Source organism: Bradyrhizobium canariense, from assembly GCF_900105125.1.
In the GTDB taxonomy this organism is placed as follows: Bacteria; Pseudomonadota; Alphaproteobacteria; order Rhizobiales; family Xanthobacteraceae; genus Bradyrhizobium; species Bradyrhizobium canariense_A.
Genome location: NZ_LT629750.1, coordinates 7,109,225 through 7,224,567, shown reverse-complemented (window position 1 = coordinate 7,224,567; position 115,343 = coordinate 7,109,225). Strand labels below are relative to the sequence as shown.

Here is a 115,343-nt window from a genome sequence, read left to right as displayed (position 1 = left end):
GTATCGTCTATGGCGGCCGCGGCACCACGCTGGTGCACAAGATGTATCCCGCCGGCAGCGGCGATGCCTCGCATGATTATGACGGCGCAGCCTTCCTGGACAAATTGGCGTCGCTGCCGCTGCTCTATCAGCCGGCCACCGTGTGGGACTATGGATTCGGTCTTGATATCACCGGCCTGATCATCGAAAAAATCAGCAAGCAGACGCTCGGGCAATATCTGCAGGCCAATCTGTTCGCGCCGCTCGGGATGACCGACACCGGATTTTCGATTTCGCCGGACAAGGCGGCGCGCTACGCCAAGCCGCTGCCGGCCGATCCCGACACCGGCAAGCCGCAGGCGCGCAGCCCGGAATTGACAGAGCCGTTGAAATTCGAATGCGGTGGCGGCTGCGCGGCCTCGACCGCAACGGATTATCTGCGCTTTGCGACGATGCTGATGAACCACGGACGCGCCGGTGAGGCGCAACTGCTCGGCCGCAAGACCGTCGACTACATGCTGTCCGACCAGCTCGGTCCCAACATCAAGAACCTGATCGGCAACGCCGATCCCACGCGCGCCGATTACGGCTTCGGTCTCGGGCTTGCGGTTCGCATGACGCCGGGTGTGGTCAGGATGATGGGATCGGTCGGACAGTTCTCCTGGCCGGGCGCCAGCGGCACCGATTGGTGGGTCGATCCGAAGGAAGAGCTCGCGGTGGTCTACCTCTCGGCGGCGCCCGGACCGCTGCGCTGGCACTATCGCCAGAAGATCAACGCGCTGGTGTATCAAGCGATCATCGAGTGAAGCGCACTATCGGGCATCGACTTGCTCTCATTGCCCGCATTAGTCGCAAGCTGAACAGCTGTTCAGAATTCTCCTCGGGTTCCGCGGGAACGTCGCATCAAATGTGACGTTACATCCCTGCTCAACCGAGGAGGATAATATGAGAAAGTTTACTTACGTCATTGCCGCACTGGGTGCGATTGCCATTGCGGCGCCGTCGATTGCCAGCGCTGAAACCGTCGTGGTTCGACACGGCGATCATCATCCGTTCGGCGCACGCGCCGAAATGCGCGATCATGGCTGGCATCGTGATCACGGCTGGCATCATCACGACAGGGTCGTGATCGTGAAGCACCGCCATCACGACTACTGAGAGCGACAAAATAAAAAGAGGCACGACACAAAAATGGCCCCGCGAGGGGCCATTTTCTTAAGGTTCAATTTCTTTGGGTTCAATCCCATGCCGGCGCGAAAGCCGGCTTCACGAAGCGCTGGTCTTTCGGCAGCGCCGCGATCGCCTTCCTGTCCTCGTCGTCGAGCTTCACCTTGAGCGCGCCGAGGTTGGCCTGCTGGCTTTCAGCGCGCGACGCCTTCGGAATGGCGGCGACGCCATCCTGATCAAGCAGCCACTTCAGCGCGACTTGTGCTGCGCTGGCATTATGCTTGCGGCCAATCGCGATCAACGCCTCGTTGGTGGCGGCGCGGCCTTGCGCCAGCGGGCAATAAGCCACCAGCGGGATCGATTTCGACGCCAGATATTTACGAACCGGCGTCTGATCGAGCATCACATGATATTCGATCTGGTTGCAGGCGATCGGAGCCTTGATTTCCTCGACCACGGTCTTGAGCAGCGCGATGTTGAAATTGGCGACGCCGATGGCGCGGGTGCGGCCCTCTTCCTTCAATTTCATCAGCGTCTCGAATACCGCCGGCAGATTCATGTTCTTCGACGGCCAATGCACCAGATAAAGATCGACATGATCGAGCTTCAGTTTCTGGAGGCTGGTGTCGAACGCCTTGCGGATCGCATCCGGCGCCAGATTTTCGTGCCACACTTTGGTGGTGACGTGCAGATCCTTGCGCGCGACACCCGAGGCGGCGATCGCCGGGCCGATGGCCTCCTCGTTGGCGTACATTTCGGCCGTGTCGATGTGCCGGTAGCCGAGACCCAGCGCGCTTTCGACCGCCGCGCGGCAGACATCGCCCTGCATGCGAAAGGTGCCGAGCCCGAGCCGTGGCAGGCTGAGGCCCTGGGTTTGCAGATAATCCATGATGACTCCTGAAAGCTGGGGAACGCCGGATGAAACCCGGCGACGCGCACGAACGGCGCTTTAGTGAGGGAATAGAAGACCGTGGGCTTGATAGCCTGACAGGCGGGCCAAGTCCAAATCAAGACCGCGTTGACGGCTCAGTTCGCGGTCGATTGCTTCATTGGCGCTGCCAGTCGCAGATGCCGCCGGTTTTGCATGGCCAGACCTGAATACGCGTGTCGAACGCCTCGGCGTCGAGCGGATTGCTGTGGCGCCGCACCAGCTTCGTTCGCGCCGATCCGCGCGGTTTCTCGGGGCGTAGATGCGCCGTTCTGGTTTTGGAAACGGTGACATGCGAAGCGACCTTCGGCCGTGCCGGCGCCTGCGCGATCGAGTTGCTGGAATTGGCCTCAACGCGGACCGGCGCGAATTGCGTTTCGGGCCCGAGCCGCTTTGGCGAAAGCACCGCTTTGGAGAGATCAAGCCCGAGGAATTCGCCGGGCCGATATTCATCGGCGATCGATTGACCGCTCCACGCCAGCAGCGCCGCGCCGATCAAGGCGCCCAAAACATTTTTCGCGACCATCTGCGGCTATCCTGAATACTCGAAACCCCGATACCCGTATTTAGGTAGTAAAACGCGCAATTCCAGCCGAAGTTGCCGCCAAGGTTACCCGCGTCTTCCCGGCAAGGCTCGGATGATCGGCAGCCCCTAGCCGCCGGTGGCAAAACCCGGATAGAGCGTCATTCCGCCGTCGACAAAGAGCGTTGTGCCGACGACATAGTCGGAATGATCCGATGCGAGCCAGACCGCGGCGCGTGCAATATCCTCGGGCTCGCCGATCCGCCCATAGGGAACCAGCGTCATGAGGGAATCATAGGCTTCCTTGGTCTGCCAGGCTGCGGTGTTGATCGGCGTTCTGATCGCGCCGGGGGCAATGGCATTGACGCGGATACGCTTCGGCGCCAGTTCCTGCGCCATGCTCTCCATCAATAGTTTGATGCCGCCCTTGGAAGAGGCGTAGTTCACATGGCCTCCCCACGGGATCTCCTGATGCACCGAGCTCATGCAGATGATCTTGCCGGCCGCGCTCGATACCGATGGCACGACGCCGCGGCGCAGGAATTCGCGCACCGCCGCGCGCGCGCACAGAAATTGTCCCGTCAGGTTGACGTTCAGAACCTTGTTCCACTGCGCCAGGGTCATCTCGTGAAACGCCGAGTCCCGCTGCAGGCCGGCGTTGCTGACGAGAATGTCGACCGTGCCGAATTCCTGCATCATTCGCGCAAACATCGCGGCGACCTGATCTTCCGACGACACGTCGGCCTTGTGCGCATAGGCCCTGGTGCCGGACTTCTTGATTTCCTCGACCACAGCGGTAGCCGCTGCGTCATCATCGACATAGTTGATGACGACATCGGCGCCGGCCTGTCCCAACGCGATCGCCACCGCCTTGCCGATCCCGGAATTGGCGCCGGTCACCAGCGCCCTCTGGCCGGTGAGCAGCTTGTGCATCGTGACCGGCGGCGCGGTCGTTTCAATTGCCGAAGTGGTCGTTGAATTCATTGGGGAGCCTCCGATTTCGAGAGGATTGCCGCCGGAAGCCGGCGCCGGCTTTGAGCGAAGGTGCAAGGAAAGCTGGTCGAGAATACAGGAAGGCCGGGCTTTAGGCCCGGCCTTCCAAGCTGCATCAATAAAAGTTCATTCCGATTTATCCCTCCTTGGTGAGAGGAACCGCGACGAATCTGGTCGCGTCGGATGTCTTCACGCGCATCAGGACGCTGTGCTTGCCGCCTTCCTTGGCTGCGTTCAGCGCCGCCCGCACGTCGGACACGCTGGAGACCGTCTTGCCGCCGACATTGAGGATGACGTCACCGGTCTGGAAGCCGTGCTCTGCCGCAGGACCGTTCGGATCGACAGCGGTTACCACGACGCCCTTGTCACCGGAGCCTTCAACCTCGCCCGCGGGCGCAAGCTGCAGGCCGAGACGCGGCGTGCCAGCCGTTTCCTTCGACTGCTCTCCGCCGGCGTTGGCCTGATGGTCGTTCGGCATTTCGCCGAGCGCCACCGTCACCGTCTTGGCGTCGCCCTTATGCAGGACATCGAGCTTCACGGAAGTGCCCGGCGCCATCATGCTGATGTTACGGGCGAGATCGCGTGCATCCTTGACGTCGGCGCCATTGACCGCGGTGATGACATCGCCGGCTTCGATTCCGGCCTTGGCCGCCGGACTGCCGTCCTGCGGATTATCGACCATCGCACCCTTTGCCTGCTTCATGCCGAGGCTGTCAGCGATGTCGGCGGTGACCGGCTGTACCTGCACGCCGAGCCAGCCGCGCGTGATGTAGCCCTTGTCCTTGAGCTGGGCGACGACGAGCTTCGCAGTAGCGGCGGGAATGTCGAAGCCGATGCCGACCGAGCCCCCGGATGGCGAGAAGATCGCCGTGTTCACACCGATGACATTGCCGTTCATGTCGAACGCCGGACCGCCGGAATTGCCCTTGTTGATGGGCGCGTCGATCTGGACATAGTCGTCATACGGGCCTGCGCCGATATCGCGGCCGCGCGCGGAAACGATTCCAGCCGTGACCGTGCCACCGAGACCAAAGGGATTGCCGACGGCGACCACCCAGTCACCAACGCGCGGCAGCGCGTCCGCGAACTTCACGTAGGTGAAGTCTTTCTTGCCGTCGACCTTGATCAGTGCGAGATCGGTCTTCTTGTCGGTGCCGATGACCTTGGCCGTGTAGACGGTGCCGTCATCCGTCGTGACCTGGACGGATTGGGCGTGATCGACCACGTGATTGTTGGTCACGGCGTAGCCATCCGGCGAGATGAAAAAGCCCGAGCCTTCACCTGTTATTACCTGATGCCGCTGCGGCATGCCGTTCGGAATGCGGAAACCAAATTGCTTCGAAAACTGGTCGAGCTGGGAATCGGACTCATCCGAATTCATCCCTTCCTTCTGGACACTCGCTCCATTTTCGGTGTCGCCGTCGATCTTGACGCGCACCGAGATGACAGCGGGTTTGACCTTTGCAACGAGATCGGCGAAGCCCGGCGTGTTCTGCGTGGTTTCGGCCGCGTGTGCGGATGAAGTCCATGCCGGAAGATTGAACGGCAGATAGCCGCCCGGACCAGCGGCAAGAACGGCCAGGCTGAGACCGGCAGCCGAGGCCAGCAGCGCCAGCCGCCGGGGCTTGAGAACTTTTCGTGGTGTGAGGTGCGGGGTGTTCGTTTGATCGTTCATGATGGCGTCTCCAATGTTGAGCAGGGCGAGTCCCTGGCCCCAACATGGCGAAGTCACATTACGTGGTCCTGTTCGGCTGATTAATCTTTCGCAAGAACTGTGCGACGAACCACCGCACGCTTTGGTATGAAAGCATATGAACGATCTTTAACGGAACATTTTTTCTTCCCGTACTTTTAGCGTAGGGGCGGCTCATCAAGAGAACCGCCATGAAGTTTCAACTCATCACCATCGCCACGGCTGCCGCGCTTGCATCTACAATCGGCACGGCGTCGGCCGCCGAGCATCATGCCATGTCGAAAAATTCGCAGGCCATGCAATCGATGCCGAAGGACAGCCTTTCCCTGACGCGCGTGCAGCAGCGGACAGCCTGGAGAGACATCAGCAAACAGGCCAACAGCCAGCCTGCGCCGTCGAACTTCTCGGCCGCGGTCGGCGCCACCGTCCCCAGTGACATCACGATCCAATCGGTGCCCACCAAAGTCGCTTCGCGGGTGTCAGCCTTGAAGCCTTACGATTACGCATTGCTTCCCGACCAGCTGCTGATCGTCAATCCCACCGACAAGAAGGTGGTCGACGTCATCAAGCATCGCGCCTGATGGCCCACGCTGGCCGCCCCGGCGGGATCGAAACATGTCCCGCCTGAGGTCAGAAAGGAAAAGCACGGCTTCCGCAGATCCGCAAAATGCCAAAACACAAACCCAGATCCGGGGGATACATCCATGAAACTGCGCGGTATTTCCGCGCTCGATTGCTACACGATGGCCTTCGGGCTTTTCCTTTTCATATCGCCCTGGCTGTTCGCCTATGTCAGCGAAAGGGCACGCGTGGATATCTGGACCTCGGGCGCTGCGATTGCGGCGATCTCAATCGCGGCGATCGTGGCATTCGCGAATTGGGAGGAATGGCTCAATCTCCTCCTCGGCGTGTGGTTGATCGCATCGCCCTGGGTGCTGGGATTTGCACACACAAGAGCGATGCATGTCAGCATTTTGATCGGTGCAATGGTCGCGTTCTTCGCTGCTCTGGAACTATGGCTGGTGCGTTATGAGCCCGACTATGGCCGGCAGCGGCCTGAAAGCGGCGAATTGCCAGGACAGGGCATCAATACCCCAATTCACCGTCATTGAACCCACGATTATTGAACCCGCAGCCCTACCTCGGAACCCGGCGTCATCTGCGGCAAATTTGTCGCAAAATTTTGCTTTGGGAACCGAACGATCTCGCCCTGCGGGAGTTGGGATGGGCCGCAAAAACGCGCTGAAGAGCCCCGACCCGCCATGATGAACTCGGCGATCGTAAGAATTGTTGATCTCTGCGCTCGCTACCGGTGGACGGTCATCATTGCCGGCACACTGCTGATGGTCGGTACTGCCGCCTTTGCCGTCACACGATTTTCCATCAATACCGACGTCGAGAGCCTGATTGCAAATCTGCCCTGGCACGAACGTCAGGTGCAACTGACCAAGGCATTTCCCCAAAAGGCCATTTCGGCCGTGGTCAAAGCTCCGACCGCCGAGAATGCCGAACTCGCGACCAACGCGCTGGCGCAGGCACTCGCGAAGAACACAAAGCTTTTTCCTCTTGTCGGACAGCCCGAAAGCGGAGACTTTTTTGAACGCAACGGGCTGTTGTTTGCCTCGCCATCCGAAGTCAAGCAAAGCATGGAGGGTTTGGTCAACGCCCGGCCGGTGCTCTCGCAGCTCGCCGGCGATCCAAGCCTGCGCGGCGTCATGAAAGCAATTTCGTTTGCCGCCCAAGGCGTGCAGGCGGGCAAGATCAAGCTCGACCAATTGGCTGGCCCTCTTTCGCTCGCGCAGCGAACACTGAGCGACGTGCTGTCGGGAAAGCCGGCCTCATTCTCTTGGAAGGAGCTTCTGCAGGGACATCCCTTGCCGGCCAATCAGTTGCGGCACTTCATTGAAGTTCAGCCCACACTCGATTTTACGGCGCTGCAGCCCGGTCGTGAGGCCACGGAAGCCATTCACCGGGCGGCCGCCGATCTGAACCTGCAAAACAAACTCGGTGCCAGCGTCGAGCTGACCGGCCAGGTCCCGATGAACGACGACCAGTTCTCGGTCATCCGGCACAGCGCGGTGCGTGACACGCTGACCGCGCTGCTTGGCGTGCTGATCATTCTGTGGCTCGCGCTGCGCTCCTGGAAAATCATTGCCGCGGTGTTCTTTAGCCTCATGGTCGGCCTCGCCGCGACGGCAGCGCTCGGGCTGGCCATGGTCGGCTCATTCAATCTGATCTCGATTGCGTTCTTTGTGCTGTTTGTCGGCCTCGGCGTCGATTTCGGCATTCAATTCAGTGTGCGCTACCGTTCCGAACGGCATGATCACCCTGACTTGCGCCAAGCGCTGCGCAGCGCGGCCCGCAAGGCGGGCAATCCTCTCGCGCTGGCTGCTGGGGCTACCGCCGTCGGATTCTTCGCGTTTCTGCCCACCAGCTATCGCGGCCTTTCCGAACTGGGACTGATCGCGGGCTGCGGCATGCTGATCGCCTTCGCCTGCAGCATCACGCTGGTGCCGGCGATGCTGACCGTGCTCAATCCGCCGGGCGAGACCGACGCGGTCGGTTTCAAGGGCCTCGCGCCGCTGGACGATCTTCTGCAGCGGCACCGCATCGCTGTGATCGCCGGCACCGTCCTCGTGGTTCTGGCCGGCGCGCCGCTGCTGATGCACCTGCCGTTCGACTTCAATCCGGTCAATTTGCAGAGCCCGACTTCGGCGTCTGTCGTGACGTATCGCCAGCTACAAAAAGATCCGGAAACCACTGGCAATGATGCCGAGGTATTGGCCCCTTCGATCGAACAGGCCGATGCCATCGCCAAACGCCTCGCCGAACTTCCCGAGGTCTCCCGCACATTGACGCTCAGCAGTTTTATCCCGAGCGATCAGGATCAGAAAATCGCAACGTTGAAGGCAGCGTCCCGAAGCCTCGGCACCGCCCTCAATCCAGCGAAGCAGCAGCCGGCCCCGAGCGACCAGGAGACTATCGCCGCGATCCAGGGCGCGGCCGATGCTCTTTCCAGGATTACCGGCAATCAAAAAGGCGCAGGCGCGGACGCCGCACGCGAGGTTTCCGGCTCACTCAAGCGTCTTGCCAGTGCGGATGCGGTGGTCCGCGGAAGAGCGGAGGCGGCGATCGTGCCACCGCTGACCTTCGATCTCGATCAGCTGCGCAAGAGCCTTGCGCCCGAAGCGATCACCCTCAAGACGCTGCCGCCCAATCTGGTCCGCGACTGGCTGTTGCCCGACGGCAGCGCCCGCGTTCAAGCCTTGCCGAAGGGCGATCCCAACGACACCAATGTGCTCAGAACATTTGCGACCGCGGTTCTTCGCGCTGAACCGACGGCGACGGGCGCCGCCATCAGCTATTATGAGTCCGGAAGAGCGGTTACGACGGCCTTTATCGAAGCCGGCATCCTGGCGCTGATCGCGATCGCGATATTGCTGTTCATCGCGCTGCGGCGTGTGACGGACGTGCTGCTGACGCTGATTCCGCTCCTTCTGGCCGGTGCGGTGACGCTCGAGATTTGCGTGCTCGACGGACTCGCGCTCAATTTCGCCAACATCATCGCGCTGCCGCTGCTGCTCGGCGTCGGCGTCGCTTTCAAGGTCTACTACATCATGGCGTGGCGGGCCGGAAAGACCGGCCTGTTGCAATCGACGCTAACGCGCGCGGTTGTGTTCAGCGCCATGACCAACGCGATTGCGTTCGGCAGCATGTGGTCGTCGAGCTATCCCGGTATGTCCAGCATGGGCGAAATGATGGCGCTGGCACTGTTGTGCACCATGGCCGCCGCCGTGTTGTTCCAGCCGGTCCTGATGGGACGTCCGCGGCAGGTCGTGACCACCCCGGAGCCCTACCCTCTGCGCGAGGCAGCGGAATAGGGATTTGGGGTTGGCGCGGTGCAAACCTCAGCGCTGTTTTGTGCTGGATGCTCTACCACTCTTACCGGATGAAATGATAGAAGGTCATCGGCTCCATGTGAACCGGGGATCGACAATTGGCCTCGAGACTTTTGATCCTTCTCGGCTTTTTCGGAATGCTTGCGCCTGCTTTTGCGCAAGTTGACCTTGCGGCAGCGCCGACGCGGCTCGCTTTGCAGGTCAAGAGCGACCCTCCCGGCCAACAATGCCGCCGCATCGAAGGGGAGTTTCCGCTCGTTGCGGTATCCCTGCATGAAACCTTCCACGATGATTTCAACGACCATCCATTGTTGAGTGGCAGGTGGACGCCCCATTATGCCGGCGGCGCCGCCTGGCCGGAAGCGCGCTACTGGGGAGGAGACGGCTCCGACTTCAAGCGTAAGACCAGCTACAACGGCGAACAGCAGATCTATGTGGATCCGCGCTATGCCGGACGGGGAACAACCCCGCTGGGGCTTGATCCATTCAGGGTTCGTGATGGCGTTCTCTCGATAATCGCCAGCCGCACGCCGCCTGAACTGAAGCCGGTGTTGTTCAACAACGACTATGTGTCCGGCATCCTCACCACCCAGGATTCATTTGCGCAAAAACATGGATATTTCGAGATTCGTGCGAAGATACCCGTGGGCGACGGGGTTTGGCCGGCCTTCTGGCTGCTTGCCAATGATGGCGGCTGGCCACCTGAACTCGACGTGGTGGAAGGACGTGGCGAGGAGCCCGGTTCGTTGGTGATGACGACACATTGGCGACACCCGGACACCCAGCGCATCGAGTCCTGTCCGCAGGATTTCATGTTGCCGGATGCTTCGCGCAATTTCCATAACTATGGCGCGCTGTGGGAGCGGGATCGCATCACCTATTTTATCGACCGCAAGCCGGTGGCCGATATCAAGGTCCCCGTCGGTTTTGACGATCCGATGTACATGATCGTGAACTTAGCCATGGGCGCGAAGTACTTCAAAGGCGTCGGATTCGTCGACGCCGAGACTCCAAATTCGGTCGCGTTCGAAATCGACAGAGTATCTGTCTATCAAATTGATGCCTATTAGGAGCCACCGTGTTCAGGCAATTCTCTCGGCGGCATTTTGCAAAGCTTGCCGGCCTTTCCGCGCTCGGGATGGCGGCTGGCCCTGCGAAGTCGGAAGACGGCAACGCCAAACCGGCGGCTGACCCGCACGCCCCTGCCAACTTCCCCAATGGCTTTCTGTGGGGGACGGCCACATCAGCCTATCAGATCGAAGGCGCCGTCAGTGAAGACGGTCGAGGTCCCTCGATCTGGGATACGTTCAGCCACACGCCGGGCAAGATCGCGGATCACAGCAACGCCGACCGCGCCAACGATCATTATCACCGCTACAAGGAAGACGTTCGGCTGATCAAGGACCTCGGCGTCAAAGCCTATCGGTTTTCGATCGCGTGGCCGCGGGTGTTTCCGAACGGGACGGGCGCGCCGAATCCTAAAGGCCTCGACTTCTATGACCGCCTGCTGGACGAACTTCTGGCAAATGGCATCGAGCCGTTCGCAACGCTCTATCACTGGGACCTGCCGCAGTCGCTTCAGGACCGTTTCGGCGGATGGCAGTCCAGCGACACCTCCAAGGCGTTCGCAGATTACGCAGGCTATGTGGCCGGGCGTTTAAGCGATCGCGTCAAGTCCTTCTTCACGGTCAACGAAGTCGGACGATTCGTGAACTTCGGTTATGGCTACGGCATTGATGCGCCGGGCCTCAAGCTGCCGGAGGCGGTCCTGAACCAGGTGCATCACAACGTTGCCCTGGGCCACGGCCTCGCGGTGCAGGCGATCCGCGCCAAGGGGCGCGCTGGCACCAAAGTCGGCCCCGCTGAAAACATCGCGGCCTGCTTGCCTGCGATCGATACGCCCGAGAACGTTCGCGCCGCCGAGATCGCGACGCGTGAATTAAACGCGAGCTTCCTGAACGTGATCCTGGAAGGCAAATACACCGACGAGTTTCTGGCCTATACTGGCAAGGACGCTCCAAAATATACCGCCGAAGAGTTGAAGATCATCGCCTCCCCGGTCGATTTCGTCGGCCTGAATATCTACGCGCCGCAATTTTACGTGGTCGCGAATGATCGCGCGCCGGGTTTCAAGGTTTTGCCTTTTCCCGACTCGTTTCCACATATGAAATCCGAGTGGCTGCGGATCGGGCCGGAGACCGCCTATTGGGTACCGCGGATTGCCGCCAAGATCTGGAACATCGATACGATCTACATCAGCGAGAACGGCACCTCCGGAACCGACAAGCCGGCCGCTGACGGCAAGGTCTACGACCTCGACCGCATCATGTATCTGCGCAATTACCTGACGCAGTTGCAGCGCGCGACGTCCGAAGGCGTGCCGGTTCGCGGATATTTCCTGTGGAGCCTGATGGATAATTTCGAGTGGATCTTCGGCTTCGAACAGCGCTTCGGCCTGTATCGCGTCGACTTCGACACGCTGGCACGTTCACCGAAGCTCAGCGTGTCATTCTACCGCGACGTCATCGCGAAGAACGCGATCAGCGCTTGAACAAGGACGGCGCGCGATTGATCGCGCATCGCTTGTCGATGGCGGCTTGTAGCCCTCAAAAAAACAGGACGTCGTCAGCAGCCGTTTCCGTGGCCGGCTTGTCCGGGATGGCGTCGGCCTTGATACCCGCATCATTGAGAAACCGGCGGTGAATTTCCCGCTCGGTCGCCATCGTGTACCGATTTGCCAAATCCTCCAGCAGAGGCTTGGCCTTTTCGCCCGCCGCGGCAGGCATCGTGTCAAATGTCTTGCTGTCCGCCCGCAATGAGGAGATATGATCCGGCAGAACCGCCAGAGCATCCGCGAGAGATTTCAGCGTGTCCTGCGCGCTCGCAATCACGTCCTCGAATTCGGCGCCTTCTTTGATGAGCCGCGTCATCGTGCCATTTACGCGTTCGTTACCCATTTCTATGTCCTGAATCGCCGCGAGGACGGAGTTCTCCAGTCCGGCGAGTTGTGACGATTCAGCATCGACGCGAAGCGACCTCAGATCATTGGCCGAAACCTCGATTTCGTCGAGCACGGGCCGCAACATCCCTGCGCCCCCGGAAATATGATCGGCGGTCGTCTTCAGCTCATTGGCGATCACCACAAAAGAACTGCCCTTGGCGCCGAGATGCCCGGCCCGCAGCCCCGCGTTCATGCCGATCAGAATGATATCCGTGACCGTATGCGACAGTTCGGAAGCCGCCCGCCGGAATTTTCCGAGGGTGTCTTCCACCACCGACAAGGCCCGGTCGACGGATATTCTGGCATTCTCGCAAGACCGTATCAGCTCGGAAGCATGATTGAGCGACTGCTTGATCTCGGACAGGAATGAGGAGGTGGTGTTGTTCTGATTTCCGTACAGAGACTTTCCCTGGCTGACGATACCGGCGACGTCAGAACCGAGCGAGGATAAAGTGTGCGCTATCTGGCGGATGTCCGTATCAAATTGGCGGACTGCATCATCAAGCTGCTCGGCCTCCAGCCCTGCGATGAAACGCGAGATCAGTGCCGCGTCTTCTGCATCGTCCGGCACGATGCCGGTCGCGTAGCCGCTCGCAACATGCAGGCCATGACAAACGTGCTCAAGGCGCTGGCGAATGCTGTCGCCCGCCTGCAGCGAGACGATGGAGATTCCGACCGCCTGCGCGATCCGTCCCGCACTTGCACCCGTCGTCTCCGTCAAACGCACGCCATTCGATTGTTGCTGCTGGATACGGCCGTGGGATGCGATCAGTTCCGAGCTGACGGAGATCAACTGCTCGCGGTAACGCGTCTGGAATTCGCGGTGTTTGTCCAGGGCGGTCTTGATGGCATCGGCAAGCTGAACCTGATCGCGTGTGCAGCTTTCGACGGAATCCTGCGCGGCTTTCGCCAGTTGAAACGCCTCCTGGGTAAAATCCAGAAAGCTGCCCCGGTTGCTGTCGAGGGATGCGGCCTCGATCCGGGCGCTGCGCGAGATGATCGAAATCATCTGGATGTGCTTGAGCAGGGCGCGCAGCAAAGCTGACGTCTCTGATGCCTTCCGCCCGATTCCGTCGAGCGACGCGCTCTCGCTCGGAAGCACTTCGGCCAGCTCAGTCAGTTTCCGGGCAATGTTTTGAAATGCGGCCGCCGTGCCTTCGATGTTCGTTCCCGACAACTCGCCGGACAGCCGGGTAAGCCCATCATTGAGTTCCTGAAAGATTTCGTGGCCGCGGCCGAGCCTGCCTCCTACTTCGGCAAACGTTCCCTCAATCTGCGAGTTAACGTGCTCTACGGAAGCAACAACTCCGCTCACGCCGACGTCCGGAAGCAATGATGACATGTTCCCTCAATCAACCGCGACCGGTTGGCTGGAATTATGCCAAAGCATGATTTCCTTCGGAATTTGCGCCAGCGAGACCACCTTCTGCGCGGCGCCACAGGCGATCGCCTCCTTCGGCATGCCGAAAACCACGCAGCTTTCCTCGTCCTGCGCCCGTGTCGTCGCGCCGAGCTTGCGCATCTCCAGCAGCCCTTTCGCGCCGTCATCACCCATGCCGGTCATGATGATTCCAAGCGCGTTTGAGCCGGCATATTGGGCCGCGGAACGGAACAGGACATCGGCCGAGGGACGATGCCGCGACACCGGCGGCCCATCCTTGATGGCGATGTGATAACGGCGGCCGGTTCTTTGCAGCAGCATGTGCCGGCTGCCGGGGGCAATATAGGCATAGCCGGGAAGCACGGGCTCGCCGTCCTCGGCTTCCTTGACGTTGATCTCGCAGATGCCGTTCAGCCGCCTTGCAAACGCAGCGGTAAATCCCTGCGGCATGTGTTGCACAATCAGGATTCCCGGGCAGTTGCGCGGCAATACCTCCAGAACGTCGCAAAGCGCCTCGGTACCGCCCGTCGATACGCCGATGCAGACAATGCGCTCTGTTGTGACCGTCGATCGCCCCTGGACCGGAGGCGGAATGATCGCGTCGGCGGTCAGCTTGGCCTCCACGACCGTCCGGCGTTCGCTCCGGGTGCGAACGCGCGCGCGGGCAGCCGACTTCACCGCATCGCGCAGCCGTGTCGAGGATTCCAACAGCGCTTGACGGGTGTCGACACGAGGCTTGGGAACGATGTCGACAGCACCGGCTTCAAAGGCCTCGAACATCAGGTCCGATCCCTGATCGGTCATCGACGAGCAAATGATCACCGGTATGGGGTGCTGAGCCATGATCTTGCGGAGGAAGGTCAACCCGTCCATCCGCGGCATTTCAATATCCAGGATGATGACGTCCGGGAGTTCGTCCTGCAATCGCTTCGCCGCTACGAACGGATCGGACGCGGAGGCCATGACGTCGATGCCTGGATCGTCACCGAGTATCGAGGCGAGGATCTGACGCACCGAGGCGGAGTCATCCACGATCAGGACACGGACGGTTTTCTTGAGCATCTGACCTGTTCCGATTCTAAACTCTGAAAACCGTGGGCTGTATCTGTTTCAAGCGCGACGAACCGGCATGGACCATCGATTCGGAATGGCCAACCATGAGATAGCCTCCGGGCCGAAGGTGTTCGCACAGCCGATCGACGACCTTGCGCTGATTGTGCTTCTCGAAATAGATCAGGACATTTCTGCAAAAGATGATGTCGACGTCCCGATCGACCGGATAGGCTTTATCCATCAAATTCATCCGCATGAAATGCGTCAGTCGTCGCAATTCCGGGACAACGCGCATCTCGCCGCGGGATTTGTCCTTTGAATGAAGAAAATAGCGCTTCGCCAGCGTCTCAGGCACAGGTGCGGTCACTTCCCGCGGATAAATGCCGGCCTTGGCGAGGCGCAATACGCCGGCGGAAATATCGGTTCCCAGAATCCGAAACTGGAATCGGCTACCGTTCTTGACCATGTCGTCAAGCACCATTGCGGCGCTGTAGGCTTCCATGCCGGTCGAGCACGCCGCGCTCCAGATCTTGAGACCGGCCGGGCCGCGCTGTCGCGCCGCGAGCAGTGTCGGCACCGCAGTATCTTTCATGAATGCGAAATGAGATGGTTCACGAAAGAAGTCGGTCTTGTTGGTCGTGACGCAATCGATCAGGTGAACGAGCTCGGAATCGAAGCTGCCGCCCTCGATCAGGGCTTCGACATATTCGTTCGGGCCAGGATAATTGAGAGCCCGGATGCGCTTTTGAAGCCGGCCTTCAAGCATCAATTGCTTTCCGGGCGGCAGCTTGATGCCCACCTCTCCCTCGATCAGTTCGGCGATCGAACGAAAGTGGCGATCCGACAAATGTGCGACGGCTTGCAGCATTCCAAAACCCGTTGAACTCAGGCCGCAGCCGACGTACCCGGGCTCGTTCCCTGATACTGCGACATCTCGGCAGCCGCCATCAGCTTCTCGAGATCGAAAATGATGACGAATTTGTCGCCCTTCCGGCCAATGCCAGCCAGGTAATCGGACTTCCATCGCCCCCCGACCGACGGCGGTGGCTCGATCTTGCTTTCATCGATGTCGGTTACCTCGAACACACAATCGGCAACGAAGCCGACACCCACCAGGCGGTCATTCATCGGAATGTCGAGAATGATGATCCTGGTTGCTTCCGTGGCAGCGACGCTGGGCAAATTGAGCTTGGTCCGCAGATCGACGATCGGATAGCCACTGCCCCGCACGTCAATCATGCCGAGAAGAAAGTCCGGCGCGTGCGGCAACCTTGAAATGGGCCGCATATCGAGGATTTCCCGAACATTTCGAATCGAAATGCCGAACGTTTCGTTGGCGAGGCCAAGCGTCAGGTATTGCGCCGTTTCGGCCATGGTACGGTCCACTTCACTCATCCGGTCGAGGTAATCGCCCGGCACCATCAGGTGCCGGGCGTTGTTTCAACGTTGAAACTCGACATCCTTTTCGTCCCCGCCATCATCCATGGCAAAGGCGAAGCCGCCGCCTCCCGCGGCCTTGACGGCTCGCGCGGGCTTGGCCGAGGCCTTGGAGCGTTCGGCGGCCGCCATCGAGGCCGCCTTGCCGCGCAACTGACTGACGGCCTGGTCGACCGGTGACGCCGCCCGCCGGGAAGTTTGCGAGCCCGTATCGATCTTGAAATAAGCGATCGTTGACTGAAGCTGCTCGGCCTGGGACGCGAGTTCCTCCGAGGTCGACGATACCTGCTCAGAGGCGCTGGCGTTCTGCTGACCGACCTTGTCCAGTTGCTGGATCGCCTGGTTGATCTGGGAAGATCCGACGTCCTGTTCACGACAGGCCGAGGTGATCTCTTCAACGAGTTCGGCGGTCTTCTTGATATCCGGCACCAGCTTGGCAAGCATCGCCCCCGCCTCCTGAGCGACCTTGACGGTATCGGTCGACAACGTTCCGATCTCGGCTGCGGCTGCCTGGCTACGCTCGGCCAGCTTGCGTACTTCGGAAGCGACCACGGCAAAGCCCTTGCCGTGCTCGCCGGCGCGAGCCGCTTCGACCGCCGCGTTGAGCGCTAGAAGGTCGGTTTGACGAGCGATCTCCTGCACGATCGTGATTTTCGCGGCGATGGTCTGCATCGCTTCGACCGCGCGGCCGACAGCGCTGCCGCTGGCTTCCGCGTCCTTGGCCGACTGCGCGGCGATCTTCTCGGTCTGATTGGCGTTTTCGGCGTTCTGTTTCACGTTGGCGGCCATCTCCTCCATCGAGGATGAGGCTTCCTCCGCCGAAGAGGCCTGCTCGGTGGCGCCCTGTGAAAGCTGCTCCGCGCTGGCGGACAGTTCCTGGCTGCCGGCAGAGACGTTCTGCGCGGCCATCAACGCTTCCGATACGATGGTGCGGAGTTTTTCCACCATGCGCTCGAGCGCCATGCCCAGCGTATCCTTGTCCGAGAGCCGCTTGGCGTCGATCAGGAGATTGCCGCTGGCGATCTCATCCGCCATCTTTGCGGTCGCGTTGAGATTCACGGTCATCGCGTTCAGCGATTTCACGAGATCGCCGACTTCGTCGTTGCTGGAGACATCGATCTTGTGGCTGAGGTCGCCGATCGCCACCGCATCGGCCAGCCCGACAGCCCGACTGAGGCCACGGCTGATATTCAGGGCGATCCACGTCGCCGAGGCGACCGCGATCAACAGCGAACTGATGATGATGCTGATCAGCAGGGTTTTCGCGAAAGACGCCTCCTTGGATCCCTCTTCCGCGACATCGGCCATCTGCTTTTCGTTCAGCTTGACGTACTGCTCGAGCGCATCAAGGCTTTCATTGAACGTCTTGCGACCATCGCCGCTTGAAATCGCGGCCGCTTTGATGTTGCCCGCCTCGAGCGCCAGATTAGCTGATTTCTCGGCAGCCTTGGTGATACGGTCGAGTTGTGCGCTGATGGTGCTGGACGACGATCCGAGCACCGCCTGCCCCGCGATCTGCGCAATTTCCGACTTGAGGTCTTTAAGCTGCTCCAGCGCTTCCTTGGTATCGGAGTCCACCTCCTGGGCATTCGAACTCGTATAAGCCGAGATGATCGCGCGCGACAGACGCGAGACGCCAAGTCTTGCCGACAGCAACGCCGTTACATTGCGCTGGCTTTCGGAAGCGTTCTTGTTCAATTCGGCGACTGCCGAATCGAGCACCGAGTCGAGCTCTTTTGCGGCAGGTTGTCCCTGGTCTTTCCAGGTATCGGCCGCCTTGTTGTTGGAATTGAGCAGGGCGAGCTTGCTGGCCTGGTCCTCAAGCTCGTTCATCTGCTTGATCGGCCCTGCCGCCTGGTCGAGCGCCCGCTTCCCGATATCACTGGCCACACCATAAAGGTCATCGCGCAGCTTGAGAACCTTGTTGCGGCGCGCAAGCATCGTGTTGTAGTTGTCCTCGGTGTCTTTATCGGATTTCGCCGAAATCATTCGGCTCTCGGCGCGTTCCTGACCCTGTATGCCGTCCATGATGTCAGTGGCCATCTTCATGCGGCCGGCCTGGGCAACGATACGCTGCTGCGCCTCATCGAGAGAGTTCAGCTTGGTGTAGGCGACTGCGCCCGTGATCATCGATAGAACGATGACGGCGCCGAAGGCGCTGGCCAGTTTTGCTTTGACAGTAAATCTCATTTTCAGCCCCTTGATCATTCCCGATCGACTTCAATTCAGAATGCGTTCCATGTTGGGAACGACGACAAACTCTTCACGCCACTTGGTGATAAAGCTGATGAACTCCGGCCTCCAATGCATGCCGACGCGCGGCGTCTGCTGAACATTGGACCGCGATATCTCCGTCACTTCATAGACTTTGTCGGCGATCACTCCGACCAGAACTGGATCGCCGCCAACCTTGATCTCGATCACGACGATACGCGTGTCCTCGGAATTGACCGCGATCTCCATGCCAAAGCGGATGCGCAAATCCGCCAGCGGAATAACGTTGCCGCGAACGTTGATGACACTCGGCAAGAATTCGCGCGCGCCGGCCACGCGCGTCGCCGGCACCGGATCGATAATTTCCCTTACCTGTCCGGCGTCCAGCGCGAACATCTCGTCACCAAGACCGACCATGACGACCTGCATCGCGTTTTCGTCATGCCCTGCCGTCGCGTCATTTCCGATCTGGGAAGTCATCACGCCGCCTTGCTTTGCTTTTCAGACTGGGATTGCGCAAGAACGACCAGTTGCGCGACGTCGAGAATGAGCGCGACGCTGCCGTCGCCGAGTATGGCCGCCCCGGAAAACATCGTGACTTCGGAGTGGAGCTTGGAGAGCGATTTGATCACCGTCTGATGATTGCCGATGATCTGGTCGGCGACCAGGCCGACCCGCGTGTCGCCTGTCGATATGATGATTGTCTTCTGGTGACGGCCAGGGGCGCCCGGAGCAGCGAGCAATTCGCGCAACCTCAGGAACGGCACCAGTTCGCCGCGGATATTGAGGAAATTGCGTCCGCGCGAGCGCTCGTCCGCGGCTGTCAATTCAACGCATTCCTCGACCGCCGACAGAGGAATGATATAGCAGCCGTCCTCGACGCGGATCAGCAGACCTTCGATGATTGCGAGCGTCAGGGGAAGTCGTAACGTGACGCTCGTTCCACGGCCCGGCGTCGTTGTGAGATCGATCGTGCCGCGCATGGTCTCGATCGTGCGCTTGACCACGTCCATTCCAACGCCACGGCCGGACAGAGCGGAGACGGTCTGCGCGGTCGAAAAGCCGGGATGAAAAAGGAATTGATGAATTTCCTGGTCCGACAGCGCAGCTCCCGGCGCGATCAAGCCCTGGTCTTCCGCTTTAGCGCGGATGCGCGCGGTGTTCAGGCCGCCGCCATTGTCGGTTACCCTGACGAGGACCTGCGCGCCCGAATGGATCGCCGTCAACTCGATTCGGCCCTGCTCGGTCTTGCCCGCGGCGGCGCGGCTCGCCGTATCCTCGATGCCGTGATCGATCGCATTGCGGATAAGATGCACCAGCGGATCTGCCAGGCACTCGATCATGGTCTTGTCGAGTTCGGTGTCCTCACCCGAGGTGATCAAGTCGACCGGCTTGTTCAATTCGCGCGACAGATCATGAACCAGCCGCCGGAAGCGCGCGAACAGTGACCCGATCGGCACCATTCTCGCGCCCATGGTGGTGTCACGCAGACTACCGGCCAGTCGCTCGATTTCTTCGGCAATCACCTTGATCGAGAGATCATTGCCCGCCGCCGCCAGTTGACTCAGCCGGGCTTGAGCGATGACGAGTTCACCGACGCGGTCCATCAGTTCGTCAAGACGCTCCGCGGGAACGCGGACGGTGGCGACATTGCGATCGTCGGCCCTCCGCCGCTCGTCGGGCTTTCTTTCGGCGGGACCGATCGGCTCCTCGATCTCTTTCACTGCTGCAGGACGAGCGGGTTCGGAGATGATCGGAGCGCTGATGGCGGCGACGACGGGAACTTCCGGTTCGCTGGAAGCGATCTCCGGCGATTGTGCCGCGCCGGCGTCGTGGTCGAAGGACTCGATCCTGAGCTCCATTTCGTCCTGGACAAACATGAAGACGTCCTCGATGACGCTCTTGTCGCAGGCGCTATGCAGCGTCACGTCCCATTTCAGAAAGCAATATTCGGGATCGAGATCTTCCAGCAACGGCACATCATCGACCAAGGCGACGACAAAGCAGCTGCCGAGCTTGCGCAGGTCGTCGAGGAAATCGAGCGGGTTCGATCCGTTGCGAAGGACATGGCTTGCAAACGCCAAATGGAGTTGCCAACCGCCGCGCGGCACGTCCGGCGTATATTCCGGCTCGGCAGCGGCCTCGACAATTTTGACCGGACTGTCGGATCCGACGAACTGCCGGAGATCATCCAGGATCGCATCGCCGATGATGCCATCGGTGGAATCGGGCGTTTCGATCAGCGCCCGAATATAATCCTTTGCCGACAGCGCCACCGAAATCAGATCTTCGGTCGGCTTGATTTCTCCCTTGCGGACGAGGTCGAATGCTGTTTCGAACTCGTGCGTAAAGGACGCAACCCTGTCAAAGCCGAACATCGCGCCCGAGCCCTTGATGGTGTGCAGGGCGCGAAACGCGGAATCGATCAGGTCCCGATCGTCAGGACGGCTGATGAGATCCAGCAACGCCACTTCAAGGGCTTCAAGCAGTTCGCCGGCTTCCTGCCGAAAAACTTCCGCCGGATCCAGCGTGGTCATGAACGCACCAGTTTACCGACAACCGCAAGAAGCTGCGCCGGTTGAAAAGGTTTGGTGATCCACCCGGTCGCACCGGCCGCCTTGGCCTGCTGCTTGACGGCGTCGTTTGATTCGGTCGTGAGGAAAACGATTGGAAGGCCGGTCAATGTCGGCACGGCTCGCAGGGCCTTGATGAGTTCGAGGCCATTCATCACCGGCATGTTCAGGTCGGTGATCACGAGGTCCATTTTGGTGGACTTCGCCTTTTCCAATCCCTGCGCGCCGTCACCGGCCTCAAACACGGTGTGTCCAGCGGGGCCCAGCACGACCTTGATCATCTGGCGTATGCTGGGGGAGTCGTCCACGGTGAGGATATTGGCCATTATTTGCGATCGTTCTTCTGGAGAAACTGCGCGTCGGTCGCAACGTCGCCAGAGAACCCGGCGCGCTGGAATGTATGGCTCAGTGCGCGCGAGACGGCGGTCAGGGCCACGGAGCGGCCCTCGAGCTTGGCGGTCTTCGCTGTGGAAAGAAGGAGCTGGATCGAGGTGACGTCGGCTTTGTTGACGTCTGAACAGTCGATCTCCAGTCCGCTTTGTCGACCGAAGGCCTCGCGGATGAGGTCATAGACGCTGCGCACGGCGGAAATACTGCAATCAGCCGGGAGGCGAAGCCGCCAGCGAGAATCGTCGGAATCTTGCATTTGCCGGAACTACCTTGGCGGAGAGAAGCTCGCGACTCATAGGCGAGCTTGTTGCCGGGATGGACGAGCCGGTAGTATTTTCCTCCGTGGTTACCGGATGCTTAATTTAGGCCCGACACCGTGTTCTTACGGGGGTCCGCTTCTCGACAGCCGCTTTCGCATCTCATCGACGGGTTGCAACCAATGCGGCCTTGCCGCTTAGACATAAATTAAGCCGCGATAGCTAGTGAATGGGACAACCATTCCCAAGGACTCTGCTGGCAAGGCCGTCAGATGATCGCGCAAGCTTTACTCGTCGACGACAGCCGCTCGGTGCTTGGCCTGCTCAAGCACCTCATCGAAGCCAACGGAACGGTTCAAGCCACCGCCTGCCTCGATCCGCTCGAAGCTTTGGCGATCGCGCGCGAGAAAGAATTCGATATTGTCCTCGTCGACTACGAGATGCCTAAACTAGACGGCATCTCCTTCATCCGCGAACTTCGGTCGTTTCCGGCCTATGCCGACGTCCCGGTCGTGATGGTGACTTCCATTGCCGACGAGGACGTCCGAATCCAGGCGCTGGAAGCCGGCGCAACGGATTTTCTGCCAAAGCGCCCGCAAGCGACGGAATTGTCGGTCCGGCTGCGGAATCTGATCAAGCTCGGCATATCGGTCAGAAAGCTGAACAACCAGACCGTAACTCTGGCGCATGAAGTCGCCATTGCGACCGAAACACTGCACCAGCGCGAGGAAGAGATCGTCCTGCGGCTTGCTCTTGCCGTTGAATATCGTGACAGCGATACGGGCGAGCATACGCTGCGTGTCGCGAGATACAGCCGGCTGATTGCCGAGGAGCTCGGGCTGAGTGCACGACTTTGTCGTGAGATATATCTTGCCTCTCCACTTCACGACGTCGGTAAAGTTGCGATCCCGGATGGCATTCTGTTAAAGCCCGGCCGGCTCACTGACGATGAAATGGCAACCATCCGGACTCACACCACCGTCGGCGAACGAATCCTGGCCGACAGCAGCTGCGAATTGATCAAGCTCGCGGCCACGATCGCAGCCGCTCACCACGAACGTTGGGACGGTAGCGGATACCCGAACGGCCTCAAGCAACTGCAAATTCCGATCGCGGCGCGCATTGTCGCGGTCGCCGATGTCTTTGATGCTCTCACGACCAAGCGACCGTACAAGGAAGCAATGTCCGTCGAAGTCGCACGCGAATATCTGGTGGCAAAAAGAGGCATCGAATTCGACCCGGCTTGTATCGATGCGTTCTTGTCGCGCTGGAACGAGGTCATCGAAATCTGCGTGCCGAAACTGCAAACGGCGCCTTCGCTGGCTCCCGTGACAGCTTCCATGGCGCAAGACCCACACCGGCCGATCGTGCAGTCCGGCGGCTCCAAGACTAGCTAGGGCACCGTTTCACATTAAGAGGCCGGGCGAAAGCGCTGCACTCACCCGCAAAATCTCTTGCCGGGTTGCGCCGCTAGCCAGCGTCATCGCCTCGTCCGTCGACGCGACATCCGCGCAGGAACAAGGATGCGCAGGTTCGAACCCGCTGTTCGATCTCGGAGTGAGTGGGCAGCGGCAGGCCGCCGAACATGGCAGCCCGCCGCGGCGCTGAGGCAACCATGCCAAGGAGGATGCCGGCAGCTTCGTCGGCATCGTCGAGCTTGACTAGCCCGCGCTTCATCTGAACCCGCAGCCAGTCCGCCAACGCCGCGCTGATGCGCGCAATGCCGTTCTTGTAGAACGTCGCGGCGAGATCGGAGAATTGACCGGTCTCTTGCAACACGATGCGCTGAAGCGCCACCACCTCCTTATCGAGCGTAAGGTCGGCGCAGGCCATCAGCGTCGCGTTCAGCGCGTCATCGATATCGGCGTGATCGGCGGCATGCAGATTGAAGTCGGAAAGAAAACGATCGAGCCGGTCGGACACCATACCCTCGAACAAAGCCGCCTTGTTCGGAATCAGGCGATACAACGTCTTGGTTGAAACGCCGGCGCGCCGAGCCACCATTTCGGTGCTGGTCGCGGCATAACCGCTGGCCGAGAATTCGTGCCGCGCGGCCTCATAGATGATTTGACGCGTCTCATCATCGGGGCGGAGTTGCGGGCGCCCCCGGCAGCGACGATCGGTGGAAGATTTTGCTTTAGCCATGTCTTTGCATGATGCCTGTCATTCCATTGACAGTTCCGATATTGGGTCTATTTTGGAAATTGTCAAGTTTCCTAATTACTCCACCGGCAAAGGGCCACAGGAGCCAGCGCCATGAGCATCCATTCCACTGCATTCCCGGTCGAGCGGCCGGTTCCGGCCAACGGCGTCCCCGAGGGCCTGGCGCCCGCGCGGCAACCCAGCCAGACCGACACGGCGCCTTTGTCCGTCGGGAAAAAACTCAATTTTCGTAAGCTGTTAATGACGGGAGCCGCGATCGCCGTGCTGGCCGGCGCCGCCTGGTATGGCTGGGACTACTGGACCGTCGGCCAGTATCTCGTCTCCACCGACGACGCCTATGTGAAGGCCGACAGCACCACCATCGCGCCGAAGGTCACCGGCTATCTCCATCAGGTGCTGGTGAAGGACAATGAGCGCGTGAAAGCCGGTCAGGTGTTGGCGCGGATCGACGACCGTGACTTCAAGGTCGCGCTCGACCAGGCCAAAGCCGATGTCACGGCAGCCAAGGCCACCATTGCCAGCAAGCAGGCCCAGCTCGAAGTCCAGCAAGCCGTCATCAACGCCGCCAAGGCGACCATCGAGGTCGATCAGGCCAACGTGACCTTCGCCGCGCAGGACAACAAGCGTTACACCGATCTTGCCGCGACGGGATCGGGCAGCGTGCAGAATGCGCAGCAGGCGCAAGCGCGTATCGCCAGCGCGCAAGCCACGCTGCAGCGCGACGCCGCCAATCTGACCTCGGCATTCAAGCAGGTCGATTTGCTCAAGGCCGAGATCGCCCAGGCCAACGCGGCCTCCGCCCATTCGGAAGCAGTGCAGGACCAGGCCGAACTAAATCTTGGCTACACCACGATCATCGCGCCGATCGACGGCGTTGTTGGCAACCGGAGCCTGCGCGTCGGACAGTTCGTGCAGGCGGGAACGCAACTGATGTCGGTCGTGCCGGCCGACGGCGCCTATGTCGTGGCGAATTACAAGGAGACCCAGCTCACCGACGTGCATGAAGGCCAGACGGTCGACATCGCCGTGGATATGTTCCCGGGCCAGGTCGTCCATGGCCACGTCGACAGCATCGCGCCCGCGAGCGGCCAGGAATTCGCACTGCTGCCGCCAGACAACGCAACCGGCAATTTCACCAAGGTGGTGCAGCGCATTCCCGTCAGAATCGCGCTCGACACCAGCGGTAATTCCCCCATCGCGCTGCGTCCCGGCATGTCGGTAATTCCGACCATCGAGACGCGTTCGCCCACCCCTGTCCGCGCCGCGGCCACACCTTCCAAATTACCGATGACGATTGCCGGAGCATCCTGCCATGTCAAATCCCAGCCTGTCAGCCTCGATATCCGCGCTGCCGACCTCGCGCGGGACATCTGATCGAACCGCAATCGATCCGAACCGCGCGAGCGTCATGACGTGGGTGGCGGTCCTCGCCGCCATGATCGGTTCGTTCATGGCGATCCTGAACATCCAGATCACCAACGCGTCCCTGCTCAACATCGAAGGCGGCATCGGAACTGGTGTCGATAATGGCTCCTGGATCTCGACATCGTATCTGATCGGCGAGATCGTTGTGATTCCCCTCACCGATTATCTGAGTCGGGTATTCTCGTTCCGCCGCTACATGCTCGCCAGTGCGGCGCTGTTCGCTACTTTCTCGGTGGCGTGTGCTTTCACCCATGATCTGCCGTCCATGATCGCGATGCGCGGGTTGCAGGGGTTTGCCGGCGGCGTCCTGATTCCGATGGCGTTCACGCTGGTGCTCACCAAACTGCCGAAGCCGCAACAGCCGGTCGGGCTTGCGATCTTCGCGCTGTCCGTCACTTTCGCGCCGGCGATCGGGCCGACCATCGGTGGTTATCTCACCGAAAATTACGGCTGGCGGACCATCTTTTTCGTCAACGTGATCCCGACCGTGGCGATGGTGACCGCGCTGTATTTTTCGCTGGAACGGCAACCGATGCAGCTCAAGCTGCTGAAGGAAGGCGATTGGGCCGGTATCGCCACCATGGCGATCGGGTTATCCGCGTTACAGACCGTGCTCGAGGAGGGCAACAAGGATGACTGGTTCTCGTCACCCTTCATCCTGCGGCTGGCGGCGATCGCACTGGTCAGCCTGTCGCTGTTCGCCTGGATCGAGTTGACGGTTGAAAAACCGTTGATCCGATTGCGGCTGCTGAAGGGACGTAACTTCGGCTTCGGCACCATCGCGATGACGATGCTGGGCTTCGCATTGTTCGGATCGGTGTACATCCTGCCGGCCTATCTCGGCCAGGCGCAGGGTTATAATGCCGAGCAGATCGGAGCCGTGATGGCCTGGACCGGGCTGCCGCAACTCATCCTGATTCCGCTGGTGCCGAAGCTGATGCAGCGCATCGACACGCGCTACATCGCGATCACCGGCTTGCTGATCTTCGCTTACAGCTGTTTCATGAATACGGCGATGTCACCGGATTATGCCGGCGATCAGCTCTGGATTCCGAACATCGTGCGCGCCATCGGCCAGGCCATGGTGTTGACGCCGCTGACCTCGGTGACGACAGGCGGTATCGCGCCGCAGGACGCCGCGGCCGCCTCCGGCATCAGCAACATGTTCCGTAATCTTGGCGGCGCGATCGGCACCGCGGTGCTTGCGACCGTGATCACCAAGCGCGAGCAATTCCATTCCAATATCATCGGCCAGTCGGTCACGCTCGGCCGCGAGGAAGTACGTAACCGGATTGCGGCGATGACGGACTACTTCGCGGCCCACGGCGTGCCCGATCCCGCGGCCGCGCACCAGCAAGCGATCATTGCCCTGGGTAATACCGTCAAGCATCAGGCGCTGGTGATGGGCTTCAGCGACACGTTCGCGGTGCTTGGCGCTGTGCTGGTTCTCGCTGCCATTGCCGTGATGCTCACGCGGAAAGTCAAGGGCGCCGCCGGCGGTGGCGCGCATTGATCCAGGTGAGACCCGGCTGGAAGCCGATGCTCTTACCTATTTGACCCGGGCGATCGGCCTCGACGCGGATCGCCTGGGTCCTCGTTCCCTGACCGGCTGACGCTTCCTCCCGACGTTCGCAAAGGCTATGCTCGCTTCCATCTCAAAAGGCTGGCATGGCTTTCTCTTGCCGAAGCCGGGTGATTGGAATCCGTGCCGGCCGACGATCCGGATTCCTGTACGCGTGAGGAGCACATGGCAGCGAAAGATCCCGTCAACTGGATGCTGTCCGAGGCGATCGAGTCGCTGGCACGCGCCGAGCGTCTTCGTCAGCAGTTCTTCAACTTGCAAACCAAGGTTGGCTCGCGGGAATCTTGCTGGGAACCGCCAATCGACGTGCTGGAGACCGACGGGGAGATCCTCATCCTTGTCGCGCTGCCCGGCGTCGATCCTGAGGAGGTCGAGGCTGTCATCGACAACGGAATGCTGGTGGTCAGCGGACGCCGGACGCTCCCCAAGGAATTGCGCGATGCACGAATTCACCGCCTCGAGCTGCCGCAGGGCCGGTTCGAGCGCCGCATCGCATTACCCGTCGGACGTTACGCCGTCAGCCGCTTCGCCGTGAACGGATGTATCGTGCTGCGCCTTGCAAAGTCCGCGTGAGAATGGCCATGCCCCCTGTCAACGAAGAGACCATTGCTTCCGCCACCAAGCCCGGCGCCGACGCCGTTCGCATTCCGGACGATGCGCTCATCATTGTCCCGGTCCGCAATACCGTGCTGTTTCCAGGCACCGTTGCGCCCATCACCGTAACCCAGCCAAAATCGATCGCGGCAGCCCAACAAGCCCTGCGCGAGCAGCGGCCGATCGGAATTGTATTGCAACGCAATGCGGACGTCGAGGATCCCGGTCCTGACGACCTCAATCGCATCTGCACCATCGCCAACATCGTGCGCTACATCACCGCGCCGGACGAGACCCATCACATCATTTGCCAGGGAGTTCAGCGCGCCCGCGTGCTCGACTTTCTCCCCGGCACGCCCTTTCTGGCGGCCCGGGTTCTCCATATTCCCGAGCCCACCACGACCTCACCGGAGATCGAGGCCCGATTTCTCAACCTGCAAAGACAGGCCGTCGAAGCCATTCAATTGCTTCCGCAAGCGCCGCCGGAGCTTGTCGCCGCGTTTCAGTCCACCACGTCGCCGGCCGCTCTTGCCGATCTCGCGGCCTCCTACATGGACATCAAGATACAGGAGAAACAGGAAATTCTGGAGACGATCGACCTGTCCCTGCGCATGGAGAAAGTTTCCCGGTATCTTGCAGAGCGGCTCGAAGTTCTTCGGCTGACCAATGAAATTGGCCAGAAGACCAGGGCTGCATTCGATGACCGGCAGCGCGAAGCCATCCTTCGCGAACAAATGGCGACGATCCAGCGCCAGTTGGGCGAGGGCGACGGCAAGGCACAGGAAGTCGCGGAGCTGAATGCGGCGATCGCCAAAGCCCAGATGCCGGCTGAAGCCGAGAGCCAGGTGCGCAAGGAACTGCGCCGATATGAACGAATGCCCGAATCGGCCGCGGAGTCCGGCATGGTTCGCAGCTATCTGGATTGGCTGGTCGAACTGCCCTGGAGTCTGCCAGACGAAAAGCCGATCGATATCGCACAAGCGCGTCGCATTCTTGATGAGGATCATTTTGGCCTGGAAAAGATCAAAACCCGGATCATCGAATATCTAGCGGTTCGAAAATTAGCTCCCCATGGCAAAGCGCCGATCCTTTGTTTCGTGGGTCCTCCGGGCGTCGGCAAGACGTCGCTGGGACAGTCGATCGCGCGCGCGATGGACCGCCCGTTTATCCGCGTCAGCCTCGGTGGCGTTCACGACGAGGCCGAGATCCGGGGGCACCGGCGAACCTACATTGGCGCCCTGCCCGGCAACATCATCCAGGCGATAAAAAAGGCCGGCTCGCGCAATTGCGTCATGATGCTCGATGAGATCGACAAGATGGGACGCGGCATTCAGGGCGATCCGTCTGCGGCGATGCTGGAAGTGCTAGACCCCGAGCAGAACGCAACGTTCCGCGACAATTATCTCGCGGTCCCATTCGATCTGTCACGCGTGGTCTTTATCGCAACCGCCAACATGCTGGACACCGTCCCGGGCCCGCTGCTGGATCGCATGGAAATCATCAGCCTGCCCGGCTACACGGCGGACGAAAAGCTGGAGATCGCCCAACGCTATCTGGTGCGACGGCAGCTCGAGGCAAATGGCCTCACGCCGGAACAGGCCGAAATCGACGTCGACGCGCTGAAGCTCATCATCAAGGGGTACACCCGCGAGGCCGGCGTTCGCTCGCTCGAGCGGGAGATCGGCAAGGCGCTGCGGTATGCGGCTGTACAAATCGCCGAAGGCAGTTCGAACAGGGTCATCATCGCTTCCAAGGATATCACCTCCATTCTCGGTCAGCCTCGTTTTGAAGGCGAGATCGCGCTGCGCACCAGTATCCCTGGTGTCGCGACCGGACTGGCCTGGACTCCCGTCGGCGGCGATATCCTCTTTATCGAGGCGAGCCGGATTCCCGGCAGGGGCGCACTGATTCTGACCGGCCAGCTCGGTGACGTCATGCGCGAAAGCGCGCAGGCGGCCCTGACGCTGGTAAAAAGCCGGGTTTCGCAGCTTGGGATCGAACCTTCGATTTTTGAAAAGAGTGATATCCACGTTCACGTGCCGGCGGGCGCCACGCCGAAAGATGGGCCGAGCGCAGGCGTTGCCATGTTCACGGCTCTCTCCTCCTTGCTCACCAACCGAACGGTTCGAAACGATACCGCGATGACCGGGGAAATATCGCTCCGGGGCCTGGTGCTGCCGGTCGGCGGCATCAAGGAGAAAGTCGTGGCGGCCGCAGCGGCCGGCCTGACCAGGGTCATGCTACCTGCTCGCAACCGTCGTGACTTCGACGAGATTCCGAAAGGCGCTCGGGATCAACTGGAGTTTATCTGGCTCGAACACGTCGATGATGCGATCGCGCAAGCTTTGGAAGCGCCACAGCAATCGAAGACCGCAGCCGTTACATGACGCCAGGAGATAAGGGACCGCCTTGAGCGGCGCTTCCGACGGCCATTGCAGAAGCGCCATCACCCTCGCCGGTCACCCCGGTACGACGGGAAACTTCTCCTTGTGCAGACCGGCCAACGCCTGCGCATCGAGCTTCAGATGCGCTTTCACCAGTTCCGGCGGCGTCAGCGCCAGCCACTGATTGAGCGATACATCGGCGTAATAGCTGCTCTTGAATATCTCGAGAAAGCGCAGTGTCGTAGTCCCGGTATTCTCGATGTAATGCCCCATCGCGAACGGCACATAGCCGACATCGCCGGCCTGAAAGTCGAACGTGCGGGCCTGACCTGACGCCGCGAATACACCCATCCGCGCCTGACCGTCGATGTAGTATTGCCACTCATCGGTGTTGGGATGCCAATGCATCTCGCGCATACCGCCTGGCTCGACTTCGACCAGCGCCGCGGCGATCGTCTTCGATGCCGGAAAGACGCTGGTATCGGTGATCCGCACCGTGCCGCTCTTGGTCTTGATCGGTTGCTGCGCCAGCATCCTGTGACTGAAGCTCTGCGCCACCGGCGTTGCTCCCGCGATCTTGTCGGCGTCCAGCGACCCCGGCACCGGCGCTGCGAAGATGTAGAGTTCGCCTGGATCCGGGATATGATCGAAGGTCGAACCCGGCATGCCGAAATTCTTCGACAGCACTTCGTTCGGCGTATGCTTGAACCAGTCGCTTAGCAGGAAGGTGTTGTCTTCATCGAAGTCACCATCGTCGAACACCAGCAGGAACTCACAGCCATCCGGATTGAGCCCCTGGATCGAATGCGGCACGCCGCTCGGGAAATACCAGAGATCGCCGACGCCAACGTCATCGACGAAATTTCGTCCCTGGGGATCGATGGCCGTGATGCGGGCACTGCCGTACAGCATATAGGCCCATTCGGCCGCCTTGTGCCAATGCAGCTCGCGAACGCCGCCGGCATTCAGGCGCATGTTCACGCCCGCGATGTTCTTGGAAATACCAAGTTCTCGCACGGTGATCTGCCGGGTCCAGCCACCAGACTCCTGTCGCACATGCGAATCCGAGAACGAGAAGCGCAAGTTGGGAAGTGTGCCGTGATCGGTTGCGGGTGGCACCAGCAGATCGGGATTCTGCCGGTCCCGGGCGAGATTGCGCGGACCGGGATCGGTGCCACCATGTCCCGGACGTTGAGGCTGCGGTATCGGTTCGCTGGTTTGTGCGCCGGCTGCTGTTGCCGCCGTAAGCAGCCCGCCTGCGGCCGTCGCCGCCAACAGCGTACGTCGCGTGACATCATCCATAACGCTCACTCCCCTACATATTTATTTTCTCGATTTCAGATCAGTGAGAATAATAAGCCGCCCGAATCGAAACTCGACGGCGTGCTGTGATTGTTCGACGCGGGCCTTAGCGACATCGTCCGCACACATCATGCTACCCTCCAGGCCCCGCAATTTCAATTGCTCGGCGACATGCGGTTCTCGGGCTTCGCTCTGGCAAGCGATCGCTGAGGCAACCTCGGATCTATGGTGCGCGAATTTTCGATCGCTTGGAAATGCCGGCGCATTTTTGGAATTGCTGCCGAGGAAAAATAGGTGACTCGGACACCGAATTTTTCGGCACCGAATTGCTGATCGCCACCTCGACTATTTCGAGAAGCCGACGAGTGCGCATTTGCGTCGTTTGGCACTCGTAAGGGTCGGTGCGCGTGGAGCGCCTCGCGCAAGACGGCTCAGTTCAGCCGCAGTTCGGTGATGTGCCGCGGATCGGGGCTCAGCTCATTGCGTTCCACGCGCTTGACGATATCAGTCAGGACGGCATTGGCACTGCAGGAGAGGCCGACCTTCTCGCCCTCGCGCACCACGAAACCGTTGAGAAATTCGATCTCTGTGCGCCGTCCTTTCTGCATGTCCTGGCCCATCGAGGGCCGCTGCTCCGAGGCGGTGCGCTTGCCGTCGTGGAAGCGCTGCTCGTCGCACGCGCGCATCGCCGCCTCGTCGCCCTCACCCGCTCGCGCTATGGTCTCAGGCGGCAGGTGCAAAATCTCTTCCAGTTGATAGCCGCACGCTTGCCCGACGCGGATCGCTTCGCTCCCGAGCCGGGTGGAGAAGCGACGGATCGGCTCGCTTTGCAACATCTCTCCGCCGGTCAAGCCCGTACAGGCCGAGAGCCCGTTGCCCATGACGTTGGCAACCAGTTTCGACCACCGTTCGCCCCACAAATTGCCGGTTACCTTGGCGCTGTCAGCGTAGCCGACAAGGCGACAAATCTCTTCCGCCCGTTGCGTGATACGGCCGTGCACTTCGCCGGCGCGAAATACGGTGTGCGCCGCCCCGCCCTTGCCGGCGCCGCGGTGGACGTGGCCGGGCTCGGGCAGGTTGACCGTGATACTGCTCGCAATGCACCCCAGCGTCCTGCCCCAGCCGACGATGCCGGCGATCGTCTCTTCATTCATGCAGTTCTGCAACGACACGACGTAGCCGTCCGGTGCCAGATATTGCTGGATCAGCATCGTGGCCCAGGCCGTGTCGTAGGACTTCATGCACACGAAGGCGATGTCGACCAGCCTTTCCTTGGCTAGCTGCTGCGCATCCGTGAGGTGCAGCGCGCGCACGGGAACCGAAAATTCCGCAACGTCCTTGGCATGAGTAACGCGCAGGCCGTGCTTCCTCATGTGCTCGACATGCTCGGGCCATGGATCGATGAACGTCACGTCCTCGCCCGCCTGCACCATATGGGCGCCGGCATACCCGCCGACGGCACCCGCTCCCACGATAGCTATCTTGCGACCCATGTCTGTCCCCTCCCCCAATTTTCTGAAGGCCAAGGCTAGCGCGTCGGCCAGCCTTATCGCAACGGTTGAAACGCGTCACGCCAGGCAAGGTGACGCCCCAGACCACCGCATGGGCGGGCACGCAGCCACCGATACCGACATTCGCTTCCGATAGCGGCCTGATGATTAAGAGTCATCTGCAAGCTACCCTAAACGTCGTTTGCTATCGTTCGTTTCATCAAGATTGGCGGAAATTAAACGGCCGTCCAGGTTCCATGAGATAGGGCGGCAGCGCGGGGAAAGGCGATTTCGCAGCAATTTCGAAGCGAATCATCCAGCGGGAGTGTGCCCCCTCCAAATGCCGGCGCAAATTAACGCAGGCTTTCCTCACGTTTTTATCGAGCAACTGGTCAACGATCATGAGGTGCTCGTGGAAGACCGTCTCCAGGATGTCGCGCGGAACGGTCAGGTTCGGATCCACCAAATACAAGCTTGGAACGAAAAGGACGTGGGTCCGTTTCAGGGCGTGAATAATCTCGCGGTTTGGACAGCGTGACAGCAAGTCGATGTGCATATCGGTCTCGGCTTGACCCACTGTGCTCATTTGCATCGGTCTTCCGGAGTCCGGGTACCGGAGACTATGGCTGATGCGTTCGAGTTCCTCACGACTGAAAAACGCTGCGGCCTGGCGCAGTGCTTCGGGTTCGAGGATTGTCCGTATTTCGAACAGATGGCGGATTCTGGCGGGTGAGACTTGCTCGGCGAACCAATGACCCAGCCCGTCTTTGCTGACCATGCCCACACTTTGCATTCGGCCCAGGACGTCGCGGGCGACGGTGCGACTAACACCAAAATATTCTGCGAGTGGCGCCTCAATCACCCTGACGGATCCAAACAGCACTCGAAGGCAGAGCTCCTGCTCTACTTTCGCGTAAACCCGCTCCCACTGCCGCGACGGGGAGATTTGCAGTTTCTCCAGAAGCGCAATCTGGCCGACATCTTCGGGCTTCGGACGGCCCGCAACTTGGTAGCCGCGCCCGCTGGTCTCCTGCACCATCTTGGCATCGCAGAGCGCCTGAAGCGCGTGCCGGGCCGGAGAGCGGCTGATGCCAAACGCCTTGGCTACCTGCACTTCGAGCAGCTTCTCGCCAGGACGAATGCGGCCCTGCTTGATCATCTCCTTGAGCAGAACAAACGCGTTCTGCTGCATCGACAGCTTTTCGGATGCTTCAAGGGCGGATGGAGTGGCTCGATTGGCTTTCATTTCTTTATGGAATCCAGAAGCAAATTTAGCTCGGGCGACACATTCTAGCAGAACTCCGGCCAGGGAACTGGCAAAGGAAATCAGCGAAGAAAATCACGTATGCGGCGGTTTAGCTCGTCCGCCGCCACCGGATCGGCCGCGCTTGCCATCGAATGACCTGCAATCGACGGCACTTCGACGAATTCGCAGCCGTGGATACGGTCCGCAGCCCAGCGGCCGGCCGGCGCCGGATTGTAGAGGTCGAGCGGCGGCACCAGGATCAGGCTGCGTGCTTTGATGGAACGCAGCGCAGCATTTGTGTCGCCTGCAAAGCCTGGCGAATTTCCGACATCGTGCGCGTCATACGCCCATGATTGATAGATCCAGTCGAGCGGATCAAACCCCTGCTCGATCCAAAGCCGGGTCCGCATTTTGAGCCACGCATGGACCTCACCTGGGCTTCTGAGTTCCTGATCGACCAACGCTGGAGTGCGCGAACACAACATTTGCATCGTGGCGCTCCAGCTTTCCCAGCGTTCGGCGATCCCGGCTGGATCGGTTTGGGGATCGGGCGAATGACTTTGAAGCGCAAGACGCGCGGTGTGATTGACGGCTGCCGACCACCCGGTCGTCTTCGCCATCGGGGTCATGGCCACGACGCTGCGCACACGATCCGGATATGAAACGGCCCATTGCAGCGCTTGCATACCGCCCATCGAGGCGCCGATCACCAAATCAACCACATCGATGCCGAGATGGTCGATCAGAAGCTTCTGGCTCATGACCATATCGCGAATGCCAAATTGCGGGAAACGCATCCGTGGCTGCTTACGCGACAGCGATGGTGAACTGCTCAGGCCGTTTCCGATCGCATCGATCGCAAGGATTCGAAAGCGACGAGGATCCAGAGCAAGGCCCTCGCCGATCAGAAAGTCCAGCCGATGATGACTGCTGCCGATCGCGCAAAGCGCCACGGCGACGGGCAGCGTCTTGTCGTTGAGGTCGCCGTGCACCGCGTAGGAAAGATGAAAATCCTCGATCGCTTCGCCGCTTTCCAGGATGACACGGCCAAGATCCAGCCGCCCGTGGGGCGCATCGATCCAGCCGGGCTGCATGGGAGGGTGCATCGTATGTCGCTCAAACTCGATGACCGGTCGGACTCCACCGGTCTGGCTCTGTTATCTTCCATCAACTATCCCCAGCGCGGGGGCAAGTGCTGACCCCGAGCTGGCGCAGCGTCGCAAGCCGGTTGCCGCACCAGGGGGAAACGACCTCGTGAGTCCGTTCCCCCCCCTCGAGACCGGCGGATTGCGTCGATCAGGCGGGAATCTTTGCTCCCTTGTAGAGGATCTTCACTGCCCGCTCATGCTGCTTGCGATGCAACTCGACGAATTCGGGATCCATATCGCGGGCGGGAATCGGCTCGTGTTCAAACGTACGGAAGGTATCGACACCGCGCACCAGTGACGCGCCGTCCTCGCCTTCGAGCTGCCGAACGGACGTCGGCATATAACGAATGGCAAGCCCGATCCGGCGCTGGGTCCTGGACGGATTCGGCGCCGAACCGTGGATCAGGCGGACATGATGCAGCGACATCTCGCCGGGCTCCAATTCCAGCATCACCGCAGAATTCGGATCGACCTCGACGGCCACTTCCTGTCCACGCGTCAGCATGTTGTTCTTGGAGAAGGTATCTCTATGCGGGATCTGATCCTTGAGATGCGTCCCCGGAACAACCTCAAGCGCGCCGTTGGCCTTGTTGCTCTCGGATAGCGCAACCCACGCCGTAACCACATCGGGGCTGGAGAGACCCCAATAGGTCGAGTCCTGGTGCCAGGATACAAAGGCCGAGTCGGCCGGCTCCTTGATGAAGAAGCTGCTGCTCCAGCACAGCAGATTCTCTCCGTACAAATCCTCGATCGCATCGATGATGCGCTCCTCGCGGATCAGGTCGTTGAGCCAGGTGAACAACAGATGTGGTTTTCCCCGCAGCGAACCGCTGAGCGGACCACCGGTGCTCCTTTCGTAAGCCTCCAGGCGCCCTCTTACCTCAGCGGCACGTTCGGTGGAGATCGCCCGAAGCGGGGCGATATAGCCGTCTTTGCGGAAACCTTCGATTTGAGCGTTCGACAACACCTTGGACATGGTACCTCCCGCGGATTTTTCGTATTGTACTTTGTATTCATTGTGCGATGATGGACGATAAATCGCCTTCTCGCCCGCGTCAACGGCCGAGCAACGGCCTGGTTCAAGAGCCGAGGCTCCAACAAATGTGCTGAAGCACAGCAAAACAGGGAGAACTGCCATGTTTCGTCTTCGAACGATGATTTGCCTGGCGATCGCCGGGCTATTTGCCGCAACCAGCGGCAGTGCATCGGCGCAAAAGAAGTACGACGTGGGCGCCACCGATACCGAAATAAAGATCGGCAACATCATTCCCTATAGCGGCCCGCTCTCCGCCTATGGCGTGATCGGCAAGGCCGAGGCCGCCTATTTCAACATGGTCAACGCGGAAGGCGGCATCAACGGCCGCAAGATCAATTTCATTTCCTATGACGACGCGTACAGCCCGCCGAAGACCGTCGAGCAGGCGCGCAAGCTGGTCGAAAGCGACGAAGTGCTGCTCATATTCAGCGCATTGGGAACGCCGACCAATGCCGCCATTCAAAAATACATGAATATCAAGAAGGTGCCGCATCTGTTCATTTCGTCGGGCGCCAGCAAGTGGGACGATCCTGAACACTACCCCTGGACCATGGGCTGGCAGCCCAACTATCAGAGCGAAGCCAGGATCTACGCCAAGTACATCCTGAAAGAAAAGCCCAACGCCAAGATTGCCGTTCTTTATCAAAACGACGATTCCGGAAATGACTATCTCAAGGGCTTCAAGGATGGGCTTGGTCCGCAAGCCGCCTCGATGATCATCGCACAGGAAAGTTTCGAAACTTCCGAGCCGACCATCGATTCACACATCGTCAAGCTCAAATCGCTCAACGCCGATGTGCTGGTCAATTTTGGAACGCCGAAATTTGCTGCTCAATCGATCAAGAAAATGGGCGAGATCGGGTGGAAGCCACTACACCTGCTCACCAATGTGTCGACTTCGATTGGAAGCGTCATCAAGCCGGCGGGCTTCGAAAACAGCCAAGACATCATCTCGGCTACTTTCTTGAAGGACGTAACGGATCCCCAATGGGCAAACGATCCGGGAATGAAGAGATTCTTCGACTTCCTCACAAAGTACTACCCGGACGCCAATCGGACCGACTGGTCCGTCCTGAACGGTTACTCGCTCGCGCAAACGCTCACTTACGTCCTCAAGAACTGCGGAGATGATCTCACCCGGGCAAACATCATGAAGCAGGCCGCAAGCATGAAAGACGTCGAGCTTGACGGGTTGCTGCCGGGCATCAAGATGAGCACCGACAAGTCCGACTTCGCGCCAATCCAGCAATTGCAGCTGATGAGGTTCAAGGGTGAAGCTTGGGAACGGTTCGGCGACGTACTCAGCGCGCGCCGCGAGACCAAGCCAACAAACTAGAAACCGGTCATTGGGCCTGTAAGGTCGAGAAAACCCGCGTTCTCGACCCCACGATCCGCTACGATTGGCAACACTCCCGCCACTTGAAGCGGCACGCTTTACCGCTGGCCTATCGACAAACAGGAGGGAATTGCGGCTGATGAAGTCTCGATCGGCTTCCGACGGCCCGCGGCGTCAGAAAAGCGGTGAGCCGATCGGCCTGGCGGTTACTCTGGACGGCAAAATTTAGGCGCTTTACTATGGCCGTTAGCGGTGAGTAGCCATGAGCGCCTGGGACAAATCGAGCTACGGACAGGACGAAACTCAATCCGCGCGCCTGCGCGCCCTGCCGTCGGTCACTGCGATATTGAGTACAGCCGCGGCTGCGGAGCTTACGCAACGGTTTGGCCGAATGATCTCCACCGAGGCTGTCCGCATCACCGTCGACGACGCTCGGACGGCGATCAAGGCCGGTGCGCCGGCGCCTGGAGCTGATGATCTCGCCCTTCAGGCGTTGGCGCGGCTTGAAGAGCGGGACCGCTCCGGCTTGCGTCCGCTGTTCAACCTGACGGGAACGATCCTGCACACAAACCTCGGCCGCGCGGTGTTGGCGGAGAGTGCCATCGAAGCCGCGACCGCGGCGATGCGTGATGCGGTAGCGCTCGAATTCGATCTATCGACCGGCAAGCGCGGTGAGCGTGACGATCATCTACGAGCGCTTTTGTGCGATTTGACCGGCGCAGAGGATGCGACCGTGGTCAACAACAACGCCGCCGCCGTCCTGCTTTGCCTCAATACCCTGGCGCAAGGCCAGGAGGCCATCATATCGCGTGGTGAGTTGATCGAGATCGGCGGCGCGTTCCGGATGCCGGATATTATGGCACGCGCCGGGACGAAGATGATCGAAGTTGGCACCACCAATCGAACCCATCCCAGGGATTATCGGGCAGCCCTCAGCGCGCAGACCGGCGTCATCCTCAAGGTTCATACGTCGAACTATCGTATTCAGGGCTTTACAGCCGAAGTCAGCGCCGCAGAACTCGCCTCGATCGCCGGCGAAAAGGGCGTACCGCTGCTGAACGACCTGGGATCCGGCACGCTGATCGACCTTGCGCAATTCGGCCTGCAAAAGGAACCGACGGTACGCGACGCTGTCGCTCAAGGCGCCGGACTGGTGACATTTTCCGGCGACAAGCTGCTGGGCGGACCACAGGCGGGTTTCATCGTCGGCAGCAAGGTGCTGATCGCGCAGGTCAATCGCAACCCCATGAAGCGCGCGCTCCGCGTCGACAAGATACGGCTCGCGGCGATCGAGGCCACGCTCAAACTGTATCGCGATCCCGACCGTCTTGCCGACCGTCTGCCGACCTTGCGATTGCTCGCGCGCTCCAGGGCAGAGATCGAAGTTCAGGCCAATCGGCTGCGTCCGCTTGTGGCGAAATCGCTTGGCGAGTCCTGCGCGGTCGACGTGTGTGCGTGTGAAAGTCAGATCGGGTCTGGCGCACTGCCGCTCGACACCATCGCCAGTGCAGGCTTGATGATCCGCACCAAGAATGGAAGCGGCGCGCTGGATCGGCTGGCCGCCGCCTTGCGCGGGCTGCGGCGGCCTGTAATCGGAAGAATTGCCGACGGCGGATTGACGCTCGATCTGCGCTGCCTGGCCGACGAGGATGAATTTGTCTTCGTTCTTTCCGAATTGAATGTCGATGCACTTACTGGGTGAGATTCGCGACGGAAGCGCCCGATGATTATCGGTACCGCCGGCCATATCGACCACGGCAAGACCGCGCTGGTCAAAGCCCTGACCGGCGTTGATGGGGATCGGCTGAAAGAAGAGAAAGCGCGCGGCATCACCATCGATCTCGGCTTCGCCTATTTGCCTTTCGCGGATAACAAGACGCTCGGTTTCATCGATGTTCCCGGTCACGAGCGCTTCGTCCACACCATGCTGGCCGGTGCGAGCGGAATCGATTTCGCGCTGCTCGTGGTCGCGGCCGATGACGGCGTCATGCCTCAGACGCTGGAGCATCTGGCGATCATCGATCTGCTCGGCATCAGGCGCGGCCTTGTCGCACTGACCAAGGCCGATATCGTCTCGCCGGAGCGCGTGGCCGATGTGGCCGCTCAAATCAGTCGGGCGAGCGTTGGAACGATGCTCGAGGGCGCGGAAATTCTACCGGTCTCGGCACTGACAGGTCAGGGCATCGATACGTTGCGCATGCGGCTGGAGGCGGCTGCGGATAAAATAATCGATCGCTCCGCCGAGGCCCGTTTTCGTCTGGCCATCGATCGTGTGTTCACGCTGCCGGGCGTTGGTGTCGTCGTGACCGGCACCGTTCTGTCCGGCTCGATTCATGTCGGAGACCGCGTGCTGATCAGCCCGTCGGGCCTGTCCGCGCGGGTTCGTTCACTGCACGCTCAAAACAAAGCAGCGGATACCGGACGGGTGGGAGATCGCTGCGCGCTCAATCTGGCCGGCGACGGCATCACGAAAGAGAGCATCCATCGCGGCGATGTGGTGCTCGATCCCGAATTGCATGCGCCAACCGACCGGATTGATGCCCAGTTGCGCTTGCTGCCGAGCGAGACCAAACCGGTGAGGCAATGGTTCCCGGCGCGCCTCCACCACGCCTCGGCCGAAGTGGGCGCCCATATCGTCCTGCTGGGTGACGAACCTCTTCAACCGGGTGCAGCAGCCGATGTCCAAATCGTGCTCGAGCGGCCGATTGCGGCTGCGGTGTCCGATCGCTACGTGATCCGTGACGTCTCTGCTCAACGCACAATCGGCGGAGGTCAGTTCATCGATCTGCGCCCGCCGGCCCGGAAACGGCGAACGCCGGAGCGTCGGGCGCAGCGCGCCGCTCACGCGCTCGCCGACCCGCTGTCCGCCTTTCAAGCCCTGCTGGCGACACCGCCCTTTGCATGGGATTTTGGAGTTTTCGCGCTCGATCGCGCTTTACCTGCGATTGAGGCCGCGCGGATATCCGAAACATTGGGACTTGTTCTGTTTGAGCCGGCGACATCGCGGATCGCCATCGCGCCGGATCGCTGGCAAGCCTTCACATCCATGCTTGACCAGCAACTCGCAGCATACCACGCCGAGAATCCCGATCTTCAGGGTATTGGCCGGGAAAAACTGCGGCTGCTGATACAGCCGAGATTGCCCGCGGCAGAGTTCGTCGCTGCAATCCAAAAGATCGCCGCAAGCGGCCAGATCGTTCTCGATGGCTCGTTCGTGCGGCTCGCGACGCACACCGTGCGGCTGACGCCCAAAGACGAGGCGGCCTGGAACATTATCGCGCCGCTGCTCGAAGGCGAAGCACGTTTCCGCCCGCCGCGCGTTCGCGACATCGCGACCACAACTTCATATCCGGAACGCGATGTCCGCCGGCTTCTCAAACTGGCCGGGCGGCTGGGATGGGCGGATGAAGTGGCGCATGATCACTTTTTCCTGCGCCCGACGGTCCACGAAATGGTGACCATCGCAGCCGATGTTGCGGCTCACGCTGAAGATGGAGTCTTCTCCGCCGCGCAGTTTCGCGATCGCGTCGAGAACGGCCGCAAGGTTGCCATCCAGATTCTCGATTTCTTCGACCGCCATGGCATCACCCTGAAACGGGATGACTTGCGCCGCGTCAACAGGCATCGTCTGGACTTGTTTGGACCCTTGGTTCGTGCGTCAAATGACGACAATGGGAGAGAATCGTCCCTGGTGGGGCGTTCGGACTTCAAATCCGAGTGAGGCAGCGAGCCTGTCTCTGGTGGGTTCGACTCCCGCTCTCTTCCGCCAACTGCACATCGCGCGAGTTTCGATGACACCGGCATGCACCACCGATTTCGATGACTGGCTTGTCGAGACTTTTGCTCGCGTCGGCTCGTTCACCATGCTGATCGTTCTGGTCGAGATCGGCGGGACGTCGGTTTCGCTGCTTGCCTCTTCCTATCTTCATGTGATCGGCAACGAGACGAGGTGGGCCGACATGACGGAGTTGTTGTCAGGCTCCAGCGTACCCTGGAACGGCGCAGCCTTCTTTCAGGGCGACAGAGGCGGCTTGATCGATGACACTACCGCAAGGCAACGCCTTCTATCGCTGACACGGCATCTGGAAAAGGACCGCTCGATCCTGACCCATAGCGAGTTTTTCAACGTGCAGGGTCTGCGCCTTAAGATCGAAGAGATCGGCACCCACTGAGCGTTTTAGACGATCTGCACCGCAGGCTCGCCGGCCGTGACGGCGCCTATGATGCTGGCGCGGGGATAACCGGCTGCCTCGATCATCGCGCGGATGGACTCGGCCCGTTCCGCCCTGCAGGCGACAAGCAATCCACCCGAAGTCTGCGGGTCGGTGAGGAGTGCACGCCGCCATGCCGGCAGTTCCGGCAGCAGAAGAACCTGCTCGCCATAGCTTTCCCAGTTTCGTCCGGATGCGCCGGTGATGTAGCCCGTTTCCGCCAGCGCCTCCGCGCGCGCAAGAAATGGAATGCGCGCCTGCTCGATGGTCAAACGCACGCCGCCACCCCGTGCCAGCTCGAGGCCATGACCGAGCAGACCGAAGCCGGTCACATCGGTGATGCCGTGCACGTCGTCATCCTGCGCCAGGACATGTCCGATGCGGTTCAACAGCGTCATCGAAGCGATCATCTCCCCATAGGCATCGTCGGGCAACGCGAGCTTCTTGAAGGCCGCCGAGTAAATCCCGATGCCGATGCCCTTTGTGAGAATGAGCGCATCGCCCGGACGCGCGCCGGAATTCCGGCGAACATTTTCGGGACTGCACAGCCCGATCACCGCAAGACCATAGATCGGCTCGACGGAATCGATCGAGTGCCCTCCGGCGACAGGAATGCCGGCCTCGGCGCAGATCGAAGCGCCGCCTTCCAGAATTTCACTAACGGTCTCTACCGGCAGCTTGCCCAGCGGCATTCCCAAAATAGCGAGCGCCATGATCGGCTTGCCGCCCATCGCGTAAACGTCCGATAACGCATTGGCGGCCGCGATCCGGCCAAAATCGCGCGGGTCGTCGACAACGGGCATGAAGAAGTCAGTGGTGGCGATCACGCACGTCTTGTCATCGATCTGCCAGACAGCCGCGTCGTCTCCGGTCTCGGTGCCGACGAGAAGCTGCGCGTAGGGCATCGCCGCGGGTTGATTGGCGAGAAGTCGCTGCAACACCGACGGCGCAAGCTTGCAGCCGCAGCCCCCTCCGTGGGCAAGATCGGTCAGGCGGACGGAAGACGTAGACATCGGCAACTTTCTTTCGGTGCACGTGGCCCTGCAGGACCAGTCTATCTCCGAGCATGGCGGACCGGGTCCGGCAATGACAGGAGCGTGATTGGTGGCCCTGTCGAGAGGCGGCAGCATATCATGTGATCTTTGGATCGGGAACGCCGTTGAGCGGGCGGCCGCCTCGACTGCGATACTCGTTACGGTGACGACGCGTAGCTTTGGCGGCGCCGAGGCAGCCTACCCGACCAGCAGCAGCGGATTCGGCGCATGGCGCGACCAGCCTGCTTCGGCAACCAGAACATCCAGCCCTAAAGACGCAAGGTCGTCCGCGAAGGGATCGGCTTTCATGTCCTGCGCCAGATAGATCATCTTCGCGTAAGTGTGGCAGTCGTTGCAGGTCTCGGCCTTGACGATGCCGGCATCGCCTTCGATCCCTTCAAGGGAAACGGTGCGTGACTCGCCGCAGGTGATGCATACCGTCCGGACATGGTTCCACGCCGTGGAGCACAGCGAGCAATAAAGGTAACGCGCGCCGGGCGTTTGTCCGGTCGCCGTCACAAGTCCGGCAATCGGCGTCGACCCGCAACCCGGGCACAGGCCGCGCTGCGGCAGCAATCGAAGCGCCGATGCAGGCAGGCTTGCGGCCATGCGGGTAAAATAAACCTGGAGCGCCGCCGCGACATACAATACGGGACCGGCGTCGGCAGCTTCGACATTGCCGTGAAGAAATTCATCGGCCAGGTTTTCGATCGCGACGGCACCGCGCGCACGCAACTGGGCGACGACCGCTTGCACCTGCGGCGGCATCGAGCCGTTGTCAAAATGATCGAGAAGCACCGCGAGTCCATCGCGCCAGGCGGGGTCTCTGCGATGTCCGTCCGCGGCGAGCGGAGGCATGCGTGCATCGACCGCCTGCTCGACAACGGACTGTTCGAGACCGGCGAGAGGCGAAAGTGTGGTAACCGCCGCGTGCTGGCCGTGAGCCAGCTTCGCCATGAAGCGCAGCCAGTCTTCCATCGGATGGCCAATGGCCAACGTTTCCAGCCGTGTCGCGGTGTCGGAAAATCGCTTGCCGGGATTGGGCAGGATCAGCGCGTCCGGCGCTTTCACGCCCCCCAGTGCGCTTCCTGTCCACTTTCCCTGTGGCGCGAACCCGCCCTGTTTCACGAATTCTTCCTCATCGGCGCAGCATCGGTGTTCGGCACCGGACCCCGCGATCCGATTTCGACCAACTGCCGAAACCATTTGCGATGGTGCCGGTAGGCCCAACCCGGCGTTGCATAGCCATGCATCATCGCCCGCATCGAGCCTCTGATCCAGATACCGGAGTAAACATGGATGATCCACACGATAATGGCTCCGATGGCCGCCAGACTATGAATCAGCAAGGCGATCCGCTGCTGTTCGATTGTCGTGTAGGATGAAAAATAGACTTCCCATATGACAAGACCGGTGAAGAAAAGCACCGGTACCAGGAGAGCCATGGCCCAGAACACAAACTTCTGGCCGGCGTTGAAACGCGCCACTTCCGGAACCCCCTCTTCCTCATTGACGAGAACGTGGGCGATGGCCTTGCTCCACGCGAGATCGTCACGCGTCCATAGTTCGTCGCGCCAGAACTGAATGATGAGACCGGTATAACTGACCAACAGTACCGTTCCGATCCAGGGATGAACGGCGCGCGTCCATTGGCCGCCACCGAACAATGCCGAAAGAAAGAACAGCATCGGGTGGAACATCGAAAGCCCGGACAACACCAGAAGCACAAAACAGCCGCCGGTGATCCAGTGGTTGATCCGGCTCGCGGCTGAATAACGGATGATGGTTCCCTTGGGATATGTCATGGCGGTCCATCCGCTGAATGCAACAGGCGCTGCGCTTCGGCTTCGTCCTCGGGCTGTACTTCGTTCGGTCCGGCTGTGATCCAGTGGAAGAAACCGGCGAGAGCCGTAAACGCGAGACCCGCCAGCGCCACCGGTTTGATGATGCCCTTCCAGAATTCGACGAAAGCACTGATGCGCGGCTTGTCGGGAAGACCCGCATAGATCGACGGCTTGTCCGCGTGGTGCAGGACATACATGACATGCGTGCCGCTCACGCCCGGCGGATCATAGAGCCCGGCATTCTCGAAACCGCGGGATTTGAGATCCTTGATCCGTTCTCCGGCCCAATCGGTCATATCGCTCTTGGTGCCGAACATGATCGCGCCGGTCGGACAAGCCTTGACGCAAGCCGGCTCGAGACCAACGCCGACCCGGTCCGAGCACAGGGTGCATTTGTAGGATTTGTGATCCACCGGATTGATGCGGGGAATATCGAACGGGCAACCCTTCACGCAGTAACCGCAGCCGATGCAATTGTCGCTGACGAAATCGACAATGCCGTTGGCGTATTGCACGATCGCGCCGGGAGCCGGACAGGCCTTCAGGCAACCAGGGTCCTCGCAGTGCATGCAGCCGTCTTTGCGGATCAGCCATTCGAGGTTGCCCTTTTCGTCCTCCCATTCGGTGAATCGCATCAGCGTCCACACGCTCGGGCTCAAGTCCATCGGGTTATCGTAGGAGCCTTCGAAGTACCCGATCTCCGGCCGCAGATTGTTCCACTCCATGCAGGCGGACTGGCACGCCTTGCAGCCGATGCAGCGGCTGACATCGATGAGCTTGGCGACTTCCTGTTCGTGATTGCGGACCGACGGCGGCGTCAGCGTCGACGCCGAGCGCCGTATGTAGTCCTGCGATTGGAGATCCGCCATTTGACTGCTCCTTCAAGCCACGGGGGCGCTCGTCGCTTCGACATTGACCAGGAACGCCTTGAACTCCGGCGTTTGCGTATTGGCGTCTCCCACGGACGGGGTCAGCGTGTTGGCGCCATATCCCTTCCGCGCCTGACCGGTAAAACCCCAATGCAGGGGCACGCCGATCACATGTGTGGAATTGCCATTCACTGCCATGGGACGGATGCGCTTGGTGACGTAGGCCTTGCACACCACAAAGCCGCGCTTCGACGAGACACGCACCCAGCCGCCTTGGGCAATCCCCTTCTCCTTTGCCAGGACTTCGCCGATCTCGACGAATTCCTCCGGCTGCAGGATCGCGTTGATCAGGGCATGCTTGGTCCAGAAGTGAAAATGTTCGGTCAGCCGGTAAGTGGTCGCCACGTAAGGATAATCGGCCGCTTTGCCGAATGCAGCCATGTCGTCGGCGAAGACGCGCGCGGCCGGATTAGAGCGAACCTTCGGATGCAGGACATTCTCCGATGGCGATTCGAACGGTTCGTAATGCTCGGGAAATGGCCCCTCCACCATCAGATCGCGAGCGAACAGCCGCCCGAGGCCCTCGGCGTTCATGATGAAAGGACCGACTGCATCGGACGGCTTCGTCGTTGGCGTATAGTCAGGCACGTCGAGGCCGGTCCACTCGGTGCCATTCCATTCGATGATCGGCTTCTTCGGATTCCAGGCCTTGCCCTCGAGATCGGCGCTGGCGCGATTGTAGAGAATTCGCCGGTTGGCCGGCCATGCCCAGGCCCAGTTCGGCGCGATGCCCTGCTCGCGCGGATCGGTCGCGTCACGCCGCGCCATCTGGTTACCCTTCTCGGTATAGCAGCCCGAGAAGATCCAGCAGCCGGATGTGGTCGTGCCGTCATCCCGCAACTGGGCAAAGCCATCGAGCAGCTTCCCGGCATGCACTGTCACCGCACCGGTTGCGTCCTTGAGATCGACCAGCGCCCGGCCGTTCATATCCTTGGCCAGTTCTTCCGGATTGGGATCGGTCGGGTCGGTGTAATCCCAGGTCAGATTCAGGATCGGATCGGGGAACGCACCACCTTCCTTGCGATACAGTTCGCGCATCCGGTGGAAGATTCCGCTCATGATCCAGATGTCGGACTGCGCCTCACCCGGCCCGTCAGCCGCCTTCCAGTGCCATTGCAGCCAGCGGGATGAATTGACCAGCGAGCCGTTCTCCTCGGCAAAGCACGTCGTCGGCAATTGGAAGACTTCGGTCTGAACGCGGGCCGGATCGGATGGATTTTGCGGACCGAAATCTTCCCAGAAGCGCGAAGTTTCCGTATCCAGCGGATCCATGGTGACCAGGAACTTCAGCTTCCCGAGCGCACGGCGGATCTTTCCTCGGTCGGGAAAGGCCTGCAACGGGTTGAAGCCCTGACAGATGTAGCCGTTCATCTCACCTTTATCCATCATCTCGAACGCCTTGATGATGTCGTAGAGCGGGATATCGAGCTTCGGCAGCAAGTCGTAGGCCCAGTCGTTGTCCGCCCGCGCGGCGTCGCCATAAATCGCCTTCTGGAAACTGACGAAGAACTTGCGGGTGTTCTGATAATAGCTGATCTGGCCCGGACGTAGCGGCTTGAACTGCCGCGTTTGCATGTACTCGTCGAATGTCTCCTCCTTGTCGGTCGGCAAGTTCATGTATCCGGGCATCTGGTTCGACAGCAGGCCGACGTCGGTCAGTCCCTGGATGTTCGAATGGCCGCGCAGGGCGTTCATCCCGCCGCCGGCCACGCCGATGTTGCCGAGCAGCAATTGGACCATCGCCATCGTACGGATGTTCTGAGAGCCGACCGAATGTTGCGTCCAGCCAAGTGCGAACAGGCTCGTCATCGCCTTGTCGGGCGCTGCCGTCGTGGCGATCATTTCGCAAACCTGCAGATATTTGTCCTGCGGCGTGCCGCAGATGCGCGACACCATTTCGGGCGTATACCGCTCGACATGCGTGCGCAGCAGGTTGATGACGCAACGCGGGTTCTGCCAGGTGTCGTCTACCTTGGCAAAACCCTGCTCATCGAGTTCGTAGTCCCAGCTCGATTTGTCGTAGCTGCGGCTTTCCTCGTTGTAGCCGCTGAACAGCCCGTCGACGAAGCCGAACTCCTCCTTCACGATCAGCCCGGCATTGGTGTAGGCCCGCACGTATTCGTGCTGGATCGCATCCTTTTCCAGCAGATAGCGGATCACTCCGCTAAGAAACGCGATATCCGTTCCGGGTCGTATCGGCGCGTACATGTCGGCGACCGAAGCGGTGCGCGTGAAACGCGGATCGATCACTACCAGCTTGGCGGCATTTTCGATCTTCGCCTCAATCACCCATTTGAAGCCACATGGATGCGCTTCGGCGGCATTGCCGCCCATGACGACGACCACATTGGCATTCTTGATGTCCTGCCAGGTGTTGGTCATTGCACCGCGACCGAATGATGGGGCCAAACTGGCCACCGTCGGTCCGTGTCAGACACGCGCCTGGTTGTCGAACACCACCATGCCGAGCGAGCGCACGACCTTCCAGGTCGCATAGGACGTTTCGGTGGAAGAGGCGGACGCCGCCAGCATGCCTGTGCTGATCCATCGATTGACCGTGGTACCGGCCTTGTCCTTGGCGATGAAATTCTTGTCGCGATCGTCCTTCATCAGCCGCGCGATGCGGTCGAGCGCGAAATCCCAGGAGACTTCCTTGAATTCGTTGCTTCCGGGCGCACGGTGCCGCGGAGCCGTGAGCCGGGTCGGCGCATGGACGACATCGAGCAACGCGGAGCCTTTGGGGCATAGCGTCCCGCGATTGACCGGATGGTCCGGATCGCCCTCAATGTGGATGATGTTGGACCGGGCGTTCTTCGCACGGTCGCCCATGCTGTAGATGAGAATGCCGCAGGCGACGGAGCAATAAGTGCAGGTGTTGCGGGTCTCGGTCGTCGCGGTCAGCTTGAATGGCCGAACCGCGGCGGCAAGCGCCTCACCGGCGTAGCCAAATCCGAGAGCACCAAGGCTGGACGCCGCCAGTCCTGCCCCCGTGAGTTTAATGAAGCCTCGACGAGTCAGGTTCATCATCATGCTCCCGTGAACTTTGGCGAGAGGGCGGGCAATTCACGCACCCGCCCACAATGATAATAAGTTAGGCGTTTGACGCCACAAGGAGAATTTCGACTAAACCGCCGCGACGCAATAACATATCCGTGCCCTTTCATGACGGCGCCGCTCCCCAGACCCCAGATAGATAGGGCACAGGAAGCGTGTCGAGCAGGTCCAGTGATACGAGAGGCTGAAAGTGCCCGCCAAACAACCTAAACGGCGTGGCTCCATCGCGTCTTGCGCCCGTCTGCCGCCAGAGCCGCCAACCAGGCGACCGTAGCGCATTTCAGAATGTCGTAATATCGACAATTGGCTTACAAGGTGAGCACCGCAATAAACCCGCATGGCCGAGGTAGCCCAAAATGGACTTGAATATAAAAGATAAGGTTGCCCTTGTGACGGGGGGCAGCAAGGGTATCGGGCTCGCTGTTGCGCGGGCCCTGGCAAAATCGGGGGCGACGGTTGCTATCCTTGCGAGAGGAGCAGAAACCTTGCAGACCGCTCGAGCGTCGCTGGTGGGCGAAGGTCTCAACGTACGCGATTACGTCTGCGATGTTTCAAAGGCCTCTGAAATCAAGACGGCTTTCGACAAAGTCATTTCTGACTTTGGAAAGGTCGATATTCTGGTCAACAACGCCGGGACATCTCGGGCAATGGCCTTCGAGACGGTCACCGACGAGATTTGGCAGGCGGACCTCGACCTCAAACTGTTCGCCGCGATACGAATGAGCAGGTTGGTTTGGCCTGGAATGAAAGAGCGAAAATGGGGTCGGATTATTAACGTGCTCAACACGGCCGCCAAGGCACCCCCGGCGGCCTCAGCGCCAACCTCAGTGTCGCGCGCTGCAGGAATGGCACTGACCAAGGTGCTGGCTGGCGAGGGTGGCGAGCACAATATTCTTGTCAATGCCCTGCTTGTTGGCCTCATTGTCAGCGATCAATGGGTGAAGAGGCATGCCGCGACGGCACCCAATATCGAATTCAGCGACTTCACGCGCAATCTCGCCAAGGGTGTTCCACTCGGTCGGATGGGAACGACCGAAGAATTTGCGAATCTGGCCTGCTTCCTTGCGTCCGATCTCGGTTCCTACATCACCGGCACCGCAATCAACGTCGATGGAGGCCGTTCGCCGGTCGTATGACGCGCCACTCTACAAATTCATTCGATTGCAACGGTCAAAGGAATTCCCTGGATGCCGCGGCAATATAGCAATGGCGGTCGAGACACCCGGCGCCCCTCAGGCTCAGCGCCTATCGGCTCCCCGACACCGAGCGGATCTCTCAAGGAGCGCGTGGGAGCCTTAAAAAATCTACGCCCTTTCCTGACCATGGTCTGGCGCACAAGCCGCCGACTAACAGCGGGGTCGCTCGTGCTGCGGCTGATACGGGCGGTAATGCCTGTCATCACCCTGTTCGTCGGCAAGCTCATCATTGATAATGTTGTGACGCTTGTGCAGGCACCGCATAAGCCCGAAACGATTTGGCTGTGGCTCAGCAGCGGCCTGTTGAACCGGCTGATCCTGCTGTTTCTTTGCGAATTTGCACTGGCCGTTCTGGCGGACATTCTTGGGCGCGTTGTCTCATTGATCGACAGCCTGCTCTCGGAGCGCGTGACCAACGCTTCGAGCGTGCGGCTGATGGAACATGCCGCGAAGCTCGACCTGGAGGACTTTGAGGACTCCGAATTTCAGGATCAGCTGGAGCGCGCGCGACGACAAACCAGCGGAAGAATGACGCTGATGGGACAATTGTTCGGGCAGGCACAGGATATCGTCACTGTGGCAAGCTTTGCCGCCGGTCTGATTTTCTATGCGCCCTGGCTGATCGCCCTGCTCTTTCTGGCTTTGGTCCCGGCATTTATCGGAGAGGCTCACTTCAACGCCCAAAGCTATTCGCTCGATTTCGTCCGCACGCCAGAGCGCCGCGAACTTGACTACGTGCGGCAGACAGCGGCCAGCGTTGAAACCGCAAAGGAAGTGAAAATCTTCGGCCTCAACGGATTCCTGATCGATCGATACATCCGTCTTGCGACCGCCTTTTACGCAGCAAATCGCCGGCTTGCGCTGCGGCGCGCCGGCTGGGGCGGCCTGTTCACGGCGATTGGAACCGTCGGGTATTATCTTGCCTATGCCTACATCACGTGGCGCACGCTGACGGGAGAGTTTTCGATCGGTGACCTGACCTTCCTTGCGGGTTCGTTCCGGCGCTTGCGGACGCTTCTTGAAGGCCTTCTGACCAGTTTCTCAAGCACAGCCAGCCAGGCGCTCTATCTCAACGATCTGTTTTCATTCTTCGAGGTGCAACCGGAAATTCTGTCGCCGGCAAACCCACGACTATTTCCAAATCCGATTGAGCGCGGCTTTGAGTTTCAAAACGTCGGGTTTCGCTACCCTGGTTCGGAACGGTGGGCCGTACGCCATCTGAGCTTCATCCTTCACGCCGGCGAAGTACTCGCATTGGTGGGAGAAAATGGCGCCGGAAAGACGACCCTGGTGAAGCTTCTGACGCGGCTTTATGACCCGGTCGAAGGCCGCATCCTGCTCGACGGGCATGACCTGCGCGAGTACGACCTGGAGACATTACGTGGAAGCATGGGCGTCATTTTCCAGGATTTTGTCCGCTACAATCTGAGCGCCGGCGATAATATCGCGGTTGGAAAGATAGAAGCGCGCGATAATCAGACTCGCATAGAGCGCGCAGCCAGGCGCAGTCAGGCCGACGAAGTGATTGCCAGGTTGCCGGGCGGCTATCAACAGATGATCGGCAAACGGTTCAAGGACGGCGTGGAGTTGTCCGGCGGAGAATGGCAGAAGATTGCCATCGCACGCGCCTATATGCGCGAAGCCGCAGTGTTGATCCTTGACGAGCCGACTGCTGCATTGGACGCCCGTTCCGAATTTGAAGTATTTCAGCGTTTCAAGGAACTCAGTTCCGGAAAATCAGCCATCCTGATCTCTCACCGCTTTTCCAGCGTGCGTATGGCTGATCGCATTCTTGTTCTCGCCGAGGGCCGCATCGAAGCAGCTGGCACCCATGACGAGCTATTGGCACAGTCTGGTCGCTATTCAGAACTCTTTGAACTGCAGGCTGCAGGATATCGGTAACTCGACTTGAACAGGCTCTCATTCTTGCATCTACCGCAGCCTCCCGGCACCTGGTTGAAACGCAACCCGTGGATCAAATTCCATCGGCGGCGACCGGGTTTCTGCACTGATCCTTTCGGCCTACGCCGCGACAGCCATCCCGTCCCATCTCTCTTGGACCAGTTTCGGCCTGCTACCCATCGAAAAATAGGACTCAAGCTCGAAGATCGCCAACTGCTCCCATCGCTCTGCCTGCCCTAAAAGAGAATGGCTTTGGAGCGGACGAAACGCCGCGGTTTGGCGATAGAGCGAAGCAATTGCACGGTACCTGCGCACGTTTTCCAGCACGGCTTTCCCACTCATGATCATTCCCCGTCCGTTGATCCCCGGCCGAATGTGGCGCGGACAATTTTCCAATTCGTTAGCGGGCACGACCGAGATGTCGAATGGTTTCCGGATTATTGCGCTTTGCGGATCGCGCGCCTGAAGGCACACGAAATTGGGAACAAAAGCTCAGATGTAAAATAGGCCGCAGGAGCTTAACCCCCGCGAACGTGCAGCGAGCCTTTCGGACATCCCTCCGTCCAGCGGTGAGAAGTTCTTGGCAGACGTTCTCGAAGGGCTCACGAGGCTACTGCGAGCAATTCCGGCGCAATGCCGGGAGCTGGTCAGCGATCAAGGAATAGACGGATTCCGATGGCTTGTTTACGATCTACCCGGCCGCGGAAGGCGCCGCGTCACTGGTTGCGTAGCCGGAAAGGAGCTTAGCATGGGCACCGTAGTTTCGGTTAACGTCGGGTTGCCTCGCGACGTGCAATGGCGCGGCAGGATCGTACGGACCGCAATATGGAAGACACCCGTTGCGGGCCGTGTCTTCGCCCGCCGGCTGAATCTCGATGGGGACGGTCAGGCTGACTTGTCCGGCCACGGAGGCGAACAGCGGGCGTTGATGGTCTACCAAATGGATTCCTATCGCTATTGGGAGAGGGTCCTCGGTCGTTCGGACTTCGTGCATGGACAGTTCGGTGAAAACCTGACCGTCGAGGGTCTTTCCGATTCCGAAGTCTGCATCGGCGACCGCTACCGGATCGGCGGCGCGGTCTTCGAGATCTCACAGCCCCGCGTCACCTGCTACAGGCTCGGCATACGAATGGATCATCCGCAGATGCCTGCGATGGTTGTCGCGCATCGCAGGCCCGGCTTTTATTTCCGCGTTATCCAGGAAGGCTCCATCGGCGCCGGCGATACGATCGAGAAACTGGTCACCGGCCCCGAGCGCATGACGGTCGCTGAGATCGATGCCCTGCTCTACACGTCCGACCACCCCGTCGCGGATCTACACAGGGCGATGAAAATCGCCGCCCTCAGCCCGGGCTGGCGTTGGTCGATCAACGCCCTGCTCGATGCGGCGGAAAAGGGTGGCGTAGGTAATGCCGGGCTCGCGCCATCGACTGCATCAGAGCCACTGTGGCAAGGTTTCAGATCGCTTGAGGTGACCGCCCTTAAACGGGAAAGCGACGACGTCCGGTCGATCGAGTTCGCATCATCTGACGGAACGGCCCTGCCCGCCCCTCTTCCAGGTCAGCACCTCGTCGTGAAGCTCGTGATCGACGGACGGAAGGTCTTGCGAAACTACTCGCTCATTGGGGGCGCACCCGGCAGATTCCGCATCGCCGTGAAACGCGAACCCAGGGGCATCGCGAGTACCTTCATCCACGATCGGCTCAGGACGGCGGATAAGATCGACGTAAGCGCGCCCCGCGGGACATTCGTGATGGCGGACGGAACCGCTCCGGTCGTATTCGTCAGTGGGGGTATCGGCATTACGCCCGTGCTCGCGATGCTGAGAAGCATGGAATCCTCGCCTGACCGCAGCGTATTCTGGTTTCACGTCGCGCGCGATGCCTCACACCATCCCTTTGCAAACGAAGTGCGTGAACTTCTGGCGAAGCTGCCGCACGGAAATGGATGTGTTGCCTATAGCCGACCCGCCGACGATCTGCGGCTGGGAATCGATTACGATGTAAAGGGCCGGCTGGGGGTCGATGTGCTTCAAACGCACGGCGTGCCGTCAACCGCTGAATTTTATCTATGCGGGCCGGCCGGCTTCATGCAGGACATCGGAGCTGGTCTCAAAAGATGGGGAGTTGCTCCCAAACAAATTCACAGCGAAGCCTTCAACGCCGGCCCGACCTCGGCCGATACCCGAGCGGTCCCGCCGCACCTGCCGGCGACCCGAGGCTCCGGTCCCAAGGTGAACTTCACGCGCAGCGGCATCACCGCGCAATGGGATCTCAGCTACGGCAGCCTTCTCGAACTGGCTGAGGCCTGCTCAGTCCCGGTGCGCTGGTCGTGCCGCACGGGCGTCTGCCACAATTGCGAAAGTGGCCTCATCGAGGGGAGGCTTCGGTATCAGCCGGAGCCGATCGATCCGCCGCCCGAGGGACGCGCCCTCATATGCTGTGCGATGCCGCTCTCGGAAGTTTCGCTCGATCTATAATCAAAGGTACATGCCGAGATTAGCCACGACTCGCAGCGTCCGGGCGAGTCATGAGGTTTGACAGACGCAAAATCGCGGGTGCCGCTGCGATCACCACTGGAAGCATAATGATCCACGCCACCGCCCATGACCGCAGCCAATGTCCGAGAAATCCTCCTGCCCAGATGAGATTGAAGCTCGCGATAGCGGCAGCAATCAAACTGGTCAGAGCCGACTGTATGGCGGCAAACAAAAAATGCGCATAACGGCGGGGCGGCCTCGACATGAACTGCGATCCTTAAAGCTCGAGCAAGCCGAAAATTGTCGGAACGAGTTCCGAGACAGTCGGGTGAACAGGCACGGCACATGTGAATGCCGCTACTGACCGCGATCTCCTTCGGCATGCTTCAGATCCGATCACGCCGCCCGTGGCGGCACTTTTCCGAAAAGAGGGCCGAAGCCTTCCGCAATAGTGAGGTGCGTGATGACAGCGTCACGCAGCTTCGTATAAGGAAGCTCGGCGAGCATAGCGGTCTGGATCGCTGCCATGACCTCACCGGCCTCGGAACCGATCATGGTGAAGCCAAGGATGCGATCGTCGTTGGCGCTAACCACCACCTTCATGAAGCCTTGAGTCTCGTCGGTCGCCTCTGTGCGCAAAACGTTGTTCATCGGCAGCTTGGCGACCCTCACCGGGATTCCCTTGCGCTGCGCTTCGCCCACGGACAGGCCCGCGCGAGCGAGGGGCGGATCGGTGAACATGACATACGGAATCAGCCGATCGTCGGTTCTGCGATCACCACCGGCCATGTTGTCCCTGACGATCCTGAAGTCGTCCACGGAAACATGCGTGAACTGCGGGCTGCCGGCGCACTCGCCGAGCGCCCACACCCCCGGCGCCGTGGTTTCCAGCCGTTCGTTAACTTGAACGTATCCACGAGCATCAAGCGCCACGCCAGCCTTGTCGAGGCCAATATCGCTCGTGTTTGGGATGCGTCCCACGGCCACAAGCAGATCGTTGCCTTCGACCTTGTGCTCGCCCGTCGCCGTCTGCACCGTAAGGGTGATCCCGTCTCCGGAGAGGCCATAAACGCAGACCGGCTGAGCATCGAGCAAGACCTCGATGCCCTCGGCGGTCAGGATACCCAGAACCTCTTCTGCGACATCGGCATCCTCTCGGCCCATTAGTTGCCGACTAGGCTCGATCATTGTCACCCGGCTCCCGAACCGGCGGTACGCCTGCGCCATTTCGATTCCGACATAGCCTCCGCCCAGCACAATCAGGTGCGACGGCTGATAGTCGAGCTCCAACGCCTCGATGTGCGTGAGTGCGCGGGCGGCTTCAAGGCCCGGAATATCGGGAATCGCCGCGTGCGTGCCAACATTGATCACGACCTCATTGCCGATGAGCACACGGGTGCCGCCACCGTTCAGGACAACCTCGACCATCTTTGGGCCCGTGAAGCGACCGCTGCCCATAATGAGCTCGGCCCCGCTGCTTTTGTATGCGCCCAGGTGGAAGTCGACATCGCGATCAATCATGTCCTGTTTGCGGCTGCGCACCTTGCGCATGTCGATTTTAACATTGGCCGCCAGTGTGCCAAACTGCGCAGCGTTCTGGACGAGATGGGCGACCCGCGCGCTCCAGAGTTCGTTCTTGGACGGCAGACATGCAACGGCAGGGCACGAGCCGCCAACCCAGCGGCGCTCCACGACGGCAACTTTTTTGCCGGAATGGCCGAGATGCCATGCGAGCAGCTTTCCGCCTTGGCCACTGCCGAGTATTACGACATCGAAGTGTTCAGCCTGAGACATACCTTTACTATTCCCTTTTCCTGGCTTGGCTCGTTGACTGGCGATGTCAGGATTAGCTCCGTCCCCTGTGTCGGGCGATAAGCTGATCGGCAACATCATTCAGGTCATCGCCGACGAACTGTGGCTGAGGACCGACTCCCAAAACATCGTTACCGACCCGCTTGACCAGCGCAGCATTCCAACCGGCCGCCACGGCGCCAAGCGTGTCCCATGTGTGACAGGCGATAAGGCACAGCTGGGAGGGCTCAACACCAAGCTCTTTTTCAACGTAGCCGTAAGCCTGGGGCGATGGTTTGTGGTGCTTCACAGCGTCCACGCTTAATCGCCGCTCGAAGAGATCGACAATCCTGCCATGTTCAAGCTGACGGGTTTGAACTTCGGGCAGATTATTCGTGAAGGTGAACAACCGAAAACCTGCGTCGCGCAGCTTGCGCAGCGCTGCAGGAACTTCCGGATACGGCGGCATCGTCGAAAACCTCTCTGTAAGCTCCTTCTTGTCCGCTTCATCAATTTTGATGCCTTGCGTATCCGCCAGCATCTTCATCACAGCCGAACCGATATCGGTGAATGGGACGTAATGGTCAACCAAAGTCAGGACCACAGAATACATGACGAGGTTGGCGAACCAGAGCCGCATGGCGCCCTTCTCGCCAAATATGCGCTTGAACGTCGGCTCCAATGTTTGAAGATCGAGAAGCGTTTCATTGACATCAAAGACGATCAAAGGAAGGGTGGCCATGTTATCACGCTCCGATTTGTTGCATCTATTCCGGAGGAACTTCGCCCCTGCCAGATCGCTACTCTCCAGGTCGCTACTCTCACGTGACTAATTTTCGTGGATTGTTCCGGTTTGGTTACAGGCAAGCGGAGCTCAGCAAAGAAAAATCTTTGCCTGTCGCATCTCGGGCTGGCTGGATGTGCGGAAGCCGACTACGCCTCATCAAGCCAAGGCGGTTCGTCCTAATTTGACGATCTCTGGTTCCGAGCCTTCGGCTGGACCTAACCCACGCCAGCATTCACAGAATTTTCTCGGAGCGCTTGTAACCTTAAACCTCATTGTTCCGAACTACCGGTTGTAGGGGACACCATGTGTCCCGCACCTGTCTTCGTCTCTCCAGGAACTTCGAGTAAGGTCATGACTAGGTTTCGAAACCGATTGATCGCAATCGAACGGCGCTGGCGGCCGTTGACTCCATTGGCTAATGTCGAGGAAACGCCCCCGCTAAAAAGGCGAGGAGAAAGTTCCCATGGATAAGAACGACAGCGATCGTCTCTACTTCCATCGACGCGAATTGTTGGCCGGCGCCGCCTACCTGATGTTGGGTCTGTCCAAGGCTCACGCGACCATCATTGTTGATCATCTACCCTGGACACCCAACGCGGGTAACCCGCCGGCGGCTGCCCTGCCGGGCCCTTGGGTATTCTTCACCGTCGATGAAGGTAGCGCCATGGAAGCGCTCGCCGATTGCATTATCCCGCCCGACCCGCAGACTCCCGGCGGCAAGGATTCTGGATCCGCCGTATTCATCGACCGTCAACTCGCGGGCCCTTACGGCCGTCAGGACGGTCTCTACGTCCGCCCACCCTTCATGAAAGGCACCAAGAGCCAAGGTCAGCAGTCCGAGAAGGGACCGGCCCAGGAATATCGCGAAGGGCTCGCGGCGTTCGATCGTGCATGCAAGGCGAGGTTCGGCGGCAAGGCGTTCGCCGATCTATCGGATCAGGACAAGGACACGGTCCTGAAGGGATTGGAGAGCGGTGACTTCAAACTCGACGGCACCGACGGCAAGGCTTTCTTCGAGCAGGTCATCAAAGACGTCCAGATGGGCTTCTTCGCCGATCCGATCTACGGCGGCAATCGCGATATGGTCGCGTGGAAAATGATCGGGTACCCGGGATCCCGATACAACTATTTGGATTGGGTGAACCGGCACAACGAGCGCTTTCCGCTGCCGCCTGTCAGCATGACGGGCCGGGCGGAATGGACACCACAAACGCGTTGAGGACGGATCATGGCGAAGAGACTCCCGAAGAAAGATGTCGTGATCATCGGCCTCGGTTGGACCGGATCGATCATGGCCAACGAACTCACGGATGAAGGCCTGGAGGTGATGGCCATCGAGCGCGGACCGTGGCGCGATGCGCCGACGGACTTTCCGCCTGATTACATGCAGGACGAGCTTCGGTACCGCGTGCGTCACGAACTGTTCCTGCGCCCGGACCAGCTTACATTCAGCTTCCGCAACAAGGTCGACCAGACCGCTCTGCCGATCCGAAGCTGGGGCGCGTTCATGCCGCCGAATGGCGTCGGTGGCGGTGGCGTTCACTGGAACGCCGAGATGTGGCGATTCCTGCCCTCCGACTTCGTGCTGAAGACTCATCTCACCGAGCGCTACGGGGCGTCCTTCCTGCCCAACGACATGACGATCCAGGATTGGGGCATCACCTACGACGAGATCGAACCCTTCTACGATCGCTTCGAATACCTCTGCGGCACGTCGGGAACGGCCGGTAATCTCAAGGGTCAGATCCAGCCTGGCGGCAACCCCTTCGAAGGGCCGCGTTCGCGGCCCTACCCGACGCCGGCACAAGCACAGCCGTTCAGCCAAACGCTGTTCGGCAAGGCCGCGCGGGATCTTGGTTACAAGCCGTTTCCTCAGCCTTCCGGCAATCTCTCCCAAGCCTACACGAATCCGCTCGGCCTCAAGATGGGACCATGCACGTACTGCGGATTCTGCGAATGGTTCGGATGCAGCAACTATTCAAAAGCCAGTCCGCAAACCACGCTCCTGCCCTATCTTGTTCGCAAGCCGAACTTCTCCGCTCGTGACAACTCGGAAGTGACCAAGATAAACGTCGACAAATCCGGGCAGCGCGCGACCGGCGTGACCTTCGTCGACTCGAGCGGCGTCGAATGGGAGCAGCCCGCCGACCTCGTCATCCTTGCGGCCTATACGATGTTTAACGTGCAACTCCTGCTGCACTCGAAGATCGGCAAGCCCTACGATCCGGTCGCTAACGCCGGCGTGGTCGGCCGCAACTACACCCATCAGACCATTTCGAGCGTGAACGGCTTCTTCGACAACAAGAAGTACAACTTCAATCCGTTCATTGCATCGGGCTCGATCGGCATGTGCATCGATGAGTTCAACGGCGACAATTTCGACCACGGACCGCACGGCTTTGTGGGCGGAGGTTACATGGGACAGGTGCAGACCGGCGCCCGTCCCATCGAAAGCACGCTCGTCCCGCCTGGTACCCCCAAGTGGGGCGCGGCCTGGAAGACTGCCGTAAAGGAAAACTATCTTTCGACGGTGAAGCCCGGCACCGGCGTCCATGGCAGCTTCTACGCCTATCGTGACGTCTATCTCGACCTCGATCCTACCTACACTGATCGTTTCGGCCGACCGCTGATGCGGATCACGATGGATCTGAAGGATAACGAGGTAAAACAGAACAAATTCCTGACCGACAAGTTCGCCGAAATCATCAAGGCGATGGGGGCGGATAAGCTCGCCATTCAATATCGGACCGCGCCCTACGACATTTCGACCTATCAGACGACCCACCTCAACGGCGGCGCGATCATGGGCGCGGACCCCACGACGAGCGTGCTCAACAGGTATCTGCAGAGTTGGGACGTTTCGAACCTGTTCGTTTTGGGCGCCAGCGCCTTCCCACAAAACGCGGGCTACAACCCGACGCTGACGGTCGGCGCACTCGCATACTGGGCGGCCGCGGCGATCCGCAACAAGTATCTCAAGAACCCCGGGAGGCTGGTGGATGCGTAGCGCCCGTCGATCCATTTTCGCGGGCGCCGCCATCGCCCTGTGTGCAGTAACGTCTGCGAAAGCCGGAGATTCCGACCCCCAGGAATTCACGCAAATCGAGCGCGGACGCTATCTTGCAGTCCTGTCTGATTGCGCGAGTTGCCACACTGTGCCCGGCAACAACCAGCCGTTTGCCGGCGGGCGGCCGATCGAAACGCCCTTCGGTAACATCGTGGCACCGAACATTACGCCGGATCTTGAGACAGGAATTGGAAGCTGGAGCGATGATGCGTTCGACGCCGCAATCCGCAAGGGCTTGCGGCGGAACGGGTCACGGCTCTATCCAGCGATGCCTTACACCGCGTATACGAAAATGTCGCGCGACGATGTATTGGCGATCCGCGCCTATCTCAACACGGTGACACCGGTCCACAATGCCGTCGTCGCGAACACCTTGCCCTTTCCGTTTAACATCCGCGCATCGATGCGCGTGTGGAACGCGCTATACTTCAAGCAAGGCGGCTACAATGCCGACCCACAAAAATCCGCCGAATGGAATCGCGGTGCGTTCCTCGTGGATGGTCCGGGTCATTGCGGCGCCTGCCACACCCCCAAGACGTTCCTGGGCGGCGACAAGACCGAGCAGTATCTGCGGGGCGGCTTCCTGCAAGGATGGTCGGCGCCGGACATCACCAACGATGCTCGGGTCGGCGTGGGCACCTGGTCGACGGAAGACTTGGTCGCGTACCTGAAGAGCGGCCACAACCGCGTTTCGGCCGCGACAGGACCGATGGCCGAAGTCGTCTCTCTCTCGACGGAGCACATGACGGATCCCGATTTGAAGGCGATGGTGACGTACCTGAAGTCGCTGTCCGGCAAACAGGACCGCCCCGAAGCACTACCGAAAGAGGATCCCGCGATGGCCGCTGGATCCGCCATCTACCGCGATCAGTGTTCGGCATGCCACGGCCTCGATGGCAAGGGCGTCGCTGAACTGTTCCCGTCGATCGCCGACTCGTCGATGGTGAGGTCCGACGATCCGACGACCTCGATACGCATCGTGCTGCGCGGCGCCCGAAGCGTCGGGACTCAAGCGCAGCCGACGGCCTCCGGGATGCCGTCCTATGGCCGCCAGCTTAGCGATGCACAGATCGCCGCGGTGCTTACCTACATGCGCAACGCTTGGGGCGCGTCCGCAGCACCCGTCGAGGCCGCCGACGTGGCGCGAGTTCGCTCCGATACGGCATTGCGACCGGACTGAACGGCAGATTGCTCACCGCGGTTGTGTTCGAAGACACTGGTGGCGTGCTTCTCGACTGCGCTCCATGCGGCAGACCGTGATAAGAATGGCGAAGCTGTTTGCGCTTCGTGCCGTGCGTTCCGGCCGCTGCCAAGGGTCGCTTCGATGATAAAGCAGGCCATCATTGTCCAAGAGGATCAGCCTTTCACCCTTGCGAGCTTATCGCCCAGCCGGCCGCAGAGACGGCTAGTCCTTTTGGTCGCGCTCGCCTTGGGCGCCCTTTTCATCATGGCGGTGCAGCACTCGCACATCCAGTTGGGGCGGATCGACGCCTTCGTCCCGGCCTATGGCACGGCGATCTTCGTGAATGACTTGATCACTTCGGTCCTGCTGTTCAACCAGTTCGCCATTCTGCGTTCGCGTGCCCTCCTCGCAATCTCGAACGGGTATCTCTTCATGGCGCTCATGGTTATCCCGTGGATGCTGACCTTTCCGGGGTTGTTCACGCCAAATGGCCTGCTTGGCGCGGGGCTACAGAGCACAAATTGGCTAGCTGTTCTGCGGTACACCGGTTTTCCGACCGCCGTCATCGCATATGCCCTTTTGAAGGATGCCAATCGACCCAACCGATGGTGGGAGCGCTCATTGACCGCGACCATCCTTTCGAGTGCTGCGATGTCCGCCGCCGTCGTGTGTGCCATGACTGTTCTTGTCACAGCGGGCGATGCATACTTGCCCCGCATCTCAATCGATCGTGTGCATTTTTCCACCTTCTTGCTCTATATTGCCAGTTGTCTAATCCTGTTGAACGCAGTTGCACTCATTTTGCTCTGGATCCGACAGCGTTCGGTGCTCGATCTGTGGCTGATGGTGGTTGTTTGCGTATACGCAATTGAGATCTATTTGGTCTCGTTTCCCGGTCTGGCCCGGTTCAGCGTCGGCTGGTATGCCGGCCGGGTCTTCGGGTTTGTCTCCAGCATCCTTGTTCTCTTTGTCCTGTTGTATGAGATAACGACGCTTTACGCCCACCTGCTCCGCGCTGTCTTGGCGCAACGTCGCGAACGTGAGGCCCGGCTGATGACCGGTGACGTCGTATCGGCTTCAGTCGCCCACGAAGTCAAACAGCCGTTAACGGCGATCATAGCCAGTGCCAACGCAGGACTGAATTGGCTTGATCGCGTCGAGCCTGAACTCGATGAGGTCAGGCGGGTATTGCGGCGAGTCGTGACCGCCGGACGCCATGCGGATGCCGTGATTGAAAATATCCGTGCGCATTTCAAGAAGAGCGCACAGCCGCGCACTTCGCTCGATATCAACGATGTCATTGAGGAAGCTCTGGCCGTCGTCCGCGACAAGCTGCAGACTCATCGGGTCGCCGTTCAAGCCGCCCCTAACAAACGGCTGCCGCGCATAAAGGGCGAGCAGGTCCAGCTCCAGCAAGTGCTCCTGAATTTGATTACGAACGCCATTGATTCTATGGCCACGAAGAATGGGGAGCGGGTGCTATCCATAAGGTCTGAAGTGCATCACTCTGGGTGCGTGATGGTATCCGTGGAAGACACGGGCAAGGGCCTCGAGCCTGGCGCCATGGATCGGATATTCGACCCGACGTTCACGACCAAAGCGCACGGTATGGGCATGGGGCTGTCGATCTGCCGGTCGATTATCGAGGAACATGAAGGGCAATTATGGGTGACCGCCGATAAGGGCCGCGGCGCGGTTTTTCAGTTCACGGTGCCTGTAGATTTGGGCAGCGCATCAGCCGACCTTTCTAACGCTTTTGGACAGGCTCTGTGACGAGCGAGCGCGGTCGAACCATGTTGATGCTCGAAGCATCCCGCTGAGAACTCGATCCGGTTGGCCCGGGAAGCCACTGCGCTGACGGCAGATGGGACGATCGTTACGCCGAACCATAGCCCCACTGCCGAGCGCGCGGTTCGCTTCCTTGCGGCGCCCCGCGACAGCCTTCTTGCCTGAGCCGTTCTGACCTCGCTTCATGCGACCACTCCTCAGGTCCAGGGATAGCACCGGCCCCGCCGAGGCTTCATCTCGCGCATACCGCCCGGCTCGACTTCGACCAAAGGAGCGGCGATCGTCTTCGATGCCAGAAGACGCTGGTATCGGTGCCTGACTCGGCGAACCAAGCTTCGGCCTTTCACAGATCACGTGGTTTCCTACTGCGAGCCGCATCTCTGTCGGGCGTTTCGTCTAGGACTCATCGATCTCGATCAGCATTTGGCAAACGAACCCTGCCCGATCAAAGCTCAGCTCAACTTGCGCATTCCTGAGCACCTTCGTTATGAGACGTAAGCCGAACCCCTTGCGATCCGGCTCTCGTACCTCGGGCCCGCCGCGTTCGCGCCACTGAATGGCCAACCTGCGGCCCGCGCCGTCGGAAAGCAGCTCCCAAAGCACCTCAACCTGTCCGGATGCAGTGGTAAATGCCCCATACTTGCTGGCGTTAGTTGCAAGCTCGTGTAGCGCCATGTGAAGCGAAAGCGCGAGCCGCGGCTCAAGCTCGACGTCCGGCCCTGCCGCACGGATACGATTCTTTCGGACTGCGGCATATGACTTCAGCGTCTGCTCCAGCACCTCACTCAAAGCAATGTGCTGTACGCGCGTGCGCTCGATCAGATTGTACGCGTCCGATAGACCGGCGATTCTTGCTGAAAGCGCCGCACGATATTCGTCCGCCGTGGACGACTCCGTCTCACTAACGAAGCACTGGACGACGGTCAGAAGGTTTCGGATCCGGTGCTGCAGTTCGTCCACCAATAGGTTGAGAGATGGACCGGCCTCCATGCGCTCACCTTGTTGCTCGCAAACACTGGCCGAGCTCTCGCGACTGTCGCAGTTTATCTCGTCCGAAGTGTTGCCAGGCTTCAGACTGAGATCGAGGGACTTCGCCAAATTCTCAACGTCTTCAGCTTTCATCTGCGTCCCGACAATCTATTTATCGCTTTTCTGCGGAAACCAGGACGGTGATCTGGTTGGCGTTGGAGGAGCGATTGGAATCGCAGAACTCGCCAGGCATTGCTGCGCGGTTCAACGCATGTCCTTCGCGAAGGCGTTTGATGTGGAGAGGGTCGAAACCGTCCTGGCATTCCTGTTGGAAAGTAACACCCTCACCAGGTCCTGCTTCAGCAAATAAACTGATACAGCAAGAAGGACGACATCCTTCACCAGGAACGGCACGTTGCCGGCCATCGCAGGAAACCCCGCCGCTGGATCCCAACCATCCGGCATGAACGGGATGATCGTGAGCGTTGTTAGAAATGTAACTGTTGAACCAAGGGCCCCTAGAACTCCGAATCTCTTATCCCAGAATCCCGCAAACAAAAGCGCGCAGATCGGCCACTCTGACGCACCCAGGAACCGGGCTCCCCCGCGAAGGCCAAAAGCCGGGTAGAGCCAGAAGAGAAACGGACTATGGCTGATGAATGGAAACATCACCTGCGCTGCATATTGATGCCATTTGGTGTATCCAAAAAACGCGAATATGATCACCATCGAGGCCCGCAATACGTGGTACTCGAGACCTTCCCTAAGAAGACCAAGGCCACCCAATATCCTGGCGAGATATTTGATCAGATGATTGGTTGTTCCGCTGCCCTCGGCAGAGGGTAGCGCCCTCACGACATCCTGCTTAAGCAAATAGAATGACGCGGCGAAAAGCACTACATCCTTCATAAGAAAGGGAACGTTGCCGGTCATCGCGGGAAAGCCCCCGGCGACCTCGTCCCACCCGTTCGGCATGAACGGAATAATAGAGACGGTCGCCAGGAACGTAGCGCATGATCCGAGCGCACCAAGGATTCCCGCCTTCTTGTTCCAAAATCCCCAGAACAGAAGCAGGCAAAACAACCATTCCGTGAAGCCCAAGAGCCAACTAGCCCCGCGAATTCCGAAAGCCGGGTACATCCAGGAAATTAGCGGCCCGTTGCTGATAAAGGGAATTAAAACCTGTGCTTCGTACTCGAACCACTTCTGATAACCAAATAGCAAGAATACGATCACCATCGACGAGCGAATCAAGCGATAGTCTAGATCCCCTTTGAGAATCCCGGACTTGGTCAATGCCTCAATGAGGTGGTTCATCATTATCGCCTCGCTGCGTCTGCTATTGCTACTCGCCCACGACCTACTTTCGTCTGTCGCTCCTTTTTGGTTACAGGCACACTTAGAAGTTTTTCGTCGACAGCATCTCGGTTTGGTCAGCGAGAGATGCCGAGGCTGGATAAGTGAACGCCGGGTATCTAGGCTCTCGTGCCGGGAATGCCGCGAGACTGTTATCGGCGAGAGCATCGCGATGCAGAACACGAAACGGCCGACTTAGAGCCGATCGTCAAAGCGCTTCAGATCATCTCGAAGAGATTAGTTGCGAAGGTTCATCTAAGGCTCTTCTTAAAGAAAAGCTCAACAATTGCAGAACCGATCGAGGCGCCGGTGCCGGGAGAGCGCACAGATTGCGCAACTGCAAGATCGGTGTGCACTTCTGACGCCTCGCGAGCGGAGGTGATGGCGCTCGTCGCGTCCGGGCTCATGAACAAGCAGATCGCGAACGAACTTTCGATCGGCGAAACCGCCGTGAAGATGCATCGTGGCAGCGTTATGCGAAAGCTAACAGCTAAATCCGTAGCGATGATCGCTTGGATGGCGGAGGCCATCGACATCCGGACGTAAGGCGGGCGCGCAACACCTCAGGTTGCCGCAACAGCAGAACCGGCACTGCCTCACCGTTGAAAACCCATACCAAGGTATGGGCTATCCATCACAACCGAGAGCTTGTGACTGTGCGACACCGAAAGCATGGTTCGGCTGCACCTTGTGCCGTCATTCGTCACTCGTGACTGCGGCTTACTAGGGAGATGATGCCATGCACATCCTTTCTCCGTTGTATAATGGTCCTCCTTGCCTCGAATGCCTAACAATCAGCAGCTCAGCCTCACTGGGGATAGCGTCTTCCCCCCGTCGCGTTGCCAGGATTTCGCGGATCTGGCGAGGTTCCATTCGGTGACAAGTCCGCTCGTCGCCATCATCGATGATGACGAAGCGCTGTGCTCGTCCCTTGCGGATCTGATGCGCTCCGTCGGCTATCGCGCCGAGCCTTATGCCTCGGCGGAGACGTTCCTGGCGACGTCCAGCCTGTTCGGTTCGGACTGTATCATCGCTGATGTTCATATGCCCGGGATGGGCGGACCTGACCTCGTGCGAAAGCTCCACGAACAAGGCATCACGACCCCCGTAATCCTCATCACGGCTCTGCCTGACACGCATTTGGACGATGAAGCGATCTCGGTCGGCGCCCAATGTCTTCTGAGGAAGCCGTTCGAAACTAGCGTTCTGCTTGAGTATATCGAGAGGAGCCTTTCCAATGACCGCCCTCCACGATAAGGCTGTTGACGCCTCAGCATTCAGCTCGTCGCCACGCCTCGGCGAGGCTACTCTGGAGCCCTCGGCCTCCGACTTCAAAGTTTGTCCTTGGCGAACCGCACGAACACCATCGCCTTCCGAAAATTGGGACACGCGTTCCGAGCGGTGGGGCTGTCTTATGGTTGCCGCGCAAGCTGGCGACCGCCAAGCCTACGAGCAGTTGCTTCGAGAATTGGATGTGTGGCTGCGCCGCTACTATGCGCGACGTCTTCCGCCCTCTGCGGCCGACGACGCGAGGCAAGACGCCCTTCTTGCGATTCATGCCAAGCGGCACACCTACGCGCCATCGAGATCCCTCGGGGCCTGGGTAGCAGCGATTGCACGCTATAAATGGATCGACCGGATTCGAGACGCGTCACGCTTCAAAGCCCTGGCGCTTGACGACGAAATTCCGATTGAAGATCATGGAGAAGCGACGCTAAGTGCCACCGCCGTGGATGGCCTGCTTGACCGGTTGAAGCCCGCCCAAGCGAGCGTGATCCGCCTGGTAAAATTGCAGGGTCTCAGCATCAAACGCGCCTCCGGCGCCACCGGCCAATCCGCAGCTCTCGTTAAGGTCAACATCCATCGTGGCCTCAAGAAGCTGGCGGAATTGGTCGCCGGTGATGTTACCGCACCAAAGACATCCGTAAATTCTTCGGAGTTTGGCAAGGGGCAGCACCGTCGGCCTGGTCCCTCTCAAGAAAGAGACGACCTGCAGAAACATGGGGCGCCCTGACGCAGCCGGCGCTTCTCGCGCTCATGCAACTCACGAGGGATGCTTTCAACAATGTCTCAGATTTCGGCTTCATCGATGCCCCAGGCAAGCACTTTCGCTGAAGTTGAAACAGATTCCTTCCGCGCGGCGATGCGGGAGTTGGCCGGCGGCGTGGCCGTGATTACAGTCGGCAAGGGTAGTGACATTACCGGGTTCACCGCCACCTCTGTCTCGTCGTTGTGCGCGGCCCCACCACGACTATTGGTTTGTGTCGCTCAAAGCTCTGACTCCTGGCGGGCGCTTCAGCGACATCCTTATTTCGGCGTAAACCTGTTGCGCAACGAAGAGCACGCACTTGCAGACCGTTTCGCAGGAAGAGACGGCCTCGAAGGAACTGCTCGATATGCCGGCACCCGATGGACCACGATGCTGACTGGTACAGCCGTCCTCGAGAACGCCCTCGCCGCCTTTGATTGCGAGGTCACGGAAATGCTTCCGCGCTATGATCACGCCATCATCATTGGTCGCGTTTGCGCGCTCCGCGCCTCTGCCGGATCTTTCCCGCTCGTCTATTGGCAAGGCGGATACCATCCGTTCGAACGGGCCATTGTAAACCCTGGAGATCGCTAGGCCAAACCGGCAGGAGAACATCACCGTTAAGGGAGAGCGAGATGACTGAGCGAGAGCTGAAACCCGATCGGCTGAGCGCATTTTCGGATGGAGTGTTCGCGGTCATTATTACGATCCTGGTGCTTGAGTTGAAGCCGCCACACTCTCCTAGTTTTGAGGCGCTTCTATCACTGTGGCCGACCGCGGTGAGCTACGCGGTCAGCTATCTCTTCATCGCAATTGTCTGGATCAACCATCATCATCTGCTTCGCTACGCCGAAGTCGCGACCAGCCGTTTGATTTGGGGGACTTTTGCACATTTGTTCGCTGTCTCGCTCATGCCGTTCTCAACGGCATGGATCGCGCAAACCGACCTCGCGGCAGTTCCCGTCTCCGCTTACGCTGGCGTCTTCGTTTTGGTGAACGCGACGTACATTCTTTTGTGCATGGAGGTCATCGACCGGCCTCAAAGCAAGGACGTGCCTCGCCGTGCGCGAATGATGATGCGAGCTCGCTCGGTGGTTACGCTCGGACTCTTTGCGTCGGCCGCTGTTGTTGCACTTAAGCATCCGATCGGCGGGATGACTCTGATTTGCCTCTGTCTCGTCGTTTACCTTCGCCCAGAGGCGCCAGAAATCAAATCGGGACGCCATGGAGCGGATGTGAGCGGAAGCCGCCTATCACCAACTGGGCTTGCGGGACCGCCACTCGCGTGAACATCAGCGATTTCCTGAACGCGCGAATTGCACACTGATCCCTCGATCGCAAGCAGCAGAACACCGATCGAATCTGGCAGGCAGGATCGACCGTACATCGACATGAGGAGAGAGCCATGAAAAAGAACCCGATGATCCTCAGCGCGTTTTTCTTCAATCCGCAAGGCGACCATCGCATGTCGTGGCGCCATCCGGATGCTCCGGGCCGAGAGATTTTTGATCTCTCCTACTATCGCAAACTGGCATAAGCCGCGGAAGCCGCCTGCATGGATACGATTTTTGTCGCTGACCACGTGGCGATGTGGGACACGTATGAGAGCAATATCGCACACTATGCCAACGCGCGGCTTGAACCGGTCACGATGCTCGCAGCCCTTGCAGCGGTGACACGTCATATTGGTTTGATTGTTACTGCTTCGGCTTCGTACAGCGAGCCCTACAACATCGCCCGCGCTTTTGCGTCACTCGACCACCTCAGTAATGGCCGGTTCGGTTGGAACGTCGTTACGTCGGGTATGAACGAAGAGGCCATGAACTTCGGCCGCGACGCCAATATCGAGCACGCCTCTCGCTATGAACGTGCAGAGGAGTTTCTCGAGGTCACAAAGGCCCTATGGGACAGCGTCGAGGATGACGCGTTGCTGCTTGATAAGAAGTCTGGCTTCTTTGCAGATCCGAAGCGCGTCCACCGCATCGATCACGTCGGGAAGTATTTCAAGGTGCGAGGCCCCTTGAATGTTCCGCGTCCACCTCAGGGATATCCCGTCATCGTGCAAGCAGGATCATCCGAGGATGGGAAGCGGCTCGCGGCGTCGCATGCCGATCTGAATTTCGCCCTGTTGCGAACGATCGAGGAAGGCCAGCGCTATCGGAAAGATTTCGATGAGCGCCTCCAGCGCGTAGGACGCCGGCCCAGCGATCTCAAAGTTCTGCCAGGCATCTTGCCGATCGTAGCGAAATCGAAGAGTGAAGCACAGGAGAAACGTGACTTCCTGGAAACACTGGTGCCCGATCGGGTTGGCGTGGATCTGGTATCGAGTTGGTGCGGCATAGACTTGTCGGCCTATCCGGTTGATGGCCCCCTGCCGCCATTGCCCGACGTGTCGACCTATGATGGTCAAAGGACGAATTTGGAAAGACTGGAGGCCTTCGCAAAGGAGAACCTCACCATCCGCGAAATAGCCCGGCGTATTTCGAATGCGGGCACGGGCCCAGTAATGGCTGGAACGCCAACGGAGATCGCCGATGAGATGGAGGCTTGGTACGTGGCGGGCGCGGCGGATGGCTTCAATCTGATGTTCCCGCTTCTGCCCGACGACTGGCTGAACTTCGCGGAACTCGTTGTGCCGGAGTTGCAGCGCCGAGGCTTGACGCGCAAAGAGTACGCAAGCGGGACGCTCCGCGACCGTCTCGGCCTACCCAAGCCGAAAAACCGCTTCAACAGCAAATAGCTCCAAACGCGTCGAAGGTTGACCACCAACGGCGCGGAGTGACCGGGCGCCTTTTCCAATTTCGGGGCTCTTGCGGCGAAAACTAAGGTGATTCGTTTCACGTCAGCGTGAGCCTGTAACCACCGGACGATTGCTCCGAACTCATCATCAGGAGCGCAATCACTCGCTTCATACATTGATGGAGCCGGACCATGTTAAAGACAATTCTTCTCGCGATTTCACTTCTCTCGTCGCTTGCGGCGATGTCCGCGAGCGCCTTCGCAGGCTCGACGATAACGGATAAGAACCATGGGCCGAGTAAGGCCAGGCTGAATGTGCAAAACAGGACTGCTGGTGCGCGAAGCGATTTTAATTCCGCACTCGCCTACGATCAAACAGCATCACGTTTGCAACCCGTAACTGCCCCCAACGAGGGTGGGTCCCCATGGCGTTACTACGGAGGCCCGCACCCGCGGTGACTTCCATCAAGAGCAGTAATTTCCAGCTCGTCGCAATTTCCGGAGCCCCTGAAACGTGAGACGCAAGCATGAGCACGCGCGACGCAAGATGCAAATCCACTGCCCATGATGCCGCCATTATAACCCTCTATCGCCGAGTTGTTGTCTCGCCAATGATAGCGCATTGGGCGCCGCTGCCACTGCGGCTGATCGTGGGCTATGGGTTCTGCGCCCATGGGTTCGCAAAGCTGCTGCGTGGCCCAGATAACTTTACCGGTCTTCTTCACGCCATGGGGGTACCGATGCCGTACTTAATGGCCTGGATCACGATCGCTACTGAGATCGTCGGGGGCATGTTCGTCATCGTCGGAGCGCTCGTTCCGATTGTCAGCGTTCCCATGGCCATTGTTTTGCTGGTCGCGATCTTCACGGTGCATCTTCAATATGGGTTTTCATCCATAAAACTCCTGGAAATCACACCCAGCGGTGCGCACTTCGGGCAACCGGGGTACGAAACCGATCTTCTCTACCTGGCTTGCATCGCCGCACTTGTCATCGGAGGAAGCGGGCCTCTGTCGGTGGATGGATGGCTTCTGCGTCGGTCGAATGCGTTCACTTCGAAGGACAGAGTCGGATAACCTGATCACCCCTAACGGTCTCGCTCGCCTTTACTCGCCACCTGGGTGAGGGCCTGCAAGGGGCCAAACTGCGCGTTTCTTTTCATCGGTCGGAGACGCGCCATGGGCGACGATGGTATGGCAGTCTGCGGCAATCGAGCAAAGCAAGCTGCGGGGTTCGGTATTGAAACCCTGCCAAGAGAAATATCAAGCATGAGCGCTCGCGCCGTCTGTTGGTCTAATCGGCAAGACGACCTGAAACTGCGCCCCGCGGGAACTCGGCGTCGCGTCAGCCGAGTCCTATTAGGTTATATCCAGACCTGATACGCGGATCTTTCGCGCAATGACGCGTTGAGGCATGCACACGTCATCTCAGTTCGAACGTTGTCCGCACCTCCGCTTGCAGAACTATCCGCGCGCATGACTGAAGGCATGAATTAGCATCACCACGGCCATCGTAACCTGAGGCAATGCCCTGCCTTCGAAGATCAGGCCGACAGGAACTTGGTTAGAATCTCCGTTGTCTCCGTGGGGTTTTCCTCGGGAAAAAAGTGGCCTCCCTTCATGGCCTGTCCATGCACATTGTCGGCCCACTTCCGCCAGATTCCCAATGCGCCACCATCCCGTTCGTAGAAGGTATCGAGTGGACCGCCGGCAGACCACAGATGCAGCATCGGGCAGGTGATACGCCGCGATTCTTTCTGATCCTCCTTGTCATGCTCGATATCCAGGGTTGCGGCCGCCCGGTACTCCTCACAGATCGCATGCACCCGAGCCGGATCTCGATACATTTCTGTGTACTCCGCTCTTACTTCGGGGCCGAACGAGCCTTGGCCAAACGGATTGTCAAATACCGCGCCTGGCGCACCCAGGAGGTATTTTTCCGGAAGCGGGGCCTTCTGCGAGAGAAGAATCCACGGCCAATAGGTCATGGCGAACCTTGCATCGGCGTGCCCCCACCCCTCTGAGATCGGGATGACATCAAACACTGCGAGACGTTGCACCCGTTCCGGGTGATCCAGCGCAAGGCGGTACGAGACACGACCACCACGATCGTGTCCGACGAGATCGAACTTGGAGAACCCGAGTTTATCCATCACGGCGACAAGTTCCTTCGCCATCGCTCGCTTTGTATACGGGTAATGATCCTCAGCGGACGCGGGCACCCCGCTGCGGCCATAGCCGCGGAGATCGACGCAAATCACGGTGTGGTCGCTGGCGAGCTGTGGCGCCACGTAGCGCCACATCAAGCTGGTTCGAGGAAACCCATGAACCATGAGCAGCGGGGATCCTTTTCCGTACCGCCTGATGAAAATAGTGTTGTCGCCGGTCTTGATCTCCGCCGTATCAAAGTGATCGGAATTAGCCGGTGTGGCGTTGCCAGCGGGTTGAGCGGCGGCGCGTTGCGACAGAAGCGCCAACGACAGAGCAGCGCCGGAAGCTGCAGTAATTGCCTGGACGAAGGTACGACGCCCGATGCTTGTTTTGTCCGTCATTTGTGATCTCCTTCAAGGTTAGTGCGTCGCTATTTGCAAACGCCCCCTTCAATGATGACCCTCTAACGAACATTAGCGCCTTCGCGGAAACACGCTTTCGCGGGATTAGCGTGTTTAAACCGTTCCTGCTGAATGAGTTTCAGACATCTGGCCTACGCGATGGCGCCAAACGATTCCATCGGGGCTAAACTTCGCCGGTTGAACAGCTATTTTTGTTGCGCGATCTGGGTTGCAGGATTCAAGTAGAAAAGATTGACCATGCCCGCCGCTCAACGAACCAAGAATTGTTCGCCAGAACGATCCTCCAGGCTGTAACCAATTTGACCGCATTTCCGAATAACAGGAGGTCCAACGTACGGAAGCGTGAACTGCGCTGACCGCCCAAAGAACGGAGAAGTCATGTCTGACGAAATCAACCACGGTCGTCGACTTTTTTTTGGCACGGCGGCCATGACAGTTGCCGCCGCGCAGCTGGGCATGACCGCTCTGGCGGCTGCACATCCTCGCTCGGCCAAGAAAGTCGTCCAAGACACGACCAACAAATCGAAAGCTGCGGAAATGAACGCCACCGTCGTTCTGGTCCACGGCGCTTGGGCAGACGGTTCCAGCTGGGCGCATGTCATTACGCCGCTGCAGTCCAGGGGCCTGAAGACAATAGCGGCTCCGATCCCGCTAACATCACTATCGGACGATGCTGCGGCGCTTGAGCGTGCGCTGGAGCGAACCGATGGGCCGGTGGTCCTTGTTGCGCATGCCTATGCCGGCGCCGTGATAGGCGCGAGCACCAACGAAAGAGTTCGGTCGCTGGTCTTTATTTCGGCTCTCTCTCCGGACGAAGGTGAAACAGTCGCCGAAGTATTTTATCGCGACAAGGCGTCTCCGGAGGCGCCGAAGCTCACTCCTGATAGTCATGGTTTCCTTTGGATGCCTGACGATCGATTTAGCGCTGCCTGGTGTCAGCACGCACGACCCGAGCAGGCGGCGCTTCTCGCGGCGACGCAGCGTCCCATTGCAGTCGCAGCTATCCAGGAAAAGGCTCCGAAACCGGCATGGAAGGCAAAGCCTTCATGGTACCTCGTCGCTGAAGAGGATCGGATAATCAATCCGGCGACACAGCTATTTCTAGCACGCCGGATGGGCGCGCGGATTCGCTCGGAAAAGGTCGATCATGCATCGCTGATCACCGCGCCGGAACTGGTCGTCGGAATGATCCTGCAGGCCGTAACCAGTTCGACCGCACATCCGAACAGCACGCAGCAACACGGCTGAACCGATCGCCAAGTGGACGAAGGAGTGAATATGAACGAAAAGTCGTATGTGGCATCGATCGGTCGGCGTCATTCCCCTGCTTTCGCATCTACCCGATGCGCTCATGCGGGTCCCTCACAATGGTAGATGCGCCGCGTCGCCTTGAAATCCTGGACGTCCGCTTCGGCCACGAATGCGTCACCCCGCTGGGCATAACCAGCGAGCTCTGATCTTTCGATTTATCAGGCCGCTTCACCCTTGGATCGGCATCCTCGGTGGAAGCCGCGGTCTCTAAAATCGCCTTCAAAATAGCCCGATCCTGCTTTTTCATCCTGGGATCGCTTGTGTAAAATCATGATTGGCAGTCTAATGGCTGCGAGGCGTTTTACGAACGCCTGCTCGCGCGCTCCAAGGCTGTGGCGCGTCCATAAGGCGATGCTTGCCGAACCCACTGCGGAGGGACGGAGGTCTTCGCGTTAGCGGGCGGCCCTTCCCCACGCATAATTCGTGGAGATGCGCGTGAACCTCGACGCCTACAGAATTCGCTCAGAACCGTTCTACCAGCCGGTAGGCGACGAGATCGCGGTGTTTGAGGCCGCTTTTGCCGAGCGTCTGCCCGTGATGTTGAAGGGGCCGACCGGGTGCGGCAAAACCCGGTTCGTCGAGCATATGGCCTGGCGCCTGGCAAAACCCTTGGTGACGGTCGCCGCGCACGAAGACATGACCGCTTCCGATCTTGCCGGCCGCTACCTGCTGGAGCCCGATGGCACGGTTTGGCACGACGGCCCGCTGACGATGGCGGTGAGATATGGCGCGATCTGCTATCTCGATGAAATCGTCGAGGCCCGGCAAGACACCACGGTTGTGATCCATCCGTTGACGGATGCGCGGCGCATCCTGCCGCTGGAGAAACATAACGAGATCGTGCCGGCCCACGCCGACTTCCAGCTCACGATCTCCTACAATCCCGGCTACCAGAGCGCGGTAAAGGACCTGAAGGAATCAACCAAGCAGCGCTTTCTCGCGATCGATTTCAGCTATCCGCCACCGGCGGTTGAAGCCGCGATCGTAGCGCGCGAGGCCGGAACAGATATCGAACTCGCCGGGACCCTTGTGGCCATCGCGGAACGGTCCCGCAACCTTCAAGGCCACGGCCTCGACGAAGGCGCCTCGACACGCATGCTGATCCATGCCGGACGTCTGATGCGTGCCGGCCTGCCGCTCGAGGCCGCGGTCCGTTCAAGCATCGTTCTGCCGATCACCGACAATCACGATATTCGCGAAGCGCTCAGTGCAGCTATCGAGGCTTGCATCCCGTGAGTGCCGTCGTCCGGTCAGCGTCGCTGCGGCTCATTCCAGCCCAACCCGACGGCGCCGTGCGCCGACTTCATTTGCTGATGCGACAGCGTGATGTGTTGAAGCCGCTATTCCGGATCGCGTGGGACAATCTCGCGGCTCGTTTCGATGCCGACGAACTCGAGGGCTGGGCGGCGGGCGTGTTGGCGCTGGCCGACGTCAACGCCGGTCCTTCCTGCCTGGTCGCGTTCTGGGAGATCAGCCGGAGCCAGCCGACCGAAGAAGGTATCACATCCCTGATCGTGGCGGCACACACAGCCGCCAATGTTTGCCGCCACGCGGGCGCGCAGGCGGCTTCTGCCACCATCGTCTCTGTCGGCATCGCGCGCCGATTCCTCGGTGCCGATACCGGCCTGGCACGCTGGTGGCGAACCATGGACGAGCTTGCGCTGCAGGCCCCTGAATCGGTGGAGGCTGCCGCATCAAGGATGGGAGAAATCCTTTCTGCGGGTAATATCAACGCCTTCGAGAATTTCGTTGCGGCCGGTTTGAAGCTGGCAGCCGGCGACCGGCGCAGACGACTTAAGTTCTTCACGCTGCAGGATGAGCTTGCACGGCGGCTGGTTGAGCGAGCATCGGTCGGCATCGGCTTCGCCGAAACCGAACGCCAGACCAAAGCGTTCGTAACGTCACTATGGGGTCGGCCTCCTCTGCTGCGGAGTTTTTCCGGCGATACAGGTCAGGCGCCGCAACGCCGTGCCGGGATCGCGGGACCGCTGATCCGTCTGCCGGATGTCTATCGGGGCGTACAGGGCGACGCCGCCTACGCCCTGTACAAAGCGGCGGCCGCTCACGCCCAGGCGCATCTCGTGTTTGGCGGGACCCGCTTCCCCGTCGGAACCCTGAAACCGCTACAGATCGCGCTTGTCACCTTGATCGAGGACGCCCGCATCGAGTGGCTGGCGATGCACCAATTGCCGGGATTGCGCAAGCTATGGTCACCCTACCATGTCGCGGTGCCGGCCGGCGTCGCCACGGCTCCCACCTTGTTGGCGCGGCTGGCCCGCGCCTTGTTCGATCCGTCGTATCGCGACGACGACAGCTTCATCGCCAAAGGGCGTGAGATGTTCGAAAACCGATTGCCGCGTCTTGAGGACGCAGCCATCAGCCGCGAGGTCGGCATGTTGCTGGGCAACGATCTCGGCCAGATGCGCGTCCAGTTCAACGCCAGGATCTATGTCGTCGAGCCGGTCTATCGCGACGACGGTCTCGGCCTGTGGGACTTCGGCGATGACGCGCCTACCTCTGGGGAATCGCTCGATCTTGCCGTCGACGCGGCGCGTGTCGAGCAACGAGACGATCCGGACCAGACCTCGCTCCGTCCGAATGTGCTGGAGGACGATAGCAAGGTCGGCCGCGCGCGCCCGGTCGCGCCGGACCGGCGCGGTATTGTGATTGCGAAATATCCCGAATGGGACCGCGCCCACGGCGTCGAACGGCCGGAGTGGACCACCGTGCGCGAGGTCGCCGCACGTCCCGGCGACCCGCGCCTTGTGGAAGAAGCGCTCGATCGCGCCGATGTACTGCGCAATCGAATCCGCCGTCTCGTCCGCGGCGTGCGTGTCGGCCGAGCGATCCGGTTGAAACGACAACTTGATGGCCACGATCTCGACGTCGATGCCATGCTCGAAGCCGGGATTGCGTTGCGAATGCGTCAAGAGCCCGATCCACGCATCTTTCGTACCACCACTTCGAAGCACCGCGATCTTGCGGTCCTGCTGCTGCTCGATATCTCGGAATCAACCCGCGACCGGCTCGCGTCCGGCGCCTCCATTCTCGACGTCGAGCGCCTTGCGGTCGCGGTTCTCGCCGAGGCCATGAGCGCGCTCGGCGACCCCTTCAGCATGCTCGCCTTTGCGTCCGATGGGCGCGACGACGTCGAGATGACGACGGTCAAAGCCTTCAATGAACCTTATGACCGCGCGTGCATGGGGCGGCTGGCTGCGTTGTCGTCCGGCCTGTCGACTCGGCTCGGTACCGCGCTTCGCCACGCTGGCGAACTCATCAGCCACGCCCGCAGCTTCCGGAAACTCGTCATCGTCTTGACTGACGGCGAGCCATCCGACATCGACGTCGCCGATCCGCTCGAGCTTGTTGAGGATGCGCGTCGTGCCGCGATCGGATTGCGGGCGCGCGGCATCGACGGATTCGGCGTGGTGCTGGGATCGGGTGCCATGAATTCGGCGGTGCGTATTTTCGGGCGCGGCAATACAATGCTGGTGCCTCGTGTCGAGGATTTGCCGGCGCGGCTGTCCGAACTCTATTTTCGCCTGGCCCGACGCTAGCGCATGATCCGGACCCGCTGGCTGCATTAGCGCATAGTGGGAACGGCTCTTCGAAACCATCCTCCTCGATCAAACATCCAGATTTCATTCATTTGCGGCGCGGTGCCAGGTCGACGCCGAGCGCGGCACGAGACGCCACATGGAACACGACCTCGATGCCGCGAACCAGCGTGCCGCCGTCCGGCGCCAACAACCGCATCGCAAGCCCGGCCTGGCTCGGTGCTGCAGTTACCCCGGCAAGACATCCGCATCCATCCGCCGCCGCCTCGATCTCCGCGATATCAGCCAGCCGTTCAAGCGGAGCGATCACGAGAACCGAACATGCAGCGCTCATGCCGCCAAGCGCATCGCAGGTTCCGGACAGGTCGGAGCCGCGAACGCTGCCACGGTCAACCACCACCCGCTTTCCGTCGGGCCGCATGATGCGGGTCTCCGTTGAAAATCGCGCGAATGTCCCGCCACGATGGTGCGGGTCGTGCACGGCGAACCCCTCGGCCATGATGAGGATGCCATCGACAGCGACGGTCGCAATCGTTCCGATGTGCAGATCGGCACCCGGAAACAGCACGTAAGGATCCGAAATAATGGCGCAAAACGCGTGGTCCTTCACCGTCACGGACTGGCGCATCATTGCCCCCTCCCCGCGCCCGTCATGAACGACGGTGGAAGCCTGCGTGGTGAGATTGAGCGCCGCACCGGCGCCGACCGTTAAGTCAAGCGTCAGCCGGTCGGCTGCGTAAAGCCCACCGGACGCTGACTGGAGATAGAGCGTCGCAAGATCGGGCCGCATCCGGTCGAGCTGGAACGCACGCGTGATGTGGAACGGATAGCCGACATGTTGACGGCGCAGCACCGTTCGTCCGCCAGCCAGTTCCGCGACCAGTAGAACTTCCGCCGCGCGGCCGGCGTCAAACCCGGAACAGGACAGCGGCAAGGATTGCATCGGCAACCTCCCGGATTCCGACGCCGGATCGCGCGTTGGTTGCGATAATCGGGCGGTTGGCGCGAACCTGCCTGGCCTCGGCCAGCATCGGCGCAAGCTCGACTCCCACATACGGCGCCAGATCGATCTTGTTGACGACGAGCAAATCGCACCGCAACAGCCCTGGTCCCCTTTTGCGCGGGATATCGCCACCACCCGCGACGTCGATCACGAATATCCACCAGTCGACAAGGTCAAGCGAGAAGGTCGAAGCGAGATTGTCGCCGCCCGACTCGAACAGGATCAATTCAACGCCGGGAAATCTGGCTTCAAGATCGTCGCCGGCTGCGATATTCAAGGTTGGATCCTCACGGATCACGGTGTGCGGGCAGGCTCCGGCTTCGACGGCGGATACGCGCGAAGGATCAATCAGCCCGGAGCGGCGCAAACGTTCGGCATCTTCCTTGGTGACGAGATCGTTGGTGACCACGGCAAGATCGACGCCTCGACGTTGCAGTTCCGGGATAAGCGCCTCGATCAGCGCGGTCTTGCCCGATCCGACCGGTCCTCCAATTCCCACCCGGGCCGCCGGCGTTACCATCGCGGACGCCGGGTTCTTCTCTTCGACAGCGTGCCGCATCCGGTCACCTCAGCATGTAGCGGCGTGCGAGCGGAACTTCGCGCGCCGGTTCGCAAGTGGCAAGTACGCCATCGACGAACACATTGAAGGTCTCCGGATCGACGGTGATCTTTGGGCAGGCGTCATTCCACAGCATGTCGCGCTTCGACAATTTTCGTGTGCCTGCGACCGGAAGCATCCGCTTGGCAAGGCCAAGTTCGCCGGCCAGGTCGCGCGCGATCGCCAGCGGATGCACGAAGCACGCTGACAAGGCGGCGGGCGCTCTGCCAAATGCGCCCCATTGCGGACGCATCAATATCGGCTCGCAGGTCATCAGCGAGGCTGCGCTGTCGCCCATCGCACCCCATGCGATGAAGCCGCCCTTGATCACCAGTTCAGGCTTGATGCCGAAAAAGGCAGGTCGCCAAACCACGATATCCGCAAGCTTGCCATCTTCCAGCGAACCAATGTGGTCGGCGACCCCGAACGTGCGTGCAGCGTTGATGGTATATTTGGCAATGTAGCGGAGAATGCGGGCGTTGTCAGCGAAACCCGCGCGATCCTCCGGCAGCGCCCCGCGCTGTTCTTTCATCTTCGATGCCAACTGCCAGGTGCGGCAGATGACCTCGTGGATGCGGCCCATGCCTTGGCTGTCGGAGCCAAGCATCGAGATGGCGCCGATGTCGTGCAGCACATCCTCGGCCGCGATGGTCTGTCTGCGAATACGGCTTTCCGCGAACGCCACGTCCTCAGGGATGGCCGGATTGAGGTGATGGCACACCATCGTCATGTCGAGATGTTCGTCGAAGGTATTTACCGTGAAGGGATTGGTGGGATTGGTCGACGATGGCAAGCAATGCATCTCGCCGGCGACGCGGATAATGTCCGGCGCGTGGCCGCCGCCGGCACCCTCGGTATGGTACATGTGGATGGTGCGGCCGCCGATCGCTTCCAGCGTGTCCTCGACGAAACCGGATTCGTTCAACGTATCGGTGTGGATCTGCACCTGAAAATCATGCTCATCGGCCACGCGCAGGCAGGTGTCGATCGCCGCCGGCATTGAGCCCCAATCCTCGTGAAGCTTCAGCCCCATCACGCCGGTCTCGAGCTGTTCCACCAGCGGCGGCACGCGATGCGAATTGCCGCGCCCCAGGAAGCCGAAATTCATCGGCCACGCTTCCGCCGCCTGCAGCATTTTCCCCGTGTTGAAGGGACCGCCGGAATCGATCCCCACGGTAATCGGCCCGAGCGAGCCGCCAATCATGGTGGTAATGCCGCTCGCCAGCGCATGCTCGACAAGGCCGGCGCTGTCGAAGTGGACATGAACGTCAATCGCGCCCGGCGTCGCGATCAGCCCTTCGCAGTCGCGCACCGTGGTGCCGGTCGAAACGATCAGGCGCGGATCGACGCCGTCCATGATGGCCGGATTACCGGCCTTTCCGATCCCGACGATGCGACCGTGGCGAATGCCAAGGTCGCCTTTGACGATTCCGAGAACCGGATCGATGATGACGACATTGCAAAGCAGGAAATCCAGTGCTCCTTCAGCGCTGGTGATGCCGGCCATGCCGATCCCGTCACGAAGGGTTTTGCCGCCACCGTGCAGGCATTCGTCGCCATAGACGGCGTGGTCCTTTTCGATAACCGCCGTGAGCGCGGTGTCGCCGAGCTGAACCGAATCACCCGTGGTCGGGCCGTAAAGCGCCGCGTAATCGCGGCGGTCGATGCTCGCCATCCTGTTATGCCCCTTTGAAGCCGCGCATCTTCGCCCGTTCGAGCGCGCCATCGCGCACGGCGGTGTCCGAGCTTGATCCATTCGTGAGATTGTTCAGGCCCGTCAATTCGCTCCGGCCACCCAGGGCCACGAGCGTTACTTCCTTCCATGCCCCGGGTTCGAAGCGCACCGCCGTGCCGGCAGGGATATCAAGGCGCATGCCGAACGCGGCCGCCCGGTCGAACTCCATAGCCTTGTTGACCTCGAAGAAATGAAAATGCGAACCAATCTGGATCGGCCGGTCGCCGGTGTTGCAGGCTTTCAATGTAACCGAGCGACGGCCCGCATTGAGATCGATGCTGCCGTCGGCTGCAGTAATACGGCCGGGATGTTCGAGATCAGCCTGCGCGCCAGGCGCCGGGCGGATCGGCTCGTGGACCGTCACCAGCTTGGTGCCATCGGGAAATACGCATTCCACTTGAATGATGTTCATCATTGCGGCGATGCCCGGCAACACATCATCGGTCGAAAGAATAGTCGATCCATATCCGATCAGATCGGCAACCGAGCGTCCTTCTCGCGCGCCTTCAAGGATTTCGTCGGTGATGATGGCAACCGCTTCGGGATAGTTCAGCTTGAGTCCCTTGGCACGTCGCCGCCGAGCCAGCTCGGCCGCGGTAAAGATGGTCAGACGTTCGAGCTCGGTGGGTGTCAGCAGCATTGTCGAGGCTCTCAGTTGGAAAAAAGGCGAAGATCGGCGCGCGCATGCCGTGCGGCGGCGATCTCGAGAAATGGAATAAAGCTCGACAGTTCGGCATCATGTGGAACCGGCTGCGCAACCAAGGTCTCGATCATGGGAAGGCAGCCACGCAGGACCTTCTGGCCTTCCAGCGCGCCGATCGCGCCAAGCCGCACGGCCGCAGCGGTCACGCCAGAAGCCACGCTGTAGGCGGAGGCAAGCTGCGCCAGCATTTCGTCAAGGCCCATCGCCTGCCAGACAGCCCCCTGCATGACCGCAATGTGGCCAAGACAGACGCTGGAGCGGACGGCTTCGCGCAGCCGCAGCGCCGTCGCGTCGCCAAGCCTCGCATGCGACGCCAGAAAAGATCCGCCGTTGCGCCGGGAGCCCTCGCGCATCGTGCTGCCGAATGTCGAGGTTTCCAGCTCATGATCGATTTTCGCCAGCGCGTCGAGATCTCCGGCGATACGGAAGGCTTTTATCAGCGCGACCCGGTCACATGTCAGCCAGCGCAGCCGAAGGATCGCGGCCGTCAATTCGGCAAGCGCCGCCCCGTTCAATTTGGGGCGCAGCGCGATAACACCCTCGACACCATAGGAGAACGCGAAAGATCCACTCGGAAAAGCTCCATCGGCTTGCCAGATCGCCTGCAGCACCGACAGCATCACGAATGACCATCGTGATGATAATGGTGATCGCCGGCCGATAGGTCTTCGTCAGTATCCTCGTGGCGCTCTTCTTCATCCAGAATGCTGACGCCGACGCGGCGCCCCGAAATCATCTCGCCAAGACGCGCGGTATAGTCTTCGGGCCGGCCTTCCAGCGCAACAAATAGAACCTCGCCCTGGAAGCGAACACGCCAATGAAGATTTCCGGCGTGATAGCCGAGTTCGATTGCATCGCTGATCGAGCGGGGTTCGAGGCGCATCCACCGCTCCGTGGCCGCGCGAACGACGATCGCGCGTTCGCCATCGATCAACAGGACCGCGCCGTCGAACAGCTTCTGGTGCCGCGGCAACGCGATCGCGAGTTCCTCGCCCGCCCGCGTTGTCGCCAGCAGCCGACGTCGCGCCAAATCGGTCGCCGGGATATTGACCACATCGACCGCACCGCGATGCTCGAGGCGATGAATCTCCTCCGAGAAAGCGGGTTCCAGGCGGCTGCCCAAGACATGATCGATACGCAGCATTGCTCAGATAATCCTTTCCGGGAAACAAAGGGCCGGAACATTCATTCCAGCGCTGGGCGCTTACGATGCAAGAAGCTCCTTCAGCTTCGCATCGATGAATTCGACGTCTTTCGGATTGGTGCCGGGGCCCCCGGCGAAGTGGCCCCAGACAGAGGGAACGGGGACAAATTTGGCGTTCGGCATATGCGCCACCTCGAACTCACTATCCTCCGGCGGAAAATACAAATCGGTCTGGCCAGGCATGACATAGGCCCTGGCCTTGATGGCGCCGAGCGCCGCCTCGAAGTCGCCGTTGTAGAGTTCGTTGTCGCCAATGTCGCCGTTCTGCCAGGTCCAGAGCATGGTCAGCAGATTGTTTGGATCCTTCGGCAGGAAGAACCCTTCCCAGAACGCCACCAGAAAATCTTCAAGCGAGGAGTAGCCCAGTGCCTCGATATCCAGCTTCTGGCGATAGAACGCTTGCGAAAAACCCCAGCCGGCATAGACCCGTGCCGCCGCGCGCAAACCGCGTTGCGGCTTCTCAGTGTACCAGCCTTCCTTCCATGCCGCATCCGCGGTAAGTGCGGCCTTGACGCCCTCCAGGAAGACGAAGTTATGACGCGAACACTTCGCCGAACCGCAGAATGGCGCGATCAGGTCCATCATGCCGGGATAGAGCGCGCCCCAATGGAAAGTCTGCAGCGCACCCATCGACCAGCCGGTCACGAGCCGGATATGCTCGATGCCGAACTTCTCGGTGACAAGACGGTGCTGCGCACGCACGTTGTCACAGGCCGTCACCTGCGGAAAGCGCGGGCCGTTGTAGGGCTCCGGCGTGTTGCTCGGTGACGATGACAGGCCGTTGCCGAGCATATTCGGGATAATGATGAAGTATTTCTTCGGATCGAGTGCACGGCCATCGCCGACCAGCCATTCATTGTCGTAGTGCTGACCCGAATACCAGGTGGGATAGATGATTACGTTGTCTTTGTTCGGACTGAGAGTACCGAACGTTTTGTAAGCCAGTTTGCAGTCGCGCAGCGTCGCGCCGCGCTGCAGCTTGACGTCACCCAGATTGTAGACTTCGTAATCGAGACTCATGGCGAATTGCCCTTGTTGTCTGGTTCATGCCGGAAAGCGGGTCGGCCTCCGTGGAGGCCGGCCGACGATCATAAAGGCTTCGCCCCCGCCCTTAGCGCCGGCGCAAGAACGCCGGCGCTAAGCTTCTCGCCCTGGCTCAGCGATGAGCGGCGACCTTGTTCGGAATCCCCTCAATGGGAGCTTCGTCGGTTCCCACGGTCGTTCGCGTAAAGGATTCCACCATTTCACGTGTGCCTTCGGGATCGGCGATCCATTTCGAATAAAACTCATAGGGGCATGCCGCGACGCCGCGGTCGCCTTCGCCGGAATTGATCATGCCGGTATAGCCACGGTGTACCAGCTTGAAGAGATGATTTTCGGATTGCCCGGTCCGGCGTGCGTCGCGGATCAGCATCTTCGAAAGCTGGGCGTACTGAATGCCGTATTCCTCTTCGCCACATTCACCTAGCGTACGGCCGTCGAAGCCGATGATCGCCGAGTGGCCGAAATAGGAATAGACGCCATCAAAGCCGGCGGCGTTGGCAACGGCTACATAGGTATTGTTCGCCCACGCCATCGCCTTCGCCATGATAACCTGCTGATCCTTGGCCGGGTACATATAGCCCTGACAGCGAACGATCAGCTCGGCGCCCTTCATCGCGCAATCGCGCCAGATCTCCGGATAATTGCCGTCGTCGCAGATGATCAGCGAGACCTTGAGGCCCTTGGGTCCCTCGGAAACGTAGGTGCAGTTGCCGGGATACCAGCCCTCGATCGGCACCCATGGCATGATCTTGCGATACTTCTGAACCACCTCGCCCTTGTCATTCATCAGGATGAGCGTGTTGTAGGGCGCTTTCTTCGGATGCTCCTCGTGACGCTCGCCGGTCAGCGAAAAGACGCCCCAGACCTTTGCCTTGCGACAGGCTTCCGCGAAAATCTCGGTCTCCTCGCCGGGCACGACCGACGCGGTTTCGTACATCTCCTTGGAGTCGTACATGATGCCGTGGGTCGAATATTCCGGAAAGATCACGAGATCCATTCCGGGCAAACCGGTCTTCATGCCGACGACCATGTCGGCGATCTTTTTGGCGTTGGCCAGCACCTCGGCTTTGGTGTGAAGGCGAGGCATTTTGTAATTCACGACGGCGACGCCGACCGTGTCATTGCTCGATGAAATATCGCCGTGTAGCATCTTGCTCTCCTTGCGGTTGATTGACGATTAGGATTTTTTCTAGCCTCGGCACTCTTACGGACTCGCTCCCAAATTGATTGGCATCACACCGCCATATGCCGATGGACCATTTCATCGCTCAGTTCGGAGATCGCGCCGGAGACGACAACCCGGCCTTTCTCCATCATGGCGAAGCGGTGAGATGCCTGGCGCGCAAATGAAACGTTCTGCTCGACCAGAACGACGGTCAGGCCGACTTCCCGGTTAAGACGAATAATGATCGCTTCGATTTCCTCGACGATGGACGGCTGGATGCCTTCGTTCGGCTCGTCGAGCAGAATGATCTTGGGATCGGAAGCCAGCGCGCGGGCGATCGCGAGTTGCTGTTGCTGCCCGCCGGAAAGAACGCCGCCGGCGCGTTCGAGATTGTCCATGAGATAGGGAAACAGCTCCGGCACCAATTCCGGAATCTGCCGTTTGCCGTCGGTGCGCGCGAAGGCGCCCATCAGGATATTCTCCCGGATGGTAAAATCCGGAATGATCTCGCGGCCCTGGGGAACATAGGCTATCCCGGCACGGGCGCGGCGGAAGGTCGGATCCTTTCCGATTTCAATTCCGTTCAGACTGATTCGTCCTTCCATCCGGTCGGTGAGACCCATCAGCGTCTTGAGCAGCGTGGTCTTTCCGGTGCCGTTGCGGCCGAGTATTGCAGTCACTTCTCCGATCGGGATATCCAGACACACGGCATGCAGGATGTGGCTGCGGTCATAATAACTGTCGACGTTGGCCAGTTTTAGCATCAGCCGATCCCCTTCGATCCGAGGTAGGCTTCGCGTACTTTTGGATTAGTCTCGATCTGCTCCACGTTGCCCTCGGCGAGAACCTGTCCGAGATGCAGGACGGTGATGCGCTCGGCTATCTCGCGCACGAACGCCATGTCGTGCTCGACGACGACGAGAGTGTGCTTGCCCTTCAGGCTGTTGACGATCTCCGACGTCTTGTGGGTTTCCGCCTGCGTCATGCCCGCGGTAGGTTCATCGAGCAAAATCACTTTTGGATTTTGTGTGATCAGAAGGCCCAGCTCGAGCCACTGGGTTTGACCGTGGCTGAGATAGGCGGCCAGCCGGTCTGACTCCTCTGTCAGGCCGGTTAGCTCTAGCACGCGGTCGACATCCTCCCGGGCCTGCTTGTTGAAGCCGAACCACAAATTGGCCGGCACGCTGGGGTTACGGCAGCTCGCGACTTCAAGATTGCGGCGTACCGTCAGGTCTTTAAAGACGCTCGGGATCTGGAACTTTCGTCCGACGCCGGCACGCGCGATTTTATGCTCTTCCCAGTTGGTGATATCGGTGTCGTGCAAAAAGACCCGGCCTTCCGTGCTCTTCGTCTTGCCGCTCACGAGATCCATCAGGGTCGTCTTTCCGGCGCCATTGGCACCGAGCAAGACTCGCAGTTCGCCTTCCTCGATCGTCAGGGACACACCGTTGACCGCCTTGAAGCCACCGAAGTCGACGCCGAGCCCATCGATTGTAAGCGCGATCTCAGCCATCACGTTTACTCCGCCAGTTGCGAGGCATCTGAAACCTCGACCGTTCGTTGTGATGGCGCGTTGCGGCGGGCGATGAAACGATCGACCAGATCGTGCGCGAGCCCTGCGAAGCCCCGCGGCAGGTACAAGACGACAAGGACGAAGATCAAACCGATGATCACCTTCCATGCTTCGGCGAAACCCGCGGTCTCGCTGACCGTCGCCGAAATCATGTTGATCACGATGGCGCCGATGCAGGCGCCAAGCACCGAGGAACGCCCGCCGACCGCGGCCCACACCACCATCGTGATGGAGAACGTGAGGTCCATGAAAGTGGGTGAGGCAAACTCCGACACCACGACGTAAAACATGCCGGCGAGGCCTGCGATCCCTGCCGATACGGCGAAGAAGAACGTCTGATAGACCGGCACGTTGAAGCCGAGATAGCGCGCCCGATTCTGGTCGTCACGTATCGCCTGGAGGATAAGACCCGCCCGGGTTTCGATCAGCAGTCTCGCCGCCGCAAGGACCAGGCAGAGAGCGACGGCGACAAAATAATAGGTAGGAACGATGTAAGGATCGAACTCAAATTGTCCGACCTTGAACCAACCGAGGTCCGTCAATCCGTTGAAGCCGTTGGTGATGGGCTGAGCATCGATCACCACCAGCCGCACGAGCAGCACCAGCGCAAGCGTGATGATCGAAACAAAGACGCCTGCGATACGCTTGCGGAACACGATCGAGCCAATGATCGTCGCGATCCCAACCGGCACCACCAATCCCATGACGACACCGAACCATTGGTGCTGGAACGGAATCCACAGGAATGATGCCTTGTTGATGCAACACAATTCGGTCGGTGCTCCCGGCTCCGCATTCCACAGCATGAAGTCCGGAACGGGTTTGTCGGATCCCTGCTGAAGACTGGTCGGGCTGGCAAGCTTGAGCGACATCGCCAGCATGTACGCTCCGGCGCCGAAGAACAGACCCTGCCCGAGGTTGAGGATTCCGGCGTAGCCCCACGACAGCGCCACTGCGATGCCAAGCATGCCAAACACAAGATATTTGGCGATACGATTGAGCCAGAACGGATCAAGCAACAGCGGCGCGCACATGATGAGCGCGAAGAACGCCAGATAGATCACTATTTCGAAGCGGCGCTTGTCAGACATCGCTCAGCGCCCCTTCAGCGAAAACAGGCCTTTGGGCTTGAGAATAATGACCGTAATCACCACGCCGAACACCACCGCTCTGGCCAGGATATCGTTGGTGCCGGCTGCGACGAGCCCGTCGATCTCGCCGAGAATGCCGGCCGAGAACACCGATCCAAGCAGACTGCCGACACCTCCCATCACGACGACCATGAAGCCGTCCACCACCATCGGGGTGCCCATGTCGGGGAAAACCGTCTTGAAGCCGGACATCATCACACCCGCGACACCTGCAAGGCCGGAGCCGAATGCGAATGTCAGAGCGTTGACACGCGCGACGTCGATGCCGCAAGCCGCCGCCATTTTTGGATTTCGGATGATCGCCCGCACCTGCGTCCCGATCGGGGTGCGATACATGATCAGCCAGGTCGCGGCGGTCAGCACGGCGGTCACCACAATGATGAAAGTACGGTAGCGGTTGATCTCGACACTCCCGAGCATGAAGGTCCCTTGCAGCGCGGCCGGAACGCTGACGTTTTGAAGCCCGGGTCCCAGTCCCGCGATGTGGATTCCGAAGAACGAAAGACCCAGTTCAAGACGAACCGCTTGCTGGATCAGGATGGCAACGCCCCAGGTTGCCAGCAAGGTGTCGAGCAGGCGACCGTACAGACGGCGCACGATGACGCGCTCAATGGCGAGGCCGATCAGCGCGGTTACGATAAACGCCAACGGGATGGCGACGAAGATATTGGCCCCGAGCCAAATGCCGGATAGCACCGTGACATAGGCTCCGATCATCACCATCTCGCCATGGGCCATGTTGATCACGCCCATCGCGCCGTACGTGATGGCGAGACCCAATGCCACCAGCAGAAGGATCGAGCCAAGGCTCAGGCCGATAAACAGGACTTCGAGCATTCAGGACAACCTCATCATCCCGTCCGCCGCGCCTGAAGCGCGGCAGACGGCATTGACGCCAACCTCAGATCTTCAGCTTCGACGTATCGAGTCCCTTGGCGGTGCAGAACAGATTGCTCTCGGTTTCGCCATAGGCCACGTAGGGAAGCGGAATAGTCGGCTCCTTGTAGGCGTCGATGATCTTGCCCTGTCCGTCCGCCTGCCACTGTGCGATCCGGGGCGTCAGGTAGGTGTGCAGGTTGTCGGGATCGATTTTCACATGGCCGTTCGGGGCGTCGAATTCCTGGCCCTTCACCGCTTCCCTGATCGCGACTGGTGTCACCTCAGTTGCTTTTTCAACCGCCTGCTTCCACAGGAAGACTTGGAAATAGGAAGACTCGAGCGCGTGATGGGTGACCGCTTTGGGATCCTTGACGAAGGCGCGATAGCGCTCGACAAAGGCCTTGTTGCGGTCGGTATCGATCGCCTGAAAATACGGAAACGAGGTATAGCTTCCGACCGCGTATTCTGGCCCCATCGCCGCGATCTCGATTTCGGATGTGACGGTCGCGCAGATCGGCAGCTTGTCGTGGGTGAGCCCCTGATTTTTATATTCGCGGTAGAAGGCGACGACCGAATCGCCGACGACATTCGACAGCACGACGTCGCAACCGGAACCCTTGATCTTGTTGACCATGGAGCCCCATTCCGAGTGGCCGAGCTCGAGATATTCGTCCGCGATCCATTCGCCGCCGTTTTTCTCGATCAGGATCTTCGACACCTTCGCCATCTCGCGCGGATAAATGTAGTTCGACCCGACGATGAAGAACTTCTTCTTGCCCAAGGTCTTGATGATCCACGGGATGAAATTCGAGAGCTGCTGGTTCGGTACGGCGCCGGTGTAAACGACGTTCTTGGAGCACTCGAAGCCTTCGTAGTAGGTGGGGTAGAAATACAAATTGTTGCGCTTCTCAAAGACCGGGAGAACGGCCTTGCGGCTCGCCGAGGTGTAAGAGCCGAACACCGTCGGCACGCGATCCTGGATCACCAGCTTCGAGGCTTTTTCGTTGTAGGTTTTCGGATCCGAAGCGCCGTCTTCGACGATCGCGTTGATCTTCATTCCCTTGGCGCCGCCCGCAGCGTTGATCTCGCTGATCGCCATCAAGGTGGCATCGTGAAGCGATTTCTCGATAATCGACAGGCCACCGGTCAACGAAAACAACACGCCCACATCTATCGTTCCGGCGGCGCGCACCGGGCTGCTGATGATGTAAGGCGATGCTATCGCGCCGGTTGTGGCCAGCAAACTGCTTTTCAAGAATTTACGCCGATCGATCGACATAGAGACACTCCCCTTATGACCGGTTGCAACTGGGCAAGCCGATACCGTTCACGCCAAAGCGCGCTGTTTCGAGCTAAAGAATTCCAGATTCCTTCGAGGCCGGCGGACCTGATCCGATCCGTGCCGATTCTCGGTCGCCAAAACAAAAAAGCCCGACAGATCCTCGCGGATCTCTCGGGCTAACCTAGCCAAGCCAGACCAACATCATTGGTGGTCCGGCACAAACTGCAATCAGAACTTTTTTGTCCCAGTGCAGTCAGGAACAAAACTAAACATCTTTTGCACGGTACTGCAAGAGTTCATTTGCGTGGATGATCGCCGCGGCCATGTCATCCATCGACAACCGTTTCGCCATCGCCTGCCGGCGGATGCTTTCGTAAGCTTCGGCTTCGCTCAAGCCCTGGCCATCCATCAGGACTGCTTTGGCTTTCTGGATTCGCTGAAGGCCGGAGAGTTTGCGTTCCAGTTTACGAATTCGCTTATCGGTTTCGCGTTTTTCGAGCCAGATGCTGCGAGCAATCGTCAGGTTGGTGAGCAGACCAAAGGGGCGGATTGGCCGCTCGATAACGGCGACCGCTCCGGCTTCCAGCACCAACTGAAGTGTGGAAGGGTCTTCGTAGCCTACGATCGCGATCAGTGTCGGCCGCAGCCCATCGCTTGATTTCAGCAGGCGCTGAATCTCGCCCCGGACATCATGTTCGACGGCAAGCAGCATCACGTCGGAACTATCGGTCCAGCTTTCCGGAATAGGCCATTGCGTCTCGACCATGCAGCCGATACGGCGCAGATGCTCGACGAGCCTGACGCGTTCATTGTCCGGCGGATGAACCACCTGGACGCGTAGCCCCCGAAGATCGCGAAGGATTTGGATCGCCACCGCCTGCTCCCGCGCTCAGAACCTCAGTGGTTGACCGTCTGGAGGTCGTCAGCCGACCAATCGTCAAGGCTCTGTACGACGCAGTAAGGATCCGGCTTGATCCGGACGCCAGGATTCCAGACGGTCTGGAATCGCCCGAACTTGTCCAGGCGCGCGATCCGCGGCCACAGATACGTGTGATTGTTTTCCGGGTCGATCCTGACCCGGCCTTGCGGAGCGTCGCATTCAGAATCGCGCAGCTCCTTCAACACTCTTTCGGGATCGTCCGACCCGCAGCGCGCGAGCGCGCGCATCGCCAGATGAACCTGAAAATAGGCAGCTTCTGCAGCCGCCGGTACCGGCGCATCCGGACCGTATTTGCGTTTGAAGCTTTCCACGAAGCGACGAGCGGAGGCTGACGACGAGGTCTCAAAGAACGGCGCGGCCGTGATATGACCTTCAGCCGCCTCGCGATGCATCTCCGCGACTTCGGCCTCGCTGGTCGTCAGGCTCGCGATCGGCATCTTGCCCGGATCGAAGCCTGCACTCCTATAGGCCTCATAGAAAACCGAGGTGCCCCGACCCACCACGGTCGAGAAGATGACGTCGGGAGAGGTTTTCTTGATTCTCGCGATGACCTTCTCGAAATCCCGCGGACCGGATTCGAGCGGGACGTAGATTTCGTCGAGAACCTTGCCACGGGCCTGCACCACGAAATCGGCCATCAGGCGATTGGACTCGTAGGGATAGATATAGTTGGATCCGACCAGCAGAAAGCGATTGCCGTAGGTCGACAGCAGGAATTTTGCCAGTTGCAGGGAGTTCTGATTGGGCGCCGCACCGGTGTAGATACAGTGCCGGGAATATTCGAAACCTTCATAGAGTGTCGGATAAAAGAGCAACCCGCGATGGCTTTCGACAACCGGCAGGACAGCTTTGCGCGTGCTCGACATGTAGCAGCCGAACAAGAGCCGGATACGGTCAACCTGGAACAACCGCTCGGCGAGGCTGCGAAACTGCTTTGGATCGGACGCCGGATCGTAGATGACCGGCTGCACCATGCGATCGAGCACGCCTCCGCTGGAATTAATCTCGTCGATGGCGAGCAATGTAGCATTCAACTGAGATTGTTCAACGGTGGAAGTAACTCCCGTCTGGGAGAAAAGGATGCCTACGCGCCACGGAGCACCGCTATTTTCGTTGAAACTCATAAGCCTTACATGGACCGTTTAATCGTGAGATTAAAGCGACCTTACGCCAGATTGTGGGAAACTCAAATGGCCCGCCGGGGTGTGAGATACTGGATCAGCATCGGATCGGCGCGTACGTCGACTGCCGGGCCTGTCATCGCGGCTAAGGGGTGAATATGGGCGGCGAAAGTTCGGCGATCCGATGACAGGCCACGTAATGATTTACGCCAACTGAATCGAGTTGCGGCAGAACATTGCGGCACTTTTCAATTGCGGACGGACAGCGCTGCGCGAACCGGCAGCCCGGCGCGGGATCGACCGGGCTCGGCGGATCTCCCTTGACCAAATAGCGTTGCTTTAACACGTCTCGCATCGGACCTGGCGGTGTCGCCGCCGCGATCAGAGACCAGGTATAGGGATGGCGCGGTTCAATGAAGATATTCGCCGCCGGCGCTTGTTCGACGATCTTTCCAAGATACATCACCGCGATCTCATCGCAGAATTGCTGGATGACGCCGAGATCGTGGGAGATGAAAATGTAGGTCAGGTTGCGCTCGCGCTGCAGCCGCTTCAGCAGATTGAGGATCTGTGCCTGGATCGCGACATCGAGCGCGGAGACGGCCTCGTCGCAGACAATCAAATCAGGCTCAGGCGCCAGCGCACGCGCGATGCAAAGCCGCTGCCGCTGGCCTCCGGAAAACTGGTGAGGAAATAGATCCGCTGCCTGTGGCGGAAGCCCGACCTCACCGAGCAGCCGGCGCACCCGTTCTTCGCGTTCGCTGCTCGTGCCGATCTGCAACAGATCAAGCGGCTCGCGAATTTGATCGCCCGCGCGCCTTCTCGGATTCAATGCGGAGAAAGGATCCTGAAACACGATCTGCAGGCGCTTGCGCACTTCGCGCAGCGGCTTGCCAGCAAGCTGCGCGATGTTACTGCCGCGAAAGACGATCTGTCCGGAGGTCGCAGAGACCAGCCGGGTGACAGCCTGCGCCGTCGTCGACTTGCCCGAACCGCTCTCTCCTACAATGCCGAACGTCGTCCCGCGCCTGACGCGGAAACTGACGCCATCGACCGCATGCACAAATGACGGCTTTTGGAACGACTTCTTTCCTGCTTCGAAGTGAACGACGAGATCGTTGACCTCCAGAATGAAATCCGGCGCGTCACTCGATTGAACCGCCCGAAGCCCCGTCACGCGGCGATCTCCGACTTTCGCCAGCATGAGACGGCGTGGCCGGGCCCGATCGGCTCCAGTGCGGGTTGCGGGCGAGATCTGCAAACATCTCTCGCACTGCTGCATCTTGTCAAAAAGGCACAATCCGGACCGCGCGCACCAAGCGGCGGCACCATTCCGGCGATCTCCTCAAGGTCTGACCAGGCCCCTGGTGGCCGCCAGCCTAGCTTGAGATGGGGGACGCAAGCGAGCAGCCCTCGGGTGTAGGGATGACGCGGACGGTCCACCACGCTGGTGGAATCGCCCGATTCAATACAGCGGCCCGCATAGAGCACCAGAACATCGTCGGCGAGCTCCGCAACCGCGCCGAGATCGTGGGTGATCAGCAACACGGCGGTTTTGGTCTTCTCCTGCAACTCAGCCAGCAAATCGAAGATTTGCGCCTGAACGGTGACGTCGAGCGCCGTCGTCGGCTCGTCGGCGATCAGCAGTTTCGGCCTGCCAGCAAGCGCCATGGCGATCATCACGCGCTGGCGCATGCCGCCGGAGAGTTGATGCGGATAGGCGTTCACCCGCTGCTCCGGCGCAGGGATCTGGACCGCGCGAAGGAGCAAGATCGCCTGTTCATGCGCTTCGCCAGCGCCGAGTTCTTTATGCCAGCGCAGAACTTCGGCGATCTGATCGCCAACCGTGAACAGCGGATTGAGCGCGGTCATCGGCTCCTGGAAAATCATCGACATTCCATTGCCGCGCAGCGCGCGCATCCGCTTTGGCGACAACGGCAGGATATCCTCACCTTCCAGCAGGATGCGGCCGCCAGTCACGACGAAATCCTCGGGCAGCAGCCGCATGATCGCGAGCGCCGTCATGCTTTTGCCGCAGCCGGATTCACCAACGATGGCCATCGTTCGTCCCGGCTGCACGGAGAACGACAGGTTCTCGATCACCGGCACCAGCGCGCCCGCACCGTTACGCATGCTGACGTTGAGATTTTCGACCTGAAGCAATGCGCTCATCACGTCCTCCGGCGCAGGCGCGGATTGACGGCATCGTTGACACCGTCACCGACCAGGCTGATCGCAAGCACGGCAAGAAAGATTGCGGCACCTGGAAATGTCACCGCCCACCAGGCGTCGAGCACATAATTGCGATTCTGCCCGAGCATCAGCCCCCAGCTCATGGTGTTGGGATCGCCGAGTCCAAGAAAGCTCAAGCCGCCTTCGAACAGGATAGCGACACCGATGGCCAGCGTCGCCGACACGATGACGGGAGGAAGAGCATTCGGCAGCAACACCCGCAGGATCAGATGCGTGTCGCCGGCGCCGGCCGCCCGCGCCGCCTTGACAAAATCCAGATTCCGCAACCGCATGAACTCGGCCCTGGTGAGCCGGGCTGCCGACGTCCAGCTTACGGCTCCGATCGCCAGCGTAATCGTCGTCAGCTTTTGTCCGAACAGCGTCACAAGCACCATCGCAAACAACAAGGGCGGCAGGATCTGGAAAAATTCGGTCACCTTCACCAATGCTGTGTCGATGGCTCCGCCGAAGAAACCGCTGAGCGCACCGACGCTCAGTCCGATGGCGATTGTGATCAGCGCCGCGACGGCGCCCACGGTCAGGGTCGCACGTCCACCGTAAATCAATCCAGCCATCACATCTCGGCCGAGATAGTCTGTGCCGAGCCAAGCGTCGGCGGATGGCGCTGTAAACGGAGCTCCGACAAGATCCAGCGGATCGACTGGGTACAGCATCGGACCGATGGCCGTTCCAAGAATGAGAAGGAGCAGCAGGCAGGCTCCGATGACGCCGGACGGGCTGCGCAAGAACTGACGCAGCGCTACGCGCCCGGGCGAAGCGGCCGGTCGTGCCGGCAGATCAACGGTTTCGATGGCGAGAGGCGTCGATGTATCGAGGGTGGTCATCATCGCCCCGTCCGGATGCGCGGATCAATCAGGCGGTAGACGATGTCGGTCACGATATTGGCAATCATCACCATCATGGCGGAAAAGAACAGCACGGCCAGCAATGTCGGATAGTCGCGCCGCAGAATCGAATCGAACACCAAGCGTCCCATTCCGGGCCAACTGTACACGGTCTCGACCAGGACCGCTCCGGCGAACAGATTGCCGAACTGAAGCCCGACGACGGTCGCAATCGGGATCAGCGTGTTGCGCAAAGCGTGTTTTCCGATCACCACCCATTCGGGCAACCCCTTGGCGCGCGCGGTTCGGACGTAGTCGGCGGACAGGGCATCGATCATGTTGACCCGTGCCAACCGGCTGTACTGAGCAATGAACACCAGCGCGAGTGTCAGCGACGGCAACACGAGATGGCGCACGACGTCGGCGACATAAGCGAATCCCAGTTTCGGGTGCACGACGTCGGTCATTCCGACCACGGGGAAAATCGGCCAGACCGAGCCGAACAGAAGTAGCAACATCAGGCCGGTCCAGAAGATCGGCGCGGCATATCCCGCCAGCGAAAAGATCGTGACCGCATGGCTGAAAATTCCGTTCGGGCGGCGGGCGCTGGTCACACCTAGCAAGGTTCCAATGACCACCGCGGTGATCAAGGCGCTGAACGTGAGATAGAGCGTGGCGGGCAATCGCTGCGCAATCAGCCCGAGCACCGGTTCGTTGAAATAATAGGAGTAGCCGAAATCACCATGCAGGATGTTGCCCAGATAGGTGAAGAGCTGTTCGACCAGGCTGTGATCGAGCCCATACTTGGCCCGGAGCGCTGCCACGACATCAGCCGACGCTCCGCCCATCTCGCCCGCAATGACCTGCACCGGATCGCCCGGTGCCAGATGAATCAGGCAGAAGTTCAACACCAGAACCGCCAGCAACAGCGCAACGGCGTTCACGATCTGCCGGGCAAGATGAGCGGCGAAAGCCATGATGTGACCGACCCTCCCGCGAAACTTCAGGTCTTGGGCGGCGTTTCCCAGTAGATTTCATCCAGCGGTGACATCACGCCCCAGATCGAGGTCGGAAGCCCCGCCAGCCCCTTGCTGAAGGCATTGTAGTATGGCGTGGCGTTGATGAAGTAGATTGGCACATCCGTCACCACGATCTTCTGGAACTCCGAGTACAGCGCCTTTCGCTTCTCGGGCGACGTTTCCACGGCGGCCGCTTGCAGCAATTCGTCCACCTTCGGATTGCTGTATTGCTGGGTGTTGGACCAGATGATGCCCTTGCGGATATTCGAGCTCAGATAAGTCCTGTTGACACCGATCACCGGATCGCCCCAGTTGAATACGGTATCCATCGTCAGGTCGAAATCGTAGTTGGACACGCGTTGCGCCCAGGTCGGGAAATCCGGTGCGGCCCTGACTTCGAGATTGATGCCGACACGCTTCAGCTGAGATCGGAGATATTCGGCGACGTTGCGTTGTTGCTCGTCGGCGCCAGGAATATAGTCGATGGTCAACGAGAAGCGCGAGCCGTCGGCGCCCTTCGGATAGCCGGCCGCGTCCAGCAGCTCCGCCGCCTTGGCGTAATCGACTTTGTAGGTCTCGACCGCATTCTCGTCGAGCGGCGATCCCGGCGCGATCGGACCGGTGGCGGGCGTCGCCTTGCCGCCCATCAGCTTGTTGATGATGAAGTCGCGGTTCGCCGCATAGGCGATGGCCTGACGAACCCGTACATCGTCGAGCGGCTTTTTCTTGGTGTTGAAGGCCAGCCAGTTCAGCGGCCCCACCCCCGCAAAGCCTTTGTCGGTGACAACGACGTTTGGCGCCTTTTGCAGCCGATCGATATCGCGCACACCGGTGACGAATGGCAGCGCATTCACATCGCCGCGCTCCAGCGAAACGATCGCGGCATTCTGGTCGGACACGATCCGAACCACGATCTTGTCCAGCTTGGGCCGACCGGGGATGAAGAATTTGTCGAATTTCTCGAGAGTATAGTATTCGCCCTGCTTGTATTCCGTCAGCTTGAACGGCCCGGATCCGACCGGCTTCAGATTTGCCGGATGGGTCTTCAGGTCCTGACCATCGCCATAGACATGCTTCGGCAGGATCGGCATCAAGGCCGGCGACATCGCCAGCAACAAAGCCGGATTGGGATGTGACAAGCGGATGATGGCCGTGAAGGGATCAGGCGTATCAACCTTGTTGACCGCCTCCAGCATGGTCTGGAATGGATGGTTCGCCTTGATCGCCATGATCGAGAAGGCAACGTCCTCCGACGTCACGGGCTGACCGTCGTGAAACACGGCGTTCTTGACCAGATGCAAGGTGACGGACAGGCCGTCCGGCGCCACTTCCCAGGATTGCGCGAGATAAGGCTGCGGATTCCAGTTCTCGTCGTAACGCAGGGGACTGGCGAAAATCTGCGCGCTCGGCATCGCGGTAGCCAGACCCGATTGAACCGCGCCATTGAAATGACGTGGCACCTGAGTGGTCGCGATGACCAGGGTGTTGTTCCCGGCCGTCTGTGCAATCGAGCTTTGAGGCGTCGCGAAGACCGAAAGAAGACCGATGGCCCCTAGCAAAAGATAGGTTTTGATCGACATGGCTATATCCCGCTTTCGTCGTTGATTGTGTGTGATCTGGCGCTTCTGCGGCGCCATTGAACAGATAATCGTTCCGTCGCGCTCATGCGCGTGCGGGTCGTGCAAGGGCGCCGTCAAGAATTGCCTCAAGCTCGGCGTCGGGCGGTAGGTCGCGTGTCCCAACCCCCACGAGAGCGATCGATCCCAGGCCGGCCTCTTGATCGCGATCGACCGGCGATAACGACCAGTCGCTGGAGACCATCTGAAAAACCAGAGGCTGAGCCTCGTCTGCTATGCGGCACGCTCCTTTGAGCCGTAAAAGCTCCGGCGGGAACTGTTTGATTGCTGCGGCCAGCCGGCCTCGGTCGAACGCGCCATCCCGCCGATAGGCCCAACGTCGAAAATTCTCTTCGTGATCCGGAGCGTCATCTTCAACGCCGTCGGCCCTAAAAGCTGACACTCTCCGGTTTCCCAGCAAGGACAGGTCCGGCATGGTCTCGCGTGCGAGGATCTCGATGCGCGCATCCGGTCTGACTGACAGGACGGCTCGTCGGGCGGCGTCCAGGTCTGTCTCGTCGACAAGATCGCTCTTGCTGAGCAGAACCACATTGCATCTGGCGAATTGGTTGCGAACGGTATCACCGACACGAAGATCGTCGACGAGCCGCGTAATCCTGCTCGCGTCGGCGATGACGATGACCCCGTCGAGCCGCAATTCCGGCTCGATCAGCGCGATTTCCGCGATCCGCCAGGGATCGCCCACGCCGCTCGCTTCGATCACGATACGGTCAAAGCGCTCGTCGCCATCCAACAGCCGTCCGAGCGTTTCCAGAAAGCCGGAGCCGATGCTGCAACAGACGCAGCCATTGGTCAGCGACATGGTGGTGCCATCGTGGCGTTCGATCAGGGTAGCGTCCACATTGATCTCGCCGAAATCGTTCACGAGCACCGCATAGCGGGTGGTGCCGGCCGCCAGCAGGCGATTGAGAAAAGTCGTCTTGCCAGCACCAAGAAAGCCGCCGATGACCGTCACAGGAGTGGGTGCGACTGCCATCATGCGCTTGGCGCCTGTTTGACTTGTCCGCCAACCACCGTTCCCCAGACGCCGATATCCTTCAGTCTGTCCGGAGCAACCGCCAGCGGATCATCGTCCAGAACGGCGAAATCGGCGTACTTGCCGCACTCGATACTGCCGACCATCCCGTCGAGCTTCAACGTGTAGGCCGCCCCGATCGTAATCGCCGCCAGAGCCTGCTCGACCGTGAGCGCCTCTGTGTCATGACCGAGCTTGCGGCCCGACGACGAAATCCGGTTGACGGCGCACCAGGCCGTGAACAGCGGTCCGAGCGGCGTCACCGGCGCATCGGAGTGAATCGCGAACGGCACGCCGATCCGCTGCGCGGTACCGGTCGCGTCCAGGCGCGCGGCGCGTTCGGGACCCATCGTCAGCTCGTAATGTGCATCGCCCCAGTAATACAAATGGTTTGAGAACAGATTGGCACAGACGCCGAGCGCCTTCATGCGGCGGAACAATGCCGCATCGGCCATCTGGCAGTGCTGCAGGGTGTGGCGATGATCCGGCCGCGGGCTGGCTGTCTGGGCGGCTTCGATCGCATCAAGCGCCAATTCGGTCGCCTCATCGCCGTTGGTGTGGATGTGCAGCTGAATGCCCGCCTTGTGATAGATGTCAACGATGCGCGGCAGTTCTTCCGGCGCAATATACCATAGGCCGTTCGCCGCGCCATTGTGATAGCCCGGCCAACGCAACCGCGCGGTGAAGCCCTGGATCGACCCGTCGACCACGAGCTTGACGATGCCGTAATGCAGCTTGTCGTTGTTGCTTTCACGCAACTTCGCGATCTTTGTGATCGCCTGTTCAGGCGGATTCGAGACCGAAGCCAGCGCCGGCACAAGTCTGACGCCGAATTCCGGCTGCCTGGTGACCGCCTGATAGAGCTCAATCGTATGGTCGACGAGATCATTGTGCAGATCGGTAATCGTGGTCACGCCTTGCACGCAAGCGGAAGCGGCATAGCGGTTCACATCCGCGGAGGTGAGATTTCCCGACAGCGGGTTGCCGCCGAGCGACCGGAAAACGCGGAAACGGGCGGCTATGCCTTGTAACTCTCCGCTCGCCAATCCGTCCTTGCCTGCCACGACACCGGAAATGTCCGTCGCACGAAGCAATTCGGCGCGCTCGAGCACGATGGTGTTGACGTTACTGATATGAAAGCTCGCGTGAATCACCATGATCGGCCGCGTTTTCGAAACGCGATCCAGATCCTGCCGCGTGAGCATATGGCCGCCGATATGCAGTGGATCAAATCCCCAGGCAAACAGCGGCGTGTTTGCGTCTTCAAGCGCAGCCTCAGCCTTCTTGAGCCTTGCGATGATGGCGTCGATATCGCGAACGCCACCGACCAGCTTGCCCTCGGGCGACCGGCGATCGCCGGCCCCGACGTAAGGCAGCGACCACATCATGCCTTCCATGATGTGGCTATGTCCTTCGACAAAGCCGGGAAGCAGGATTTTATCCCTGAAGCGATCATCAGGCTTGGCGCCCGCGGTCAGCGCCGCAAGCTCGGCCTGACTTCCGACTGCTAAGATGCGTCCGTCGCGCACGGCGACGTGGGTCGCAAACGGACGCGACGGATTCATCGTCACGATCCTGCGGGCCGAAAAGACCACGGTGTCCTGGCTCACTTTTGAACTCCCAAGCTCGATACTTTGAGCCTGATGTGCCGGGAAGGTCCAGACCAGCGCCAGATGCCATGCACAAATGGGGCCAGCCCATGCCACCTGCCCTTATCGACACCCACCCTATGGCGCGGTTTTTGCTTCACTTTTCCCGCGGCTGCGGGTCAACTGGTCGCGAAGTTATGCACGGGTTAGAGATGGGAAAATTCGCGCCATTGCGTCGATCTGAAGCGGCCGGAGCGACGATTATCGTTCCGCTGAACGATTTCCTGTTCTGGGGCTCCTTGTTCCAGGGTCTGGATCGGGCCGGCTCTTTCCTGCAGCTACAAATCCGGCAGATGATCGTGACGGCGATTGAGGATGGCCGTCTGCCGCTCGGCGTCCGGATGCCCTCGAGCCGCGACCTCGCCTCGCTTCTCAAGGTGTCGCGGAACACGATCGTCATCGCTTATGAGCAACTGGTAGACCAGAACTTTCTGGTTTCGCGGGAGCGTAGCGGATATTTCGTCGCCGGCCTGCCGAAACAGATCGGGACGCCGCAAGGCAACGGCCCGGCGGTCGCCGAAATCGGCTGCAGCCGTTGGAACGAGCGCTTTGCGTTAAGGCCGTCGACCTTTCGCAACATCGTCAAACCGCTCGACTGGCAAAACTATCCCTACCCGTTCATTTTCGGCCAGTTCGATCCAACCCTGTTCCCGACCAATAATTGGCGTGAAAGCGCGCGGGCCGCGCTGAGCGTGCCGGAAATCAACAATTGGGCCCGGGATATGATCGATGGCGACGATCCCGCCCTGATCGAGCAATTGCAGCGGCAGGTGCTTCCGCGCCGGGGTATCCGCGCCCGGTCGGATGAAATCATGATGACGATCGGCGCCCAGCACGCGCTTTATCTGATTGCAAAGCTGTTCGTACATCCGACGACGCATGTCGGCATGGAAGATCCAGGCTATCCGGACGCCCGCAATATCTTTGGCATGCTGACGCCAAACGTCGTGCCACTGCGAACCGATGATCAGGGCTTGGTTCCCGACGACGCCTTCGCGCGATGCAAGCTGGCTTACGTCACCGCCAGCCATCAGTGCCCGACAGCGGTGGCGATGCCGCTCGACCGCCGCGTGGAGATCCTCAAGATCGCGAAGGCGCGTGATATCGTGCTGATCGAGGATGATTATGAAAGCGAACTCATTGCCGAAGGCAGCGAATTGCCGCCGCTGATGAGCCTCGATCGCGACCAGAGCGTGCTCTATGTTGGCAGCCTGTCCAAGGCGCTGGCGCCGGGTCTCAGGCTTGGTTATGTGGTGGCGCCGGCTCCGGTCATTCGCGAACTTCGGGCGTTGCGGCGTCTCATGCTGCGTCATCCGCCGCTGAACAATCAGCGCGTGGCCGCGCTTTTCATTGGCCTCGGCCACTACCGGTCGCATCTGCAGCAGGTCGCCCGGGTGCTATTGGAACGCGCCAAGCTGCTTGATCGGCTTCTGCCCCGGTTCCTGCCGAGTTGCACCTGGTCACGCGGAGCTGGCAGCACCAATTACTGGATTTCCTGCCCAGCCGACACCGACACGACCAAACTTGCCCACGCCGCGCGCACCGAAGGCGTGGTGATCGAGCCGGGCGATGTCTTCTCGATGGAAGAGACGGCCACCCGCCATTGCTTCCGGCTCGGCTTCTCGTCGATCCGAACCGATCGGATCGAACCTGGAATCGAACGACTGGGATCGGTGCTGGCACGAAGTTGACGCGCGTTACATCAATTCGCTGATTCCCTTGATGGCGCTGCCGAGCGCAACCAAACCGAGGCTCGCAATCGAGACCTGGCGGTGCAGTGTATCGCTACCACGCCGGAAAGCCATTTCACCGATCCAGGTGCCCGTCAGCATGATCGGAAGGCCGAGCAGCGCCAGCATGAGAGATCGCAGATCGAGCAAGCCAACCAACGCGACGCTCACCAGCGCCGCGATCGAAGTGGCGAGAAAAAACACCAGCAAGGAAGCGCGCGCGGCCACACGGCCGAACGGCCCCGACGCGTAATAGACAACAACCGGCGGGCTTGGCATCGCCGCGAGGCCATTGAAAAGGCCGGCGGCCAGGCCAACCAGCGTCGTGATCGGCCGTGACGGAATGTTGGCCAACCGAAACCCGCCGTTGAGCATCAGCACAGCGCCGGTGGTGATCGTGGCAATCACGATGCGCGCGATGGACGCCGGCACGACGCTCAGCACCAGCGCGCCGACCGGGGATCCGGCTACGGCGCCGACGATCAACCATCGCAGCGACGGCCAATGACAATCCTTGGAGGCCTGCCGAAAGTCGATCATTCCGCCGAGAAACTGCAAGCCAAGCGCGATCGGAACGGATTGCGAAGGCGCCATGAACAGGCCCAGCAGCGGAACCGCTGCCAGCGCAAAGCCGAACCCGGTGAACCCGCGCAGCAAAGCAGCGGCCATAATTGAAAACGCCGTGGCCAGGACGACGCCCGGCGTCAGCGACGCCGAGGCGGCGAATTGATTTAATGTCGTGGCGAGATATTGCATGCCAATTCGTCAATGCATCTCGAACACGACAGTCTTTTTCCCAATGAAAAATTGGAGCGCGCCGACATATCCATCATTGCCACATGGCGCGAAACGGATGCGAAGCGAAGGTCCAGTCTGCCCGGAACATCGGGCCAATTCTGGTCACAGAGATCGACCGATCTGGTTCTAAGGGCGCCCTTTAGCGCGTGGCAATCTGCGAGTGAGCCTCAAAGCGGCAAGCCCTGACGCGATCCTTGGCCAGCAGGAACTCGACATGTCCACTCTCGATACTATCCGGCTTCGCCTTCTCGAAAACCTGTTCGTCGCCTTCAACCATCATGATGTTGCGGCCGTCATGGCCTGCATGACCAATGACATCGTCTTCGATGCCGCCGCCGGTCCCGAGATTTGCGGCCGTCGGCTATCCGGTACTGATACGGTTCGCGCGGTGTTCGAAGCTACATGGACCAACATGCCCGACGTAAGTTGGCAGTGTACCCGTCACGAGGTGTTCGGCGATCGCGGCATTTCAGAGTGGATTTTTCGCGCCACCACCAAAGACGGACAGCGCATTGAGGCCGAAGGGTGCGATCTCTTCGTGTTTCGCGGTGAGAAGATCTGTTCCAAGAGCGCCTTCCGTAAGGACCGGCCGCTGCAGCCGGCGCTTCGCGCAGTGGACACCGCTGCGCGATGAACATGCATCCGGCCGCCCCGATCGCGGCGTATGATCCCCATTACGATCCATTGGTTTCGGATAGCCCCGGCCGGAATCGGGATTACGCGCCGACCTATTGGATTGCGAGCGCAGGAACGCCGCCGGGATCGGACGGGCCGATCGTCCATGACATGGACACAGACGTCGCGATCGTCGGCTCCGGCTATACGGGCCTGGCCTGTGCAATCTTTCTGGCCCGCGAGTTCGGCATCAAGGCCACGGTCCTTGAAGCCAATCGCGTCGCCTGGGGATGCAGCACCCGGAACGGCGGCCAGGCGCAAAACGCCTCCGGCCGATTGTCCCGCTCGCAATGGATCGAGCGTTGGGGCCTGGATACGGCGCGCCGCATGCATGCTGAGATCACGGACGGCTTCGAGACGTTCGAAGACCTGGTTCGCTCAAGCCCGATCGATTGCGAGCCGCAGCGTGGCGGTCATCTCTACATCGCGCACCGCCGGCGCAGTCTCGAGAGGATCGCCGCCGAATCGAAAATTCTCAATGACGTCTTTGGTTATTCGTCACGCGTGGTGCCGCTTGCGGAGCTGCGCCGCGAATTCGTCGACGAGGCGGAAGCCGTCGGCGCGGTTCACGAGCCGCTCGGCACGGGCGTTCATCCGGCAAAGCTCGCATTCGGTTATCAACGCATGGCCAGAGATCTCGGCGCCCGCGTGCACCCGGGGAGCCCCGTCCAGCAGATCGAACAGCGCAATGGTGCGTTTTTCCTGCGCACGCCCGGCGGCACGGTCAAGGCGCGCGCGGTCGGTATTGCGACAGGCGCGTACACCTCGCTGGGATTGACGCCCGTTTTGCATGGCCGATGCATGCCCATCCTCTCCAACTCCCTCGTCACCCGTCCGCTGACGACGGCAGAGTTGGGGGCGACCGGTTTCCGCACCACGCAAGTCATTACCGACACAAGAACGCTTCGTTTCTACTATCGCCTGCTCCCCGATAATCGCGTGCAGATCGGTAGCCGCAGCGCCATTACCGGCGCCGACGCCAGCCATGACCGACACTTCCGCCTATTGGTCGACGGATTGCATCGCAAGTTTCCGGCGCTGCAGGGCATCGAGATCGATTATTCGTGGTGGGGATGGGTCGACGTCAGCCATGACATGATGCCCCGCATATTCCGTCCAGACCCGAAGCAGAACCTGTTCTATGCTCTCGGATATGGTGGCAATGGCGTTTCCTATTCGGCGCAAGCCGGCCGCCGCATGGCGCAGATGATCGCCGGACAGGCATTCAGGGGGCAAGATCTGCCGATCTTCAATTCGCCACTGCCCGGGCATCCGTTCGCGCCGTTTCGGCGTATCGGGCAGCGGATGCTCTATCGCTGGTATCATCTGCGCGACGAAGCGGCGTAAATCGGTTTTTTTATCCTTGCTTCGTGATCTCGCGCAGCCATGTCGAAGATCACCGCCGACTTTTCAACACATCCACGGCCGCCTAATGCGCCGCCTTTGCGCTGCGCTGGGAGACGTGCCAGGGCAGCAGCCAGCGTTCGCAAAGCTCGACAATGAAAAACATGACCGTGCCGATGACGCTCAAAAGAATGATGGCGGCAAAAGCTCGGGGACTGTTGAAGGTCGCCTGACTCGTCAGAATCACGTAGCCAAGGCCACGTTCGCCCGCCACGAACTCGCCGACAATCGCGCCGATCAGCGCAAACGAAATGCCGACCTTGGCGCCGGCGAATATGCTCGGCAACGCGTTGGGCAAACGTATCTTCAGCATCACGTCGTGATTGGGTGCCCGTGCGGAGCGCGCAAGATCGATCATGTCGGGATCGACCGCGCGCAACCCGAGCGTGGTGTTGATCACGATCGGGAATACCGCGATCAGGGCGGCGATCGCCACCTTGGGTTCGCCGCCCGTGCCGAGCCAGATCACGAAAATCGGCGCCAGCGCCACCTTGGGTACGGAATTGGAGGCAATCAGCAAGGTATAAAGCACGCGATCCAGCAGTTTGGACGACACGATCGCAATCGCCAAGCCGATGCCGAAAATAATCGCGAGGGCGAATCCCATCGCTGTGATGTAGATCGTGTAGAGCGACTGGTAGCCGTAGAACCCGGGATTGTTGAAAATCTCCACGGCGATCGATGAGGGCGGCGGAAGCAGGAACGCCCTGATGCCGAACATCCGGACGGCAAGTTCCCACAGCCCGACCACCAGCAACAGAACGAACGCCACCGTCCGCCCGTATTCGCTTTGTTTCCACCACCTCATGGGTCTATTCCGATCTCACCACGCCGAGCGATGCGAACAGCCGGCGAATTTCGCTGGTGTATTTGCCGAACTGTGGCGTCTGCCGGACGCTGAGAGGGCGCGGCCGGGGAATGTCGATATCGATGATTTCGGCAATACGCCCCGGATTTCTTGCCATCACCACCACGCGATCCGCAAGATAGACCGCCTCGTCGATGCCGTGCGTGATGAACAGAAGGGTCTTGCGCGTGGCGTACCACAGGCGCTCCAGCTCGACGTTCAGATCATCGCGCGTCATCGCATCGAGCGCGCCGAACGGCTCATCCATCAACAGCAACTCCGGGTCAACGACAAGCGCGCGGCAGATCGCCGCCCGTTGCCGCATCCCGCCCGAGAGTTCCCAAGGGTAGCGATGAAGGAAGTCGCCCAGGCCATAGGCGGTCAGCAGCTGGGTAGCCCGGGCTTCGTAATCCTTGCGTCTCAATCCCTTGAATTCAGCCATCAGCAGGACGTTGTCGAGCACGGTGCGCCAATCCAGCAGCACGTCGCGTTGAAACACGATCGCCATATTGTCCGGAGGCGTAAGGACATGCTCGTCCTTGACCATGATCCGCCCGGAGGTCACTGGCTGCAGCCCGGCGATGCACTTGAGCAAGGTGCTCTTGCCGCAGCCGGACGGTCCCACAATGCTGATAAACTCGCCCGGCGCGACGTTCAGGGTGACATCCCTGAGAACGAGAGCGGGATTCTCACCGTGATCATAAGACTTGCTCACCGCAGACACCCTGACATAGGGCTTGGATGTCGCAGACCGTCCGTCCGCCACGGTTTCAGAGCTGGCCTGCATTGATGTCACGACGTGATGAAATCGTTGGTGTAGAAATCCTCGATCCTGGCTTCAGCCTTGAGCAGAGAGGCCTCAGACATCGATTTGACCGCGAGCTTCCAGTCCGCTTCGGCCTGCCAGCCGATCGGCTTGCCCGCTGTGTTCGGCGTGCTGAGAAAATCCTTGCTCAGGACAAGCTGCGCTTTGATCACTTCGGCATTGAGCTGCTTATCGGCGCGCTGGGCCATCATCGCGGCAACCGCTTCGTCGAGATGGGAAGAACTCTCAAAAATATAAGTCCATGCACGCGTCTGGTTCGCCGACAACCGCCGCATCGCGTCCGCACGCCTGGCCAGGCTGTCATCAGTGGCAATCAGGCCGTAGCTTGGAAAGGCAATTCCGACATCGGCCGCGAGAAACGAGCGCGCTGGCCGCACCCCCATCACCAGCGGCTCGCCAAATTCCTGCAGCGACATGAAGCCGTCCGCGCCACCGCTGGCGTAGGTCGATACCATCGCAGCCGGAGACACCATTACGACATTTACCTGCCCGGCGCCGCTGCCTTTTTCGAGACCCAGATTCTTGATGTATTGATCGACGAACGGCGCCCACGGGCTGTTGGCGAAGCAGACGATCTTCTTGCCGGCCAGCTCCTTGGCCGTCTTCGGCCCCTTTGCCGCATCCACCATGACCGCAAGGTCGCCCTTGCGAAGGTAGCCCGCGAACGATTTAATCGGCAACCCACTCGCTCGTGCGATCGCCATCGGGCCCAATTGCACGAAGCCGACGTCGACCTTACCGGCCGCGACCAGATTGATGGTGCTCAGCGTACCCGTGCCATCCTGAATATCGACGGCAAGGTTATCTTCTTTCAGCCATCCCTTGGCCTGCGCGAGATGCAACGCCGCATGCACGCCCCAGGGCGCAAAATCGACGCGCACGGACAATCCATCTGCAGCCTGCGCACGCGCAAATCGGGAGCGGCCAACAAGCGGTAACGCCGCCATCGTGCCCAGCAAGGCGCGGCGCGTTAACGCTCCTGATCGGGCGCTGGATTTCTTATCGACGTGCATCGGCCAATCTCCAACTATGTTCCAATCACGAGCAGCAGAACCCGTTCAACGCTGGACGATCTCGTCCCACCGGCAAACGCACTAACTGTCTGGTTAGTCTCCATTCCATCAGAATTCCAAGCAATCTTCGGGCCAGTCGCGACGACACGGCTTGCTCCTCAATCCCGGCCAGAACGGCTCGTCGTCCGCCACTGCACCGGAAGCCGGGCAGATTGCCGTCCAAAAGGCAGCGGCCAGAGACGCCCGGCCGTCGTGAACCGCGAGCCATCACTTTGCCCAATCTGTTCCTTCACGGGACAATAATATGGCGAACGGCAGCGCAGGAAATGCCCGTCCGGGAGCAAAGCACGCGAGCATCATCGTTGCCCGTCGAAGCTGTCGCAGCGCCCATCTCCCCCGGGATGGAGCGGACCGTCAACTGACATGGCGAGCTTTCGGTCAAATGGAACTTACAGCCGATCGCGTCGATTATCGCACCATCAAACGCGATGATAGCCACGATCAAAATAGATCAGCCCGCTGGCAACCTGGTGGCATTCGACCGCCAGCACTTCACAGAAGAAGACCGTATGGCTGCCGACCTCCGCCCTGTTCGCGATCCTGCAATCAAATGAAACAGTGGCGCCCTCCAGCACAGGCGCGCCAGAAGTGCCGACACTCCAGGTCGCCGCGGCGAACCGTTCATCCATCGCGGTCTTTCCGCCAAACAACCGGGACAGCTGTTCGTGATCCGGCTTGAGCGTATTGACACAAAGCGCATCGTTATCGGCGAACCTGTCATAAACCGATGATGAACGATTGAGGCAGACCAGCAACGTCGGCGGAGAATCCGTGACGCTGCAGACCGTCGACGCCGTGAAGCCCGCGCGCCCCGCCGGGCCATCCGTCGTGATGATATTTACAGCCGCACCGAGCCGCGACATTCCCTCGCGGAACGCGTCCTTGCTGAGTGGCGGCGCAATCTCGGACAATTTGGTCGCGGTACTCATCATGTCGGCCCCCGCTGTTCCGTCCTGCTCGCACTTGTTCAAACAGCTTCGGCATATCTAAAGCCGGCGCCGGGATGCGGAGCGACGAGGCGCGGCTGTCCTGTCTGCGACAGTTTTTCGCGCAGTGTTCCGGGCGTGTATTCGGTATGATAGACGCCGCGCCGCTGCAGTTCCGGAACGGCCAGATTCACAAAATCCTCATAAGTGTCGTGAGCAACGACGTAGGCCAGATTGAAGCCATCGATGTCGGTGTCGTCGACCCACTCCATCATCTGGTCGGCGACCTGCGCGGGTGAGCCAATAAAGACCGGCCCACGGCCGCCGATGCTCTGATGCTCCGCTAGTTCGCGTATGGTCCAGAGCCGATCCGGATCGGCCGACGTGAAGGATTCGACCGCCGACCGCATCGCATCGGTCTGGATGTGGGTCAGGATTTCATCGAGGCCGTATTTCGAAAGGTCGATGCCGGTGAGGCCCGAAAGATGCGCCAGCGCGCCTTCGTGCTGAACATTGCGGCGATAGTCGTCATATTTGCGGAAGGCTTCTTGCTCGGTCTCGGCGACGACGGCGGTCGCTAGCGTATAGATCTTGATCGCATCGCGAGGCCGCCCGGCCGCGACGCATTCGGCGCGAATCTTTTTGACCTGGTCGCCGATCACTTTCTTCGACGGACCGCCGGTGAAGATACCTTCCGCGTGCTTTCCCGCGAAAGCGCGGCCGCGGCCGGAGGCGCCGGCCTGGTAGAGCACCGGCGTCCGCTGCAGCGACGGCTCGCACAAATGAATGGTGTCGGTGCTGAAGAACTCGCCCTCGAATTTGACCTTGTGCACCTTGGCGGGATCGCTGAACCAGCCGCGCGCGACATCGCGAGACGCGGCGTCGTCCTCCCAGCTGCCTTCCCACAGGCGGTACACGACTTCCATGTATTCCTCGGCAATGTCGTAGCGCCTGTCATGGCCCGGGATTGCGCCGTGACCGGCCGCCTTGCCGGCGCTCTGCAAAAAGCCTGTCACGATATTCCAGCCGACTCGGCCGTTGGTCAGATGATCCAGCGTCGACATGCGGCGGGCAAAAACATGCGGCGGCTCATAAGTCAGCGTGCAGGTCACACCGAACCCGAGGTTGGTGGTGTTGTCCGCCAGCGCCGGAATCAATTGCACGGGATCAAGGATCGGTACGGAGACGGCGCGGCGCAGCGCGGCATCGGGATTGCCGCCATAGACATCATAGGTACCAAGGACATCGGCTAGGAACAGCGTATCGAACAGGCCGCGCTCGAGGATCTTGCAGAGATCCTTCCAGTAACCCAGCGTGTTGTAGTCGCCGACGCGATTGCCGGGATAGTGCCACAGCGAGGAGGCCTGAGAACCCGGTGTCGCCATGTTGAACGCGTTAAGCCGGATCTGCTTGGTCATTGTCTTCTCCATTGTCAGCACGCGCCGACGGCCAGCGGCGGCTGAAATGCGCAGGCCGGCTTGATGGCAGCCCACTTGCCACTGCGCCGTATGGTGGCTACGCTATCTACTGACTAGTCAGTTACTAATATGGAGGACTCCTCAAACGTGGCAAGCACGTTTCCAAGGCGCAGCATGCTCGTTTCTCAGGCATCGTGTTGGGCCTTAGTCAGGTGCTGCGAGCAAGGGTGGCGTGGCGCACGGAAGCAATCCAAGAGGGACTCGCCGTCCGCCGATTACCATCGCAAAGGCTGCCATCTACGCCAAACGGCCGCGCTGCTTACTCTTGGGCTGCACGGTGATCCACCACAGACTGTTGCAGAGCGACTCGGATAGCATTGAATGGGATGACAACAGATCAACGAAAACGGCCGTCCGCGCCCAAAGCAGAGCTAGCCACACGTCCGCGCAAAACGCGGGACGCTGCACTCGCGCAGGCCAAAATTCTCGACGTGGCCCGCGGCCATTTCGTTTCGCAGGGCTTCGCTGGTGCGCGCGTCGATGAGATCGCGGCGGAGTCCGGCTACAGCAAGGCGATGCTCTATCATTACTACGGCAACAAGGAGAATCTCTACGTTGCCGTGCTGGAAGAAGTGTACAGGCACTTCGTTGCGCCGCACCGTGTGGTCAATGTCGCCGACGTCGGCCCCGTTCGTGCGCTCGAGGCCTTTGTCCGCGAAGGTGCAGCCTCGGTGCGCAAGGACCCGGCGATCCTCAATCTCCTGGCGATCGAGAACCTGAACGAGGCCGCCTACCTGCGAGGCTCAACCGTTCCGCGCGCAATCTACCCGCCACTCCTGGCGCAGTTGAAGGAAATCATCGATGCCGGCGTCAAAGAAGGCGTGTTTCGGGCCGGCATTGACGCCGTTCACCTCTATGTCGCTTTATCCTCGGTGCTCTTTCATGCAGTGAGCAATCGATTTACACTTTCCGTCACGCTCGGAACCGATACGGCAAGCGACGAATTTCTCGACCGGCACGTTGATATGTCTGTTGCCATGGTCGTCGGATATTGCACGACGCCCTCGCGCACGGGCGGCAACTAGTCCTCGGTCTCGTTCGTGTCACGCTTTATGCGGAAAGATCCCCGGCAGCATCGCGTTGGTGTAGACAGAAGCCGCCGCCGGCGCCTTGCTCAGGCCGTAGGCTTCGACCGTCGTCTTGATCGTGCGATCCATCTTGTCGGCCGACATCGAGCCAAGGCCGCCGGTAAACACTTCCGGAACGAGCAGATATTCGGCGACGATATCCAGCCCCTCGCGCGTCACCGCCTCGCTGTATTGCGGCTGATATTCGCGGAAAATCTGCACGGCCTCGTCGCGCTGGCGCGTTGCAAATTCAAGCCCCTGGGCGATCGCGCGCACAAAGGATTTCACCAGCGCCGGATCGGAGCGCAGCAGGTCGTCATGGACGATAATGCCATTGCTATAGATATCCAGCCCGTATTCCGCGTAGCTGATCGCCTTCAATTCAAGACCGATCGCCTTGCCCGCCTCGCGATAGATCGGCAGCGCCGACAGATAATCGCACACGCCGTCGACCTGTCCAGCCATCAGCATGCTCGCCTTGGCCGGCTGATTGACGGTGAGGAAATTCACCTTCTCGCCATCGAAGCCGTTCATCTTGGCGAAGGCCGGCATCACCATGCGGACCGCGTCGCCACTGGTCGATGCGATCTTCTTGCCGACGAGATCGGCAGGCTTGTCGATCCCGCTCGGCACCCGCGTAATGATCGACATCAACGTCTTGTAATGAACCATCGCCACCAGCGTGACGGGCAGATCGCGGGTGCGGCCGAGGACGGCGGCACTGGCATCGGCAAATCCGAATTGCGCCGCGCCGCTGGCGACGTTCTGGATAACGTCGGCCGATCCCTTGCTGGACTCGATCGTGACATCCAGTCCCTGCGCGGCGAAGAAGCCTTTCTTCGCCGCGGGATAGAACAACGCGTGCTTCGGGTTCGGAAGTACGTCGAACAGGAATTTCACCTGTTTACGCGACTGCGCGAAGACGGGACGAGACGAGATTGCGACCGCCGCCGTTGCGAGGGCTGCGCCCAACAGATGCCTGCGTCGAACGTCAGTCGTCATCGTCGATGATCCGCTCAAATGTGTCCAGTTCCGGAAAACACCAGGTCGCGCTGACCTGCATTTCCCGCTCTAGCGGAGCTTGGCCATGTCTTCCTTTTTCGCGTCCGCAATGATGCCGGCGCGATCATAGGTGTTGATCTGATCGATGAATTGATTGGTGAAGACCTTGTCGAGCGGCGGCGTGTCGGGCATCGCGCCTTGGTCCTTGAGAAACTGCAACAGATTCTGCCAGTCCGCTTCGACGAAGAGACCATGCTTGGGGCCGATCTTGTCGCTGTTCCAGATCGCGAGGCGGCCCTGATTGACGGCAATGCCCTCTGCGATCGCCTCGGCTGCGTTCGGATTCTTCGACCGCGACTCCGGAAAGGATTTCCAGGTGATCAGAACGGCCGCCTCGGGATTAGCCATGCTGAAGTCATATCCCTTGGCAAGCGCACGCGCGATCCCGACCAGCATCTTCGGATTCTTCTCGATCATGTCCGTGCGGGTCAGCAGGCCGACATCCGGCAAGGTCCGGAGCCGCTCCGGCGCCGGTACTGCCCGCAATTTCAGGCCTGAGAAGGCCAGTTTCGCCAGTGCTGCGTCCCAGAAGATCACGCCATCGACCAGCTTCTGACGAACCGACGTGACCGCCTGGGCGCCGACGCCGATCGGCAGGAACGAAATGTCTTTCGCCGGGTCGAGACCGGCCTCCTTCACGAAGGCCTTCGCGAAGGTCGTGCCCGCACTGCCCATCGACTGAACGCCGAGCTTCTTGTCCTTCAGATCGGTGAGTGACTTGATCGGACTCTCCGGCAGCACGGCGACCGACCAGATGTTGGCGTAGTACATGTCGTAGTAATAGCGGATCTTGAGCTGACCCGACTGGATGCCGATGATGGCTTCGCCGGGAGACGCCGCACCGACCTCGGCATTGCCCGCGGAAACTTGCAGCGCGGCTTCGTTCGAGCCGCCAACCGCCAGCAGGCTGACGTCATAGCCTTCGGCTTCGAAATATCCTTTTTCCTTGGCCACGACGAATGGCGAGAACGCCTCGTCGATGGCGCGGACCGGAATCAGAATCCGGACCTTCTCGAGCGCCCGCGCCGCATGGGATTCCCCCAGCATCAGCACCGCAACCTGCGCCGCCAAGGCCAGCTTTCGTCCAATCCCGGTGCGCCGCATGTGAATTCCCGCTCTTTGAAAGGGTTAAGCCATCACCGGCGCTTCATTGCGCCGAATCCAGAAAATATAACGGCGCGCCGCATATCGCATTGCGCCATGCATCAGCAGGCCGATGGCCGACAATACGATGAGGACCGCGAATACGCCGGGCACATCGAGGCTGAAATTGAGCGCGACGATCAGATAGCCCAGGCCCACCTGGGCTCCGACGAATTCGCCGACGATCGCACCGATGACGGCGAGCACGGCCGCGATTTCCAGTCCCGCGAAGATGAGCACCAATGCCGATGGGATGCGCAACCGAACCAGCGTCTGCCACTTGGTGGCGCCGAACGCCTTCATCATGTCGAGCTGGTCGCGGTCGGTCGAATGAAAGCCGGCCACGACGCTGACCAGAATCGGAAAGAAGCAGACGAGTGCCGTGATGACGACCTTCGACGTCAGCCCGTATCCGAACCAGATGATGAACAGCGGCGCGATCGCGACCTTCGGCAGCGTCTGAAGCGCGACGAGGTAGGGATAGACCAGTCGCTCAACCACCGGAATGAGTGAAACCATGGCGCCGATCACAAGCCCCGCAATCACGCCGAACGCAAATCCTGAAACGATCTCCACCACGGTCGCCCACAGATGCGGCCAGATAGTCCCGGACCCGACAAGGACATAGAGTCGCGCAGCGATGGCGGACGGCGCCGGCAGGATCAGCGGCGATATGTCGAATGCCCTGCAGGCACCCTCCCAGATCGCGATGATCACAATCGCCAGCAGTACCGATTGCAACCGATGCGAGCCCAGCATTTTCGTCATTCCGCTCATAGCGACGACACCATCGGAGCTTCAGCGCCGAAGATCGTACGAATGCGGTCGCACAATTCACCGAAGCGAGGCATGCCCATCGTTTTGAGGCTGCGCGGGCGTTCGATATCAATCTCTACCACTTCGGAAATCCGGCCGGGCCGCGGTGACATGACGACGACACGATCGCCGAGCAGCACGGCCTCCGGAATGCTGTGCGTAATAAAGATCACCGTCTTGCGCTCTTCCGACCAGACGCGCATCAGCTCCATGTTCATGGACTCGCGCGTCATCGCATCGAGCGCCCCGAACGGCTCGTCCATCAGCAGGACTTTCGGATCCCGCATCAAGGCGCGGCAGATCGACACACGCTGCTGCATCCCGCCCGACAGTTCGAACGGATATTTCCGCGCGAAGTCCTTCAACCCCATGAAGTCGAGCAGGCGTTCGGCGCGCGCTCGCGTTGCAGCCGACGTATCGCCCTTCAACTGGGCCGGCAGCATGACGTTGTTGAGGACGGTATTCCACGGCAGCAGCACCGCCTGCTGGAACACGACGCCGGCGTCCGGTCGCGGCGCGGTCACGATCTCTCCGCCACAACGAACCGTGCCCGAAGATGCGCTCTCGAGACCGGCCAGAATGCGCAGCAGCGTCGTCTTGCCGCAGCCGCTCGGACCGACGACGGAAATGAACTCGTTGTCGCGAATGTTCAGATTGACGTCAGACAGGGCGGTGACGATCTCGCCGGAACGCGACGAAAATCGCTTTCCAAGACCTGCTATCCGGATCAGCGCCGGTAACGGCTGATCCGTCTCGGGGAAACGCCCGCCTTCGCCGCTTCCTTCCGACCGAACCAGCAACTGCGTCATGATCCCAATCTTTACCAACATGCTAGAGCATTTGATCTGGATCAAGTATTCCACAGTTGACCGTTTAGTCAACTGAAGATCGGATCGTTCTAAGTTGCAAATGCCCTGCCAGTGTTGGCTGTCGCGCGTCACGGTAAGCCGCGATGCAGGCGCTCGATGGCGCTCAATTAGGCGCAACGGTTTTGCGGAACATCGGGAGCATTCGATCTATCGGGAATCCCGCCTTGTACGCGGCAATGCACGCGCGATCCAAGCCCGACATCCGGCTATGGAACGTCATGCTGGCCATTTTTGGTGCAATGCCGGGATGACCGCAAAGGCCGTCAACTGTTGACCATCTCGCGCTGTGATTTTTTCCGGTCGGCAACCCAGGATTCGGACAGGCAATACAGCAGGACCAGATTGCTGACGTGGTCGAGCCATAGTCTCTGCGCGTCATCAGATCCAAGGTCGCGATCGAGCGCGATTTCCAACGTGTATTGGTTCGACAGGTAGTGGTAGCAGAGTGAAGACAGCGTCAGGTAAACGATCGTCGGATCGAGTTGCGATCTGAAGATGCCGTCCTTAACCCCGCGATCGAGAATGAACCGGATGGTTTCCACCAGCGGATTGTAGAGATCCCGCATCCGTCCGGACTTGCGGATATATTTGCCGCGATGCTTGTTTTCTTCATTCATCAGCCGGATTGCGCTCGGATTGTCCTTGAACGCCAAAAACGTGTGGTGAACCAATTGTTCCATGGCAACGAGCGGGTCGCTGGCGCGGACAGACAGATCCTTCTGCTGGTCGCGCAGTCCCTGATACATCCGCTCGAGGACGGCCACGAACAGCCCCTCTTTGGATTTGAAATAGTAGTACAGCATGTTCTTGCTCAAGCGGCAGCGCTCGGCAATGCGGTCGAC

General features: G+C 60.0%; 101 protein-coding genes, 1 tRNA gene and 1 pseudogene (2 of these 103 running past the window's edge). 39 read left to right on the top strand and 64 right to left on the bottom strand.

The window, feature by feature from the left end:
* Both BLV09_RS34055 and BLV09_RS34050 read left to right on the top strand, forming a co-directional pair.
* Positions 1–785, top strand: partial view of a serine hydrolase domain-containing protein gene (locus BLV09_RS34055; RefSeq protein WP_167558976.1) — the 3' portion only. It extends 490 nt beyond the left edge of the window; the window shows 785 of its 1,275 coding nt (coding positions 491–1,275); its start codon lies beyond the left edge, outside the window; its stop codon occupies positions 783–785.
* Between the two features lie 139 nt (positions 786–924).
* Positions 925–1,137: a hypothetical protein gene (locus BLV09_RS34050; RefSeq protein ID WP_100386540.1), complete on the top strand. Its 213-nt coding sequence runs from the start codon at positions 925–927 to the stop codon at positions 1,135–1,137.
* A gap of 79 nt (positions 1,138–1,216) precedes the next feature.
* Here BLV09_RS34050 and BLV09_RS34045 read toward each other — a convergent pair whose 3' ends face one another.
* The 4 genes from BLV09_RS34045 to BLV09_RS34030 form a co-directional block, all read right to left on the bottom strand.
* Positions 1,217–2,035 (bottom strand): aldo/keto reductase, encoded by an 819-nt coding sequence (locus tag BLV09_RS34045; protein ID WP_146690544.1) that lies wholly within the window; start codon positions 2,033–2,035, stop codon positions 1,217–1,219.
* A gap of 157 nt (positions 2,036–2,192) precedes the next feature.
* On the bottom strand, positions 2,193–2,600 hold the full coding sequence (locus BLV09_RS34040) for a hypothetical protein (protein ID WP_146690543.1): 408 nt from the start codon (positions 2,598–2,600) through the stop codon (positions 2,193–2,195).
* Between the two features lie 126 nt (positions 2,601–2,726).
* Entirely contained in the window at positions 2,727–3,581 is an 855-nt protein-coding gene (locus tag BLV09_RS34035) for an SDR family oxidoreductase (RefSeq protein ID WP_174556581.1), read from the bottom strand.
* 145 nt (positions 3,582–3,726) lie between these two features.
* A complete protein-coding gene (locus BLV09_RS34030; protein ID WP_146690542.1) occupies positions 3,727–5,265 on the bottom strand; it encodes a Do family serine endopeptidase in 1,539 nt (512 codons plus the stop codon).
* A 209-nt stretch (positions 5,266–5,474) separates the two neighbouring features.
* On the opposite strand from BLV09_RS34030, the gene BLV09_RS34025 reads away from it, so the two are divergent.
* The 5 genes from BLV09_RS34025 (at position 5,475) to BLV09_RS34005 (ending at position 11,733) form a co-directional block, all read left to right on the top strand.
* The gene (locus tag BLV09_RS34025) at positions 5,475–5,864 is read left to right on the top strand and encodes a DUF1236 domain-containing protein (protein ID WP_146690541.1); all 390 of its coding nucleotides are present in this window, start codon (positions 5,475–5,477) and stop codon (positions 5,862–5,864) included.
* Positions 5,865–5,987: 123 nt separating this feature from the next.
* Positions 5,988–6,395 (top strand): SPW repeat protein, encoded by a 408-nt coding sequence (locus BLV09_RS34020; RefSeq protein ID WP_146690540.1) that lies wholly within the window; start codon positions 5,988–5,990, stop codon positions 6,393–6,395.
* A gap of 150 nt (positions 6,396–6,545) precedes the next feature.
* Positions 6,546–9,164, top strand: a complete 2,619-nt coding sequence (locus BLV09_RS34015) for an MMPL family transporter (protein WP_146690539.1) — start codon at positions 6,546–6,548, stop codon at positions 9,162–9,164.
* 155 nt (positions 9,165–9,319) lie between these two features.
* The gene (locus BLV09_RS34010; RefSeq protein ID WP_146691424.1) at positions 9,320–10,252 is read left to right on the top strand and encodes a glycoside hydrolase family 16 protein; all 933 of its coding nucleotides are present in this window, start codon (positions 9,320–9,322) and stop codon (positions 10,250–10,252) included.
* Positions 10,253–10,320: 68 nt separating this feature from the next.
* On the top strand, positions 10,321–11,733 hold the full coding sequence (locus BLV09_RS34005) for a GH1 family beta-glucosidase (protein WP_167559116.1): 1,413 nt from the start codon (positions 10,321–10,323) through the stop codon (positions 11,731–11,733).
* Positions 11,734–11,788: 55 nt separating this feature from the next.
* Here the strand turns inward: BLV09_RS34005 and BLV09_RS34000 are convergent, their stop codons facing one another.
* The 9 genes from BLV09_RS34000 to BLV09_RS33960 form a co-directional block, all read right to left on the bottom strand.
* Positions 11,789–13,222, bottom strand: a complete 1,434-nt coding sequence (locus BLV09_RS34000; protein ID WP_146690537.1) for a chemotaxis protein — start codon at positions 13,220–13,222, stop codon at positions 11,789–11,791.
* A gap of 309 nt (positions 13,223–13,531) precedes the next feature.
* Positions 13,532–14,626 carry a protein-glutamate methylesterase/protein-glutamine glutaminase gene (locus tag BLV09_RS33995; protein WP_100386531.1) on the bottom strand — a complete coding sequence of 365 codons (1,095 nt, stop codon included), beginning with the start codon at positions 14,624–14,626 and terminating at the stop codon, positions 13,532–13,534.
* 16 nt (positions 14,627–14,642) lie between these two features.
* Positions 14,643–15,485 carry a CheR family methyltransferase gene (locus BLV09_RS33990; RefSeq protein WP_100386530.1) on the bottom strand — a complete coding sequence of 281 codons (843 nt, stop codon included), beginning with the start codon at positions 15,483–15,485 and terminating at the stop codon, positions 14,643–14,645.
* 17 nt (positions 15,486–15,502) lie between these two features.
* Positions 15,503–15,991, bottom strand: coding sequence for a chemotaxis protein CheW (locus BLV09_RS33985; RefSeq protein WP_146691423.1), 489 nt, complete (start codon positions 15,989–15,991; stop codon positions 15,503–15,505).
* Positions 15,992–16,057: 66 nt separating this feature from the next.
* The gene (locus tag BLV09_RS33980; protein ID WP_146690536.1) at positions 16,058–18,244 is read right to left on the bottom strand and encodes a HAMP domain-containing methyl-accepting chemotaxis protein; all 2,187 of its coding nucleotides are present in this window, start codon (positions 18,242–18,244) and stop codon (positions 16,058–16,060) included.
* 30 nt (positions 18,245–18,274) lie between these two features.
* Positions 18,275–18,748, bottom strand: a complete 474-nt coding sequence (locus BLV09_RS33975) for a chemotaxis protein CheW (RefSeq protein WP_167558975.1) — start codon at positions 18,746–18,748, stop codon at positions 18,275–18,277.
* Complete coding sequence (locus BLV09_RS33970) at positions 18,748–20,805, bottom strand: chemotaxis protein CheA (RefSeq protein ID WP_146690535.1); 2,058 nt, start codon at positions 20,803–20,805, stop codon at positions 18,748–18,750. Before BLV09_RS33970 ends, BLV09_RS33975 begins: the two co-directional genes overlap by 1 nt.
* Complete coding sequence (locus BLV09_RS33965; protein WP_100386528.1) at positions 20,802–21,167, bottom strand: response regulator; 366 nt, start codon at positions 21,165–21,167, stop codon at positions 20,802–20,804. The genes BLV09_RS33970 and BLV09_RS33965 overlap by 4 nt, the downstream gene beginning before the upstream one ends.
* Positions 21,167–21,487, bottom strand: a complete 321-nt coding sequence (locus BLV09_RS33960; protein WP_146690534.1) for an STAS domain-containing protein — start codon at positions 21,485–21,487, stop codon at positions 21,167–21,169. The genes BLV09_RS33965 and BLV09_RS33960 overlap by 1 nt, the downstream gene beginning before the upstream one ends.
* Positions 21,488–21,760: 273 nt before the next feature.
* Here BLV09_RS33960 and BLV09_RS33955 point away from each other — a divergent pair, with 273 nt between their 5' ends.
* Positions 21,761–22,885, top strand: a complete 1,125-nt coding sequence (locus BLV09_RS33955; RefSeq protein ID WP_146690533.1) for an HD domain-containing phosphohydrolase — start codon at positions 21,761–21,763, stop codon at positions 22,883–22,885.
* A 73-nt stretch (positions 22,886–22,958) separates the two neighbouring features.
* Here BLV09_RS33955 and BLV09_RS33950 read toward each other — a convergent pair whose 3' ends face one another.
* Positions 22,959–23,633 (bottom strand): TetR/AcrR family transcriptional regulator, encoded by a 675-nt coding sequence (locus tag BLV09_RS33950; RefSeq protein ID WP_146690532.1) that lies wholly within the window; start codon positions 23,631–23,633, stop codon positions 22,959–22,961.
* A gap of 111 nt (positions 23,634–23,744) precedes the next feature.
* Here BLV09_RS33950 and BLV09_RS33945 point away from each other — a divergent pair, with 111 nt between their 5' ends.
* The 4 genes from BLV09_RS33945 to lon all read left to right on the top strand — a co-directional run bounded on the left by BLV09_RS33945 (position 23,745) and on the right by lon (position 29,639).
* Complete coding sequence (locus BLV09_RS33945) at positions 23,745–25,025, top strand: HlyD family secretion protein (RefSeq protein WP_146690531.1); 1,281 nt, start codon at positions 23,745–23,747, stop codon at positions 25,023–25,025.
* A gap of 34 nt (positions 25,026–25,059) precedes the next feature.
* A complete protein-coding gene (locus BLV09_RS33940) occupies positions 25,060–26,589 on the top strand; it encodes an MDR family MFS transporter (protein WP_146691421.1) in 1,530 nt (509 codons plus the stop codon).
* Between the two features lie 234 nt (positions 26,590–26,823).
* Positions 26,824–27,231, top strand: a complete 408-nt coding sequence (locus BLV09_RS33935) for an Hsp20/alpha crystallin family protein (protein ID WP_167558974.1) — start codon at positions 26,824–26,826, stop codon at positions 27,229–27,231.
* Between the two features lie 8 nt (positions 27,232–27,239).
* Positions 27,240–29,639 (top strand): endopeptidase La, encoded by a 2,400-nt coding sequence (lon, locus tag BLV09_RS33930; RefSeq protein ID WP_433994370.1) that lies wholly within the window; start codon positions 27,240–27,242, stop codon positions 29,637–29,639.
* A 72-nt stretch (positions 29,640–29,711) separates the two neighbouring features.
* Here the strand turns inward: lon and BLV09_RS33925 are convergent, their stop codons facing one another.
* From BLV09_RS33925 to BLV09_RS33905, 5 genes are all read right to left on the bottom strand, one after another.
* Positions 29,712–30,938: an oxalate decarboxylase family bicupin gene (locus BLV09_RS33925; RefSeq protein ID WP_146690529.1), complete on the bottom strand. Its 1,227-nt coding sequence runs from the start codon at positions 30,936–30,938 to the stop codon at positions 29,712–29,714.
* Between the two features lie 431 nt (positions 30,939–31,369).
* A complete protein-coding gene (locus BLV09_RS33920; protein ID WP_146690528.1) occupies positions 31,370–32,464 on the bottom strand; it encodes a ketopantoate reductase family protein in 1,095 nt (364 codons plus the stop codon).
* Between the two features lie 184 nt (positions 32,465–32,648).
* Positions 32,649–33,674, bottom strand: a complete 1,026-nt coding sequence (locus BLV09_RS33915; protein ID WP_146690527.1) for a GntR family transcriptional regulator — start codon at positions 33,672–33,674, stop codon at positions 32,649–32,651.
* Positions 33,675–33,754: 80 nt separating this feature from the next.
* Positions 33,755–34,780 carry an alpha/beta fold hydrolase gene (locus BLV09_RS33910; protein WP_146690526.1) on the bottom strand — a complete coding sequence of 342 codons (1,026 nt, stop codon included), beginning with the start codon at positions 34,778–34,780 and terminating at the stop codon, positions 33,755–33,757.
* A 190-nt stretch (positions 34,781–34,970) separates the two neighbouring features.
* Positions 34,971–35,798 (bottom strand): phytanoyl-CoA dioxygenase family protein, encoded by an 828-nt coding sequence (locus BLV09_RS33905; RefSeq protein WP_146690525.1) that lies wholly within the window; start codon positions 35,796–35,798, stop codon positions 34,971–34,973.
* A 178-nt stretch (positions 35,799–35,976) separates the two neighbouring features.
* Here BLV09_RS33905 and BLV09_RS33900 point away from each other — a divergent pair, with 178 nt between their 5' ends.
* From BLV09_RS33900 to BLV09_RS33885, 5 genes are all read left to right on the top strand, one after another.
* Positions 35,977–37,194: an ABC transporter substrate-binding protein gene (locus BLV09_RS33900; protein WP_433994456.1), complete on the top strand. Its 1,218-nt coding sequence runs from the start codon at positions 35,977–35,979 to the stop codon at positions 37,192–37,194.
* Between the two features lie 262 nt (positions 37,195–37,456).
* Positions 37,457–38,896, top strand: a complete 1,440-nt coding sequence (gene selA, locus BLV09_RS33895) for an L-seryl-tRNA(Sec) selenium transferase (protein ID WP_146690523.1) — start codon at positions 37,457–37,459, stop codon at positions 38,894–38,896.
* A 21-nt stretch (positions 38,897–38,917) separates the two neighbouring features.
* Positions 38,918–40,915: a selenocysteine-specific translation elongation factor gene (gene selB, locus BLV09_RS33890; RefSeq protein ID WP_146690522.1), complete on the top strand. Its 1,998-nt coding sequence runs from the start codon at positions 38,918–38,920 to the stop codon at positions 40,913–40,915.
* Positions 40,868–40,963, top strand: a tRNA-Sec gene (locus BLV09_RS37595). Before selB ends, BLV09_RS37595 begins: the two co-directional genes overlap by 48 nt.
* Before the next feature lie 22 nt (positions 40,964–40,985).
* The gene (locus BLV09_RS33885; RefSeq protein ID WP_146690521.1) at positions 40,986–41,366 is read left to right on the top strand and encodes a hypothetical protein; all 381 of its coding nucleotides are present in this window, start codon (positions 40,986–40,988) and stop codon (positions 41,364–41,366) included.
* A gap of 5 nt (positions 41,367–41,371) precedes the next feature.
* Here the strand turns inward: BLV09_RS33885 and selD are convergent, their stop codons facing one another.
* The 5 genes from selD to fdnG all read right to left on the bottom strand — a co-directional run bounded on the left by selD (position 41,372) and on the right by fdnG (position 48,236).
* Positions 41,372–42,418: a selenide, water dikinase SelD gene (selD, locus tag BLV09_RS33880; protein ID WP_146690520.1), complete on the bottom strand. Its 1,047-nt coding sequence runs from the start codon at positions 42,416–42,418 to the stop codon at positions 41,372–41,374.
* Between the two features lie 219 nt (positions 42,419–42,637).
* The gene (gene fdhE, locus BLV09_RS33875) at positions 42,638–43,567 is read right to left on the bottom strand and encodes a formate dehydrogenase accessory protein FdhE (RefSeq protein ID WP_146690519.1); all 930 of its coding nucleotides are present in this window, start codon (positions 43,565–43,567) and stop codon (positions 42,638–42,640) included.
* Positions 43,564–44,244 (bottom strand): formate dehydrogenase subunit gamma, encoded by a 681-nt coding sequence (locus tag BLV09_RS33870; protein WP_146690518.1) that lies wholly within the window; start codon positions 44,242–44,244, stop codon positions 43,564–43,566. The genes fdhE and BLV09_RS33870 overlap by 4 nt, the downstream gene beginning before the upstream one ends.
* Entirely contained in the window at positions 44,241–45,152 is a 912-nt protein-coding gene (fdxH, locus tag BLV09_RS33865; RefSeq protein ID WP_146690517.1) for a formate dehydrogenase subunit beta, read from the bottom strand. The genes BLV09_RS33870 and fdxH overlap by 4 nt, the downstream gene beginning before the upstream one ends.
* A gap of 12 nt (positions 45,153–45,164) precedes the next feature.
* Positions 45,165–48,236, bottom strand: coding sequence for a formate dehydrogenase-N subunit alpha (fdnG, locus tag BLV09_RS33860; protein WP_146690516.1), 3,072 nt, complete (start codon positions 48,234–48,236; stop codon positions 45,165–45,167).
* A gap of 386 nt (positions 48,237–48,622) precedes the next feature.
* On the opposite strand from fdnG, the gene BLV09_RS33855 reads away from it, so the two are divergent.
* Together BLV09_RS33855 and BLV09_RS33850 are read left to right on the top strand one after the other, a co-directional pair.
* Entirely contained in the window at positions 48,623–49,402 is a 780-nt protein-coding gene (locus tag BLV09_RS33855; RefSeq protein ID WP_146690515.1) for an SDR family oxidoreductase, read from the top strand.
* Between the two features lie 186 nt (positions 49,403–49,588).
* The gene (locus tag BLV09_RS33850; RefSeq protein WP_244548886.1) at positions 49,589–51,364 is read left to right on the top strand and encodes an ABC transporter ATP-binding protein; all 1,776 of its coding nucleotides are present in this window, start codon (positions 49,589–49,591) and stop codon (positions 51,362–51,364) included.
* 120 nt (positions 51,365–51,484) lie between these two features.
* Here the strand turns inward: BLV09_RS33850 and BLV09_RS33845 are convergent, their stop codons facing one another.
* Positions 51,485–51,706, bottom strand: coding sequence for a hypothetical protein (locus BLV09_RS33845; protein ID WP_174556580.1), 222 nt, complete (start codon positions 51,704–51,706; stop codon positions 51,485–51,487).
* Between the two features lie 406 nt (positions 51,707–52,112).
* Here BLV09_RS33845 and BLV09_RS33840 point away from each other — a divergent pair, with 406 nt between their 5' ends.
* Positions 52,113–53,843 carry an MOSC and FAD-binding oxidoreductase domain-containing protein gene (locus tag BLV09_RS33840; protein WP_146690513.1) on the top strand — a complete coding sequence of 577 codons (1,731 nt, stop codon included), beginning with the start codon at positions 52,113–52,115 and terminating at the stop codon, positions 53,841–53,843.
* A 19-nt stretch (positions 53,844–53,862) separates the two neighbouring features.
* Here BLV09_RS33840 and BLV09_RS33835 read toward each other — a convergent pair whose 3' ends face one another.
* From BLV09_RS33835 to BLV09_RS33825, 3 genes are all read right to left on the bottom strand, one after another.
* Positions 53,863–54,108 (bottom strand): DUF2798 domain-containing protein, encoded by a 246-nt coding sequence (locus tag BLV09_RS33835; RefSeq protein ID WP_100387553.1) that lies wholly within the window; start codon positions 54,106–54,108, stop codon positions 53,863–53,865.
* Between the two features lie 131 nt (positions 54,109–54,239).
* A complete protein-coding gene (locus BLV09_RS33830; RefSeq protein WP_146690512.1) occupies positions 54,240–55,637 on the bottom strand; it encodes an FAD-dependent oxidoreductase in 1,398 nt (465 codons plus the stop codon).
* 52 nt (positions 55,638–55,689) lie between these two features.
* The gene (locus BLV09_RS33825) at positions 55,690–56,376 is read right to left on the bottom strand and encodes a haloacid dehalogenase type II (protein WP_146690511.1); all 687 of its coding nucleotides are present in this window, start codon (positions 56,374–56,376) and stop codon (positions 55,690–55,692) included.
* A 556-nt stretch (positions 56,377–56,932) separates the two neighbouring features.
* Here BLV09_RS33825 and BLV09_RS33820 point away from each other — a divergent pair.
* From BLV09_RS33820 to BLV09_RS33805, 4 genes are all read left to right on the top strand, one after another.
* Positions 56,933–57,640: a gluconate 2-dehydrogenase subunit 3 family protein gene (locus tag BLV09_RS33820; protein WP_244548885.1), complete on the top strand. Its 708-nt coding sequence runs from the start codon at positions 56,933–56,935 to the stop codon at positions 57,638–57,640.
* A gap of 9 nt (positions 57,641–57,649) precedes the next feature.
* The gene (locus tag BLV09_RS33815) at positions 57,650–59,428 is read left to right on the top strand and encodes a GMC family oxidoreductase (RefSeq protein ID WP_146690510.1); all 1,779 of its coding nucleotides are present in this window, start codon (positions 57,650–57,652) and stop codon (positions 59,426–59,428) included.
* Complete coding sequence (locus BLV09_RS33810) at positions 59,421–60,668, top strand: c-type cytochrome (RefSeq protein WP_146690509.1); 1,248 nt, start codon at positions 59,421–59,423, stop codon at positions 60,666–60,668. The genes BLV09_RS33815 and BLV09_RS33810 overlap by 8 nt, the downstream gene beginning before the upstream one ends.
* 144 nt (positions 60,669–60,812) lie before the next feature.
* Positions 60,813–62,444 carry an MASE4 domain-containing protein gene (locus BLV09_RS33805; RefSeq protein ID WP_146690508.1) on the top strand — a complete coding sequence of 544 codons (1,632 nt, stop codon included), beginning with the start codon at positions 60,813–60,815 and terminating at the stop codon, positions 62,442–62,444.
* Between the two features lie 411 nt (positions 62,445–62,855).
* Here BLV09_RS33805 and BLV09_RS33800 read toward each other — a convergent pair whose 3' ends face one another.
* Both BLV09_RS33800 and BLV09_RS38665 read right to left on the bottom strand, forming a co-directional pair.
* Positions 62,856–63,581, bottom strand: coding sequence for a sensor histidine kinase (locus tag BLV09_RS33800; RefSeq protein ID WP_146690507.1), 726 nt, complete (start codon positions 63,579–63,581; stop codon positions 62,856–62,858).
* A gap of 111 nt (positions 63,582–63,692) precedes the next feature.
* A complete protein-coding gene (locus tag BLV09_RS38665) occupies positions 63,693–64,745 on the bottom strand; it encodes a YkgB family protein (protein WP_146691418.1) in 1,053 nt (350 codons plus the stop codon).
* Between the two features lie 177 nt (positions 64,746–64,922).
* Between BLV09_RS38665 and BLV09_RS38660 the strand changes: the two genes are divergently transcribed.
* The 8 genes and pseudogenes from BLV09_RS38660 (at position 64,923) to BLV09_RS33760 (ending at position 70,628) form a co-directional block, all read left to right on the top strand.
* Positions 64,923–65,330: a LuxR C-terminal-related transcriptional regulator gene (locus BLV09_RS38660; protein WP_349536703.1), complete on the top strand. Its 408-nt coding sequence runs from the start codon at positions 64,923–64,925 to the stop codon at positions 65,328–65,330.
* Between the two features lie 330 nt (positions 65,331–65,660).
* Positions 65,661–66,041 carry a response regulator transcription factor gene (locus BLV09_RS33785; protein WP_244548884.1) on the top strand — a complete coding sequence of 127 codons (381 nt, stop codon included), beginning with the start codon at positions 65,661–65,663 and terminating at the stop codon, positions 66,039–66,041.
* Complete coding sequence (locus BLV09_RS33780; protein WP_244548883.1) at positions 66,022–66,798, top strand: sigma-70 family RNA polymerase sigma factor; 777 nt, start codon at positions 66,022–66,024, stop codon at positions 66,796–66,798. The genes BLV09_RS33785 and BLV09_RS33780 overlap by 20 nt, the downstream gene beginning before the upstream one ends.
* A gap of 51 nt (positions 66,799–66,849) precedes the next feature.
* Positions 66,850–67,407, top strand: a complete 558-nt coding sequence (locus tag BLV09_RS33775) for a flavin reductase family protein (RefSeq protein ID WP_167558972.1) — start codon at positions 66,850–66,852, stop codon at positions 67,405–67,407.
* Between the two features lie 41 nt (positions 67,408–67,448).
* The gene (locus BLV09_RS33770) at positions 67,449–68,102 is read left to right on the top strand and encodes a TMEM175 family protein (RefSeq protein ID WP_146690502.1); all 654 of its coding nucleotides are present in this window, start codon (positions 67,449–67,451) and stop codon (positions 68,100–68,102) included.
* Positions 68,103–68,218: 116 nt separating this feature from the next.
* Positions 68,219–68,350, top strand: a complete 132-nt coding sequence (locus BLV09_RS38535) for a hypothetical protein (protein ID WP_283806809.1) — start codon at positions 68,219–68,221, stop codon at positions 68,348–68,350.
* A gap of 12 nt (positions 68,351–68,362) precedes the next feature.
* Positions 68,363–69,553 (top strand): annotated as a pseudogene (locus BLV09_RS33765) (LLM class flavin-dependent oxidoreductase); the annotation flags it as partial.
* A gap of 526 nt (positions 69,554–70,079) precedes the next feature.
* Entirely contained in the window at positions 70,080–70,628 is a 549-nt protein-coding gene (locus BLV09_RS33760) for a DoxX family protein (protein WP_197685002.1), read from the top strand.
* Positions 70,629–71,095: 467 nt separating this feature from the next.
* Here the strand turns inward: BLV09_RS33760 and BLV09_RS33755 are convergent, their stop codons facing one another.
* Positions 71,096–72,103 (bottom strand): alpha/beta fold hydrolase, encoded by a 1,008-nt coding sequence (locus BLV09_RS33755; protein ID WP_146690501.1) that lies wholly within the window; start codon positions 72,101–72,103, stop codon positions 71,096–71,098.
* A gap of 450 nt (positions 72,104–72,553) precedes the next feature.
* Between BLV09_RS33755 and BLV09_RS33750 the strand changes: the two genes are divergently transcribed.
* From BLV09_RS33750 to BLV09_RS33740, 3 genes are all read left to right on the top strand, one after another.
* Positions 72,554–73,372 (top strand): alpha/beta fold hydrolase, encoded by an 819-nt coding sequence (locus tag BLV09_RS33750; protein ID WP_244548881.1) that lies wholly within the window; start codon positions 72,554–72,556, stop codon positions 73,370–73,372.
* 498 nt (positions 73,373–73,870) lie between these two features.
* Complete coding sequence (locus BLV09_RS33745) at positions 73,871–74,671, top strand: CbbQ/NirQ/NorQ/GpvN family protein (protein WP_146690500.1); 801 nt, start codon at positions 73,871–73,873, stop codon at positions 74,669–74,671.
* Entirely contained in the window at positions 74,668–76,992 is a 2,325-nt protein-coding gene (locus BLV09_RS33740; protein WP_244548880.1) for a nitric oxide reductase activation protein NorD, read from the top strand. Before BLV09_RS33745 ends, BLV09_RS33740 begins: the two co-directional genes overlap by 4 nt.
* A gap of 88 nt (positions 76,993–77,080) precedes the next feature.
* On the opposite strand, the gene BLV09_RS33735 is transcribed toward BLV09_RS33740, so the two are convergent.
* From BLV09_RS33735 to BLV09_RS33630, 22 genes are all read right to left on the bottom strand, one after another.
* Positions 77,081–77,935, bottom strand: coding sequence for an urease accessory protein UreD (locus BLV09_RS33735; RefSeq protein WP_146690499.1), 855 nt, complete (start codon positions 77,933–77,935; stop codon positions 77,081–77,083).
* Positions 77,901–78,554 (bottom strand): urease accessory protein UreG, encoded by a 654-nt coding sequence (ureG, locus tag BLV09_RS33730; RefSeq protein ID WP_244548879.1) that lies wholly within the window; start codon positions 78,552–78,554, stop codon positions 77,901–77,903. Before ureG ends, BLV09_RS33735 begins: the two co-directional genes overlap by 35 nt.
* A gap of 4 nt (positions 78,555–78,558) precedes the next feature.
* Complete coding sequence (ureC, locus tag BLV09_RS33725) at positions 78,559–80,268, bottom strand: urease subunit alpha (protein WP_146690498.1); 1,710 nt, start codon at positions 80,266–80,268, stop codon at positions 78,559–78,561.
* Between the two features lie 4 nt (positions 80,269–80,272).
* The gene (locus BLV09_RS33720) at positions 80,273–80,968 is read right to left on the bottom strand and encodes an urease subunit gamma (RefSeq protein WP_146690497.1); all 696 of its coding nucleotides are present in this window, start codon (positions 80,966–80,968) and stop codon (positions 80,273–80,275) included.
* Between the two features lie 11 nt (positions 80,969–80,979).
* Positions 80,980–81,651, bottom strand: a complete 672-nt coding sequence (locus BLV09_RS33715) for an urease accessory protein UreF (protein ID WP_146691413.1) — start codon at positions 81,649–81,651, stop codon at positions 80,980–80,982.
* Positions 81,651–82,175 (bottom strand): urease accessory protein UreE, encoded by a 525-nt coding sequence (gene ureE, locus BLV09_RS33710; protein ID WP_146690496.1) that lies wholly within the window; start codon positions 82,173–82,175, stop codon positions 81,651–81,653. Before ureE ends, BLV09_RS33715 begins: the two co-directional genes overlap by 1 nt.
* A 60-nt stretch (positions 82,176–82,235) precedes the next feature.
* Positions 82,236–83,255, bottom strand: coding sequence for an alpha/beta fold hydrolase (locus BLV09_RS33705; protein ID WP_146690495.1), 1,020 nt, complete (start codon positions 83,253–83,255; stop codon positions 82,236–82,238).
* 136 nt (positions 83,256–83,391) lie between these two features.
* Positions 83,392–84,429, bottom strand: a complete 1,038-nt coding sequence (locus tag BLV09_RS33700) for an aliphatic amidase (protein WP_100386486.1) — start codon at positions 84,427–84,429, stop codon at positions 83,392–83,394.
* Positions 84,430–84,512: 83 nt separating this feature from the next.
* Positions 84,513–85,208 (bottom strand): urea ABC transporter ATP-binding subunit UrtE, encoded by a 696-nt coding sequence (gene urtE, locus BLV09_RS33695; RefSeq protein ID WP_146690494.1) that lies wholly within the window; start codon positions 85,206–85,208, stop codon positions 84,513–84,515.
* The gene (gene urtD / locus BLV09_RS33690) at positions 85,208–85,957 is read right to left on the bottom strand and encodes an urea ABC transporter ATP-binding protein UrtD (protein ID WP_100386484.1); all 750 of its coding nucleotides are present in this window, start codon (positions 85,955–85,957) and stop codon (positions 85,208–85,210) included. Before urtD ends, urtE begins: the two co-directional genes overlap by 1 nt.
* A 5-nt stretch (positions 85,958–85,962) precedes the next feature.
* Positions 85,963–87,108, bottom strand: a complete 1,146-nt coding sequence (gene urtC, locus BLV09_RS33685; RefSeq protein WP_146690493.1) for an urea ABC transporter permease subunit UrtC — start codon at positions 87,106–87,108, stop codon at positions 85,963–85,965.
* Between the two features lie 3 nt (positions 87,109–87,111).
* Positions 87,112–88,005 (bottom strand): urea ABC transporter permease subunit UrtB, encoded by an 894-nt coding sequence (urtB, locus tag BLV09_RS33680; RefSeq protein WP_146690492.1) that lies wholly within the window; start codon positions 88,003–88,005, stop codon positions 87,112–87,114.
* A gap of 64 nt (positions 88,006–88,069) precedes the next feature.
* Positions 88,070–89,326 (bottom strand): ABC transporter substrate-binding protein, encoded by a 1,257-nt coding sequence (locus BLV09_RS33675; protein WP_146690491.1) that lies wholly within the window; start codon positions 89,324–89,326, stop codon positions 88,070–88,072.
* A gap of 268 nt (positions 89,327–89,594) precedes the next feature.
* A complete protein-coding gene (locus BLV09_RS33670) occupies positions 89,595–90,203 on the bottom strand; it encodes an ANTAR domain-containing response regulator (protein ID WP_100386480.1) in 609 nt (202 codons plus the stop codon).
* 23 nt (positions 90,204–90,226) lie between these two features.
* Positions 90,227–91,393: a transporter substrate-binding domain-containing protein gene (locus BLV09_RS33665; RefSeq protein ID WP_146690490.1), complete on the bottom strand. Its 1,167-nt coding sequence runs from the start codon at positions 91,391–91,393 to the stop codon at positions 90,227–90,229.
* Positions 91,394–91,535: 142 nt separating this feature from the next.
* A complete protein-coding gene (locus BLV09_RS33660; protein ID WP_244548878.1) occupies positions 91,536–92,567 on the bottom strand; it encodes an ABC transporter ATP-binding protein in 1,032 nt (343 codons plus the stop codon).
* Positions 92,564–93,562: an ABC transporter ATP-binding protein gene (locus BLV09_RS33655; RefSeq protein ID WP_146690488.1), complete on the bottom strand. Its 999-nt coding sequence runs from the start codon at positions 93,560–93,562 to the stop codon at positions 92,564–92,566. The genes BLV09_RS33660 and BLV09_RS33655 overlap by 4 nt, the downstream gene beginning before the upstream one ends.
* Positions 93,562–94,467 (bottom strand): ABC transporter permease, encoded by a 906-nt coding sequence (locus BLV09_RS33650; RefSeq protein ID WP_146691412.1) that lies wholly within the window; start codon positions 94,465–94,467, stop codon positions 93,562–93,564. The genes BLV09_RS33655 and BLV09_RS33650 overlap by 1 nt, the downstream gene beginning before the upstream one ends.
* Positions 94,467–95,444 carry an ABC transporter permease gene (locus BLV09_RS33645; RefSeq protein WP_146690487.1) on the bottom strand — a complete coding sequence of 326 codons (978 nt, stop codon included), beginning with the start codon at positions 95,442–95,444 and terminating at the stop codon, positions 94,467–94,469. Before BLV09_RS33645 ends, BLV09_RS33650 begins: the two co-directional genes overlap by 1 nt.
* A gap of 26 nt (positions 95,445–95,470) precedes the next feature.
* The gene (locus tag BLV09_RS33640) at positions 95,471–97,066 is read right to left on the bottom strand and encodes an ABC transporter substrate-binding protein (RefSeq protein ID WP_146690486.1); all 1,596 of its coding nucleotides are present in this window, start codon (positions 97,064–97,066) and stop codon (positions 95,471–95,473) included.
* 82 nt (positions 97,067–97,148) lie between these two features.
* Positions 97,149–98,102, bottom strand: coding sequence for a CobW family GTP-binding protein (locus BLV09_RS33635; protein WP_146690485.1), 954 nt, complete (start codon positions 98,100–98,102; stop codon positions 97,149–97,151).
* The gene (locus BLV09_RS33630; RefSeq protein ID WP_146690484.1) at positions 98,099–99,748 is read right to left on the bottom strand and encodes an amidohydrolase; all 1,650 of its coding nucleotides are present in this window, start codon (positions 99,746–99,748) and stop codon (positions 98,099–98,101) included. Before BLV09_RS33630 ends, BLV09_RS33635 begins: the two co-directional genes overlap by 4 nt.
* A gap of 191 nt (positions 99,749–99,939) precedes the next feature.
* On the opposite strand from BLV09_RS33630, the gene BLV09_RS33625 reads away from it, so the two are divergent.
* A complete protein-coding gene (locus tag BLV09_RS33625; RefSeq protein ID WP_146690483.1) occupies positions 99,940–101,478 on the top strand; it encodes a PLP-dependent aminotransferase family protein in 1,539 nt (512 codons plus the stop codon).
* A 6-nt stretch (positions 101,479–101,484) separates the two neighbouring features.
* On the opposite strand, the gene BLV09_RS33620 is transcribed toward BLV09_RS33625, so the two are convergent.
* The gene (locus tag BLV09_RS33620) at positions 101,485–102,273 is read right to left on the bottom strand and encodes a sulfite exporter TauE/SafE family protein (RefSeq protein ID WP_146690482.1); all 789 of its coding nucleotides are present in this window, start codon (positions 102,271–102,273) and stop codon (positions 101,485–101,487) included.
* Between the two features lie 256 nt (positions 102,274–102,529).
* On the opposite strand from BLV09_RS33620, the gene BLV09_RS33615 reads away from it, so the two are divergent.
* Both BLV09_RS33615 and BLV09_RS33610 read left to right on the top strand, forming a co-directional pair.
* A complete protein-coding gene (locus BLV09_RS33615; protein ID WP_146690481.1) occupies positions 102,530–102,949 on the top strand; it encodes a nuclear transport factor 2 family protein in 420 nt (139 codons plus the stop codon).
* On the top strand, positions 102,946–104,337 hold the full coding sequence (locus BLV09_RS33610) for an NAD(P)/FAD-dependent oxidoreductase (RefSeq protein ID WP_146690480.1): 1,392 nt from the start codon (positions 102,946–102,948) through the stop codon (positions 104,335–104,337). The genes BLV09_RS33615 and BLV09_RS33610 overlap by 4 nt, the downstream gene beginning before the upstream one ends.
* 82 nt (positions 104,338–104,419) lie before the next feature.
* Here the strand turns inward: BLV09_RS33610 and BLV09_RS33605 are convergent, their stop codons facing one another.
* The 5 genes from BLV09_RS33605 to BLV09_RS33585 all read right to left on the bottom strand — a co-directional run bounded on the left by BLV09_RS33605 (position 104,420) and on the right by BLV09_RS33585 (position 109,484).
* Positions 104,420–105,202: an ABC transporter permease gene (locus BLV09_RS33605; RefSeq protein WP_100386468.1), complete on the bottom strand. Its 783-nt coding sequence runs from the start codon at positions 105,200–105,202 to the stop codon at positions 104,420–104,422.
* Positions 105,203–105,206: 4 nt separating this feature from the next.
* Positions 105,207–106,028: an ABC transporter ATP-binding protein gene (locus BLV09_RS33600; RefSeq protein WP_146690479.1), complete on the bottom strand. Its 822-nt coding sequence runs from the start codon at positions 106,026–106,028 to the stop codon at positions 105,207–105,209.
* Between the two features lie 5 nt (positions 106,029–106,033).
* Entirely contained in the window at positions 106,034–107,080 is a 1,047-nt protein-coding gene (locus BLV09_RS33595; protein WP_174556579.1) for an ABC transporter substrate-binding protein, read from the bottom strand.
* Between the two features lie 479 nt (positions 107,081–107,559).
* Positions 107,560–108,072: a flavin reductase gene (locus BLV09_RS33590; RefSeq protein WP_210188865.1), complete on the bottom strand. Its 513-nt coding sequence runs from the start codon at positions 108,070–108,072 to the stop codon at positions 107,560–107,562.
* Between the two features lie 35 nt (positions 108,073–108,107).
* Positions 108,108–109,484 carry an LLM class flavin-dependent oxidoreductase gene (locus BLV09_RS33585; RefSeq protein WP_100387543.1) on the bottom strand — a complete coding sequence of 459 codons (1,377 nt, stop codon included), beginning with the start codon at positions 109,482–109,484 and terminating at the stop codon, positions 108,108–108,110.
* A 386-nt stretch (positions 109,485–109,870) separates the two neighbouring features.
* Between BLV09_RS33585 and BLV09_RS33580 the strand changes: the two genes are divergently transcribed.
* A complete protein-coding gene (locus BLV09_RS33580) occupies positions 109,871–110,569 on the top strand; it encodes a TetR/AcrR family transcriptional regulator (RefSeq protein WP_146690478.1) in 699 nt (232 codons plus the stop codon).
* 18 nt (positions 110,570–110,587) lie between these two features.
* Here BLV09_RS33580 and BLV09_RS33575 read toward each other — a convergent pair whose 3' ends face one another.
* From BLV09_RS33575 to BLV09_RS33555, 5 genes are all read right to left on the bottom strand, one after another.
* On the bottom strand, positions 110,588–111,613 hold the full coding sequence (locus tag BLV09_RS33575) for an ABC transporter substrate-binding protein (RefSeq protein WP_146690477.1): 1,026 nt from the start codon (positions 111,611–111,613) through the stop codon (positions 110,588–110,590).
* A 69-nt stretch (positions 111,614–111,682) separates the two neighbouring features.
* Entirely contained in the window at positions 111,683–112,777 is a 1,095-nt protein-coding gene (locus BLV09_RS33570) for an ABC transporter substrate-binding protein (RefSeq protein ID WP_146690476.1), read from the bottom strand.
* Positions 112,778–112,801: 24 nt separating this feature from the next.
* Positions 112,802–113,575 carry an ABC transporter permease gene (locus BLV09_RS33565; protein WP_244548877.1) on the bottom strand — a complete coding sequence of 258 codons (774 nt, stop codon included), beginning with the start codon at positions 113,573–113,575 and terminating at the stop codon, positions 112,802–112,804.
* A gap of 14 nt (positions 113,576–113,589) precedes the next feature.
* Entirely contained in the window at positions 113,590–114,441 is an 852-nt protein-coding gene (locus BLV09_RS33560) for an ABC transporter ATP-binding protein (RefSeq protein ID WP_146690474.1), read from the bottom strand.
* Between the two features lie 323 nt (positions 114,442–114,764).
* Positions 114,765–115,343 carry the 3' portion of a TetR family transcriptional regulator gene (locus BLV09_RS33555; RefSeq protein WP_146691409.1) on the bottom strand. It continues 96 nt past the right edge of the window, so only the last 579 of its 675 coding nucleotides appear in the window; the start codon falls outside the window, past its right edge; the stop codon is at positions 114,765–114,767.

What these genes read in the sequence shown, in the direction of transcription:
- BLV09_RS34050 (WP_100386540.1), top strand. Translation starts at nt 925, where the DNA reads ATGAGAAAGTTTACTTACGTCATTGCCGCACTGGGTGCGATTGCCATT.
- BLV09_RS34045 (WP_146690544.1), bottom strand. Translation starts at nt 2,035, where the DNA reads ATGGATTATCTGCAAACCCAGGGCCTCAGCCTGCCACGGCTCGGGCTC.
- BLV09_RS34040 (WP_146690543.1), bottom strand. Translation starts at nt 2,600, where the DNA reads ATGGTCGCGAAAAATGTTTTGGGCGCCTTGATCGGCGCGGCGCTGCTG.
- BLV09_RS34035 (WP_174556581.1), bottom strand. Translation starts at nt 3,581, where the DNA reads ATGAATTCAACGACCACTTCGGCAATTGAAACGACCGCGCCGCCGGTC.
- BLV09_RS34030 (WP_146690542.1), bottom strand. Translation starts at nt 5,265, where the DNA reads ATGAACGATCAAACGAACACCCCGCACCTCACACCACGAAAAGTTCTC.
- BLV09_RS34025 (WP_146690541.1), top strand. Translation starts at nt 5,475, where the DNA reads ATGAAGTTTCAACTCATCACCATCGCCACGGCTGCCGCGCTTGCATCT.
- BLV09_RS34020 (WP_146690540.1), top strand. Translation starts at nt 5,988, where the DNA reads ATGAAACTGCGCGGTATTTCCGCGCTCGATTGCTACACGATGGCCTTC.
- BLV09_RS34015 (WP_146690539.1), top strand. Translation starts at nt 6,546, where the DNA reads ATGATGAACTCGGCGATCGTAAGAATTGTTGATCTCTGCGCTCGCTAC.
- BLV09_RS34010 (WP_146691424.1), top strand. Translation starts at nt 9,320, where the DNA reads ATGCTTGCGCCTGCTTTTGCGCAAGTTGACCTTGCGGCAGCGCCGACG.
- BLV09_RS34005 (WP_167559116.1), top strand. Translation starts at nt 10,321, where the DNA reads ATGGCGGCTGGCCCTGCGAAGTCGGAAGACGGCAACGCCAAACCGGCG.
- BLV09_RS33995 (WP_100386531.1), bottom strand. Translation starts at nt 14,626, where the DNA reads ATGCTCAAGAAAACCGTCCGTGTCCTGATCGTGGATGACTCCGCCTCG.
- BLV09_RS33990 (WP_100386530.1), bottom strand. Translation starts at nt 15,485, where the DNA reads ATGCTGCAAGCCGTCGCACATTTGTCGGATCGCCACTTTCGTTCGATC.
- BLV09_RS33985 (WP_146691423.1), bottom strand. Translation starts at nt 15,991, where the DNA reads ATGGCCGAAACGGCGCAATACCTGACGCTTGGCCTCGCCAACGAAACG.
- BLV09_RS33980 (WP_146690536.1), bottom strand. Translation starts at nt 18,244, where the DNA reads ATGAGATTTACTGTCAAAGCAAAACTGGCCAGCGCCTTCGGCGCCGTC.
- BLV09_RS33975 (WP_167558975.1), bottom strand. Translation starts at nt 18,748, where the DNA reads ATGACTTCCCAGATCGGAAATGACGCGACGGCAGGGCATGACGAAAAC.
- BLV09_RS33970 (WP_146690535.1), bottom strand. Translation starts at nt 20,805, where the DNA reads ATGACCACGCTGGATCCGGCGGAAGTTTTTCGGCAGGAAGCCGGCGAA.
- BLV09_RS33965 (WP_100386528.1), bottom strand. Translation starts at nt 21,167, where the DNA reads ATGGCCAATATCCTCACCGTGGACGACTCCCCCAGCATACGCCAGATG.
- BLV09_RS33960 (WP_146690534.1), bottom strand. Translation starts at nt 21,487, where the DNA reads ATGCAAGATTCCGACGATTCTCGCTGGCGGCTTCGCCTCCCGGCTGAT.
- BLV09_RS33955 (WP_146690533.1), top strand. Translation starts at nt 21,761, where the DNA reads ATGATCGCGCAAGCTTTACTCGTCGACGACAGCCGCTCGGTGCTTGGC.
- BLV09_RS33950 (WP_146690532.1), bottom strand. Translation starts at nt 23,633, where the DNA reads ATGGCTAAAGCAAAATCTTCCACCGATCGTCGCTGCCGGGGGCGCCCG.
- BLV09_RS33945 (WP_146690531.1), top strand. Translation starts at nt 23,745, where the DNA reads ATGAGCATCCATTCCACTGCATTCCCGGTCGAGCGGCCGGTTCCGGCC.
- BLV09_RS33940 (WP_146691421.1), top strand. Translation starts at nt 25,060, where the DNA reads ATGACGTGGGTGGCGGTCCTCGCCGCCATGATCGGTTCGTTCATGGCG.
- BLV09_RS33935 (WP_167558974.1), top strand. Translation starts at nt 26,824, where the DNA reads ATGGCAGCGAAAGATCCCGTCAACTGGATGCTGTCCGAGGCGATCGAG.
- lon (WP_433994370.1), top strand. Translation starts at nt 27,240, where the DNA reads ATGCCCCCTGTCAACGAAGAGACCATTGCTTCCGCCACCAAGCCCGGC.
- BLV09_RS33925 (WP_146690529.1), bottom strand. Translation starts at nt 30,938, where the DNA reads ATGGATGATGTCACGCGACGTACGCTGTTGGCGGCGACGGCCGCAGGC.
- BLV09_RS33915 (WP_146690527.1), bottom strand. Translation starts at nt 33,674, where the DNA reads ATGAAAGCCAATCGAGCCACTCCATCCGCCCTTGAAGCATCCGAAAAG.
- BLV09_RS33910 (WP_146690526.1), bottom strand. Translation starts at nt 34,780, where the DNA reads ATGCACCCTCCCATGCAGCCCGGCTGGATCGATGCGCCCCACGGGCGG.
- BLV09_RS33905 (WP_146690525.1), bottom strand. Translation starts at nt 35,798, where the DNA reads ATGTCCAAGGTGTTGTCGAACGCTCAAATCGAAGGTTTCCGCAAAGAC.
- BLV09_RS33900 (WP_433994456.1), top strand. Translation starts at nt 35,977, where the DNA reads ATGATTTGCCTGGCGATCGCCGGGCTATTTGCCGCAACCAGCGGCAGT.
- selA (WP_146690523.1), top strand. Translation starts at nt 37,457, where the DNA reads ATGAGCGCCTGGGACAAATCGAGCTACGGACAGGACGAAACTCAATCC.
- selB (WP_146690522.1), top strand. Translation starts at nt 38,918, where the DNA reads ATGATTATCGGTACCGCCGGCCATATCGACCACGGCAAGACCGCGCTG.
- BLV09_RS33885 (WP_146690521.1), top strand. Translation starts at nt 40,986, where the DNA reads ATGACACCGGCATGCACCACCGATTTCGATGACTGGCTTGTCGAGACT.
- selD (WP_146690520.1), bottom strand. Translation starts at nt 42,418, where the DNA reads ATGTCTACGTCTTCCGTCCGCCTGACCGATCTTGCCCACGGAGGGGGC.
- BLV09_RS33870 (WP_146690518.1), bottom strand. Translation starts at nt 44,244, where the DNA reads ATGACATATCCCAAGGGAACCATCATCCGTTATTCAGCCGCGAGCCGG.
- fdxH (WP_146690517.1), bottom strand. Translation starts at nt 45,152, where the DNA reads ATGGCGGATCTCCAATCGCAGGACTACATACGGCGCTCGGCGTCGACG.
- BLV09_RS33855 (WP_146690515.1), top strand. Translation starts at nt 48,623, where the DNA reads ATGGACTTGAATATAAAAGATAAGGTTGCCCTTGTGACGGGGGGCAGC.
- BLV09_RS33850 (WP_244548886.1), top strand. Translation starts at nt 49,589, where the DNA reads ATGGTCTGGCGCACAAGCCGCCGACTAACAGCGGGGTCGCTCGTGCTG.
- BLV09_RS33845 (WP_174556580.1), bottom strand. Translation starts at nt 51,706, where the DNA reads ATGAGTGGGAAAGCCGTGCTGGAAAACGTGCGCAGGTACCGTGCAATT.
- BLV09_RS33840 (WP_146690513.1), top strand. Translation starts at nt 52,113, where the DNA reads ATGGGCACCGTAGTTTCGGTTAACGTCGGGTTGCCTCGCGACGTGCAA.
- BLV09_RS33835 (WP_100387553.1), bottom strand. Translation starts at nt 54,108, where the DNA reads ATGTCGAGGCCGCCCCGCCGTTATGCGCATTTTTTGTTTGCCGCCATA.
- BLV09_RS33830 (WP_146690512.1), bottom strand. Translation starts at nt 55,637, where the DNA reads ATGTCTCAGGCTGAACACTTCGATGTCGTAATACTCGGCAGTGGCCAA.
- BLV09_RS33825 (WP_146690511.1), bottom strand. Translation starts at nt 56,376, where the DNA reads ATGGCCACCCTTCCTTTGATCGTCTTTGATGTCAATGAAACGCTTCTC.
- BLV09_RS33815 (WP_146690510.1), top strand. Translation starts at nt 57,650, where the DNA reads ATGGCGAAGAGACTCCCGAAGAAAGATGTCGTGATCATCGGCCTCGGT.
- BLV09_RS33810 (WP_146690509.1), top strand. Translation starts at nt 59,421, where the DNA reads ATGCGTAGCGCCCGTCGATCCATTTTCGCGGGCGCCGCCATCGCCCTG.
- BLV09_RS33805 (WP_146690508.1), top strand. Translation starts at nt 60,813, where the DNA reads ATGATAAAGCAGGCCATCATTGTCCAAGAGGATCAGCCTTTCACCCTT.
- BLV09_RS33800 (WP_146690507.1), bottom strand. Translation starts at nt 63,581, where the DNA reads ATGAAAGCTGAAGACGTTGAGAATTTGGCGAAGTCCCTCGATCTCAGT.
- BLV09_RS38665 (WP_146691418.1), bottom strand. Translation starts at nt 64,745, where the DNA reads ATGAACCACCTCATTGAGGCATTGACCAAGTCCGGGATTCTCAAAGGG.
- BLV09_RS38660 (WP_349536703.1), top strand. Translation starts at nt 64,923, where the DNA reads ATGCCGCGAGACTGTTATCGGCGAGAGCATCGCGATGCAGAACACGAA.
- BLV09_RS33780 (WP_244548883.1), top strand. Translation starts at nt 66,022, where the DNA reads ATGACCGCCCTCCACGATAAGGCTGTTGACGCCTCAGCATTCAGCTCG.
- BLV09_RS33775 (WP_167558972.1), top strand. Translation starts at nt 66,850, where the DNA reads ATGTCTCAGATTTCGGCTTCATCGATGCCCCAGGCAAGCACTTTCGCT.
- BLV09_RS33770 (WP_146690502.1), top strand. Translation starts at nt 67,449, where the DNA reads ATGACTGAGCGAGAGCTGAAACCCGATCGGCTGAGCGCATTTTCGGAT.
- BLV09_RS38535 (WP_283806809.1), top strand. Translation starts at nt 68,219, where the DNA reads ATGAAAAAGAACCCGATGATCCTCAGCGCGTTTTTCTTCAATCCGCAA.
- BLV09_RS33760 (WP_197685002.1), top strand. Translation starts at nt 70,080, where the DNA reads ATGAGCACGCGCGACGCAAGATGCAAATCCACTGCCCATGATGCCGCC.
- BLV09_RS33755 (WP_146690501.1), bottom strand. Translation starts at nt 72,103, where the DNA reads ATGACGGACAAAACAAGCATCGGGCGTCGTACCTTCGTCCAGGCAATT.
- BLV09_RS33750 (WP_244548881.1), top strand. Translation starts at nt 72,554, where the DNA reads ATGACAGTTGCCGCCGCGCAGCTGGGCATGACCGCTCTGGCGGCTGCA.
- BLV09_RS33735 (WP_146690499.1), bottom strand. Translation starts at nt 77,935, where the DNA reads ATGCAATCCTTGCCGCTGTCCTGTTCCGGGTTTGACGCCGGCCGCGCG.
- ureG (WP_244548879.1), bottom strand. Translation starts at nt 78,554, where the DNA reads ATGCGGCACGCTGTCGAAGAGAAGAACCCGGCGTCCGCGATGGTAACG.
- ureC (WP_146690498.1), bottom strand. Translation starts at nt 80,268, where the DNA reads ATGGCGAGCATCGACCGCCGCGATTACGCGGCGCTTTACGGCCCGACC.
- BLV09_RS33720 (WP_146690497.1), bottom strand. Translation starts at nt 80,968, where the DNA reads ATGCTGCTGACACCCACCGAGCTCGAACGTCTGACCATCTTTACCGCG.
- BLV09_RS33715 (WP_146691413.1), bottom strand. Translation starts at nt 81,651, where the DNA reads ATGCTGTCGGTGCTGCAGGCGATCTGGCAAGCCGATGGAGCTTTTCCG.
- ureE (WP_146690496.1), bottom strand. Translation starts at nt 82,175, where the DNA reads ATGCTGCGTATCGATCATGTCTTGGGCAGCCGCCTGGAACCCGCTTTC.
- BLV09_RS33705 (WP_146690495.1), bottom strand. Translation starts at nt 83,255, where the DNA reads ATGAGTCTCGATTACGAAGTCTACAATCTGGGTGACGTCAAGCTGCAG.
- BLV09_RS33700 (WP_100386486.1), bottom strand. Translation starts at nt 84,429, where the DNA reads ATGCTACACGGCGATATTTCATCGAGCAATGACACGGTCGGCGTCGCC.
- urtE (WP_146690494.1), bottom strand. Translation starts at nt 85,208, where the DNA reads ATGCTAAAACTGGCCAACGTCGACAGTTATTATGACCGCAGCCACATC.
- urtD (WP_100386484.1), bottom strand. Translation starts at nt 85,957, where the DNA reads ATGGCTGAGATCGCGCTTACAATCGATGGGCTCGGCGTCGACTTCGGT.
- urtC (WP_146690493.1), bottom strand. Translation starts at nt 87,108, where the DNA reads ATGTCTGACAAGCGCCGCTTCGAAATAGTGATCTATCTGGCGTTCTTC.
- urtB (WP_146690492.1), bottom strand. Translation starts at nt 88,005, where the DNA reads ATGCTCGAAGTCCTGTTTATCGGCCTGAGCCTTGGCTCGATCCTTCTG.
- BLV09_RS33675 (WP_146690491.1), bottom strand. Translation starts at nt 89,326, where the DNA reads ATGTCGATCGATCGGCGTAAATTCTTGAAAAGCAGTTTGCTGGCCACA.
- BLV09_RS33665 (WP_146690490.1), bottom strand. Translation starts at nt 91,393, where the DNA reads ATGAGTTTCAACGAAAATAGCGGTGCTCCGTGGCGCGTAGGCATCCTT.
- BLV09_RS33655 (WP_146690488.1), bottom strand. Translation starts at nt 93,562, where the DNA reads ATGAGCGCATTGCTTCAGGTCGAAAATCTCAACGTCAGCATGCGTAAC.
- BLV09_RS33650 (WP_146691412.1), bottom strand. Translation starts at nt 94,467, where the DNA reads ATGACCACCCTCGATACATCGACGCCTCTCGCCATCGAAACCGTTGAT.
- BLV09_RS33645 (WP_146690487.1), bottom strand. Translation starts at nt 95,444, where the DNA reads ATGGCTTTCGCCGCTCATCTTGCCCGGCAGATCGTGAACGCCGTTGCG.
- BLV09_RS33640 (WP_146690486.1), bottom strand. Translation starts at nt 97,066, where the DNA reads ATGTCGATCAAAACCTATCTTTTGCTAGGGGCCATCGGTCTTCTTTCG.
- BLV09_RS33635 (WP_146690485.1), bottom strand. Translation starts at nt 98,102, where the DNA reads ATGATGGCAGTCGCACCCACTCCTGTGACGGTCATCGGCGGCTTTCTT.
- BLV09_RS33625 (WP_146690483.1), top strand. Translation starts at nt 99,940, where the DNA reads ATGGGAAAATTCGCGCCATTGCGTCGATCTGAAGCGGCCGGAGCGACG.
- BLV09_RS33620 (WP_146690482.1), bottom strand. Translation starts at nt 102,273, where the DNA reads ATGCAATATCTCGCCACGACATTAAATCAATTCGCCGCCTCGGCGTCG.
- BLV09_RS33615 (WP_146690481.1), top strand. Translation starts at nt 102,530, where the DNA reads ATGTCCACTCTCGATACTATCCGGCTTCGCCTTCTCGAAAACCTGTTC.
- BLV09_RS33610 (WP_146690480.1), top strand. Translation starts at nt 102,946, where the DNA reads ATGAACATGCATCCGGCCGCCCCGATCGCGGCGTATGATCCCCATTAC.
- BLV09_RS33605 (WP_100386468.1), bottom strand. Translation starts at nt 105,202, where the DNA reads ATGAGGTGGTGGAAACAAAGCGAATACGGGCGGACGGTGGCGTTCGTT.
- BLV09_RS33600 (WP_146690479.1), bottom strand. Translation starts at nt 106,028, where the DNA reads ATGCAGGCCAGCTCTGAAACCGTGGCGGACGGACGGTCTGCGACATCC.
- BLV09_RS33595 (WP_174556579.1), bottom strand. Translation starts at nt 107,080, where the DNA reads ATGCACGTCGATAAGAAATCCAGCGCCCGATCAGGAGCGTTAACGCGC.
- BLV09_RS33590 (WP_210188865.1), bottom strand. Translation starts at nt 108,072, where the DNA reads ATGATGAGTACCGCGACCAAATTGTCCGAGATTGCGCCGCCACTCAGC.
- BLV09_RS33585 (WP_100387543.1), bottom strand. Translation starts at nt 109,484, where the DNA reads ATGACCAAGCAGATCCGGCTTAACGCGTTCAACATGGCGACACCGGGT.
- BLV09_RS33580 (WP_146690478.1), top strand. Translation starts at nt 109,871, where the DNA reads ATGACAACAGATCAACGAAAACGGCCGTCCGCGCCCAAAGCAGAGCTA.
- BLV09_RS33575 (WP_146690477.1), bottom strand. Translation starts at nt 111,613, where the DNA reads ATGACGACTGACGTTCGACGCAGGCATCTGTTGGGCGCAGCCCTCGCA.
- BLV09_RS33570 (WP_146690476.1), bottom strand. Translation starts at nt 112,777, where the DNA reads ATGCGGCGCACCGGGATTGGACGAAAGCTGGCCTTGGCGGCGCAGGTT.
- BLV09_RS33565 (WP_244548877.1), bottom strand. Translation starts at nt 113,575, where the DNA reads ATGCTGGGCTCGCATCGGTTGCAATCGGTACTGCTGGCGATTGTGATC.
- BLV09_RS33560 (WP_146690474.1), bottom strand. Translation starts at nt 114,441, where the DNA reads ATGACGCAGTTGCTGGTTCGGTCGGAAGGAAGCGGCGAAGGCGGGCGT.